Source organism: Thioalkalivibrio sp. ALJ4, assembly GCF_000377225.1.
In the GTDB taxonomy this organism is placed as follows: Bacteria; Pseudomonadota; Gammaproteobacteria; order Ectothiorhodospirales; family Ectothiorhodospiraceae; genus Thioalkalivibrio.
Map to the genome: position 1 here is coordinate 153,007 of NZ_KB897919.1, position 114,123 is coordinate 267,129.

The following is a 114,123-nucleotide window of genomic DNA, read 5'->3' on the forward strand; positions in this document are numbered from 1 at the left end:
GACGCGGATGATGACGACGACACTCCGGTCGATGATGACGATGACGCGGATGATGACGACGACACCCCGGTCGATGATGACGACGACGCGGATGATGATGACGGGAGTTACCCGGGCATCTCGTACATCGCGATCGGCTACGCTGACGGCACGGTGGTGAAGTACGAGGAAGGCAAGGAATTCAACACTGACAGCCGGATTGATGACGAGGACTTCGTGCGGCAGTTCGCTGATGATAGGAGCGACGGTGAGTGGGTGGCCGCTTACGTCAAGGGCGGCCAAGAGGATCTGGAGTACTTCAACGACGTTGAAGGCACCTTCGACTGGCCGAAGAATCCTGGCGGCCAGGTCGTTGATTCGGGACCGAAAGAAGGTCGTTGGACCCCCGACGACACCGGGGATGACGACACCGGGGATGACGACACCGGGGATGACGACATCGGGGATGACGATGATCAGGGTGGTGGTCCGCCCCCGCATGCTGGTGGTCCGGGTGGGCCCAACGCGATGGGATTTCAGACGATGGATGTCGAATCCGACGATGACGACGGCATGATCGACAACCCGCTGATCAGCGACGAGGGCGCCGACGTCTTCAGCTGGGATGCGGGGGATGCCGGGGATCCGGGCGAGCCCTCCGAGTACACCATCCAGGGCTTCACCCTGGGCGAGTTCGGCGGTAACCCGGAGGCCGACAAGCTGGATCTGGCCGATCTGCTCCACGACGAGAATGAGGAGACGATTGACCAGTACATCATGGCGGTCGAGGATGGAGGTGACACCGTGCTGTATGTGTCTTCCACCGGTGACCTGGATGGTGATCAGGGCAATGCCGACCAGATGGTGACGCTGGAGGGTGTTGATATGGGCGGCATGGATTCGTCCGAATTCATCCAGTCGCTGATCGACAACGGTCAGTTGAACATCGACCAGTAAGCCCGGCGTTGCTTGCCGGTGATTCCAGCCGGCAATTCGGGCCCCGTCAGCACAAGGGTTGGCGGGGCCCTTTTCTTGGTTACACTCGAAGAGTCAGCACGCCGAGCGGGAGGCAGGGATGTACGTCAAGCGCGACGAGGCGGGAAACATCGCCATGATATGTCGGGACGCCAGCGTTGAGTGTACGGAGTGGGTCGAATTCGACGCGGCGGAACTGCGGGATTTCCTGGAACAGGATCTGTCGGACCCGGAGCGTTCGCTGGAGGCCTCGGACCTTGACCTGGTGCGGGTCTTCGAGGACCTGGTGGAGCTGCTCACGGAGAAAGGCGTGATCCGGTTTACGGACCTGCCGGAGGCGGCCCAGCGCAAGCTGAGCAGCCGCAAGGACCTGCGCGCATCGGCACGCCAGCTCAACCTGATGTCGGATGACGATGACGGCATCCTGTAGCCGTCCGGATCCGGGGGCCGTCGGGATGACCCGGGCGTGGCTACGCCAGCGGGGCCGGCAGCCACCGGGGCTTTCGGTGCTGGCACCGAGCGTTGGGGCGGTCCGGTGTGGGGCGGGTCGGGTATCGGGATGATGAACGGTCGCCGGATGCACAGGACGGTCGGGTGGCGGATCGGGCTCACGCTTCTGGTACTGTGCGCGGCGGCGCCGGCGTGGGGCGACACGGTCTTTCCCGGGGAATCCTGGGAGCCGGCCGAGCCGGCAGCACTGGGGTGGTCGGTGCAGCGGCTGGATCGGGCACGCGAGAAGGCCGAGGAGATCGGGGCGGCAGCCGTGCTGGTGGTGCAGGATGGCCGTGTCGTGGCCGAATGGGGCGAGCCGGACCGTCGGCTGGACGTGTACTCGATTCGCAAGAGTCTGCTGTCGGGGCTGTATGGGGTCTATGTCGGTGCCGACCGGATCGATATCCATCGCTCGCTGGAGGCGATCGGGTTCGACGATGCCGAGACGCCGCTGACCCCGCAGGAACGCCAGGCCACCGTCCGTGATCTGCTGATGTCGCGCTCCGGTATCTACATCGAGTCGGCCTACGAGACCCAGGGCATGCGCGAGCGGCGCCCGGAGCGCGAGGAATACGCCCCGGGGGAGCACTGGTACTACAACAACTGGGACTTCAATGCCCTTGGCGCGATCCTGGGGCAGGCGGTCGGAAAGGGGCTGTTCGAGGCCCTGGAAAAGCGACTGGCGAAGCCGCTGGGCATGCAGGATTTCCGGGCCGGTGATGGACGCTATGTATATGCGGAGACTTCGGAACATCCGGCCTATCCGCTGCGAATGACGGCCCGCGATCTGGCACGTTTTGGCTGGCTCTACCTGAACCGGGGGGTATGGGACGGCGAACGCCTGATCCCGGAGGCATGGATCGAGGAGAGTACCACGCCCTGGTCACCGGTACGTTCGGGGATCGGCTACGGGTACATGTGGTGGGTGGCGACGGGCGAGCGCCAGTATTTGACCGACATGGGGCCGGGCTCCTGGTCGGCCCGAGGGTCGGGCCGGCAGGCGCTGCTGATGATCCCGGCCTACCGGGTGGTGATCGTGCATCAGTTCGAGCGTACGCCAGAGCAGCGCTCGCCACCCCGCCGCGGCCTGCACGAACTGCTGCAGGAAATCATGGCCGCCGCTCCTGCCCCTGGCGGGGCGGCGGATAGGCCTGCTGCGATGCCCAGTACCGACCGTCCGGCTCGCGCCGGGTCGGTCCCATAGACGAACAGGAGCGACATTCGAATGGCAAAGGTGATCTCGATTGGCCCCAGGGGAATGGCCCAGCGCGAAGTCCTGCCCGCCGACGCGGCGGGGCTCGCCGCGCTGATGGATGCACGTATCGAGGCGTGCCTGGCGCACGACGCGCTGCCTCTGGGGGCCAGTGACAAGGCGTTTCTGCTGCGGGCCTGCCGGCTGGCGCTCGAGAATCACTTCAGTGGCCGCCGGACGCATGCGAGCGATTTCGAGGATGTGCCCGCGAGCCTGAAGGCCGGAGGGGCCCGTGTGTTCGTGTCCCTGTACAACGGTCAGACGCTGCGTGGCTGCTGTGCGAGCCAGTCCGAGTCGGTGCTGCAATCCGCGCTGGATGCCACGCGCCGCACCATACGCGATGAGCGCCACGGCGAGCGTCTGAAGCGCTCCGAACTCGGCGCGGTCTGGGTCGACCTGAATATCCTGCTGGCGCCGGAGCGGGTGCTGCATACGGATGCAAAGGCGCTGGGCGAGGGGATCGAACTCGGGGTCCATGCGATCGGCATGGAGAAGGATCAACCCCAAGGCCGCCCGGCTCGCGCCTTTTTCAAGGCCAATGTGCCGGTCAATCACGGCTACACCTTGAAGGCGACCCTGGGTCGGCTGGCGCGCAAGGCCGGGATCGGGCGCGCCGGGTGGCAGGATCCCGAGGTCCGGATCAGCCGCTATGACACGCTGCACTTCCGCGAGGTGTTCTCGCACCGGTTCGAGCCACCGCGCATGCAGGAGATGTTCCGGGCGGCTCCGGTGGTTCGGCAAAGCGACGTCACCCGCCAGAATCTGGAGCGTTCATTGCGCCTTGCCGGCGACTACCTTGCCAACCATGTGACCCGCAACGGGCGCATGACCTACGAGTACGACCCCCAGGTGCCCGAACGCCGCTTTTCCAACAGCACGGTGGCGGTGCTGCGGCGTCTGGCAGCCACCTGGGTGCTCGCGGACACCGCGCGCTATCTCCGCGAGCCTCGTCAGGAGCGGGCCGCGCGCCGTTCGCTGGAACACCTGGCGGGGCGTTTCTATCAAAGGGACGCGGACGCCGGGATCGGGTATCTGATCACCGAGCGCAAGGCCGGTATCGGAGCGGCCGGGTTCATGCTCGCGACCCTGAGCGCGATCAACGACGAAGGCTTTCTGCCGGGGGTGCGCGAGGAACTGGCGCGCTACATCCTTTCGATGGAAGACCGCGAGGGTGGGTTCTTCTATCCGATGTCGCACCCCGACAAGCACAGCGGATTCGAAGGCAAGCAGCTGTACTATCCCGGAGAGGCGATGACCGGGCTGATGGCGCTGCATGCGCGGACTGGTGACGATTCGCTGCTGGAACCGGTGCAACGGGTCCTGCCCTATTACCGGGATCTGTTCCGGCGCCACGAAAAGCGCATCAATATGGCGGCCTGGATGTCCAAGCCCTATGCGGCGCTGTTCGAGGCGACCGGCGACCGGGCGGCAGGCGAGTTCGTGCTGGAGGTCTGCGACGAGGTCACCGCTCGGCAATTGCAGCCGTCGCAGCCTTGGTTCGACCGGGTGGGCGGGTTCAGCGCCCGCTCGAATTACTGCGCGGCGGCTGTGTTCCTGGAGGCCGTCGCCGAGGGGTGCGGGGTTGCCCGGAAGCTTGCCGATCGCGAGCGCATGCAGCGCTACCAGACGTCGTTGTTGCTGGGGATGCGATTCCTGATGCAGGGCCAGTACGGCTCCAGTGACTTGCTGAAGCTTCCCGACGCACGGTTTCTGGCCGGCGGGGTGCGCACAACACCCCTGGATCCTGTGGTACGGGTCGACAACGTACAGCATGCTGCCTGTGCGATCCGGCGCACGCTCGATTGCCTGGACCTTCGGTATAGTTCCTAGAGGAGCTGTCCCCACATCGCCGTTCGGGTCGTTCATCAACGGCTCGCTAGTCGGTTATCTTTGAACAACCTAGGAGCCGAGGCGTCAGTCACGTATGTCAATCCTGCTGTCCTTGCCAATTGTAGAGCGTTACAGGTGGCTTAGTTCAGGTACCGGGTGATTGAACGGCGCGACCCGTTGCACCGTCGATGCCGAGGTCCATCAGGGGCTCGATGTCGTCCGCGCTGTCGCAGCCTTCGGCGATCACCTGGATGCCGATGGAGTGGGCCAGGGTGCAGAGTCCGCGGATCAGGGCCTGAGTCTCCGTAGAGCGGTGGGCACCCTGGACGAGGGAGGCCTGCAGCTTCACGTAGTGCAGACCGAAGGCGGTGAGGTCGTGCGAGCGGAAGGCCTCGGGGCCTGCGTGTTCCAGGCCGACGACGAAACCCGCGACACGGGCGATGCGACACAGATCGCGCAGTTCGGCGGGATGGGCCAGCGCGCCACGCGCCGGGAATTCGAGCCACAGGCGCCCGGCCAGTTCGGGTTCCGGCTGCACGCGGGATTCCAGACGTTGCCGGAAAGCGGTGTCCCGCAGGCTGTCCACTGACAGGTTAATCGCGAGCCGCTCGCCGCTGGAGCTGCGCATTTGCTCGAGTGCGGTTTCCAGCACGGCGTCGTCCAGCTCCCGAATCAGGTCCAGTCGCACCGCCCAGGGCATGAAATAGCCGGCCGGACGGGACTCGCCATCGAGCATCAGGCGCATCGGGGCCTCGTGATGCATCAGTTCGCGGTCTGCATCGATTACCGGGAAGCGCGCCAGCTGTACGCCATGGTTGGCCAGGGCCTCTGTTATGGCGGTGCGCCATTCGTTTTGATTGGCATGGGGCAAGACGGCATGTGGCTCCTCGGCGATGGAGTCGCCGGGTTCCAGTTCGGCGCGGGCCAGCGCCTGGTCAACGCGGCTCAGGGCTTCGCCTGGCGTGTCCTCGGGGTGGAAGGGAGTTCCCGCCAAGTGCAGGGCCAGGCCCTCCGGTGCCTGATCGCCGAGTTCGGCCCGGACCGCCGTCAGCAGGGATTCCGCAAAACGACGGCTGTCGCCGATGCCGTCGCCGAACACGGCGATATCCGAACCCTTGAGGCGACCGGCCGCGCCGTAATCCGTCAGGCTCACCTGTTGCTCGGCCACTCCCGCAATGCGGGCCAGCAGTTGGTCGAGACGGTCGTGTCCGATCGTCTGGTTGAGTTCCGCAAGGTCGGAGACGCGGAGCACGACAAGTGAGCCGCCGGAACCGCCATGGCGGTTGTCGAGTGTCGCCTGAAAGCGCGCCAGGAAAGAGTCTCGATTCAAAAGTCCCGTGACATCATCGTGTTGCAGACGATTCTTGAGGCGCTCCAGACGTGTGGATTCTTCCTGCAGCATCATGCGTACGTGCTCGGTGAGCCGGTTCATGGCTCGTACCAGCGCCCGGAATTCCCAGGTGCGGGGCTCGGGGGTGGTGATGAACCGCCTCTCGCCGACCGCCTCGGCCTGTTCCACCACTTGATTCAGCGGTCGAATCAGCCGGCCAAGCAGGAACGATCCAATCAGCCCGATGATCAGCAAGCCGCCGGCGAATATGGCGGTGAGCCGGAGCGTGCCGTCCCACAGGGCCTCGTAGGCGTAATTGGTCTGACTCTCGACGATCAGGGTGCCGAATGAAGACCAGCCATCTGACACGTGGGCGACGCCGGGGCGCACGTTGAAGGCGAGACGCTCCACGAACCAGTCGGGCACCCCCTGGGGCGGTTCGGGGTTGCGCCGCTCGATCATGAGCTCGCCGGTGGGGTCCACCAGGCGAATGTGCCGGTAGTGACCCGTGTCGAACTGCGAGGCGATCTGCAACTCGACGGTGGTGTCGTCCTTCGGCATCTGGGAGAGTGAAAGGGCTAGGGATGCGGCGTTGTCGATGTTCTTGGTCAGTAGCTGTTGCGCCAGGTAGTTGCGGGCCGACAGGGTGCTCACCACGATGCTGACCAGCAGCGCCAGCAGCATGATGATGGCGACGGCGATCCAGAGTTGTTTTCTCAGCGTCATGGCTGCGCCCTCATTCCGGGGTCAGTTAATGGGTTGGTCGAGATCAAGACCGTATTCATCCATCTGTTCCAGTACGCGGCGCCAGCGTGACAGGCGGGCGGTGGGGTCGGCGGCAGACTGTGCCTGTCCGTCGGGCCAGAGCCCCTCGCTGTTGAACGAGAAGATCGGCGTCAGGTCGTCGCGCTGGGATGCGGCTTCGATTCGGGTGACCAGATTGTCCAGCACCTTCGGTTCGTCGCTCGGGTCGGTAAAGTAGCCCAGGACCATATGGGCCTGGCTCAGGTTGCTTCCAGGCCCGCCAAGGCGGGCACGCACATAAAAGAGGCGCAGACGTTCGTCGGGGATGCCCAGCTTGCGCAGGCTGACGTATTTGGCGATGGAGTAGTCCTCGCAGTCCCCGGCGCCCTTGTCGAGGGCCTCCAGGGGCGTGGCCCAGAAGTCCTCCTGTCCCCAGGTGACCTGATCATCCTGGTAGCGCAACTGGCGATTGAAAAACTCGTTCACCCTTGTGATCTGAGTCTGCTCGTCTTCATCGGCGAGATCCTCCAGGAGTTCCCGCCAGCGCCGCACACGCTCCGCCGTTTCCGGTCCATAGCGATCGGCCGCAACCTGCTCGAGCTGCACGAAGCTGTCGAGGCCCGCATGGCTGGGGCCCAGCAGCCACGCCCCGATGGCGAGCGCGAGCACAAGGCTTGCGCGCCGAATCAATCGGGACGGACTGCGGGGCCAGATGCCAGACACGTCGGCGCGCCCTCCGGTGGATGAGAAAAACCCTACTCCCCGAATGATGGGCTACGCCTGCATGGAAAGCCAGAAACATAAATTCCAAGCGTAATGCTATGCGCCGTTTCGTGCTTTATCAGGCGTTTGTTCTCCGTTATGTGAGCCGATTCAAAAATGATTGCGCGGGCATGGGCTTAGGCCTATCGTTCCTGGGTGTGAGGCGTAAGTAAGCGCTTCGTCCGGTTAGCGAAATGCGCCGGCTCGGTGACAGAAAGACTGGGCGAGCAAGTTTCATGGGAGGACAAAAATGATGAACGGAATTAAGCCCGTGGTCGGCAAGGGCGGTTTGCTGGCCCTGACGGCGGCCGTGGCGATGGTTGTGGGTGGATCCGCTCAGGCCGAGGCCCCGGAGCCACTGCGCGACGCCGCGATGGAAGCGGTACTTTCCAACCCTGATGTGCAGTCGCGCTGGCATGCGTTTCGGTCCGCTGGTGAAGATCAGCGAGAGGCTAGAGGCGGGTTTTTGCCCGAGATCGACCTGAACGCGCGAGCTGGATATCAACGCCAGCGCTACGACGACAGGAATATTCCTGATCGGACTAGTCATCCGCGCGGGATTGACATTACGCTGACGCAAATGCTGTACGACGGATTCGGCGTTTCCAGCGACGTAAACCGGCTGGGCGAGGTTGAGCGAGTTCGCTATTTCGAATTGCGCGAGGAGACCGAAGACACTGCACTTGAAGCCGTCCGGGCATTCGCCGACGTGCAGCGCCAGCGAGCGTTGGTGAGCTTGGCACAGGAAAATTACGATGCCCACAAAGATGTCTATGACCAGATTCTCGAGCGCGCCGAACGCGGCGTCGGGCGGGGCTCGGACCTTGAGCAGGCTTCCGGGCGGCTTGCTCTTGCCGAATCTAATCTTCTCACTGAGCAGCAAAATCTGCACGACGTTACTGCCCGTTACTATCGCGTGGTTGGCCGTGCTCCAGCAGATGAGACGGTTGATCTGGTCGGGGTGTTTTCAGGGCAACCCCTTCCGGAAACCCCGCAGGAAGCAGTTGCCGAGGCGATCACCTCGAGTCCCGCGATGTTCGCGGCCAATAGAAGTATGGAGGCTGCACAGTTGCAGCGGAGGGTGGCTCGCTCCTCGCTCCACCCTCGTCTCGATTTCCGCCTTCGCCACGCCTACGAGAACGATGTCCTAGAGCGGCAAGACGTATGGGTCCATGACACTGTGGCGCAATTTGTTTTGAGTTGGAATCTATATCGGGGCGGTAGCGACCAAGCTCGTCTGCGGCGCGCAACCGAGGATTTCAATTCTTCAAGGGAGGATCAGGAGGCAGTCTGTCGCAATGTACGTCAAAACATGACAGTCGCTTACAATGACATTCGCTCGCTCGACAGTCAGCTGCGTTTCTTGCGTCAGCACCGGGATTCGTCGGATCGCGTGCGAACTGCTTATCGCCAACAGTTCCAGATTGGGGAGCGCAGTTTGCTGGACCTCTTGGACACGGAAAATGAATACTTCGAAGCGAGCCGAGCCCTCACCAATGCCAAGCATGACCTGGAGCTTGCCAAGGCGCGCGCACTGAACGGGATGGGCGATCTGCTGGATTATCTGGGAATCACCCGCTCTGATGTCCCCGAACCTGACGAGTTGGGTTTGGGCAGAGATGAAGTGGCTATTGATCCCGATACAGTCTGTCCGCCTGATACGCCGGAGATGCTGCAGGCGACGCACGAGAGTATTTTCCGATAAGGCCGAGCACGAGCGTGCTCCCTCATTAGGGCCAGTCTCTCCAACATGGCTGGCCCTCTTATCGCGGGTGTTGAGCAACGTGCATTTCGCTCGCGCTCGGAGGTTGCCATAGTCTTTTAGGGGCTTTGCCAAACACAGCGAGGTACTGGCTTGAAACCGTCGGGTCGTTTACACCTCGAGGGCGCTGGTGGCAGTCCAACCGGGGCGAGGCGTGGCTCTGCGCTTCATTCTGAATGTGAAGTTTTGGGAGCTTACGATCATAGTGAGGACAGGGCAGCTGGGACTCACCAACTGCGTCAGAATGCCTGAGCTGCGCTTGCCGGGTGTGGCCAACTTTGGGTCAACTGTCGCCTAACCTGCCAGCGAAAATAGGCATTCCATATACCCCTCTAGGTAGTAGGTGGAGATACTTACTCACTCCGTATAGTGATCCCCTGTTACGCGAAAGGCGAAACGTCGAGTTGGTAAACTGTCCCACCTTAGTTTGACAAGGAATGAGTACCACCGAGAGCGGTGAAAAAGTGCACGCCCCGGCAGGGGGGCCGGGGCGTGCATGTCGGATGGGCGGGCAGGGGTGCCTAACCAAACGACGATCTCCACTCTAGTCGAGATCGAGTAAGCGGGCAACGCGCCGGATCAGGAAAGTATCCCGAAGCCCTCGGAGCAAGATTGGCGGCTGCCGATGGTGGTCCAGTGGTGAGGTTCGCGCTGTCTGCTTGTCCTTGGATGTGCATGCAGCATGGCGGATCGCCTTGGCGGTGATGGGGGCGGAGCCATTGACTCACAGCGGTGAAAGCATTGCTGTGTGCCATCCTCACTTTTTGGGGCGAACCAATAATCGTTCAGAAAAAATGGAGCCGGCGACAGGAGTCGAACCTGCGACCCTCTGATTACAAATCGGCTCCAACCGTCACACCGAAACCCTTGTGCCAGCCGCGATGCAGCGCGGAATCCGGCATTTAATGTCAGGTCCATCAGTTATTTACGGTCTTCCTTCGAGGTGACGGCAACTGACATTGACTGACACCATATACCAACCCATACTGTCACACAACTGGCACAAGGGGTTCGGTGTGACATCCGAGAACAAGAATCCGAAGCTGTCGGACAAGAAGCCGGATAAGAAACGCCAGGATGCCGGGCACGTCTACGTTGGAGACCTGCCGGCTCCCGCCAAGAATGCCCGCGTAACCTTCGATTACCACAAAGACGCGCCCCGTGGTTTCGGCGTGCGCGTGACCCCTCAAGGCAACCGTGCATTCGTGCTGCGTTACGCGCGAGATGGTCGCAACCGCATGGTGACGATCGGTCAATGGCCCACCTGGTCACTGGCTGCGGCGCGATCGCAGGCGACGAAATACCGGACGCAGATCGACAACGGCCAGGATATTGCCGAGGAACGGCGCCGCCGGCGAGTAGCGCCAACGGTCGCTGACGTGGTGGGCGAGTACTGCAAGGGCAGGGCAGACAGGCGAGTCCGTGGGCATGAGATCCGTTCGACGCTCGAGCGCTACTTTGTCCACGCCCTACGCCATACCAAGATCCAGGAGGTCCGCCGGCGCGACGTGATCGAACTGGTTGAGGGCGTGGCCGAGAAGCACCCTCGCCAAGCTGCGCTCCTGCTGGGATACATCAAGCAGGTTTTCGCCTGGTGCGAGGATCAGGAGTTTGTTGAGGCGAATCCGGTGGCCACGATCAAGCCGCAGTCCATCAACAAGCGCATGACCCCAAAGGCGCGCGCCCGCGTGCTGGACTATGACGAGATTCGCGCGTTTTGGTTGAACGTAGAGGATTCGGGCATACACCGGCTTACTGCGCTGGCGCTGAAATTGGTACTGGTCACGGGCCAGCGGCCCGGCGAAGTCGCGGGTATGCGTTGGAGTGAGATCAACGGGGAGACCTGGACGATTCCGGCGGAACGCCGCCGCAAGACTGACAGCGAGCACCGTGTACCGCTATCCGAGACGGCGCGGGGGATTCTGGACGCGGCTGCAGATGAGGCGAAGCGCCTAAGCCGCCGGCGGAAGGCGAGGCCAGGGGATCTGGTTTTCGAGGCGCGGCCCGGACAGTCCCCGGAGTCGGGGGCTCTCGCGAAGGCGGTCCGGCGGCATGTCGACGCATTTGGTAATCGTGATGCGGAAACCTGGGGCCACTGGACCCCTCACGACCTCCGTCGAACGATGCGCACCGGCCTAAGCGCCTGCGGGGTTTCAGAGTTAGTGGCGGAAATCCTGATCGGGCACACCCGCAAGGGCATTGCGGCAACCTACGATTTGCACAGATTCGAGCCCGAGACGCGAGCCGCTGCAGAAGCCTGGGAGCGGCGCTTGTTGGGGATCGTGGGACACGAAAATCCAGCGGAAATTGTGCATATCCACTCCGGATACCGACATGCCTAGACCATCGGTAGTCTGGTTGGGACCGTGCCGGCTCCCGGCCAGCACAAGGAAACGGCTCTCCGCGATTATGGCGTGTGAGTCCGAGACCGTGGTGGAGCGGTTCGCCGACGCGGCGGAAACCGCAGTCGAAAGTTGGAGGGCCGCCGAAGCCACCCCCGAAGTTCCTGTGCCCAAGCATGCAGGTACTCTCGTTGAGCATGCACGCGCATTCGCTCGAACGTTGGATGATCTCCCATTAGAAGTCGCGAACTTAGTCCAGCAGGAAAGGTTTCTGATGGACGCCAAGATGCTGGATCTCTCTCGGATGGCAAACCTTGCCCACCAGGTCGCGGATGCCGCACAGCGCGTATCAGGAGAGGCGAGGAAACCACGCCGGCCGCGTGCTGCGTTGACGGGTCTGGTGACTGAACTCGGAGCTGCGTTCGAGTGCACGACCGGACGTCCTGCGAGCGCGAGCGAAACCGCCTTGTTTCCCCATGTATTGCGCGTGGTGGTAGAGGACGCCGGCCACGCCAACCTCATACGATCCGATGCCCAGGTACAAAAAGCGATCCGGCGATGCCGGGGCATCATTTCGCACCGGGTTGCACAGCGACAGGGGGACACAAGGCCGTCCTAAAGGGCCGAACTGTGTCCCCTTAATGCAGGTGCGTCCGACCTGCAATCTGGCTCCGTAGCCACTGGGAGCCATAGCAATGACGGACAACCCTAACCTTACGCCTGAACAGGCAGCAGAATACCTGCACCTCTCCCCTCGAACCCTGATCCGATGGCGAAACATGCGGAAGGGTCCCCCTTGGGTCAAAGCCGGACGCCGGGTGATCTACCGGCGCGCTGACGTGGATGCGTGGCTGGCGCGCAATGTTCAGGCACCCGTCGCGGAACTCTCGGAATGAGCGCCGCCAAAAGAAACGCCCCGGCCGGGGGGGCGGCGCGGGGCGAGGGGGATGAGCATGGGGATGTGCTCAGGCATAAGCATAGCACGCGCCCGGCGATCAGAGTCCAAGATGGGCAGATGCACGAGATTCTCGACCAGGTGGACCGGGTTCTCGGGCAGATGCAGAGTCCGATTATCTTCCGGAAGGGGTCGGCGCTGATCGCGGTAACCGATACTGATCGACGTCTTGGCCTTGAAACACGGCAGACCGCACCCGCCACGCTGCTCCTGACCACCGCCGCAACTAAGGACCGACTGACTCGAGCGGCCGCCTGGGAGAAGTGGGACCAGCGCGCCCAGCACTACAAGCCCATCGACTGCCCCACCTCCCATGCCCAAGGATTCCGTGAGCGGGGAGAATATCGCTACGTTCCCGAGGTCACCGCGTTGACCGAGTGCCCGGTGGTGTTGTCGTCCGGGCGCGTCATCCACCAGGGTGGATATGACCGACATACGGGTATCTATGTGGCCCGCGCCCCACGCGGCGGATACCGTATCGGTGGGGATGATCGCGCGGACGCGGAAAGGGCGCTCGAGGTCCTGACCGATCTCCTGGCCGAGTTCCCGTTCGCTTCCGATGCAGACCGAGCCGCAGCGATAGCCGGCATCATGACGCCCGTGGCGGCCCCAGCGATCCCGGCATGCCCCCTACATCTTGCGACTGCCGAGGCGCCCGGGGCGGGCAAGTCGACCGTGTGGGATGTTGCCGCCATTCTCGCAACCGGCCGCCCCATGCCGGTCATATCCTGGCCCGCCGATGCCGCTGAACAAGAAAAGCGACTGCACGGAGTATTGCTGGCGGGGGACCCTCTGGCCAGCGCAGACAACCTAGAACGGCCATTGGCCGGCGAGTCTTTATGCCAGGCCACGACGCAGCCCGTCATGACGGTGCGCGCGCTGGGGGCATCGACCATGTTCCAAGTTCCCGCACGGGTTGCGCTGTACGCGACCGGGAACAACGCCGTGGTGCGGGGCGACATGACCCGCAGGACAGTCCTCACCCGCCTTTCTACGGGAGTAGAGCGGCCCGAACGTCGGGCGTTCCGGCGGGACATCCTTGAGCACGTTCGCCGCCATCGTGATGAACTACTGATGCACCTCACCGCTATCCCGCGTGCGTACCTGGCAGATGGGCAACCTGAAGTCGGGCTTGCCCCCTACAACTCTTTCGGTGAGTGGGACCTTCTGGTCCGTCGCCCGCTGGTCTGGCTAGGCCTTCCCGATCCCCTTGAGCCAAGTGAAGCACTGCGTGCGGATGACCCCGACCGTCAAGACCACCGCGCGCTGCTGAAGGCCTGGCATGCGCATTTCGGCTCTGAGCCGCAGACAGCGGCCGAGGTGATTCGGGCGGCAACCGAGACCTACCCGCGCATGGACGGCACCACCGCTGATGATGCGCCTGACTTGGCCGATGCTGTAACAGCCGTGTGCACGACTGGCCGAGGCCCGAAGCTGGACGGCCGCACGCTGGGCTTTGCGCTGCGGCGTTACGTCGATCGGATCGAGTCGGGCTTGCGGCTCGAGCGTGCCGGTACCGACAGGACCAATACGGGCCGTTGGCAGGTACGCGAGGTCGGGGCATGACTACCGCGCGACATGCAGGAGATGCAGGAGATGCAGGGTTTGTTCCTGGCTCCTATTTATATTACGCACCGCACTGCGTTTTTCGCGCGTTGGTGGTGCACATCTCCTGCATCTCCTGCATCTCCTGCACTACCTCCCGTGCCCTCCTGTTCCTTATGAACCTATGTCCTATTCCCGAAAGGGAGTGCAAAGCATTGAATAAAAGGGCTTCGATACGGAAGGCAATCCGGATTGGGTCCTTGCTGGCCGCACTGCGTGCGGGTGCGGAGAGGCGCAGATTTCGCTTAGGTAGCGTGGTTGAAAGTAAGGCAACGGATGAGGTGACGCGGTGACAAACGAGCACTCTGAGGCCCCGGCTGCCGGCCAAAACACAGGATCGTCACTTTTGCCCGAGCCCGATATGGGGGTGCGGGTGCGCCCGGCCGATTTCGCCCGGATGCTTGGGGTCTCCCGGCAGACCGTGTCCAGGTGGGTCCAGGAGGGCAAGGTCCTGGTAGACCCATCCGGGCGACTCGACCCAGTGAAGGCGACCGAGCGCGTACTGCAACAGAGCAGCCCAGGTCGGCTGCGCGCGGCGCTGCTCAAACCCGTCATGGATGACATGGCCGGCCTGCGTACCCAACTGCAGGAGGCTACGGCCCGCGCCGATGACGCCGAGGTCCGCGCTGCGGAAGCTGCGGCGGACGTTGCCATGCTCGAGGCCGCTGGTGACCGCTTCATCGCAAACGTGGCTGATCGGCTTGAAACCCTGGCAGCTCTCGGTGACCGGGAAGCAGCTCGGACCGCCTTGGATGACCTGTATATGGATGCGCTCGACGCGGTCTGTGGGCTTCAGGCTCCTGGTGAGCTGGCTATCGGTGATTCCCGTCAGGTTGAAGAAAAAGGGGGCGGGGTTGCCGCTCCTGGACGCATGAACAACGACGATGGAGGCGCAAGCCAATGACGGATGACTTGAATATCCCGATCCCGCCGGGAATCACGAAGGAAGTGCTGCGCGACCCCGCTAATACCGGGATCGTCGGTGGAGAGCTGTTGGTGGTCTACAACGCCGAAACGCAGACGGGTGGTGTGCTCCAACTGGGCCATGCCGATCAACGTTGGATGCTGTTCCACCCAGCGAGCAAGGAAGCCTTCGTCGACATCGCCTCTGATATGGCGTGCGAGCTCTTGAAGGGGCGCACCTCGGAACTGATCGACTCGATTAGCCATTGACTTCTTATTTCGGATCGGGGATAGTTTCACTCAATACCACGTTTCGGGGTTGATCCCCTGGCGACCGAGTTCCAATAGCTTCGCGCTTGGCTTGAGCCTAGGAAAGCAACTTCGGACGAGGACCGAGCCCCGGTCTGGAAGGTGATCGCGCAAGCCCAATGGGTTTGCTGCTTTCAACGTTCCGGCCGGGGCTTTTGCGTTCCGGTCGATGGAGAACCGGAACATGCAGACACGAACACGGGAAGCGACTCTGGCACCTGCCGAAGCGTCGGAAGACGAAAAGACGGTGCCCGTGGTGCTGTCCACCGAACACCCTGTGGACCGAGGCCCTTTCCTGGAAGTCCTGGATCACTCCCCCGGTGCGGTTGACCTGAACCGCTCTCCGCTGCCCTTCATTGAATCCCACGACACGGGCCGCCTGAACATCGGGGTTGTTGAACGCTTGCGCCTGGACGGCGACAAGCTCCGGGGCATCCTCCGCCTTGGAACGAGCAACCGAGCCGCCGAGGTATTCCAGGACATTCGCGCCGGGATCCTCCGGTCCGTGTCCATCGGCTACCGCATCCACGAAGCCCGAGACGAAGGGGAGACCATGCGCGTAACGCGTTGGGAGCCTTTCGAGTGTTCCGCTGTGTCCGTCCCTGCGGACCCGAACGCCGGCTTTTTCCGAACCTACCCGAATGAGGATCAAACCATGACGAACCAAGACACGCATATGACCCGTTCTGAGCGGCGCAACCTGAAGGCTGCCCAAGAAGCGGAAAGCCAGCGTAGCTTCGACCTGAAGGCGCTGGGACATGCCTACTCCGATCACGGTGGTATCGCTTTGGCCGAACAAGCTATCCGTGAAGGGCGCGACAAGGAATGGCTGCGGCAGGCATTGCTCGAGAATATGTCGAGCCGTGGCCCTGATCCCGCTCTGCAGCCATTCGATTCGATGGCTCCTGCAGGCGGCGGCCTGGGACTATCCAATTCTGAGATGGAGGAATACTCTCTGGCCCGCGCGATCCGCATGCTGATGGATCCCAAAGAGGCCCAAAAGGGAGGCATTGAGCTCGAGGCCCATCGGGCACTTGTCCAGGAACATCGCCGCGAGACCACCGGCTTGCTGGTGCCGCTCGAGGTTCAACTACAGCAAGTCCGGGGATACGCTGCCCGCAACCTGCTGACGGCGGCCGCAACCGGCTCCGACCTGGTAGGCACTGACCACATGGGCGGATCGTTCATCGACGTGCTGCGGAACAATTCGATGGCGTTCCAGGTCGGCATGCAGCCGATGAGTGGCCTGCAGGGCAACGTTCAGATCCCAATCAAGACCAGTGCCAGCACAGCGGCATGGATTGATGGGGATGGCGCCGATGCGCTGCCGGATTCCGGCCCCGGCCTGGACTCGATCAGCCTGAGCCCGCGCACCGTGGGTGGCCTCGCGTCGTTCTCCCGGCGCATGCTGTTGCAGAGCTCGCCCGAGATCGAGGGCCTTCTGCGCAGTGATCTGGCTGACACCCTGGCGGTCGAAATCGACCGCGCTGCCCTGAACGGCGCGGGTAGCTCCAACGAACCGACCGGCATCCTGAACACCTCCGGTATCAATTCCGATACCTACTCGGGTGACCCGGCCTATGCTGACCTAGTGAATCTGGAAACGCTGGTCTCCGACCACAACGCGGATTCGCCGCGTAGTGTGTACGCGGTTACCCCAGGGCTGCGCGGCACGCTGAAGTCGACAGACATCGGCACAGACACCGGCACGATGATCTGGACCAACCAGTCCGCTGGAATGGGAATGGTCAACGGATACGGTGCGTTCGCCACCAAGAACATGCCGGCGGATACCGTGCTGTTCGGGGACTTCTCGCAAGTGCTCTTCGGGGAGTGGGGGATCATGGAATTGATGGTTGATCCTTACCACGACTTCGATAAGGGCTCAGTGCGGGTGCGGGTCTTGTACTCCTGCGACATCGCGCTGCGACACCCCAAGGCGTTTGCAAAGCTGACGCTTGAGTAAGTCGCTCTCCCCTGGAGCCTGCGGAAGTGGCCCTGCAGGCTCCGGGGTCGGTCGCCTTGGCATGGGCGGGCCGAGCGATACGAAAGGCCGCACCGGACGCGAGTAGCCCGCCCGCTCTCGCTGCTGCCAATGCCGGCCCGACGCCGGGGGGCGTTTGGAGCTACGGCAGCCCCTTTATCTAATGACCGAGGGCAAGACCATGTTCATTGAAACGCGTTACCAGTACGGACAGGATTCGGTCTTTCTTCGAGCGGATCGCGTGGCCGGGATTCGCCAATGGTCGGGAGATTCAACGTCGCCCGAACGCTCCGAGGTCTTCTTTGTCGGTGGTGGAGAGACGGTGATGGTCGCCGAATCGGCATCTTCGCTGACCCAGCGAATCCACGAGGCAATCGCCCGGAAAAACCAGGCCGAATGAGAAAGGGCCGGCCCATGTTCTGGCTCGGCCCCTATCAAGTGAACACCGATTGAGCTGGCTAGCCGACCGGCTTCAAGCCTGACGCCCGGCGGCACGCTTCCCACAAACGTCCCACCAGTTCATCTGCGGCGGTTGTTTCTTTACAGATCCAGAACCAAACGGCTGGCGGTGCTTCGTTGGAGTCCACCAGTAGGCTTGCCGCCTCGCTGATCGTCTTAAGGCGAAGGGTGCGCTTGTCCAGTTCCTTCAGCACCTCCTCCTTAACGGGGCTGCCTTTCCCCCGCTCCGCGTACTCGCGATAGAGGTTTTCCAGGAACTTCCGCCCGGCCCGAATCTCGTTTTCGGCCCACCAGTACAGACACTGGTCATCGTCGACGCCACCCTCCGCGATGTGCCCACAGAATCGTTCGATGGTCTGCAAGCGCTGGATGCGCTTCGAGACTTCCCGGTGCCAGTCAGGATCCGGTGCAGATACCCCGGCCTGTGTCGGGGCGGTATGGGGATGGTTGGGTGATGTGTTTTGCATGGCCTTTCTCCTCTTCCTTCGTGTGAACGGATGCCGAACTGTCACAGATGTGGCACACGCGGAAAAATAGGGAGTGACGACCAAGCTATAAGTACTTGAAAAAATGGAGCCGGCGACAGGAGTCGAACCTGCGACCCTCTGATTACAAATCAGATGCTCTACCAACTGAGCTACACCGGCCAGGTGCGCGGTTTCGAGCCTGGCGGAGGGCCCGAGATAAAGAGGTGGTGCCGGGAGCGAGAATCGAACTCGCACTCTGTTGCCAGAACCGGATTTTGAATCCGGCGCGTCTACCAGTTCCGCCATCCCGGCTTTCGAGGCGCTAGTGTAGCGCACGAGCAGGGTGTGACAAGGGAGATTGCGCCTTCGCTTGATCCGCATTCAGGGCGCCGGTGCGTGGTAGCATCGCGCGCCATGCGTGTTTCCGATTTCGACTACGAGCTCCCGCAGGAGCTGATCGCCCAGTATCCGCTGCCCGAGCGAGCCAGCTCGCGCCTGCTCGTGCTGGAAGACCAACGGGCGGAAGATGCCGCGTTTGGCGCGATTGAGTCACTGCTGCGGCCGGGCGATCTGTTGGTGCTGAATGACACGCGCGTGATCCCGGCGCGGGTCTTCGGGCAGAAGGCGAGCGGTGGGCAGGTCGAGGTCCTCGTGGAACGGATCGAGTCACCGACCCAGGTGCTGGCGATGGTGCGGGCCAGTCGGGCACCGAAGCCCGGCACCTGCCTCCACCTGGCGGATGCCTTTACGGTGGAGGTGACGGATCGTCAGGGGCCGTTTTTCCGGCTGCGTCTGGTGGACGGCGCCGACATGCTCGCACTGCTGAAGCAGCATGGTCATATCCCGCTGCCGCCGTACATCGAGCGGGCGGACGAGGGCAGCGATGCCGATCGCTACCAGACCGTGTTCGCCCGCAAGGAGGGCGCGGTGGCGGCGCCGACGGCTGGGCTCCATTTTGACGATGCACTGCTGGACCGGCTGCGCGCGCAGGGGGTCGAGACGGCCACGGTGACGCTGCATGTCGGGGCGGGGACTTTTCAGCCGGTGAAGGTGGACGATACCTCGCGCCACGAGATGCACGCCGAGTGGCTGGAGGTGGGGCCGGAGGCCTGTGCCGCCGTGGCGGCCTGCAAAGCGCGTGGCGGGCGCGTGGTGGCTGTGGGCACGACCTGTGTACGGTCGCTCGAGACGGCCGCGGCGGAGGGCGGGCTTAAGCCCTTTCAGGGTGAAACACGACTGTTCATCCAGCCCGGATATCGTTTTCGCGTCGTGGACCGGATGGTGACGAACTTCCACCTGCCGCAGAGCACGCTGCTGATGCTGGTAGCCGCCTTTGCAGGATATCGGCGGATCCTGGACGCCTATGCCCATGCGGTCGCGAATCGCTATCGCTTTTTTAGTTACGGGGATGCCATGTGGTTGGCGCCGGGCGATCCTGCGGATCTGCCGCCGAGCGTCCGGGAGGAACACGATGGAGTTTGAACACCTGGGGCAGGATGGCGCGGCACGCCGAGGCCGACTGCGGTTTCCGCGTGGTGAAGTCGAGACGCCGGCCTTTATGCCGGTGGGGACCTACGGGACCGTAAAGGCTATGACCCCGGAGGAGCTGCGCGAGCTGGGGGCACAGATCATCCTGGGCAACACCTTCCACCTGATGCTGCGGCCGGGTACCGAAGTGATCCGGGCACATGGTGACTTGCATGACTTCATGCACTGGGAAGGACCGATCCTGACCGACTCCGGTGGATTCCAGGTTTTCTCGCTGGCCGAGATGCGCAAGATCAGCGAGGCGGGCGTGCGTTTCCAGTCGCCCGTGGACGGTTCGAAAGTGCTGATGACGCCGGAGTCGTCCATCCGGGTCCAGCGCGAGCTGGGGTCGGACATCGTGATGATCTTCGACGAGTGCACGCCCTATCCGGCCACCGAGGACGAGGCGCGCAAGTCGATGGAGCTGTCGCTGCGCTGGGCGGCGCGATCGCGCGAGGCGCATGGTGACAATCCGGCGGCACTGTTCGGTATTGTGCAGGGTGGCATGTACCCGGCGCTGCGTCGGGAATCAGCCGCCGGTCTGCGCGAGATTGGCTTTGACGGCTATGCGATCGGCGGGCTGTCGGTGGGCGAGCCGGAAGATGAGCGGCTCGCCACGCTGGATGTGACCCTGCCGCTACTGCCGGAGGACCGCCCGCGCTACCTGATGGGCGTGGGGCGGCCCGAGGACATAGTGGAAGCCGTGCGCCGCGGCGTGGACATGTTCGACTGCGTGATGCCTACCCGCAACGCACGCAATGGATTTCTGTACACCCGGGAAGGGGTCCTGCGTATCCGTAATGCGCGCTTCCGTGACGACACGGGCCCGATCGATCCGGAGTGTGGTTGTTACACCTGCCGCAATTATTCAAGGGCTTACCTGAAACATCTCGACAAATGTAACGAGATTCTCGGGTCGCGCCTGGCGACGACCCACAACCTGCATTACTACCAGGACCTGATGCGCGGCCTGCGCGAGTCGATTGCGGCGGGCACGCTTCAGGCGTTCGTCGCCGATTTCTATGGTCGGCGCGGCATGGAAGTGCCGCCTGTGCCATAATCCGCGCGGCAATTTTCGCGAGCCCGATCACGGGTCTCGCGGGCGCCGGGCGCCAAGCCCGGCGGCCCTGAACCGATTCGCTAGACGGGAGTGTTCCAATGGATTTTCTGATTTCTGCAGCGCATGCCCAGGACGGTGGTGGCGCCGGTGGTGGCATGATCGAATTCCTGATCATGATCCTGATCTTTTTCGCGATCATGTACTTCCTGATCATTCGCCCGCAGAGCAAGCGCGCGAAGGAACACCGGTCGATGGTGGAGTCGCTGTCCAAGGGTGACGAGATCGTGACCAATGGCGGTGTGGCCGGCACGATCACCGAGGTAGGCGAGAACTTCATCAAGGTCGACATCGCCAATGGCGTGAACATCGCCGTGCAGAAACAGTCGGTTCAACAGGTTATGCCCAAGGGCACCCTCAAGGACCTCTAGGGTCTTCGAATATGCGCAATTCCTATCCGGCGTGGCTGTACGCCCTGATCGTCGTCATCATCCTGGGCGCGGGGCTTTATGCCGCGCCCAACCTGTTCCCGGAGGACCCGTCGGTCCAGATCGGGAACCCGACCACCGGCGAGATCGATCAGAACATCCGTGAACTGATGGGCACCATCCTGGGCGCCCAGGGCGTCACGCCGCACACGGTCGAGGAGCAGGACGACGGCCAGATCCTGTTGCGCTTCGAGACCACAGACGAGCAGTCCACCGCTGCCGAGATATTGCGCAACGCGCTGGATGACAATCACACCGTCGCCCTGAACATGGCCCCGGCCACCCCGCGCTGGTTGCGAGCCATCAATGGCCAGCCCATGGCTCTCGGCCTCGACCTGCGTGGCGGGGTCCACTTCCTGATGGAAGTGGACCTGGACGCGGTGATCGGTACCGCGATGGAGCGTTACTCGAACGAGCTGCGCGGACGCCTGCGGGAAGAGCGTATTTCGTTCGACACCGTGGAACGCGGCTCCCGCGATCTGACCGTGATGTTCGAGAGCGAGGCGGACCGCGAAGCGGCCGAGAGCTGGCTACAGCGCCAGTATCGCGAGGAACTGGTCTGGGAGTCGCGTGGGTCCGGGGACACCAGCCGACTGGTAGCCACGCTGGATGACGACCACCTGACGGAACTGCGTCGTCAGGCCCTGCAGCAAAACATCTCCACGCTGCGTTCGCGGGTCGACGAGCTGGGCGTGGCGGAACCGATCATCGCTCAGCAGGGCGAGAACCGGATTGTGGTGCAGCTCCCGGGCGTGCAGGACACGGCACGGGCAAAGGAGGTCCTGGGCGCGACTGCGACGCTGGAATTCCGCCTCGTGTCGGAGAGCGGTGATGCGCGGGAGGCTGACGAGACCGGGCGTGCGCCGTCGGGCACGCGTCTTTACCACGAACGCGACGGGACACCGGTGCTGCTGCAGCGTCAGGTCATGCTGACCGGTGACTACATCACGGATGCCTCCTCGGGCATTGCCCAGGATACGGGCGGTCCGGCGGTGTTCATTAATCTGGACGGTCAGGGTGCGCGGATTTTCTCCCGCGTGACCTCGGACAACGTCGGTCGGCTGATGGCCACCGTGTTCATCGAGACCTCGACCGAGACCGTTGAGGAAGACGGTGAGCAGGTGATGCGCACCTCGCGTAGCGAAGAGGTAATCAACGTCGCACGCATCAACGAGCCGCTGGGGCGTCGCTTCCAGATCTCCGGACTCGACAGCAGCCGCGAGGCCCGCAACCTGGCGCTGTTGCTGCGCGCCGGGGCGCTCGCCGCGCCGATGTCGATCGTCGAAGAACGTACGGTGGGCCCGAGCCTCGGTCAGGAGAACATCGATCGCGGTATGCAGTCGGTGGTGATCGGCTTCATCGCCGTGATGATCTTCATGGTGCTGTACTACCGGGTGTTCGGGGTGATCGCGAACGTCGCGCTTGCGTTGAACCTGATCTTCATTGTCTCGGTGTTGTCGATGCTGCAGGCGACACTCACCTTGCCGGGCATTGCGGGGATCGTGCTGACGGTGGGTATGGCCGTCGATGCCAACGTGCTGATTTTCGAGCGAATACGCGAAGAGTTGCGAAACGGGTTGTCACCACAGGCCGCGATCGCCTCGGGCTATGATCGCGCGTTCACCACGATTGCGGATGCCAACGTGACCACGCTGATCGCGGCGCTCGTGCTGTTCCTGTTCGGCACCGGCCCGATCAAGGGGTTCGCGATCACGCTGTCGATCGGGATCATCGCCTCGATGTTCACGGCGATCATCGTGACCCGCGCCATCGTCAACCTCACCTACGGGCGGCAGCGTCGGCTGAACCGTCTGGCTATCTGAGGCGGAGAACGACATGCTTCCGCATTTGAATTTCGCCGAATCGAATCTCGATTTTCTCGGCAAGCGCAAGATCACGATCACGGTTTCCCTGATCCTGATCCTGATTTCCGTGGCGCTTCTGGCCACGCGCGGGCTGAATTTCGGGATCGACTTTACCGGTGGCACGCTGGTCGAGGTCGGATATCCCGAGGCGGTCGAGCTCGATCCGATCCGCGAGACGCTGGCCGATGGCGGCTTCGCCGGGGCCCAGGTGCAGACCTTTGGTACTTCACGCGATGTCCTGATTCGTCTGCCCCCGAGCGAGGACGACGATGATCCGGCCACGCTGTCCAACCGCGTACTCAATGTCTTGCAGGATGGAGGTCCGGATGACCCGGATCTGCGGCGTGTGGAGTTCGTGGGGCCTGCCGTGGGCGAGGAGCTGCGCGAGCAGGGGGGGCTGGCGATGATCTACGCCCTGGCCGGGATCCTGATTTACGTCGCGGTCCGCTTCGAGTGGCGATTCTCGATCGGTTCGGTGCTTGCGTTGATCCACGATGTGGTGATCACGCTCGGGATTTTCTCGCTGCTGCAGCTCGAGTTTGACTTGGGGGTCCTCGCGGCGGTGCTTGCGGTGATCGGGTATTCATTGAATGACACGATCGTGGTGTATGACCGAATACGCGAGAATTTCCGAATATTGCGCAAGAAGGGCACCGAAGAGGTGATGAACATCGCGGTGAACAAGACCCTGGCGCGTACCATTGTCACCAGTACGACGACCCTGCTGGTGTTGTTCGCGCTGGCGTTCCTGGGTGGCGCTGCGCTGCAGAACTTCTCGATCGCGCTGATCATCGGGGTGATTGTGGGTACCTATTCGTCGATCTTTATCGCGGCCACCGCGGCATTGCTGCTGGGCGTGGACCGCCAGGTGCTACTCCCGGTGAAGAAGGAAGGCGCCGAGGAAGATCAGACGCCTTAGCGGACATCCGCTGGAATCAGTGGGCACAAAAAAGCCCGGCAGCCTGCGAGGCTAGCCGGGCTTTTCGCGTTCAGGCGGTGGTCAGAACGACAGCGCTTCCTTGATGATGCGCTCCACCAGTTCGTTTACGTCGCGCAGGCTCTTCTTGGAGTCTTCTTCACCGATCTCGGGGACAGGGGTGTAGCCCATGTACACCACGCCGGGCTCATCGGTCAGCTCGTACACCGTGATGATGTAGGGGCAGAACACCATGTTGTGCGGGTCGGCCTCCATCGTGGCGCGCGAATAGCTGGCGCTACAGAAGTCCAGGGACTTGCCATTGAGATAAATGCCCTCGCCACTCTCCTGGCCAGCGGTGCGGTCCAGCATGTTGGCGATGTAGCCGACGTTGTTGATCACCAGGCCCTCGGATGCGATGGCTTCCTCGACCATTTCAAAGTAGTGATCGAACTCGCCTTCGATCTTGAAGATCACGCGTTCGTCGGTTTCCATCACGGTTTCGTACGCACTGGCAGTGGCACCCAGTGCCAGGCCGGCGCCCAGCGTCAGGGCGAGCGCCGAACGGCGCAGCAGTTGGGACAAATTAGGGAATGCCTTCATGGTTCCTTCCTCGTAGTAGCTTCCAGGGGCCCAAGGCCCATTAGTCGAAGAAATGGCCCGCGAATCGGGTGCGCGGGGCCCAGTAGGGATTGTCGAGTTCCTCGATGCGGACCTGCCCGCGCGAGCTTGGCGCGTGGACAAATCGGCCTTCACCGACATAGACCCCGACGTGGTCAATTTGATTCCCGTTGATCGCGAAGAACACGACGTCTCCGGGGTTCGGGTCGCCATCGCGCTTTACGGCTGCCGAGGCCTGTTCGCCCGTGGTCCGAGGGACATCTTGACCCGCCTCGCGGTAGGCGCGCTGTACCAGGGCGGAACAGTCGAGCCCGTTGGCGTCGGTGCCGCCGTAGCGGTAGGGCGTGTCGAGGTGTCCGAGCGCCGCCAGTACGACCTCGGAGCGCTTCAGCTCGGCCTCGGGAACATAACTCATCGGGCCTTCGGCTACCCGGGGTTCCGGATCGACCTTGAGGGGCTCCGGTGCCGGCCCGCGTGGTTCAGGGCTGCTTGCGCACCCGGCCAGTACGAGCGCTGCCCCTAGCAAGGGGAGAACGCTGTGGGAGGATGGTATGCCGGATTGGGACCCGTAGGCCGGGGAGGGCGTTGGCCCCGGAGCACTAGAACATCTCGGTTTCTTCATAGCTTTCCGGTACCTGGAACAAGGCCTCGCTAAGGGCGTCCGTCGACAGCCCTGCCAGTCGGGTCGTGACGCCATCGTGTTCGCGGACCTCGAGAGGGATGCCCTCCACACGGGGAAGGAGCGACGCCCCCATCTGGGAGGCCATGGGGCCTCCGGCCTCAAGGGCGCGCAAGGACAGCTCATAGAGGCGATCCATCAAGGCCCCGAGGGTCTGAAAATCGGACGCCTCCAGGCCCAAGGATTGCGCGTCGGCGACGCAAACGGTGCTCTGGGGGCGGTCATCGATCAGCACTTCGATTTCGCTGCAGACAAAGTCCCCGATCTCGCGTTGCTCATTGGTCTCGCGGGTACTGATTTCGGCCTCGAACCCCTCGGGGCCGATCCCAAGCTGCTGTTTGAGCTGATCGCGAACGTCCGGGGGGAGCTGCTCCATCTGGCGGCGCAGGTCGCTGACCATGTCGGTCATCGCCTGGATCTGTTGATCCATCACCTCGCGCGTCAACGGCAGATAGGTCTGCTCGTCGTCATCCACGACGGTGAGCTGGTCGTTGCGCGCGTCGAACAGCATGTACCCGGAAGTTCCGCTGATCGCCTCGTTCAGCTCCATGCGGATCATGTGATCGCGCACGAGGATCTGGCTCTCGAGCCCTTCGTCGTCGATGTAGTGCAAAAGGGCGTCAGCCTGGGCCGGCAGGGCGGTCGCCAGGACAATCAGACAGGCAGCCGGGAGTAGGGCGAGGGTACGGGACATAGGCATTCGCAGATGTTGTGTCAGGGCGTATTTTGGCACGTACGCGGACAATTAGGCGGAAACCGGTTGCAGAAGCTGGCGTGCCAGGGCATCGGTATCCAGCGGCTGTTCCGGGGCAACCTCCACGACGCCCTCCGCTCCGGTCGGCCATTCCTGCTGCGGGCGTTGCTGCTGCATCACCTGGTAGTCGGCATCGGACGCATCCTTACCGGCCGCAGAGCGTTGCTCGAGGCGTTCCTGCAGGACGCGATCGCTGGCGTGGCAGGCGACGACTGCAAACCCCGCCTGGTGCCGGGTAGCGAGCTGCTGGAAGGGTGCCCGCTGGGCACGGGTCAGGAAGGTCGCGTCGACGATCACGGTGTGCCCCAGCGCCAGCAGGGTGTCCGCGCGGGCGCGCAGGTGGTCGTAGATCTGCCCGCGAGCCTCTTCGCTGTAGGAGACCGCGTCGCCCATGCGCTTGCGCTCGATATCGGAGCGCAGCCGCAGCGCCCCGAGGGCCTCAACGATCTGCGTGCTGATCACGGTCTTGCCGCTGCCGGATACGCCATGCATCAGCACCAGGCGCGGCGCAGACGGCTCGGTCAGGCGTTCGGCGAGTGCGAGATAGCGCCCCATTTCGGCGCGGTGGGCCGCCTGTTCGTCCGAGGGGAGATGCGACTCCTGCGCGTGGATGCCCTGCACCTTGGCGCGGATCAGAGCGCGATAGACCTGATAAAGGGGCAGCAGGCGGAGCCCGGCGATGTCGTCACGACCGTCCAGGTAGGCATTCAGCAAGCGCCAGGCATGCGCCCGGGCCTTGCGTGCCAGCAGGTCCATGGTGGTGAACGCGATCTCGGAGATCACATCGATCCAGCGCAACTCGGGATCGAACTCGATCGCATCAAACGCCGCCAGCGTCTCGCCGTTTTCCGGATCGTCGACATACACGATGTTGCCCAGGTGCAGGTCGCCATGCCCGTGGCGGATGAAGCCCTCGCGGTGGCGTGATTCGAGAAGCGGGCCCAGGCGTTCGATTTCGTTCCGGGTCCAGCGCTCCAGCGCCGTGAGCCGGGCCCTGTCGACCTCGCCATGGATCGCTTCGCCCAGGGCCGGGAAGTTGTCGAGCATGGGCTGGGTTGCCGCTTCCGGGGTGCCATGGGGCGAGTCGGCGCCGGCTCGCTCGGTGCGCTCGTGAAAGGCAGCGATGTAGTGGCCCAGTGGCTCCATGGCCTCGGTGGGCAACCGGCGCTGTTCCAGCAGGTTATCCAGTTGCTTGCGGCGATCGAATCGGCGCATGCATACGGCGTAGTCGAGGATCGGGCCTTCGCCATTGATGCGGGGAGCCGAGGCATCTCCGTTCAGGGTCACCACATCGAGATAGATTTGCGGGGCCAGGCGGCGATTCACCTTCAACTCGGTTTCACAGAAGTGCTGGCGCGCGTCGAGCGTGGTGAAGTCCAGGAATCCCAGTGCGAGTGGCTTCTTGAATTTGTAGGCATAGTCACCGGCGAGAATGACGGTCGAGATGTGGGTCTCGATGCGCTGCACCTGATCTTTCGTTGGTGTGGGCTCCGGGAATCCCAGCGTCGCAATCAGGGTCTGCAGTTGTTGTTGGTGTTGTTCCAGCGCGCTCATCACGCCTCCATGGGATTGGCAGATCGCGATCGGGTGGACGGGTTTTGTGCCGATTCGTTCCCGGAAACGCGGCATTTGCGGCATGTCTGCTGTTCCCGGTCAGGTTAACATTGGGACTGATCCCTTTCCTTGTGCCGTTTCCAGAAGCCCTCATGCCCCGAAAACGTACGACCCGTTCCCGCCGAGGTGCCCGATCCGGAGGCCTGCGCCGTTTCTTTGGTGCCGGGGTGTGGCTGTTCGCCGGTCTGGTGCTGGCCGGCGTCGGGGTTGGGGCGATCTACGTCGTCTCGCTCGATCAGGAGATTCGCGAGCGCTTCGAGGGCCAGCGCTGGGCCTTGCCGGCGCGCGTCTACGCGCGACCGCTTGAGCTGTACGAGGGCCGGGCGCTTACGCCCCAGGCGCTTGAAACTGAACTGGAGACACTGAACTACCGCAGTAGTGCACAGGGAAGCGGCCCGGGCGAGTATCGCGTGGACGGCAACCGGGTGTCGTTTACCACGCGCCCGTTCACCTTTGGCGACGGTCCGGAGCCGGCCCATTCGGTGCGAGTGGATTTTTCGGATGGAAGGGTGCAGTCCGTCCAGAAGCAAGGGAACGGTGAGCGCGTCGATCTGATGCGGGTCGAGCCCTTGCTGATCGGGAGCATCTACCCGACCCATGGCCAGGATCGCATCCTCGTGGCCATAGACGAGGTGCCACGGGAACTGATCGGTGCACTGCTCGCGATCGAGGATCGTCGCTTCATGTCGCACCGCGGGGTGGACCCGGCGGGAATTGCCCGGGCCGCTATGGCGAATCTGCGCGCGGGGCGGACGGTGCAGGGTGGCAGTACGCTGACGCAGCAGCTGGTCAAGAACTTCTACCTGACACGGGACCAGACGTTGGCGCGCAAGGCGAACGAGGCGGTCATGGCTCTGTTGTTGGAGCGACGCTATTCCAAGCGCGAGATCCTTGAGGCCTATATCAACGAGGTCTACCTGGGCCAGTCGGGCGAGCGCGCGATTCACGGATTCGGCCAGGCGTCCCAGTTCTACTATCAACGTCCGCTGAACGAACTCCGCCTGGACCAGTTGGCGCTTCTGGTAGGGCTCGCCCGCGGTGCCAGCTACTACGACCCCCGGCGTCACCCCCAGCGTGCCGAGGCGCGCCGTGATCAGGTGCTGCGGGCGATGCTGGAGACCGGGCTGGCCGATGCCGACCAGGTCGAGGCTGCGATGGATACAGAACTCGATGTAACCCCCGTGGTGCCCCAGGGACGCAGCCGATTTCCGGCGTTTCTCGACATGGTGCGCCGCGAGCTGCGCGACGACTACGCGGACGAAGATCTGCGCAGCGAGGGGCTACGCATCTTCACCACGATGGACCCGGTCGTGCAGCTCACGCTGGAGGAGCGCGTGAAGGCAGGTGTGGATCGGGTGATCGAGCAGCGCGGGTCCAGCCTGGAGCGCCTGCAGGCGGCTGCCGTTGTGACGGATCCCCAGGCGGGGGAAGTGCTCGCGGTGGTAGGGGACCGCGATCCGCAGTATCCCGGCTATAACCGGGCGGTCGAGGCGCAACGTCAGGTCGGGTCGGTACTCAAGCCCTTCGTCTATCTGGCCGCGCTCACGCAACCCGGGCGCTATACGCTAGCAAGTCTGCTGGATGACAGCCCAATGACCATCCAGCTGCCGCATGGCGAACCCTGGACGCCGCGCAACTTCGATCGCGAGCACCGCGGCGACGTGACGGCGTGGGAGGCACTGGTCCAGTCCTACAACGTCGCCACGGTCCAGCTGGCCGAAGAGATCGGTATTTCGCAGCTGATCGACGTGCTGCAGACGCTCGGCTTGCAGCGCACCCCGGCGCCGTTGCCCTCGCTGGCCCTCGGGGCGATCGAGTTGTCGCCACTGGAGGTGGCCGGGCTGTATCAGGCGCTCGCCAATGGTGGCTATGCGACCGGCACCCGCGCGATTCGCGATGTCCTCGATCTCGAGGACGAGGTCCTGTCCCACTACGGGCTGGAACTGCGCGGTGCCGTACCCGATGGGGCGGTCAGCCTGCTGACCCACGCCCTGCATGATGTGACTACCGAGGGGACCGGGCGGCAGATCAGCCAGCGCCTCCCGGGGCGCGTCGTGGCCGGCAAGACCGGCACCACGAACAACTTCCGCGACAGCTGGTTCGCCGGGTTCGATGATCGCCATGTCACGGTGGTCTGGCTGGGGATGGACGACAACGAGGCGACCGGCCTGACCGGAGGGGCGGCCGCCGCCCCCATCTGGGCGGACATAATGGCAGGTCTCGGCGCCCAGTCGCTGCGCCTCGACCGTCATCCGGAGATTGCCTATCAGGCGATTGACCTGAAGTCCGGGCTCCGTGTCGAGCAGGACGACCATGCCTGCGAGGCGGTGAAAACGCTCCCGTTCTGGCAGAATTCCATCCCCGAGAGCCGTGCCGACTGCGACACGGGCCGTACCCCGGATGAGCGGGGCTTTTTCGAGAGATTGTTCCGCTGATGACTTCAACCACCTCCTTACGCTCGAGCCTGCCGTTTCGACCTCGCCCGGTCGCCGCACTGCTGACGGTGCTGTTTCTGGCGGCCTGTGCGGTGCCGGAGACACGGGCCCCGGCCCCCGAGCAGCCGCCGGCGGCCGAGGCACCGGAGCCTGAGGCGATCCCGCACGAGGAGTCGCGCGAGCCTGAACCGGCGGCGGAGCCGGACGCCACGCCGTCGGCCGCGCTGGCCCTGGCCGAGCAGGCTGAACGCTCGCGCAGCGAGGGGAACCTCGAGCGCGCCGCCCAGCAGCTGGAGCGTGCGCTGCGGATTGCGCCGCGCGATGCCTCGCTGTGGCATCAGATGGCCCACATCCGGCTGGAGCAGGGCAATTACCCGCAGGCGGACCGTCTGGCAGGGCGCTCGCTGCAACTGGGCGGCGAACGGGATCGCTCGCTTGCTCTGGAGAACTGGCGTGTGATCAAGGCCGCGCGCGAGGCGATGGGTGACGAAGAAGGCGTCCGGGAGGCCCAGGAGGCCATTCAGAGGCTGGAAACCGGCGTTGTCTGAGTCCGCCGAATCACCCGCGACGGCCCCATCCGGGTCGGCGGCCGTGCGCGCGCTGAGCCCCGGCGGCGATCTGGCCGAGGCACTGCACGGGTTTCGCCCGCGCGAGCCGCAGCAGCGCATGGCGGTGGCCGTGGAGTTGGCCTTGGGGCAGGCCCCGACTGCATTGCTCGTGGAGGCCGCCACAGGGGTGGGCAAGACCTTTGCGTATCTGGTGCCGGTCCTCCAGTCACGCCGCAAGGCCCTGGTGTCGACGGGCACCAAGACGCTGCAGGACCAGCTCTTCGAACGGGATCTTCCGACCGTATGCGAGGCATTGGGCTATCGCCCGCGCACCGCACTGCTAAAGGGCCGCGCTAACTACCTGTGCCATTACCGCCTGGAACTCGCGGCCGCCGAGGCCGGGGGCCAGACGCAACGTAGCGCGCAGCGCGAGCGCATGCCCGTTATCGAGGCGCTGCGGCAGTTCGCGCGCACCCATGCCACGGGCGATCTGGGACAAGCGGGCATCCTGGCCGAAGACTCGCCCCTGTGGCCGCAGGTGACCTCCACCGTCGACAACTGCCTGGGCAGCGAGTGTCCGCAATACAACGACTGCTTCGTGGTGCAGGCGCGCAAGCGCGCGCAGGACGCCGATATCGTGGTCGTGAATCACCACCTCCTGCTCGCCGATATGGCGTTGAAGGAAGAGGGTTTCGGCGAGCTCCTGCCGGAGGTGGATGCCGTGATCGTCGACGAGGCCCATCAGCTGCCGGAGATCGCCGGAGCGTTCTTCGGCGTTGCCGTGGGGAGTCGGGCGTTGCGCGACCTGGCGCGCGATGTGCGCCGGGAGCAGGAGCAGGCCGCCCCGGAGATGGTGGTGATCCGCGAGGCTGCGGTCGAGCTTGAGACTGTGGCGAAGAAGCTGCTCGACGCGACACAGGGCATGGAACCGCGCGCCGCCTGGGACGTGGTGAACGAGAAGGGCCGGGTGGAGCCGTCGATCGAGGAGCTGGACGAGGCCCTTTGCGGGTTGAGTGATGCGCTGGCCCCGGCCACCGAGCGCGGACCCGGCCTCGAGCAGGTGCAGGGGCGGGTACTGCTGATGCGGGAACGTCTGCAGACCTGGCGCGAGGACACGCCGGATACCGTAGCCTGGGTGGAGCGCTTCGCGCAGAGTCTGATCCTGCACAGGACGCCGCTGGATGCCGCGCGACCGCTGGCGCAACGGCGGGCCGCGCGCCCGGCTGCCTGGGTCTTCACCTCGGCTACGCTGGCCGTTGGAGAGGACTTCACCCATGCCTCGCGCCGTCTGGGACTGCCCGCGGACGTCGCCCAGGAACGCCTGGAGAGCCCCTTCGACTTTGCCCGGCAGGCCTGCCTGGTGCATCCGCAGCCTCCGCTGCCCAACCCGAACAGCCCCGAATACACGCGCGCCTGTGTCGCCTGGGCCTGGCCTCTGCTGCGTGACAACCCGGGCGGCGGGTTTTTTCTGTTCACCAGCCATCGTGCTCTGCAGGAGGCGGCGGCACTGCTACGGGCCGAGCTGCCCGATCGCGAACTGCTGGTACAGGGCGAGCAGCCCCGTAACGACCTGCTGGCACGGTTTCGCGAGAGTGGTAACGCCTGGTTGCTGGGTGCCCACAGCTTCTGGGAGGGCGTCGATATCCGCGGGGAGGCGCTGTCGGTGGTGATCATCGACCGCCTGCCGTTTGCGGCGCCAAACGACCCGGTGCTGCAAGCCCGCGCGCAGGCCCTGGAGGCCGAAGGGCGTTCGCCGTTCATGGAGTTCAGCCTGCCGCAGGCGGTGCTGGCCCTGAAGCAGGGGGCTGGACGCCTGATTCGTGATGCGGATGACTCCGGCATCCTTGCGATCTGTGATCCCCGGCTGACCGGAAAGTCCTATGGACGCCGGTTCCTGGCCAGCCTTCCACCGTTTTATCGGACGCGGGACCCGATCGCGGCTCTGCAGTTTCTGGCGACCGCACGGGAGCGTGTCGAATGCGACTGATCGCCATCGAGACCTGCACCGAGATGTGCTCCGCCGCGTTGTGGGTGGATGGGGCCCTGGAAAGCGTCGAGGTGCGTGCCCCACGCAAGCATGGCGAACTGATACTCCGGCAGGTGGAGGAGCTGCTGGCGCGGTCGGATATTGCACGCTCGTCCCTGGATGCCGTTGCCGTCGGCCGTGGACCGGGGGCATTTACCGGCGTTCGCCTTGGGCTGGGTGTCGCACAGGGCATGGCCTTTGCCCTGGATTGCCCGGTGCTCCCGATATCGACCCTGCAGGCGCTTGCGCAGCAACTGGTCAGCGAACGGCCCGACTCACCGTCGGGCGAGATCCTTGCGGCCCTCGACGCCCGCATGGGCGAGGTGTACTGGAGTCTGAATACGGTCGTCGAAGGGCGTGCGCAGGCAGCGGCGGAACAGGTCGCGGCGCCCGGACAGATATCCCCCGCCTGGCGTGGCGCACCCGACCGTGGCATCGGTTCCGGTTTTGCCGCCTATCCTGAACTGGGCGAACGCTGCGGATTGGGCGAGGAGCGGCTCTATCCGGACGCACTGCCGCGGGCGCGCGAGGTGGCCATGCTGGCCGTGGATGCATGGGCACGGGGCGAGGCAATTCCGCCCGAACAGGCGCAGCCGGTTTACCTGCGCGATAACGTTGCCGCGCCGCCCAGTCCGCGAGGGGCGAAGACATGACGCCGGTATATCCATGGTCGCCACCGATTACCGGGCGCATGAAAGAGGCCCCGGAAGATTTCTGCGTGTTCGAGCTTCCTGCGACCGAACCGGAAGGCAGTGGCGAGCACCTGTGGCTGGAGATCGAAAAGCGGCTGCTCAACACCGAAGATGTCGCCGTCGCGCTGGCGCGGGCTTGCGGGGTGCCGCGCGGCCAGGTGAGCTATGCCGGGCGCAAGGACCGGCAGGCCGTGACGCGGCAGTGGTTCAGCGTGCAGTGCACGGCCGCTGCCGAACCGGACTGGCAAGATCCAGCGACCTTGATACAACGCATGGGCAAGGACGCTGTGGGCGAGGCCCGAGTGCTGCGGGCCGAGCGGCATTCGCGCAAGCTGCGTACCGGACACCTCGCGGGGAACCGTTTTGTCGTCTGGCTGCGGGACGTTGCGGGCGATCGGGACATGGCGGGGCAGATCCTTCGGCGTATCCGGGAGGAGGGGGTCCCGAATTACTTCGGTCAGCAGCGGTTTGGCCGCCGAAACCTGGAACAGGCCGAGCAGTGGCTAAGCGGGGGGAGGGCGCCGCGGGGGCGCAACCAGCGCAGCCTGCTGCTCTCTGCGGCGCGCTCCGCGATCTTCAATGCCGTTCTGGCAGAACGGGTAGCCGACGATTCCTGGGCACGGTTTCTGCCCGGTGACGTGGCGACGTTTCAAGGCTCCGGCAGTGTGTTTGCCGTCCCGGAGGTGACTGCTGATATCGAACAACGCCTGGCGGAGGGGGTGATACACCCGACGGGCCCGCTGTGGGGTCGTGGCGAGCCACTGACGGCGGGCGATGTGCGTGCGCGGGAGGCAGAGTGTGCCGGTCGTTTCGAGAGCCTGGCGTCCGGTCTGGAGGCCCAGGGCGTGAAGCCGGCACGCCGTGCCCTGCGCATGCTTCCGGGGTCACTCGGTTTCGAGTGGCAGGGGAATGACCTGCGGCTTGAGCTGGAACTTGGCCCCGGCGAGTACGCGACCAGCGTCATCGACGCATTGATGGACAGCGCACCGAAAGCGGATACCCCCTAGGGAGCGGCCGCGCTCAGGCGGAGCGGGCCTCGGTCTGCTTGAGCTTCTGTTCGGCTTTCTCGGCGCGCTGCTCGGCCTCGACCCGGGCCGTGATGTCTTTCTGGATACCGATGTAGTAGGTCAGATGGTCTTCGTCGTTGAACACCGGCGTAAGCGAAAGCTCGTTCCAGAACTGCGAGCCATCCTTGCGGTAGTTGCGCAGTGTGGCGCGGCAGGGACGGTTCTCCTGGATTGAAGCTCGGATCTCGGCGATTGCCTCCTGATCGGTATCGCCCCCCTGCAGGAAGCGGCAATCACGGTAGAGGATCTCCTCGGAGCGATAGCCGGTCAGTTCTTCGAAGGCGCGATTGACGTAGATCAGGATGTTGTCATCGCCTTCGCGTTCGGCGATTACGACACCGTCGTTGGAGGCGTCTATCGCGAGGGCCAGGAGTTCGGCATCAATCGTTCGCGTCATAGTTCGGTCACGTTCGTGTTCGGGTCTGGCGGGCGGGACCGTCCTTCAGGGGGATGCCCGTGTTTGAGAATCAAGTGTCTCGAAAATATCACGAATGTGCCCCCTCGCGGGGCATTTTTTGCGCCGGATACGAAAAAGGCCGCCCGGAGGCGGCCTTTCAGGGGGCGAGATGCCCGCTGGATTACATCTCTTGCGTGATAGTGAATGCACCGCGGACGTCGCCTTCGCTGTACCCGGTTGCCTGGTCATCCGGATACAGACGCTCGAGCGCGTGCTTGACGTCGCTACCAATGTCCGAACCGTGGCAGGCCAGGCAGGCACCGCCGGTCGGAATCGCCGCCATGAAGCGGAAACGGGCGCCATCGTCGCCCTCGACCACTTCGTGGCGCGGAGCAAGCTCGTTGGCGGGGGTGCCGTCGGCATGCTGGGACTGGAAATGCTCCAGCTGGATGCGTTCCCATTCGTCCGGACTGTTGTCAGGGTTGCGGATCTTCAGGCTCGTGCGACCGACTTCCCAGCCGGTGTCGGCCGCAATCTCGTCCGCAATTTCGGGAGCCCGCTGGTTGCAGACCTCAATGGCCTGGGTCGGCCCGCCTTCTTCCATGGCGGCGACCAGTTCCCCCTGGAGGGTGCTTGCGAACTGTTCGATCGCCGCTCGAGTTTCGGCGATGCGTTCTTGCAGTTCTGCTTCGGTCATTTCTTTTGCGTGATCGTCGCCAAGGGCGTGTCCGCTAGTGCTGACGAACGCGGCCAAGCCAAGGGCGATCGGGGCTAGCTTCCAATTCTTCATGAACAGGACCTCCCAATGCAGTGTCCGTTGCGTCCCGTAGAACTGTACAAGACTTGTACAGAGCATGGTACGGATTACCGAAGATTGCAAGGACTGGCGTAGGAAAAACGTGAACCAGTCCCGCGCTGAATCCCCAGCCTGGAATCAGTCTAAGCCCAAGAATCAGCGAATGGGAATATGTGACTTAAGTATAGCTGGTGGGCGTGGTAATGCGCGTGCTAGCGCTGCGCTTTCGGCCGCTTCAGGAGGACATACACGGCGCCCGTACCACCATCGGCGGGCGGCGCGGAGCAGAACGCCAGCACGTCGTGGCGCTGGCGCAGCCAGTGATCCGTGAGCCCCTTCAGGACGGGTCCTTTTTGCCGCGAGCGCATGCCCTTGCCATGCACCACACGGACGCAGAGGCGCCCATGCGCGCGGGCTTGATCGAGAAACTGCCCGATCGCCTGTCGCGCCTCGTCCGCGAACATGCCGTGCATGTCGAGTTCATCTTCCACGCGGTAGTGGCCACTGCGAAGTTTACGAAAAATGCGGTGGCTGATGCCGTCGCGGGCATAGCGCAGCTCGTCACCCGGCTGGAGCTCGGAGGCGCCGATCGGATCGCTGAGCCAGTCGGAATGGGCGGCCGCCTCGTCGCGGTCACGTTGATGGGCGCGGGCAGGGGGGCGCGGCTTGCCGGTGTCGGCCTGGTCATGGTGCAGGCGTCGCACATCGCCAATCGCACGCAGGAATTCGTCCGCGTCATCGGGCATATCGTTGGGATCATCACCGGAGTTCATGGCAGGATACTCGCGTTTTCCGTGGCGTGGACGGAGAAGAACCTCAGGCAGACGGTGAGGTTCGTGACCGCGCTCGGTGTTCCGAATCCAGTATATTAGGCCACTTCCCAGCGACCCCAATCCGAATGCGCATTCTGGTAAGCAACGACGATGGTATCCATGCGCCCGGCATCCAGTGCCTGGCCAAATGTCTGCGTGAAGTCGCGGAGGTGCGGGTTGTGGCGCCGGATCGTGACCGCAGTGGTGCGTCCAACAGCCTGACGCTGGTGCGTCCGGTGCGAGCACGGGAAGTGGGGCATGACGGGATTCAGGTGGACGGGACGCCGACGGACTGTGTGCATCTCGCATTGACCGGCCTGCTGGGCGAGTGGGAGCCGGATGTCGTGATCTCCGGGATCAACTCCGGTGCCAATATGGGTGACGATGTGCTGTATTCCGGCACCGTCGCCGCAGCGATGGAAGGGCGTTTCCTGGGTTTGCCGGCTATTGCGGTCTCGCTCGTCGGCACGGACCTCACGAACTATGACGCGGCCGGCCGTATCGTGCTGAATCTGCTGGACCGGATTCATCGCGTTCCCCTGCCGGCCGCGACTATCCTGAACGTCAATGTCCCCGATCTGCCGCGTGACGAGATCCGCGGTGTACAGGCGACACGCCTGGGTAACCGGCACCGGGCCGAGCCGATGATCGCGGACGCCGATCCGCGTGGGCGACCGATCTACTGGGTGGGCCCGGCGGGGTCGGAACAGGACGCCGGGCCGGGTACGGATTTTCATGCGGTGCGAGAGGGCTATGTGTCGGTGACTCCTATTCAGGTGGACTTAACGCGTTACGACGCCATCGATACGGTGGGCCGCTGGCTGGAGGATGCAACGCCCGGGAGCCATCATGGTTCCTGATGCGCGCGGGGCCGGTTTGACGTCGGGCCGAGCAAGAGAACGACTGATCCGCTTGCTGGAAGGTCAGGGTATCCATGACCGCCGGGTGCTCGAGGCCGTTCGCGATGTCCCTCGCCACTTGTTTGTCGAGGAGGCGCTGAGCCATCGGGCTTACGAGAACATCGCGCTGCCTATCGGGCATCGTCAGACGATCTCGCAACCGTTTATTGTCGCGCGCATGACCGAGGCCCTGCTGGAGGGCGGTCCTGTGAGCACGGTGCTGGAGATTGGCACCGGGTCCGGCTATCAGGCGGCCGTTCTCGCGAAGCTCGTGGACCGCGTCTACTCCGTCGAACGCATCCAGGCGCTCAGCCGCAACGCGCGGGAGCTGTTAAGCCGCCTGGGGATCAACAACGTGAACCTGCGGCACGGCGATGGGGCGGAAGGCTGGCCCGAGCGCGCGCCGTTCGACGGCATCATCCTGACCGCCGCACCGCACAACGTTCCGGAGACCCTGCTGACACAGCTGGCCCTCAACGGCCGTCTGGTAGCCCCTGTGGAGGGACCGGACGGGCGCCAGCAACTGGTGCGCTATACGCGGACCGAAGAGGCCTATGTGCGCGATATCCTCGATGCGGTCATGTTCGTTCCTATGTTACCCGGGGCCGAGCAGTGAGGTGCGTGGGTGCCGAGGCGTGATGTCTGCAGCCACCGGGGATCGGCATGAAGCTGTTTGAGCCGTTGTACGATCGGGTCATGCAGTGGTCCCGCCACCGTCATGCCCCGCGCTACCTGGCGACACTGTCGTTTGCCGAATCCTCCTTTTTTCCAGTGCCTCCGGATGTCATGCTGGCGCCGATGGCGGCCGCCCGACCACGGGCGGCCTGGCGCCTCGCCGCCCTGACGACGATCTTCTCCGTGCTGGGCGGCTTGTTGGGGTATCTGATCGGGTGGGCCGCGTTCGAATGGATTGGACCATGGCTGGAACGCTGGGGATACGGCGGCGAGATCGCGCAGGCCGAGGCCTGGTTTGCCGTCTGGGGCGTGTGGGTGGTGCTGATCGCCGGGTTCTCGCCCATCCCGTACAAGCTGTTCACGGTGACCGCCGGGGCCCTGTCGATGGCCCTGATCCCATTCGTGATTGCATCGCTGATCGGGAGGGGGCTGCGGTTCTTCCTGGTCGCACTCGTGATGGCCTGGGCGGGGCCTCGAGCCGAGCAGCACCTGCGGCCCTATATGGAACGTATTGGCTGGGCAGGTGTGGTCGTGCTGCTGGGCGCGATGGTGATCGTGCTGTTGATGGAATGACGCCTTGAGTCGGCGATTCTTGCAAACGCTCATGCTGGTGGCCATCGCGGGCCTGGTTGTCGCTTTGGTCAGCGGTTGCGCGACACGTGCCCCCAGCGGCAGCAGCGACACGTCGCGTGCCAGTGGCCCGGTGCCTGCGACCCATACGGTTCAGCGCGAAGAAACCCTTTACCGCATTGCCCACCGCTACGGTCTGGACTGGCGTGAAGTCGCCCAGCGCAACGCGATTAGCGCGCCGTACATCATCTACCCCGGGCAGGAACTGCGTCTGCGCGGGGCTGCGCGCTCGTCGCCGCCGCAGGCCCCACGCCAGCAGCGGCAGGAATCCTCAACCGCGAGCAGCAGTGACGGTGATAGTGGTGCATCGCGGGAAGCCGCGCGCTCGGATCCACCGCCGGATGACCCGGGTGGGTGGCGTTGGCCGGCGGATGGCGACGTCCTTCGTGGTTTCTCCAGCAGCGGAACGCGGCGAGGGCTCGCGATTGGCGGAGAACGCGGCGACGAGGTGCGGGCGACGCGGTCCGGAGAGGTGGTCTATGCAGGTGGCGGCCTCGTGGGGTATGGTCGACTGATCATCTTGAAACACAACGCGCGCTTTCTGAGCGCCTATGGCCACAACGACGAGCTCCTGGTCTCCGAAGGGGATCAGGTCGAGGCCGGCGAGACGATAGCGCGTCTGGGTTCATCGGGTGCGGAGCGCCCAATGCTGCACTTCGAGATACGGGTAGACGGAACACCCGTGGATCCGACCCGATATCTGCCGGATCGCTAGATAGAAAAGGGAGTACAGGGCATCCATGGCTAAATCCCGGAAGCCGGTCGATTCCGCACTGGACGAAGAACACCTGATGGATGACGGAACCGGTCAGTCGGGTGAGGAGAATCCTGCCGAACACCTCGGCGCGAACGGCGATCCTCTGGCGACTGGAGAGAGTCCCGAAGAGGTCGAGGTCCCGCCCCCGGAAGACGAGAAGGAACTCTCCCCGGAACAGGATGTTCCAGTACGCCCCCGAACACTGCGCGATGCCCGGCCGGCCGAGCTCGACGCCATCCAGATTTACCTGCGTGACATTGAATACCGGCCCCTGCTGACCCCCGAAGAAGAGCGCAAGTACGCGCGCCTGGCCCGTGATGGCGACGAATCCGGGCGGCGCCGCATGATCGAGTGCAACCTTCGGCTGGTGGTGAAGATCGCGCGGCGCTACCTGAATCGCGGTCTGCCGCTCCTGGATCTGATCGAGGAGGGCAATCTGGGCCTGATGCACGCAGTGGAGAAGTTCGACCCCGAACGCGGTTTTCGGTTCTCGACCTACGCGACGTGGTGGATCCGGCAGACGATCGAGCGGGCCCTGATGAACCAGGGGCGCACGATTCGCATCCCGGTGCATGTCAGCAAGGAGCTGCGGATGCACGCGCGGATCGCCCGCAACCTGACGCAGGAACTGGGCCGTGACCCCACCGAGGAAGAGCTGGCCCAGCGCCTGGGCAAGCCCGTGGCCGAGATCCAGAAACTCCGGGCGATGTCGGAGCCGTCAACCTCCATGGACCTGCCGCCCGGGCCGGACGGCGAACGTTCGCTTACGGATATCCTGGCGGACGTGAATGCGCAGGAGCCGTCGTCGCTGCTGGAGGATCAGGACATTCAGCACCTGGTGGACGAGTGGCTGGGTGAACTGGATTACAAGCAGCGCGAGGTGCTGGTGCGACGCTTCGGGTTGCATGGATTCGAGCGTTCGACCCTGGAGCAGGTGGGGGCCGAGATCGGCGTGACACGCGAACGGGTGCGCCAGATTCAGATGGATGCCCTGAAGCGCTTGCGGCGTTTGCTTGAGTCACGCGGTATGAAGGGCGACGAGGTACTGCCCAACTCCTGACGGCGAGGTGCCGTAAGGCTAAGCTCGGTCGCCGCCGTCGATGATCAGGGCGGCCGCCACCTCGCGACCCTCGGCCATGATCAGGTTGTAGGTCCGGCAGGCGGCAGCGGTATCCATGATCTCCACGCCGAATCCTTCGCGGCGCAAATGCCGCCATACGGCCCGGTCCGGAAAGCGTTGCACCTCGCCGGTACCGATCAGCAGCACCTCCGGGGGATGATCGATCACGGGTTGCAGCTGTTCGACCGCCAGCGCGTCGACGGAATCGACCGGCCAGTCTTGCTGCAGCGCATTCGGGCGCACGATCAGGCTGCGGGTGTACCCCACCTGGTTGATCCCCACCGCACCCGACTCGTAGCCGGTCACGATGTAGGTCTCTTCGCTGGTGACTTCGGAGAACAGCATGCGCTACACGCTACTCCGCGCGCGAGGCAGGCTCAAGATCAGGCATTTGTAGCCGGGCCAGTTTGGTGCCCGATTCGTTGACAGAGGCGGGCCCGGGTTATACTTTGGCGCGCTTTCCGGTGCGGTATTCAAGGGGATTCCGCGGCGTCTCCCCGACCTGCTGCCGGCTCGCTTGGCCCAACCAGGACCTGACCTGTGACCGACGTCTTTCCCCGTATCGAGCGCCTCCCGCCCTACGTCTTCAACATCGTGAACCAGTTGAAGGCCGAGGCGCGTGCCCGCGGCGAGGACATTATCGACTTCGGTATGGGCAATCCGGACCAGCCGACCCCGCGTCACATCGTCGACAAGCTCTGCGAGGCCGCGCAGCGCGGCGATACGCATCGCTATTCGGTGTCCAAGGGCATTCCGCGGCTGCGCAGGGCGATTACGCGCTGGTACAAGAGCGAATTCGATGTGGAGCTGGACCCGGAGACCGAGGCGATCGTGACCATCGGCTCCAAGGAAGGTCTCGCGCATCTGGCGCTGGCCACCCTGGGGCCCGGGGATGCGGTGCTGGTTCCGAATCCCGCCTATCCGATCCACCCCTATGGCTGCGTGATTGCCGGGGCGGACGTGCGCCATGTGCCGCTGACGCCGGACGTCGACTTCTTCGCCGAGCTGGAGCGGGCGATTCAGGACTCCTGGCCGAAGCCGAAGATGCTGATCCTGAACTTCCCGGCCAACCCGACCACGCAGTGCGTGGACCGGGACTTCTTCGAGCGGGTCGTGGCGATTTGCAAGGAGCATGGCATCTGGATCGTGCACGATCTTGCCTATGCCGAGATCAGCTTCGATGGCTACAAGGCCCCGTCGATTCTGGAAGTGCCGGGTGCGAAGGATATCGCGGTCGAGTTTTACACCCTGTCCAAGACCTACAACATGCCGGGCTGGCGAGTCGGTTTCATGTGCGGCAACCCGACGTTGGTAGCCGCACTGGCGCGCATCAAGTCCTATCTGGATTACGGCACCTTCACGCCGATCCAGGTCGCCGCGATCGCCGCGCTGGAGGGTCCGCAGGACTGCGTCGACGAGATTCGCGAGCTTTATCGTTCTCGCCGCGACGTGCTGTGCGAGGGGCTCGGCAAGCTGGGCTGGCATGTGGAGAAGCCGAAGGCGACCATGTTCGTCTGGGCGCCGATCCCGGAGGCCTATCGCGAGATGGGGTCGCTCGAGTTCGCCAAGAAGCTGTTGCGGGACGCCAAGGTCGCGGTCTCGCCGGGCGTTGGTTTCGGCAACTACGGCGACGACTTCGTGCGCTTCAGCCTGATCGAGAACGAACAGCGCACGCGGCAGGCCCTGCGCGGGATCAAGGCCATGTTCCGCGCTGACTCGATCCTGGCGGATGCCACCGTCGAGCCGACCGAGCCGGCTCGGGGCGAATAGCAATCAAGCACTCATTCGGGCGGTAGCGCCCGCACGCAGACAAGACAAGGCTTTTATGACGCCGGTAAAGATTGGAATCCTGGGGCTGGGCACGGTTGGCTGTGGCACCGTCAATGTGCTGGACCGTAACGGAATCGAGATCGCGCGCCGGGCTGGCCGTGGCATCCAGGTGGTCGCAGCCGCCGCGCGTGATATCAAGCGTGAGCGCGACTGCGATTGCTCGCAGATTCGCCTGACCACGGACCCCGCGGCGGTCGTCAACGACCCGGAGGTTGAGGTCGTCGTCGAACTGATGGGCGGCACCGACCCGGCGCTGAACCTGGTGCTGGCTGCGATCGACGCCGGCAAGCATGTGGTCACCGCGAACAAGGCCCTGATCGCACTGCACGGCAACACCATCTTCCAGCGCGCCCAGGAGAAGGGCGTGATGGTCGCGTTCGAGGCCGCGGTGGCTGGGGGCATCCCGATCATCAAGGCCATCCGCGAGGGCCTGGCCGGCAACCAGATCGAGTGGCTCGCCGGGATTATCAATGGGACCGGCAACTTCATCCTGACGGAGATGCGTGACAAGGGCCGCGAGTTCGACGATGTGCTCGCCGAAGCCCAGGCGCTCGGTTATGCCGAGGCCGACCCGACCTTCGACGTGGAGGGCATCGATGCCGCCCACAAGCTGGCGATCCTGGCGTCCATCGCCTTCGGTATCCCGCTGCAGTTCGACCGGGTTGCGGTCGAGGGCATCAGCAATATCACCCGCGAGGACGTCGGTTTCGCCGCCGAACTGGGCTACCGCATCAAGCATCTGGGGATTGCCCGGCGCACCGACAAGGGCTACGAACTGCGCGTGCACCCGACCCTGATCCCGGAGCGCCGGCTGATCGCCAACGTCGACGGCGTGATGAACGCGGTGCTGGTCAATGCCGACGCGGTGGGCCCGACGCTGTACTACGGCGCGGGTGCCGGTGCCGAGGCCACCGCCTCGGCGGTGGTGGCCGATCTGGTCGACGTCGTGCGCGCCCTGACCACGGACCCCGAGAACCGGGTCCCGCATCTCGCCTTCCAGCCGGATGCCCTGTCGGACAAGCCGGTGCTGGATCTGTCCGAGGTGGAGACGTCGTTCTATCTGCGCCTGCGTACCCAGGACCGTCCGGGCGTGCTGGCCGACATCACCCGTATCCTGGGCGAGCACGGCATCAGTATCGAGGCGATCCTGCAACGCGAGCCGGATCCGGAGCGCGGCGAGGCCACGATCATCATGCTGACGCACAAGGTCCGCGAGGGCGCGATGAACGAGGCGATCGCCGCGCTCGAGGCGCTGGATCACCTGCTAACCCCGATTACTCGTATCCGCATGGAAGCGCTGGGCCGCTAGGCTCCGAGTTTCCTGCGCAACACGCTAAAGAGAACACCATGGCCTTTGGACATCGCTATACCGGACTGATCGAACGTTACCGTGACCGCCTGCCGGTGCACGACGACACGCGCATCATCTCGCTGGGCGAGGGCAATACACCGCTGATCCGCCTGAACAATATCCCGCGGGACCTGGCGCGCGAGGTCGAGATTTACGTGAAGTTCGAGGGCCTGAACCCGACCGGCTCGTTCAAGGACCGCGGCATGACCATGGCGGTCACCAAGGCCGTGGAAGAAGGCTCGCGCGCGATTGTCTGCGCCTCCACCGGTAACACCTCCGCCGCGGCCGCCGCCTATGCGGCGCGCGCCGGGATCACGGCATTCGTCGTCATCCCAGATGGAAAGATCGCGATGGGCAAGCTGGCCCAGGCGATGATGCACGGCGCCACCGTGATCCAGATCGAGGGCAACTTTGACGATGGCATGCGCCTGGTGAAGGAGGTCGCCTCCAACACGCCGGTGACCCTGGTGAACTCGGTCAATCCGTATCGCCTGCAGGGCCAGAAGACCGCGGCCTTCGAGATCGTCGAGGAACTGGGCCGCGCCCCGGATTATCACTGTCTGCCGGTGGGCAATGCGGGCAACATCACCGCGCACTGGATCGGCTACAGCGAAATGGCCGCCAAGAGCAGCGACGACGTGACGGATGCCTGCTCCTATTGCAAGGGCCACTGCAAGTACGCCGGTGGTGGCATGGTGGGTAACCGCCCGCACATGGTCGGCTATCAGGCGGCCGGCTCCGCGCCCTTCATGCGCGGCGCAATGGTCGACGATCCGGACACCGTGGCCACTGCGATCCGCATTGGGCACCCACAGTCCTGGGACATGGCCTGGAAGGTGCGCGAGGAATCCAGCGGCTGGTTCGACGAGTGCCAGGACGACGAGATCCTGGCCGCGCAGAAGCTCCTGGCCGAGAAGGAAGGCGTGTTCTGCGAGCCCGCCTCGGCGGCGTCGCTGGCCGGCGCCCTGCGCGATATCCGCGAGGGCAAGATTCGGGAGGGTTCCACCGTGGTGTGCACCCTCACGGGTAACGGCCTGAAGGACCCCGACACGGCCATCGCGCAGAGTGTGGTGCAGCCGACCAAGGTCCCGGCGGAGCTGGACGCGGTCTCCCGCGCGATCCGCGACAACCTCGCCTGAGGTCCTTTAACAATCGCAGCGAGCGGCCCCGAAGGGCTCAGGGCTTGCTGCGCAGGTCCAGGTCGTAGAGGGTGTCGCCACCCAGTCGAAAGATCCGGCAGGGCGGGCGCAGGGCCTGATCGAGGGTGTCGACCTCGGGCAGGGTGATGCCGTGGCGCCCGGAGCCGATCAGCATCGGTGCGATCGTCAGATGAAGGCGATCGAGAGTGTCGCTGGCGAGAAAGCGCGACACCGTCCGGCCTCCGCCCTCGACCAGCAGTCGATGCAGCCCATGCTCGGCCGCCAGGCGGTCGCGGAGCTCGGGCGGCGCAAAGCGGCCATCGGCATCGACGGGCATCTCCATGCATTCGACGTGGCCGGGCATGTCGCAGGGGCCGTGGCCCTCGGCGTGAAGGACCAGCGTTTTCACCTCGCCGTCCTGGAAGACGCGGGCACTGGACCGGATTCGTCCATCCGGGTCGAGGATGACCCGCACCGGATGGACGCCCTCGGCCTTACGGACGGTGAGACGCGGGTCGTCGGCGACTACGGTGCCGGCACCCACTACGACGCCGTCCACCAACGCACGCAAGCGGTGCAGGTGCTCGATGTCCTCGGGGCCGGTTACATACTGGGAGTGCCCGCTCTGAGTGGCGATGCGGCCGTCCAGGCTCTGGCCCAGTTGCGCGACGGTGATGCTCTCCGCCTCGATGATCGGGCCGTAGAGCTCCAGCAGGTCGTGCGCAGCCGGGGCAAGGGGGCCGGGCAGGGGGCAGCAGCCCGGATCGGCACGCTGGGCCAGCAGCCAGCGCCAGGCCTCTTCCTCGGTCACCGGATAGGCGGTCATGCCTGGAAAACCCGGGTTTCGCGACCCTTTAGGGGCACATGCGATAGGCTTGGGGGAGACGACAGGGGTGACGGGTCACGGCTGGACAGAGTGGAATTCGCGTCCTGCGGGCTGGTCATAAGAAAAACTCCATTGGGAAGGACCTGATGCACAACGCCGATCGTGGGATTTTCGACCTTCGCCGGGGCCATCCGGTTTTGCTGAGCGGCGAGCAGTCCAGCGTACTGGTTGCTGCCGTTGAAGGTCTGACCCCGGTGTTGCTGGATCGCCTGACGCATATGACCGGCGGCCGCCCCCGTCTGATTCTAACGCCCCACCGCGCGTCCGCAATGGGCTGGCCGCAACCACTGGCCGAGGGATGGGAAGGCGTGGCGCTGGAGTTTGCGCCCGGAACGGACCCAGAGGCACTGTTTACCCTGGCCAGTGCGCCTGAGGCCTCTAACGAGGGCGAGCACCCGACCCACGCGCTGGACCAGGCGGACGTTCGGCCCGCCGAGCCCGCGGAAGTCGCGGCGCTGGAGCTGGCCCGCGCCGGTCGTCTGCTGCCGGCCGTCGTATCGGCGCGCGTGCCCGAACCCGTACCCGAGGCCATCCACTCGGCGCTGGCCGACGGGATGTTCCTGGACGTGGACGAGCGCGAGGCACGAGCGGTCGCACATCACCCACGCCTGGAACTGGCCTACGTGAGCGAGGCCCCGGTACCCCTGGCCGATGCCCCGGTGACGCGCTTCATGCTGTTCCGGGAGGGGAACGGGATCCTGGAACACGTGGCGGTGGTCATCGGCGAGCCGAACGAATGGCCGGAGGCCGTCCCGGTACGGCTGCATTCGGCCTGCCTGACGGGCGATCTGTTTGGCAGCCTGCGCTGTGACTGCGGCGATCAGTTGCGTCTCGGTGTGAAGACGATCAACGAGAGTGGTGGCGGGGTGCTGCTGTATCTGGCCCAGGAAGGGCGGGGCATCGGCCTGGCCAACAAGCTGCGCGCCTACACCATGCAAACGGCGGGTCTGGACACGATTGACTCCGACTGCCAGCTGGGGTTCGAGGCCGATGGACGCCGTTACGATGCGGCCGTGGAGATGCTGGAATTTCTCGGCATCGACACGGTGCGTGTGCTGACCAACAACCCCGCGAAGATCGAGGCGCTGCGCGCCGGGGGCATCCAGGTGGTGGCCCGCGAGCCCGTCCACGGCACGCTCAACCCCCACAACTTGCGCTATCTCAGTACCAAGGCGGACCGCGGTGGTCACTGGCTGCAGGAACTGCTGGCGTCGGAGGCCGAGCGGGGCTGAGCCGGCCGCCGGTCTACGCAGGCGCCCGGATGTGCGTCAGATCAGACTCAGGTCACTGCGGGCCCGCACGATCTTGCGCAGGGCAATCAGGTAGGCCGCAGTACGGTAATCCAGCACCGCTCCATTGCTCTCCACCTCGCGGGTCTCGTACATCTCGCTGAAGGCCTCGCGCATGGTGTCATCGAGGCCGGAGCGGACCAGGTCGATCTCCTCTGCGCCGCGCACGATGGATTCGCGTATCCAGTCCGGCAGCTTGTGGTCCGTGGACATCTCGATCGCGGTGACCAGATGCTGGCCCTGGGACTGGTCATAGCGCCGCTCGAGCCGTCCGAAGCGCATGTGGGCGAGATTGCGCACCCACTCGAAGTACGAGACCACGACCCCGCCGGCGTTGACGAAGACATCCGGCAGGATGGTAATGCCGCGGTCCTGCAGGATCTGGTCGGCCTCGAAGGTCACCGGGCCGTTCGCGGCCTCCGCGATCAGTCGGGCCTGGATGTTGGGCGCATTCTCGCGATGGATCGCGCCCTCGAGTGCCGCCGGAATCAGGATGTCACATTCGCGTTCCATGATCCGGTTGCCATTGCGCTCGAATTCCACGCCGGCGAAGCCTTCCATGGTCCCGGAGCGACGTACGTAGTCGTTCAGGGCGTCGACATCGATCCCGTCCTCGCAATAGACCCCGCCATCACTCTTGATCACCCCGACGATTTTGGCGTGGTCGTCGTTCTGCAGGAAATGGGCGGCGTGATAGCCTACATTGCCGAAGCCCTGAACGATGATGCGCTGGTCGCCCAGGCCGCCTTCCAGCCCGGCTTCGCGCGCGGCATTGCCCTCGCGGAAGAAGGCCTGCAGGGCGTACTGAACGCCGCGCCCGGTGGCCTCCAGGCGACCGCGCATGCCGCCCAGGTCGACGGGCTTGCCGGTCACGGCGGCGCTGTGGTTGACGTCTTCAGGGTGGCGTTCGCGATAGGTCTCCATGATCCACGCCATCTCGCGCTGCGAGGTCCCGACGTCCGGGGCCGGCACGTTCTGCGCGGGACTGATGTAGTCGCGCTGGATCAGTTCGTGGGCGAAACGACGGGTGATCCGCTCCATCTCCCACTCGTCATACTTGCGCGGATCGATGCGCAGCCCGCCCTTGGAACCCCCAAACGGGATATCCACGATCGCGCATTTGTAGGTCATCAGGGCGGCCAGGGCCTCCGCATGTCCCTGGTCCATGGTGGGGGAGAATCGCAGTCCCCCCTTCACCGGCAAACGGTGGGAGGAGTGCACGGCACGCCAGCCGGTAAAGACCTCGATGCGGTCGCGAAAGCGGATCGGAAAGCTCACCTGGATGACCGAGTCGCAGGCCTTGATGGCATCCATCGCACCTTCGGGCAACTCGAGGAAATGCATGGCGCGATCGACCATGTGTGAGACACTGTCCAGAAAGGTTTCCGGCGTTTCGTTTTCCGACATGCGTATTTATCCCTTGGCATTCCGGGCACCACCCGCAGGGCGGGCGGCGCCTTGACTGAATCGTTGCGGTTTCCCGATCCGCGTTTTTCGGTGGCGCCGATGATGGACTGGACCGACTCCTGGTGCCGGCGTTTCCATCGGCTGCTGACCCGGCGCGCTCTGTTGTACACCGAGATGGTACACGCCAACGCGGTGATTCACGGTGATCGCGACCGGCTGCTGGGCCATGTCGCGGCGGAACACCCGCTGGCGTTGCAGCTAGGTGGATCGGATCCCGACACGCTCGCTCAGGCCGCCCGCATCGCGGCAGAGCGAGGCTTTGACGAGATCAACCTGAACGTCGGCTGCCCCTCCGACCGCGTGCAGTCGGGCACGTTCGGCGCCTGCCTGATGGCGCAACCGGAGCGGGTGGCCGAAATGGTGCGCGCGATGCAGGATGCGGTCGACGTTCCGGTGACCGTCAAGCATCGTATCGGGATTGACGAACAGGATTCCGAGGCGGATCTGCGCACGTTTGTCGAAACTGTGGCGCGGGGCGGCTGCCAGCAATTCATCGTGCATGCCCGCAAGGCGTGGCTGCAAGGCCTGAGCCCCAAGGACAACCGCGATGTTCCGCCACTGGACTACGAGCGCGTGTTCCGTCTGAAGGCGGAGTTCCCGGAACTGACCATCGTGCTGAATGGCGGCCTGGACAATGTCCGTGCGGCGCACGGCTATCTCGAGCGGGTGGACGGGGTGATGTTCGGGCGACTGGCCTACCACCAGCCGTGGGTGCTGTCCGAGGTCGACCGGCTTTATTTCGACGAGCCCGGGACGGTGACACGCGAGGCCGTGCTGCAGGGTCTGATCGACATGGCCCGCGAGATGCGCGCCGAGGGCGTCCCGCTGGCACGGCTGACACGGCATGTGCTGGGTCTGTTTCACGGCGAGCCGGGGGCGCGCCAGTGGCGGCGCATCCTGACCGAGGGTGCACATCGGCCGGATGCCGGACCGGAGCTGATCGAGCGTGCGGCGGAGCCCTGCCTGCGGGCCTGTGCCTGAATGTCCGGGCCTCAGGTCTGCGTGGAGTCCTCAGCGGGCTCCAGCCAGCCTTCCTCCAGGCCGTCGCGAAGCATTTCGTGAATCTCCGGCCATTGGTGTTCCCAGTGCCGCGGATCGAGGGTCTCCGTAGCGCACAGCTGCTCCAGTTGGTCCGGCGACAGGGTGTCGGCCGGGTAGCTGTGCCCGGCGGCGCAGAGGACCGGCCCCGTCGGCGTCTTCAGCCAGTGGCGCCGAATACCCGGGTGAATACGGCACGCCCTCGCTGCGGCGAGAGGATCTCCGGGATGCAGTTCGACGTTCCCCGCAGGCCGGCTCAGTACGCGCCCGAGGAAGGCATCCAGTTCCGTGTCGTCGGCGGCGAGCATCTCGCGCAGGATGCCGCGCAGCCGGGTGCGGTCGTGTGACGGCAGTTCGCTCGCGTAGGCGGACACCGGGCGCTGGGGATCGCTGTATCGGGGCGCTTCGCCGACCCGGTTGGCCCGTTCTTCCAGGAACCCGGTCAGCAGATCGAGGTAGGTCGGGGCACGAAAGCCGACCGACCAGGTCATGCACTGATCATCCAGGGAGAGGCCGTAGTGGGGCAGGTTGGGGGGCAGGTAGAGCAGGTCACCGGGTTCAACATCCCAGCTCTCGCTTGGCTCGAACTCGCGCAGGATCGCCAGCGGCAGGTCGTCGTGGCAGTCCAGCGGTCCCGGTGGCGACTGGATCTGCCAGCGCCGACGCCCGGCCGCCTGAAAGAGAAAGACATCGTAGGCATCGACATGGGGCCCGACCGATCCCTCGGGTGCTGCGTAGGAGATCATCAGATCGTCGCGGCGCCAGCGCGGGACAAAGTCGAACCGGGCCAGGAAGTCCCGCCCCTCGGGCCAGAAGCGCTCGACGTCACTGACCAGCAGGGTCCAGGCGCGATCGGGCAGGGAGGCGAAGTGATCTTCTTCGAACGGGCCGTATTCGACTTCCCAGTCGCGGTGGTCAGTGTGGCCGAGTACGAGCCGGGCGCCGGCATCCGGATCACAGGCGAGTCCGGCCAGGTCGTCGGGCTCGATGGGGTTGGAAAAGCCCGATATTGCGCCGCGCACCAGCAGAGGCTTTTGTTGCCAGTAGTCCCGGAGAAACTCCGCCGGTGAGAGCCCGCCCAGCAGCTCCAGGGCCTGATTCGGGTCGTAGGCGGGCAACGCGTTACTCGTCGCGCGCCAGCTGGCTGGCGATCCCCGTGTAGCGGCCCGGGGTCAGCTCGCGCAGGCGCTGTTTCGCCTCGTCCGGGATCTCCAGGCCGTCGATGAATTCGGCCAGCGCCTGCGGCGTAATGCGCTGGCCACGGGTCAGCGCCTTCAGCTTCTCGTAGGGAGAATCGATCCCGTAACGGCGCATCACCGTCTGCACAGCCTCGCCCAGCACCTCCCAGTTCTGGTCGAGATCCTCGTCCAGGCGGCCGGGTTCGATCTCCAGCTTGCCCAGACCGCGTTGGAAGGCCTTGTAGGCGATCAGCGACCAGGCGAAGCCCATGCCGATGTTGCGCAGCACGGTCGAGTCGGTCAGGTCACGCTGAAAGCGCGAGACCGGGAGCTTGCTCGCCAGGTGATCGAACACGGCATTGGCCAGCCCGAGGTTGCCTTCCGCGTTCTCGAAGTCGATCGGGTTGACCTTGTGCGGCATGGTCGAGGACCCGACCTCGCCGGCCACGACCTTCTGCTTGAAGTAACCCAGCGAGATGTAGCCCCAGATGTCGCGCGAGGCATCCAGCAGGATCGTGTTCAGACGCATGAAGGCGTGAAACAGCTCGGCCAGGAAGTCGTGCGGTTCGATCTGGGTGGTGTGGGTGTTGGGGGCTAGCCCGAGGCTCTCCACCATGCGCCGCGAAAGCGATGGCCAATCCACTTCCGGGTAGGCCGCGTAGTGGGCATTGAAGTTACCCACCGCACCGTTGATCTTGCCCAGGCATTCGTTGGCGGCGATTGCGGCGCGCTGCCGCTCCAGACGGTGGACCACGTTGACCAGTTCCTTGCCCATGGTCGTAGGCGAGGCCGGCTGACCGTGGGTCCGGGCCAGCAGGGGCTGATCGGCGAAGCGCCGAGCGAGCTCGCGCAGCGGCTCCAGCACGGCATCGAGCGCCGGCAGCATCACGTGATTGCGCGCCTCGCGGACCATCACCCCGTAGGCGAGGTTATTGATGTCCTCGGAGGTGCAGGCGAAGTGCACGAACTCGATCTGGCTTTGCAGATCGGTCCGGTCGCGCATCTGCTCCTTGATGTAGTACTCGATAGCCTTGACGTCGTGATTGGTCGTGGCCTCAATCTCCTTCACCCGGGTGCCGGCGACCTCGTCAAATTCCAGGGCAATCTCGTCCAGGAACGCCTCCGCCTCTGCGGTTAGCGGCGGGACCTCGGGGATAGCGGGCTCCGCCGCCAGGGCCTTGAGCCACGCAATCTCCACCCGTACCCGGGCCTGCATCAGACCCTGTTCGGAAAAATAGGGGGCCAGGTCGCGGGTGTGCCGGGCGTAGCGGCCATCGACGGGACTGATCGCGGACAGGGGGCTCAGGGACATGATGCACTCGAATCGGAATGGGTGGGTCCGCAGGGCGCGTGGGGCATGCGCCCTGCGGACGGTCGATTGACGCGGCGCAGTATAATACAAAGCTACGCCCGATCATTTGGAGGAGTGCATGTCGAAGTCCCCGACCCGCCAGGAGCAGGACAGCCTCGGACCGGTGGAAGTCCCCAGGGATGCCCTGTGGGGCGCCCAGACCCAACGCGCCATCGACAACTTTCAGATTGCCGGCCGGCCCATGCCGCAGGCGTTCATTCGGGCCCTTGCGCTGACCAAGGCGGCCTGTGCGGAGGCCAACCAGGAACTGCGGCAGCTCCCGGACGGTGTGGCCAGCGCGATTGTGGCGGCGGCCGAGGCGGTCGCGGCGGGCGAGCATGCGGACGCCTTCCCGGTTGACGTCTATCAGACGGGGTCGGGCACCAGCACCAACATGAACATGAACGAGGTGCTCGCGCGGATCGCATCGGGTAGTGAGGAACCGGTCCATCCGAACGATCATGTCAATCGCTCGCAGAGCTCCAACGACGTGATCCCGACCGCGTTGCATGTATCTGCGGCGCTGGCGCTGGAGGAGGAACTGGTCCCTGCGCTGCGCCACTTGATTGCCACGATCGCCCGCCGCGAGCGCGATGTGGGGGCGCTAGTCAAGACCGGGCGTACGCACTTGATGGATGCGATGCCCGTGACGATGGGGCAGGAACTCTCCGGCTGGCGTACCCAACTGGAACTGGACCTGGATCGCCTGGAGCACACCCGTGTGCGCATCCAGCGTCTGGCCATTGGCGCGACTGCAGTGGGCACCGGCATCAATGCACCGCCGGCCTTCGGCGCGCGTGTAACAGGGCGCCTGGCCGAGCGAACCGGCCTGCCGTTTGTGCACGAGGGTAACGGTTTTGCGGCACTGGCCAGTCAGGACAGTGCGGTGGAGCTTTCCGGGCAGTTGCGCACGGTGGCCGTCGGGCTCACCAAGGTCGCGAACGATCTGCGCTGGATGAACTCGGGCCCCCTGGCGGGGCTGGGCGAGATTGCCTTGCCGGCTCTGCAACCAGGCAGCTCGATCATGCCGGGCAAAGTGAACCCGGTAATCCCGGAGGCCGTGATTATGGCCTCGCAACAGGTGATCGGCCTGGATGCGGCGATCACCGCCGCCGGCGCCGCGGGCAATTTCCAGCTGAACGTCGGCCTCCCGCTGATTGCCGACAATCTGTTGAGTCAGATCGGTCTGCTGGCACGGGCCTCTACCCATCTGTCGGATCGGGCGATCGCGGGCTTCACCGTGAACGAGGACAACCTGCGGGCCGCGCTGGATCGCAACCCGATCCTGGTTACGGCCCTGAACGCCGAGATCGGCTACGAGGCGGGGGCGCGCATCGCCAAGGAGGCCTATGCCACCGGGCGGCCCATCCTGGACGTCGCGGCGGAGCACACGGATATCCCGCGCGAGCGGCTGCAGGTACTGCTGGATCCGGCGAAGTTGACGGGCCCGGAGGGTGCCGGCGGGTAAGGCTTATCCGGCCCACGGGAGGCGGGTCCGGTCCTGCAGCAGGGTGTGGAAGTCATTGAAGGGCATGGGGTGCGCAAAGAAATAGCCCTGTGCCTCGTTGCAGCCGAATTCGCGCAGGATTTCGGCCTGGCGTTCGGTTTCGACGCCTTCGGCGATGATGTTCAGCCCCAGGGTATGCGCCATCTGGATGATGGCCTGAACAATCCGCGCGTCGCCGTCGCTGCGTTCGAGGTCCTGGACGAAGGAACGGTCGATCTTGAGGGTGTCCGCTGGCAGCTTCTTCAGCTGAATCAGCGAGGCATGGCCGGTACCGAAATCGTCCACGGCCAGCCGCATACCGATCTTGCGCAGGCGCTCGAACATGCGGGCGGCACCCTTCGGGTCATCCATGATGGTGGTTTCGGTCAGTTCCAGCTCGATGCACTCGGGCGCGACGTTCGCGGCCTGCAGGATGGCGTAAAAGTCTCCGGCGAGGTCGGGCTGGCGTAGCTGCCGTGCGGAGACGTTGATGGCGACACGGAAGGCGTGATCCCGGCCCTGCGAGGGCAGTCGCTTGAGGTCCTGGCAGACCTGGCGCAGCACCCACTCCCCAATGGCCTCGATCAGGGTCATGTCCTCCGCCAGCTCGATGAAGTGGCTGGGGGGCAACAGCCCAAGCTTCGGGTGCTGCCAGCGGATCAGCGCCTCTGCGCCCAGGATATCGCCGGTATGCAGGTCGACCTTTGGCTGGTAGTGCAGGACCAGTTGATCTTGCTCAATGGCAGTCCCCAGTTCCTTTTCCAGCTCGAAATGGCGAAAGGTGCGGGAATTCAGGTCCTGGGTGTAGAAGCGGAAGCCGTTGCGGCCACGTTGCTTGGCCTCGTACATGGCCGCATCGGCGTTGCTGAGCAGGACATCAGAGTCTTCCCCGTCGTAGGGAAACACGGCGATCCCGCAGGAGGCGCTGGTCACCACGGGCCGATCAAAGATCGTACGTTCGACCGCGGTCGTGCGCACGACGTCGGTGACCAGTCGCACACAGCCCTCGAGACCCTGTAGATCCTCGACCAGGATGCCGAACTCGTCGCCCCCCAGGCGCGACAGGGTCGCGCGCAAGGGACGCCCCGATCGGTCGTGGCTGCGATCGAGCAGCTTTCCGAGATCCTGTGCCACCTTGCGGATCAGCTCGTCGCCGGCGCGATGGCCGAGCGAGTCGTTCAGGCGCTTGAAGTTGTCCAGATCCAGCAGGATCAACGCGATGTGATGATCGGTTCCCTGATGGCGGGTAATGGCTTGGGACAGACGGTCACTGAACAGCATCCGGTTGGGGAGGTTGGTCAGCGAGTCGTGGGACTGGTGATGAAGCAGTTCGCGTGACTGGTGCTCGGTAATCCGCTGCAAGGCCTTCTGGCGCCGGTCCATCATCTGGAACAGGTCGGCGCTCTCGAGGGCATAGGCGGTATTGAACAGGACCATCGTCAGGGTCGAGAGGGTCATCTCGTGGCGCTGGAGGTCGTTCTGGCGAAAGCGGGCGGCAAACATGCCGCGAATGCGGGTCCGGGTCGAGATGACATGGAGCAGCACGTTCTCGCCGTCGAAGCGTGAAGGCAGGCAGACCGGATGATTCTGATGCAGCGCCCAGGAGAAAGTGCCTTCCTGAATCAGGTCCTCGACGGCATCCGCGAGGCCGTATTCATCCTCCTGAGGATGCTGTTGATAGGCGAGATCAAACGAAGACTCGCCGTCGAGGATGTAGACGGCCATGTCGCGGGCCGGCAGCAGACGCCGGATGGATTCCAGACTGCTCTGGATGATCAGGTCTGGGCTGCGATTGCGGTCGGTGTCGCCAAAGATCGCGGTAGTCGAGGCGAGCACGTCCATCGCGTAGGCGTTCGCCTCCAGCGCTTCCTCGAGGAAACGGATGCGCTCATGCAGCGCATTGACCTCTTCAGGCGTTTTGTACGAAGGGCTCATGCCGGGTCGTCCTTTACCTGCATCCGTGCGCTCATCCGTCCCTCGTCAGTCCAGCAGGATCGCCTGCATCTGTCCGAGCTGTGTTTCCGGGCATCGCCGATCACGGCCTCGTAGGTCTCCATCTCCAGACCAATGCGGTCGAAGATCTCTGCTTCCACGGGCGGAACGAAACGTTCGCCAGACGAGCCCAGCCGCAAGGCGTTGGCGATGCTGTCCGCCACATGGACGATCGCGGTCTCGACCGGGAACGCCTGTGCGTCACCCGGCGCATGGTGGAAACGGGTGGCCTCCACCTGTGCCGGTGACATGCCCCAGCGCTCCATCAATTCCGCCCCAATGGCGGCATGGTCGAAGCCGAGAAATTCGGTTTCCGCTTCGAACAGCAGCATGCGTTCGCGCTCGCGGATATTGATCAGCTCCTCGGTGCGACTGGACAGATGCAGGAACATCAGCAGACGTCCCAGGTCATGCATGATCCCGTAGAGATAAAGCCGTTCGATGTTGGCCTCGCGCCGGAATCGCGCGATCGAGCGGCTCAGCACGCCGACGGCCAGGCTGTGCCGCCAGAAGGACTCCATGTCCACGCCGATCACCGGCACGCCGCGAAAGTGTTCGATCACGACCGTCGATATCACGATCTGGCGCATCTGCTGCAGGCCGATGATGGAGACGGCCCTGTGCAGGGTGTCGATCGGTTCCGGGAAGCCATAGAGCGAGGAGTTCGCCACCTTGAGCGTCTTGGCCGCGATCGTGGGGTCCAGTTCCACAGCCTCGGTGATGGCCGCGACGTTGGCCGTCGGGTCGCTCAGGCGCGTGAAGATGGTGTTGTAGCTTCCGGAGAAGCTGCACAGGGCATCGTCGGTGGCGAGGAACTCGTCAACGGTCATGCCTGTTCACTCTGCCTTCTCGGTGCGTAGCGGCACAGGTCATCCAGCAGGGCTTTCCGCGCCAGAAGGTAGATGCCAGACATGGGGTGATCCTCGATCGAGCAATGCTGAAAACGCTCGGCCAGGATCTCGTCGGCGCGGGCCTCTATCTCTGGGGTGGGCTCGGTGGCGGGGGGCTCATCAGGCTCGTGCGGGGACGACATGGAGACGTCGTCGGCACCCTCGTCGAGCACTTCAACCGCTGTGATTCCCCAGGACAGCAGTACTCGAATCTGCTTGTCCTGGAGGACCATGCCAGCGGGGATCAGCAGCCTGCCCGAGCGGTCATAAACCGCAGTCGCCAGTGTATTGCCGGACCTCACGTCCTCTATGGATACCCGACGCGTCATGCTGTGACCTTAGTCTCATTGCGCCAGTTGGCGCAACACGTAGGGCAGGATGCCCCCGTGGCGGTAGTAGTCGATCTCCTGCGGGGTATCCAGCCGCACACGGACGTTGAAGGTTGTGCGCTCGCCGTCATCGGCCACGGCGGTGACGGTGGCCTCGCGTGCCTCGCCGTTGTTCACGCCGGTGATCGAGAACGTCTCCCGACCGGTCAGCCCCAGACTGGCCGCGTTGTCGCCCGCCAGGAACTGCAGCGGCAGCACACCCATGCCCACCAGGTTGGAGCGGTGGATGCGCTCGAAGCTCTCCACGATCACGGCCTTCACGCCCAGCAGCAGTGTGCCCTTGGCCGCCCAGTCGCGCGAGGAGCCGGTGCCGTACTCTTGCCCGGCGATCACGATCAGGGGCGTGTCCTGCTCCTTGTACTGCATGGCCGCGTCATAGATGGACATCTGGTCGCCATCCGGCAGGTGGACCGTGACGCCCCCCTGCGTGCCGGGAGCCAGCAGGTTGCGCAGGCGCACGTTGGCAAAGGTGCCGCGCATCATGACCTCGTGGTTGCCGCGCCGCGAGCCATAGGAGTTGAAGTCTGCGGGCTTCACGCCCTGTTCTTCCAGGTAACGTCCGGCCGGGCTGTCCTTGGCAATGGAGCCGGCGGGGGAGATGTGGTCGGTGGTCACCGAATCACCCAGCAGGGCCAGCACACGGGCACCCTGGATGTCGGTCAACGGCTCGGGCGTCATGCCCATGCCGTCGAAATAGGGCGGGTTGCGCACGTAGGTGGAGTCGTCCTGCCACTCGAAGCGGTCCCCAGTGGGGGCCTCCAAGTTGCGCCAGCGATCCTCGCCGCTGTAGAGATCACCGTAGGCCTTGGTGAAGCTCTGGGCATCGACATGCGCCTGCACAGCTTCGTTGACCTCTTCGGTGGTTGGCCAGACATCCTTCAGGAACACGGGGTTGCCCTGTGCGTCCTCTCCGATGGGGTCGTTGTACAGATCCAGGGTGCTGCGCCCGGCCAGCGCATAGGCGACCACCAAGGGCGGCGAGGCGAGGAAATTCATCTGCACCTCGGAATGGATCCGCCCCTCGAAGTTGCGGTTGCCGGAGAGCACGGAGCTGACGATCAGGTCATCCTTGATGATGGCCTCGCTGATCGGCTCGGGCAGCGGTCCGGAGTTGCCGATACAGGTCGTGCAGCCATAACCGACCACGTGGAAACCCAGCGCCTCGAGATCTTCGAGCACCCCGGCCTTTTGCAGATAGTCGGTCACCACCCGGGAGCCGGGCGCCAGGGAGGTCTTCACCCAGGGCTTGACCTGCAGGCCGCGTTCGCGGGCCTTGCGGGCGACCAGGCCGGCGCCCAGCATGACCGACGGGTTCGACGTGTTGGTGCAGGAGGTAATGGCCGCGATCACGATGTCGCCGTGGTCGAGGGTGAAGGTCTCGCCGTTCATCTCGATGGCCGTATGGCGCGGCTCTTCGGCCTGATGCTCAACGCCGACTGCGGTATGACCACCCTCGGCCGCGAAGCGCTCGGCCTCCTCCGGCTCGTCCGCGCCGCTGTCGCGCTCCTTGAGCATGGTGTCCAGGTGGCGGCTGATCTCGGCTCCGGCCTGGCTCAGGGCGATGCGGTCCTGCGGGCGCTTGGGCCCGGCCAGGCTGGGCTCGACCGTCGCAAGGTCGAGTTCCAGCATGTCGGTGTAGCGCGCCACCGGGGCGTTGTCATTGCGCCACAGTCCCTGGGCCCTGGCATAGGCCTCGATGAACTCGATATGGCCCGCCTCGCGGCCGGTCAGGCGCAGGTACTCGAGGGTCTCGTCGTCGATCGGGAAGATGCCGCAGGTCGCGCCGTATTCCGGTGCCATGTTGGCGATGGTGGCGCGGTCCGCCAGCGGCAGATCGGCCAGCCCGTCCCCGAAGAACTCGACGAACTTCCCGACCACGCCCTTCTTGCGCAGCATCTCGACGATCACCAGCACGAGGTCGGTGGCGGTGGCCCCTTCGGCCAGCCGGCCGGTCAGGCGGAAACCCACTACCTGCGGGATCAGCATGGAGATCGGCTGACCGAGCATCGCGGCCTCGGCCTCGATGCCGCCGACGCCCCAGCCCAGGACGCCCAGGCCGTTGATCATCGTGGTGTGCGAGTCGGTGCCGACCAGGGTGTCCGGGTAGGCCATACAGGAACCGTCTTCACGGTCCTCGACAAACACGGTGCGCGCAAGGTGTTCAAGGTTGACCTGGTGCACGATCCCGGTGTCCGGTGGGACGACCTTGAAGGTATCGAACGCCTGCTGGCCCCACTTCAGGAAGCTGTAGCGCTCGCGGTTGCGGGAGTATTCCAGCTCTGCGTTCAGGTTCATCGCGTTCGCATTGCCATACTCGTCGACCTGCACCGAGTGGTCGATTACCAGTTCGGCCGGCTGCAGCGGCGTGATCTTCTTGGGATCGCCGCCGAGGGCCTCCATCGCGTCGCGCATGGCCGCCAGGTCCACGACCGCGGGCACACCGGTGAAGTCCTGCAGCAGTACGCGGGCCGGGCGGAAGGCGATCTCCTGCGTGGGCTCGGCCTTCGGGTCCCAGTCAAGCAGGGCCTCGATATCGGCGCGCCTGACCGTGCGCTCGTCCTCGAAGCGCATCAGGTTCTCGAGCAGGATCTTCAGCGCGTAGGGCAGGTCCCGGGCGCGCGGGTCATCGGTAATCGGCACGTAACGGCACTCGCGGCCGCCGGCAGAGAGGTTTTCGGTCTTTTTCGGTTCTGCGTGGCTCATGATGCGCTATCCGCTGTCAGGTGTTCAGTCGTTGAAGGATGTGGTCCGCTTGGCGAATCAGTCGCTTGCGGCCCAGAAGGAGTTTCCACCGAGATCCACCCGCCTGGCGCCAGAGCACGGCGGCACGGATGCCCGCCAGCAGCAGGGCGCGCACGCGCGCGGCGATCTCGGGATTGGAAAGATGATTCTGTTCGCCCTGGACGACGATCCGGGGGCCCAGCTCCGAAATGGTCTCCTTGTAGATCTCGGCCAGGCGCGCGATCACGCTCTCGTGCGTGATGGTGAAATAGTCCACCTGCCGCTGGGCACCCTGCAGGCCGTCGCCTAGTTTTTGCAGCATGTCCGGGCGTTTTTGCAGCTTGCGCTCCAGAAAGATCAGGCCCACCGCGTAGCGGGTGATCTCCATATCCGGTGGCTTGCCGCCGTTTTGCAGCTGGCTCTGCACCCGCTCCAGGCCCGGGCGCAAGCTGCTGGCGCCGCGGTAGACATCCTCGGGCGTCTCCGCGTCGAACGCGAACAGGCTGCCGATCAGGATCTCGAATTCGTACTCGTCGCAGCTGCCGCGCCAGGCCAGGTCCTTGACCAGACTCGCGCATTGGAAGAGGGCGGCCAGCGCCAGGGTGCGGTTGTGGTCGTTACGGTCCAAGCCGGAGGGCTCCCGGAGCAGGCGTGAGTGGGTGGATACGGAAAACGCGCCTACTATACCGGAACCGGGGCTTCTGACTCACTGGCGAGTGTGCGGCGGGTGGCAATCACGCCCCCCCCCAGACACACGTCGCCGTCATAAAGAACCGCCGACTGACCGGGCGTGGCCGCACGCTGAGGGGCTTCGAAGCGAACGCGTAGACGGTCCCCATCGACGGATTCCAGCTGGCAGGGCTGCAAGGGCTGGCGATGACGCAGACGCGCCATGACTGGCTGTCCCGGTTCGGGCGGGCGGTGAATCCAGTGGGCGGCCTCCGTCTCGATCTCGGGACTCATCAGCAGCGGATGCTGCGGGTCCTGCGCGACAATCAGCCGATTGCCTCCCAGGTCCTTGTCCACGACATACCAGGGGGCCTCGGGAAACCCGTCGATCCCGCCGATGCCCAGTCCCTGGCGCTGGCCCAGGGTGTAGAACATCAGGCCCTGGTGGTGCCCCACGACCTGACCTTCCGGCGTGCGCATCTCGCCCTCCGGCGCCCGCAGGTACTGCGCCAGAAAATCGCGGAAGCGACGTTCTCCGATGAAGCAGATGCCGGTGGAATCCTTGCGGGCGTGGTTGGGCAGACCCAGCTCGCGGGCACGCGCCCGGACCTGATCCTTGGGGATGTCCCCCAGCGGGAACAGCGCGGGGCGCAGCTGCTCCTGCGTCAGGGTGTGCAGGAAATAGGTCTGATCCTTGTTGGCATCCGCCGCCATGCACAGTTCGCTGTGGTCAGGGAGGTGGCGCACGCGGGCATAATGGCCGGTGGCGATCCATTGCGCACCGAGTTGCCGGGCGTGCTCCAGGAACGAGCGGAACTTGATCTCGCGGTTGCACAGGATGTCCGGATTCGGCGTCCGGCCAGCCTCGTACTCGTGCAGGAAGTGGCGGAACACCCGCTGGCGATAGTCCTCGGCGAAGTTCGCCTTGTGCAGGGGGATCTCGAGACAGTCCGCGACCTCGCGGGCCATCTCGTAGTCGGCCTCGGCCGCGCAGTATTCCGCGTCGTCGTCATCCTCCCAGTTCTTCATGAACAGGCCTTCCACGCGATAACCGGCCTCCAGCAGGCGGCTGGCCGCCACGGCCGAATCCACCCCGCCCGACAGGCCCACGATGACCCGATCGGGACCGCTCACGGCCCCTCCGCATGAACCAGTGAGCCGGCCGCCGCGAGCGGCAGGCGCATCCCGTCCTGATAGCGGCGGATGCTGCGCAGGACCAGCGGGCTGCGCAGCGGCCATCCGCGACGCGCCTCATCCGGTGTCAGCCAGTGGAGGGCATGGATGGCGGGATCGCGGGCCGGCGGATGGCTGGGGTCGCTTGTCGTGCCGCAGAACGCGACGCGCAGCGTCACCGCGCCATTCGCCAGCGCGAGCAGGTCGCAGCCAAGCAGGGCCTCCGGCTGGAAGTCCAGACAGGTTTCTTCGCGGACCTCGCGGATCACCGCTTCGACCAGGTCTTCTTCGGCATCGAGATGGCCGGCCGGCTGGTTCAGTACATGGCGGCCGTCGTCGGTCTCCTCGACGAACAGGAAGCGCCCGTCCCGCTCGATGACGGCGGCGACGGTGATATGGCAGGGCAGGCGTTCGGTCATGCCGTGAATGATAACGCAGCGGCCCGTCTTGCTGGCGTTCTCGAGACCACGTTCCCCTCGGCGGGGGCGGATGGGTATGTATAATCCGGGAGAACGATTTCAATTCTTGCGCACAAGGAGTTTGCATGGCCTACCAGCACATTCAGGTCCCGGAAAAGGGCGAACGCATCACCGTCGACGAGCAGGGCAAGCTGGTGGTGCCAGAACGCCCGATCATCCCCTTTATCGAGGGGGACGGGATCGGTGTGGACATCACGCCGGTGATGCGCCGGGTGACCGATGCGGCCGTGGAAAAGGCCTACGGTGGCCAGAAGGCGATCGAATGGATGGAGGTCTACGCGGGCGAGAAAGCCACGCAGGTCTACGACGACGACTCCGGGCTGCCGGATGAAACCCTGGAGGCGGTCAAGGACTATCGCGTGTCCATCAAGGGCCCGCTGACCACCCCGGTGGGCGGCGGTTTTCGTTCGCTTAACGTCGCGCTGCGCCAGAAGCTGGACCTGTTCGTCTGCCTGCGCCCGGTGCGCTACTACGAGGGCACCCCGAGCCCGCTGAAGGAGCCGGAAAAGACCGACATGGTGATCTTCCGCGAGAACTCGGAGGACATCTACGCCGGCATCGAGTTCGAATCCGGCACGCCGGAGGTGAAGAAGGTCATCGACTTCCTGCGAAACGAAATGGGCGTAACCCAGATCCGCTTCCCGGATACCGCCGGCATCGGCGTGAAGCCGGTCTCCAGCGAGGGCACCAAGCGCCTGGTGCGCAAGGCGATCGAGTACGCGATCGACAACGATCGCCCCTCGGTGACGCTGGTGCACAAGGGCAACATCATGAAATTCACCGAGGGCTCGTTCAAGGCTTGGGGCTACGAACTGGCGCGCGAGGAGTTTGGTGCGAAGGATTTGGACGGTGGTCCGTGGCAGACCTTCAAGAACCCGAAGACCGGCCGCGACATCGTGATCAAGGACGTGATCGCGGACGCCTTCCTGCAGCAGATCCTGTTGCGCCCGGAGGACTACTCGGTGATCGCCACGCTCAACCTGAACGGCGACTACATCTCCGATGCGCTGGCCGCGCAGGTTGGCGGTATCGGGATCGCACCCGGCGCCAACCTGTCCGACACCACGGCGATGTTCGAGGCGACCCACGGGACCGCCCCGAAATACGCCGGCCAGGACAAGGTCAATCCGGGCTCGCTGATCCTGTCGGCCGAGATGATGCTGCGCCACCTGGGCTGGCCCGAGGCCGCCGATCTGGTGGTGAAGGGTATGGGCGGCGCGATCAGCGCGGGCGAGGTGACCTATGACTTCGCGCGCCTGATGGACAACGTCGAGCCGGTGAGCTGCTCGGCCTTTGGCGAGGCCCTGATCAAGCACATGTAACGACAGCGGGTGCGGGCACTTGGTCCGAGCCCGGAACCGAACGACCATGAACGTGGCCTAAGGAGCCAGGGAGACATTGGATTCGTGTTTCCCTGGATGGCCGAACTGGCATGACTAAACCGCTGAAAGCGTGAGTTCGACCGATGAGTGAGAAAAAGCCCCAGATCCCCGATCACGACAGCAATACCGCGGTCGAAGAATCGAGGCCGGAGCTCAAGCCACCCCGGCAGTACAAGGTGGTACTGCTCAACGACGACTTCACGCCAATGGAGTTCGTGGTCGAGGTGCTGGAGACCTTCTTCAGTATGGATCGCGAAAAGGCCACCCAGGTGATGCTGCACGTGCATACACGCGGCAAGGGAGTATGCGGCATCTATACCCGGGACGTGGCCGAGACGAAGGTGGCACAGGTGAACGATTACGCCCGTAGCCACCAGCATCCACTGCTTTGCTCGATGGAGGAGGTCTGACTCCCATGCTCGACAAGGAACTCGAATTCAGCCTGAACATGGTCTTCAAGGAAGCGCGAGAGAAGCGCCACGAGTTCGTGACCGTGGAGCACCTCCTGATGGCGCTCGCGCAAAACCCCAGTGCCGCGACGGTGTTGCGCGCCTGTGGGGGCGACCTCGACCGCATCCGCGACGAGCTCGAGGTGTACATTGACGAGAACACCCCGCGCATCCCGCCGAATGACTCACGCGAGACGCAGCCGACCCTGGGGTTCCAGCGGGTCCTGCAAAGGGCGGTCTTTCATGTGCAGTCCAGTGGCCGCAAGGAGGTCTCCGGGGCAAACGTGCTGGTCGCGCTGTTCGGCGAACAGGACAGCCAGGCCCTCTACGTGCTCGGACAGCAAAACATCAGCCGCCTGGACGTGGTGAATTTCATCTCGCACGGCATCTCCAAGGTGGGCGAAGACGAGCTAGGGGCCCAGCAGAACCCGAACGACCCACAGCCGGAGCAGGTCGAGGGCGAGCGCGAGGAAAAGACCAATGCGCTACAGCTGTACGCGACCAATCTCAACGCGAAGGCGCGCAAGGACGAGATCGACCCGCTGATCGGGCGGGACCACGAGATCGAGCGCACGATCCAGATCCTCTGCCGCCGACGCAAGAACAACCCGCTGCTGGTGGGCGAGGCCGGTGTCGGCAAGACCGCGATCGCCGAGGGCCTGGCGCGCCGTATCGTTGACGAACAGGTGCCCGAGGCGATTGAATCCGCGACCGTCTATGCGCTCGATCTGGGCGCGCTGGTGGCGGGCACCAAGTACCGCGGTGACTTCGAGAAGCGCCTGAAGGGCGTGCTGGCGCAGCTGAAGAAGGAACCCGGCGCGGTGCTGTTCATCGACGAGATCCACACCATCATCGGTGCGGGTGCCGCCTCCGGCGGGGTGATGGACGCCTCCAACCTGATCAAGCCGATGCTCGCCTCGGGCGAGCTGAAGTGCATCGGCTCGACCACCTACCAGGAATATCGCGGCATTTTCGAGAAGGACCGCGCCCTGGCCCGTCGCTTCCAGAAAATCGAAGTGCCGGAGCCGACTGTGGACGAGACCGAGCAGATCCTGCGGGGGCTGAAGTCACGCTTCGAGGCACACCACAATGTCCGCTTCACGCGTCCGGCGCTGCGGGCCGCGGCGGAACTGGCGGATCGCTACATCACCGACCGGTTCCTGCCGGACAAGGCGATCGACCTGATCGATGAAGCCGGTGCCAGCCGGCAGCTACTGCCAATGAGTCAGCGCAAGAAGACCATCGGCGTGCAGGATATCGAGACGATCGTGGCCAAGATCGCGCGCATCCCGCCGAAATCGGTCTCCAGCTCCGACAAGGAGACGCTGCGCAACCTCGAACGCAACCTGAAGATGACCGTCTTCGGCCAGGACGAGGCGATCGGGACGCTCGCAACCTCGATCAAGATGGCGCGTTCGGGGCTTGGCGACATGGACAAGCCGATCGGTTCGTTCCTGTTCGCCGGGCCGACCGGGGTCGGGAAGACCGAAGTGACGCGTCAGCTGGCGCAGCAGCTGGGGATTCATCTGGCGCGCTTCGACATGTCCGAGTACATGGAGCGCCATACGGTCTCGCGCCTGATCGGGGCGCCGCCCGGATATGTCGGCTACGACGAGGGAGGGCTGCTGACCGATGCCATCCTCAAGCATCCGCACTCGGTGCTGTTGCTGGACGAGATCGAGAAGGCCCATCCGGATGTCTTCAATGTGCTGCTGCAGGTTATGGACCACGGCACGCTGACGGACGCCAATGGCCGCGAGGTGGACTTCCGCAACGTGATCCTGGTGATGACCACGAATGCCGGTGCGGAGCAGGCCAGCCGCCCGTCGGTGGGCTTTACCCAGCAGGATCACTCCAGCGATTCCACGGAGGCGATCAAGCGGACCTTCACGCCGGAGTTCCGCAACCGCCTGGATGCCACCATCCAGTTCGGTCCGCTGGACGAGGCGACCATCCTGAATGTCGTCGACAAGTTCTTGACGCAGTTGCAGGCCCAGCTGGACGAGAAGAAGGTGCACCTGACGGTGGAGCCGGATGCCCGTGCCTGGCTGGCCGAGCATGGCTACGACGTGAAGATGGGTGCGCGTCCGATGGCGCGTACGCTGCAGGAGCACATCAAGAAGCCGCTGGCCGACGAGTTGCTGTTCGGGCGCCTGGCGCAGGGGGGCGAGGTTGTGGTCCGGGTGGGCGAATCCGGGCTGGAGCTCGATATCCGCGAGCCGGCTGTCTCCTGACCAAACCCCGGCCTGCAGAAACCACGAAGCCCCGGTCCAGCCGGGGCTTCGTCATTCGGGGATCGACCCTTATGTCTTACGAGCGGCCCCGCAACCCCCGGGGTGGAACTACTTGTTGCGGTAGACGATACGGCCCTTGGTCAGGTCGTAGGGGGTCATCTGCACGATCACCTTGTCGCCACGCAGGATGCGGATGTAGTGCTTGCGCATCTTGCCGGAGATGTGGGCGGTGATGGTGTGCCCGTTTTCGAGCTCTACCCGGAACGTCGTATTCGGCAGGGTCTCTACCACCGTTCCTTCCAGCTCGATTTCGTCTTCCTTCGCCATGCAGTTCCTCGCGTATTGAATTCGGTGGCGACATTATCCGGATGCCACGCGCGAACACAAGTCAACACGGGGTTTTCGGCGTGGCAGGGCTCCGTGCCGGTCGCCGAGTGGCCGCCATTCGCGGAGGATGGCGAGCGTGTACATTGATCAGTGTTTCCCGTGGCCCTACACTACGCCCGCTTTTTACGCGCGAGATGAATAGCGAATGACCACTACCTGGGCCGCAGTCTTTCCGGGGCAGGGCTCCCAGTCCACCGGCATGCTCACCGATCTGGGCGACGACCACGCGGTCGTACGCGATACCTTCCAGGAGGCGTCGGACTGCCTCGATGCCGACCTCTGGAGCCTGTGCCAGCACGGTCCGGTCGAACAACTGAACCAGACAGAATGGACTCAGCCGGTCATGCTCGCTGCCGGCGTGGCCACCTGGCGGCTGCTGACGCAGCAGGCGGACGCGCGCCCCGCGGCTGTGGCCGGCCACAGCCTGGGCGAGTACAGCGCGCTGGTCGCGGCCGGCGTGCTGCGCTTCCCCGATGCCGTGCGGCTGGTGGCCGAACGTGCCCGCGCCATGCAGGCCGCCGTGCCCGAGGGCGAGGGCGCAATGGCTGCGATTCTCGGTCTCGACGATGCTGCGGTCGAGCAGCTCTGTGCGGACAACGCGAGCGGCGGGGTCCTGGAGGCCGTCAACCTGAATGCCCCCGGGCAGGTGGTGATCGCGGGGGCGGCCGCGGCGGTCGACCGAGCGGTCGGTGCGGCCAAGGACGCCGGGGCGAAACGGGCGCTCAAGCTGCCCGTATCCGTGCCGTCCCATTGCGCGCTGATGCGCCCGGCCGCCGAGCGTTTGCAGTCGGTTCTCGACTTTACGAGCTTTGCGGCCCCGCAAATCCCCGTTTGGCAGAATGTGACCGCGGCGCCCGCCGAGACGGCCGATGCGATCAAGGCCAATCTGGCCGCGCAGCTCTACCGGTCGGTGCGCTGGGTGGAGACCATACAGGGGCTTCGCGGCCAGGGTGTTGCGGTACAGGTAGAATGCGGACCGGGGCGCGTGCTGACCGGCCTGGCCAAGCGGATCGATCGCGGGCTGGAACTGTTCGATGTGGCCGATCGCGATACCCTGGATGCCACCGTGAACCGGCTGAGCGCCGGCTGACCCTCTACACTCGATTCCCAGTACGTCCAATTACAGAAGGCGAATGATGTCCGATAACAAACGAGTGGCCCTGGTGACCGGGGCCAGCCGCGGCATTGGCGCGGCCATTGCCCGTCGTCTGGCGGAGCAGGGCCTGCAGGTCGTGGGAACCGCGACCAGCGAATCCGGCGCCCAGCGCATCAGCGAGGCGTTGTCCGAATGGAACGGGCGCGGTATCGCTATGGATGTCACGGACGCCGATTCGGTCGCGACCGGTCTGGCGGGTATCCAGGAGCAGGAAGGACCGGTGGAGGTGCTGGTGAACAATGCCGGCATAACCCGCGACAACCTGTTCATGCGGATGAAGGACGAGGAGTGGGATGCGATCATCAACACGAACCTGTCCTCCGCCGCCCGGCTGACGCAGCGCCTGCTGAAAGGCATGATGAAGCTGCGCCGCGGGCGGATCATTCTGATCGGCTCGGTGGTCGGTTCCGCCGGCAATGCCGGCCAGACGAACTACGCCGCGGCCAAGGCGGGGCTTGCGGGATTCGCCCGCTCGCTGGCGCGCGAGGTGGGCAGCCGGAACATCACCGTCAATACGGTCGCGCCGGGCTTCATCGATACTGATATGACCCGCGAACTCGGGGACGAGACCAAGGAACACCTGCTGGGCCAGATCCCGCTGGGGCGCCTGGGCGCGCCGGATGAGATCGCGGCTGCCGTGGGCTTTCTCGCCTCCGAGGAGGCGGGCTACATCACCGGCGAAACACTGCATGTGAACGGCGGGATGTTCATGCACTGATCAACCCGCGGGGCCCTCGGTCCCGCGCAGGCCCGAGAGGTTCGCGTCTCCCTGGAACGCAGCCGGGCTTTTCTCTAGAATGGCGAACCTTCAAACGAAGCCGCCTCAATTGGAAGGGGATTTCTGAACCATGAGTAGCATTGAAGAACGCGTCAAGAAGATCGTTGTCGAGCAGCTGGGCGTCAAGGAAGAGGACGTCACCAACAGTGCCGCCTTTGTCGACGACCTGGGTGCCGACTCGCTGGACACCGTGGAACTGGTGATGGCGCTCGAAGAAGAGTTCGAGACGGAAATCCCGGACGAGCAGGCGGAGAAGATCACCACCGTGCAGCAGGCGATCGACTACATCAACGAGCACATGAAGGACTGATTGGGCGCCCCCCTGGGCGCTCGAACAGGACGCGGACGGGCCTCTCTGCGAGCAGAGTGGCCCTTCGTCGTTTCGTTGAGCGCGTATTTCAGTCTTTCCGAGGAGAACATCATTGGCTAAGCGACGTGTCGTGATTACCGGACTGGGCATTGTGTCCCCGGTCGGCTCTACCATCGACAAGGCCTGGTCCAACATCAAGGCCGGCAAGAGCGGCATCTCTCCCATCGACGTGTTCGATGCATCGGAGATGCCGGTCAAGATTTCCGGAGCCGTCCGGGACTTCGACGCTAATGACTATGTTCCGACGAAAGACCAGAAGAAGATGGACACGTTCGTCCTCTACGGTCTGGCCGCCGGGATTCAGGCGCTGGACGACTCGGGTCTGGAAGTAACCGAGGAAAACGCGGACCGCATCGGGGTCGCGATTGGGTCCGGCATTGGGGGCCTGCCGTATATCGAACGGTCTTATGCCGCCTATCTCAAGGGCGGTGCTCGCAAGATCTCGCCGTTCTTCGTGCCCAGCGCCATCATCAACATGGTGGCGGGTAATCTCTCCATCATGCGCAACCTGCAGGGCCCGAACATCTCGATCGTGTCGGCCTGCGCGACCGCGACGCACAACATTGGCGATGCGGCTCGGATGATTGCCTATGGCGATGCGGATGCGATGGTGGCCGGCGGAGCCGAGATGGCCACGACGCCACTGGGGATCGGCGGCTTTGCGGCGGCGCGCGCGCTGTCGACCCGGAATGACGACCCCGAGCGGGCCTCGCGCCCCTGGGATCAGGATCGCGACGGCTTTGTGCTCAGCGACGGTGCCGGCGTGATGATGCTCGAGGAATACGAGCACGCCAAGGCGCGCGGGGCTCATATCTACTGCGAGGTCGCCGGTTTTGCCTGGAACGCTGACGCCTACCACATGACGCAGCCGTCTCAAGATGGCGCGGGGGCCGCCAAGTGCATGCTTCGCGCTCTGAAAGATGCCGGCGTGAACCCGGAAGAGGTGGGCTACATCAACGCCCACGGTACTTCCACCCCCGCGGGCGACCTGGCCGAGACGCAGGGCCTGAAGAAGGCGTTTGGCGACCACGCCTACAAGTTGCTGGTGAATTCCACCAAGTCGATGACCGGACACCTGCTGGGAGCGGCTGGTGGCATCGAGGGTGTGTTCACGGCACTGGCGCTTCGCGATCAGGTCTCTCCGCCGACAATCAACCTCGAAAACCCGAGTGAAGGCTGCGATCTGGATTATGTGGCCAACGAGGCGCGTGAGATGAACACGAAGGTGGGCCTGTCGAACTCCTTCGGTTTTGGGGGCACGAACGGCACCCTGGTGTTCCGCACCCTCTAGTCCGCCCATATGGCAGTCGAACGCCTGGGGCGCGGGATCGATCTGGCGCCCCTGGCCCGGCGCTTTCCGGAGCGCTATCCCCACCTGCTCGAGTCGGCCCTGATTGGTCAGGCGCCGGCTCGTTACTCCATCCTGTTCGCCTTTCCGGGTCTAACGGTCGATGCCCGAACGGATGACGATCTGTTGGCCGTGCTCGATCAGGACCTGAGCGATTCAAGGGCCTCCTCTGAAATCGAGCCGGGTTATGACCATCTGCCTTTTCTCGGCGGCTGGTTTCTCTATTTAGGGTATGAATGGGCATGGCAGCTGGAACCGGCCCTGGGCCGCTGCCGCGCGGATCCCTGGCTGCCCACCGCCCGGGCCATCCGCTTTCCCGCCGCCATCATTGTGGATCACCACGACGATCAGACCTTTCTGGTGAGCGAGGAGGGACCCGACCCGCTCGCGGAGATGCGGGCCGATGTCGAGTTGTGCCGGGAGGATGTGCTGGTGCCAGGGGCCTTGCCGGAGCTCGTGATCGACGAGGAGAAGCCCGAGCGCTATCGCGAGGCGGTGAAGCAGGGACTTGAGTACATTCGAGCGGGCGATACCTTTCAGGTGAATCTGTCGCGCGAGTGGAAGGCCACCAGCCCAGAGGCACTCGATGGGGCTTCGTTGTACGCCCGCCTGCGGCGCGCAAATGCAGCACCGTTCGCCGCCTGGTTGCAGTTTCCCGAGGGTCAGGTGATCAGCTCATCGCCCGAGCGTCTGGTGTCTGTGGACGACGGCGAGGTCGAGACGCGGCCGATCGCCGGCACGCGCCGCCGGGATGACAATGTGGATAAAGACTCCATTCTTTTTAGTGAGCTAAAGGGCAATATTAAAGAGCGATCTGAGCACGTGATGCTGGTCGACCTTGAACGCAACGATATCGGCCGGGTGGCCTCTGCCGGGAGCGTGCGGGTAGCCGAATTGATGACCGTCGAGAGTTACCGACGGGTCCATCACATCGTCTCGAGTATCGTGGGGCGGTTGAAGCCCGGGACACGCGCGGGCGATGTGCTGCGAGCCGTGTTTCCGGGCGGGACGATTACCGGGTGTCCCAAGATACGGAGCATGCAGATCATTCAGGAGCTCGAGGATGGCGCGCCCCGGGGGGCGTACACCGGGTCCTGTGGCTATTTGAGCCGGCATGGGCGCATGGATACCAACATCCTGATCCGTACCCTGGTGCTGCGCGGCAACGAACTGCGCTTTCGTGCCGGCGCGGGCATCGTGGCGGACTCGGATCCCGACCGTGAACTCGCCGAGACCCGCCACAAGGCCCATGGTCTGCTGGATGCACTGGAGAAGGAGGCGTGATCCTCGTGAACGGCGTCGAGAGCTGTGTGCCGGGCGACGATCGGGGTCTGTTGCTGGGCGACGGTCTGTTCGAGACGATCATGATGGAGGGCGGCCAGCCACGCTTGTGGCCTTATCATGTCGCACGGCTTGAACGGGGACTGAAACGACTCGGCTTTCCGCGCGTTGACGCAGCGCTCCTTCGCGAGGAACTGCAGCAGGTGGCGCCAGAGGGGCAGCGTATGGCGCGCATTACTGTGACCAGGGGGCAGGGGCCCCGGGGTTACGCGCCACCCGAAAATGTGGAGATGACGAGGATTGTGTCCGCGGGTCCCGTGCTGCGTCAGTCTCGCGGTGCCGAACCGAAGCCATTGCGTATGGGCTGGTCGCGGGTCGCCATGGCGATTCAGCCCGCGCTGGCAGGGCTCAAGCACACGAGCCGCCTGGAGCAGGTGGTGATCCGGCAAAGCTGGGAGGCCGGTTGGGACGAGGCGGTCGTTTGCGATACGCAGGGGCGGCTGGTGAGCGCCACGCAAGGCAATCTCTGGTGGCGTCAGGGGATGGACCTGTTCACCCCCCCGGTGGACGAGGCGGGGATCGCGGGTACGCGCAGGGCCTGGATATTTGACCATGCGGCTTCCTGTGGCTTCGCCGTGCACGAGCAGAGCGTGGAACCGCAGGCGCTGGATCAGGTGGACGGGCTTTATGTCAGCAATGCGCGCCTGGGATTACACCCAGCCCGCCTGATCGAAACGGACATGCCGGACACGGCGTGGCAGGATGACCCGGTTAGGGTTCTGAGTATGGCGCTCCATGAAGCGGATTAGTGGTCTGATCATCGGAATTGTGCTGGTCGGCGTGATGGCTGGAGGCTGGTGGTTTGCCGATCGCTATTACCAGGATCTCAACCAGCCACTGGCGCTCGACCAGACAGAGCGGTTCCAGCTTGAACGCGGGCAAGGACTGCGTCAGGTGAGCAAGGAGTTCGAGCGGCGCGGTTGGGTCGAGCAAGCCTGGATGATCGAGCTGTACGGGCGGCGCCAGGGACTGGCACCGCGGCTACAGGCGGGCGAGTACGCGGTGGACGCGGGTGCGACCCCGCGCAGCCTGCTGCACGCCATGGCGCGTGGAGAGGTCGTCCAGCATCGATTGACCGTCCCGGAAGGCTGGACGATTGCTCAGGCCCTGCGCGCCTTGCGCCAGCATCCCGAGATCGAAGGACCAGCCGAATCCGTCGGGGTCGATAACCTGCTGGACGCGCTGGGCCTCGAAGAGCTGGAGCATCCCGAAGGCTGGTTCTTGCCGGACACCTACTTCTTTGGCTCGGGGACCGATGCCCTGGATGTGTTGCGGCGCGCGCACCGCGCGATGGATGCCACCTTGCACTCTGCCTGGGATTCCCGCATCGAGGACCACCCGGTCGAGTCACCGTACGAGCTCCTGATCCTGGCCTCGATCATCGAACGCGAGACGGGCCGCGGCGAGGAGCGTGATCGAGTCGCAGGCGTGTTCGTGAACCGGCTCCGCCGCGGGATGCTGCTGCAGACCGATCCGACGCTGCTCTATGTCCAGGAGCCCGGCGTGCAACGGCTCACCCGCGCCGAGCTCCAGCGCGATCACCCCTACAACACCTACACTCGCACCGGGCTGCCACCGACCCCCATCGCCTTGCCGGGACGAGCGGCGATCGAGGCGGCCGCGCAGCCGGCCGAGACGAACGACCTGTTCTTCGTCTCCAGGGGCGACGGCACGCACCACTTCTCCGAAACGTATCGCGAGCATCGCCAGGCCGTAATTCGCTATCAACTCGGCGGCGATGGCAGCCGCTACGGTATCCGGAACCGCCAATGACCACCGACGCATCCAGCAATGCACGCTTCGTGATACTGGAAGGCATCGAAGGCTCGGGCAAATCCACGCAGCTCGCCACGGTGGTGGAGGCCCTGCGCGCCATGGGCATCGAGCCTGAATGCACGCGTGAGCCGGGGGGTACGGCGCTGGGCGAGCGGTTGCGGGGGTTGCTGCTCGATCCCGACCTTCCCGGTATGTGTCCGGAGGCGGAGCTGCTGTTGATGTTTGCCGCCCGTGCGCAACATCTCGCCTCGGTGATACGGCCTGCACTCGCGGCGGGCCGCTGGATAGTCAGTGATCGCTTTACCGACGCCAGTTTTGCCTATCAGGGTGCAGGGCGAGGACTGGGGATGGAGCGCGTGGCCCGGCTGGAAGAATGGGTGCAGGGCGATCTGCGGCCCGACCTGGTCCTGTTGCTGGATATCGATCCGGCCACCGGGCTGGAACGCGCCGTGCAGCGGGGTCGACGGGACCGCATCGAGCGCGAGGCGCTGGATTTCTTCGCACGGGTGCGTGAGGCCTACCTGGAGCGGGCCCGCGCCTACCCGGATCGCTACCGGATTATTGATGGGCATGCCGATCCTGAACAGGTGGCGGAACGGGTTCGTCAGGCGCTGCAAGAGTGGCGCACCAAGATCATGCCCCGGGGCGCCTGATGTCGACCCAGCCACCCTGGCTCGAACCCATCCGCCAGCGGCTCGTGCTGCGCGGGCGGGATGGATGGCTCCCCAGCGGGGTTCTGATCAGCGGGAGCCCCGGGGTGGGCAAGGCCCTGCTGACGACCAGCGTGGTCCAGAGCCTGCTGTGTCAGCGTGTGTCCAGTGATGAACCCGCCTGCGGCGAGTGCAACGCCTGTCGCAGCCTGGAGGGCGGCGTGCACCCGGAGGTACGGTTACTGGAGCCCGCCGAGCCCGGCAAGGATATCCTGGTCGATGCCGTACGCGACGCCACGGAATTCCTCACCCTGAGTGGCTCGGGCGGGGCGCTGCGCGCGCTGATTATCCGTCCGGCCGACGCACTGAACGTCAACGCAGCCAATGCCCTGCTCAAGACGCTGGAAGAACCTCCCGCCGGGGCCACGCTGTTTCTCGAGGCAGCGCGTCCGGCCAGTCTCCCCGCAACCATTCGGAGTCGTTGCCAGCAAGTCGATGTCGCCTGTCCCTCGATAGAACAGGTCCACGAGTGGCTTGCGGCTGAAACCGATCAGTATGAACGAGTCGCGGAGGCTTATGCTGCGAGCCTCAATCGTCCGCTCCTGGCGCGGGAGATCCTGACCGATTCCGCGGCGCTGGAGGCCTGGGAGACCGATCGACAGATCCTGACGGGGCTCCTGAGTGCGGCGGATCTGCATTCCACCGCTGCTGCCCTGCAGCGCAGCGTGCCGGAACGCCTGATCCCTCGCCTGCAGGCCTTGCTGTTGTCGGCGCAGCGCCTGCTACTTGTGGGGCAGCTGGATGCCTTTGGCGAGCAGTTCCCGCGTGAGCGGCTGCTGGACTTCGCACGCGCGCGGGGCGCGCGTCGTCTCGCATGGCTCGCGCAGCAGGCGTTGGAGTGGCAACGCCAGAGTGGCGCAAACCTGAATCCGGCGCTTCGCAGCGAGACCATCGCGCTCGCGCTGGGGCGACGCTGACAGCGAGGCCCCAAAGGGGGGGTGGCGCGCGCCACGCGGGATAGGGGATACTCGCGAGTCCAGACACCGTCACGGGAGGGAACATGGCCGGGCAGGGCATGCTGACCTTGGCAATCAAGGAAAAACCGGCGCTGTACGCCGCGTACATGCCCTTCGTGACCAACGGCGGGCTGTTTATCCCCACGGACAAATCCTACAAGCTCGGGGACCAGGTCTTCCTGCTGTTGTCTCTGCTGGAGGATTCCGACCGCCTGCCGACCCCGTGCACGGTCGTGTGGATCACGCCGCCCAGGGCGCAGGGCAACCGCCTGCGCGGCATTGGCGTGCAGTTCAACAAGTCCGACAAGGGTGTGACGCACCGACGGATCGAGGAACACCTGGGCGGCATGCTCAATTCCGACCGCAAGACCCACACGTTCTGAGCATCCGATCCCTGCGGCCCGTCAGGCCGCGATCCCAAGCGCCTCTTTCACCTGATCCAGGGCACGCCCGATCTGCTGATCCGTCAGGTAGTAGTGGGGCGAGAAGCGGATGCCCCCGCCCCGTACCGCGCACAGGACTCCGCCGGCCTGAAGCCGCGCATAGACGGCGTCGAGATCCGCCGCAGGGGGCCGGAAAGTCAGGATCCCCGCGCGGCGGCCACGCGGCGTAAGCACCTCGCACCCCATCGCCTCCAGCTCCTCGGCCAGGTGGTGCCAGTGGAAGCAGATGTCGTGGTCGATGTTCTCGATCCCGACCTCCAGGAGCAGCGAGAGGCTGGCATGCAGCGCATGGATGCCCAGCATGTTGTGGCTGCCCGGTTCGAAACGGCGTGCCGACGGGGCCGGGGTCAGGCTCGGATTCGCGAAGTCGCCGGCGTGCGCCAGCATGTTCCACCCGTACTCCTGTAACCGGAGCTGGTCGCGAACCTCCGGATTGACGTAGAAGATCCCGATCCCCTCCGGTGCCAGCATCCACTTGTGGCCATCCGCCATCACAAAGTCCGCGTGGCAACCCGGGGCGTCGAAGGGCAGCGCCCCCAAGTGCTGGATCGCGTCGACACAGAACAGGATCCCGCGGGCGCGCAGCTCTGCCCCGAGTGCCTGGATATCCACGCGGATGCCCGAGTCATAGCGCACCGCGCTGGTCGCGACCAGCCGTGTCCGGCGATCGCAGGCAGCCAGCAGGTCGCGTTCGGGTTCATCACCCACCTTGACCTCGCGTACCTCAATGCCAAACCGCTCACCCGCCGCGTGCCAGACGACCCGGTTGGACGGGAACTCCCCAGCGGGAAAGACAATGTTCTCCCCCTCCGACCACGGCAGGCCGAAGGCCACCATCGACAGCGCTTCCGAGGTGTTCTTGACGAAGGCGATATCCGCCGCGTCGCGGGCCCCGATCAGGGCGCGTGCCAGCTCGCGCGTCGCATCCACCTGCTTGAGCCATCGGCCATAGTCCTTCGAGCCCTGGCGTACGTTCTCGCGCGCGAACTCGCAAACGGCCTCTTCCGTACGCCTCGGCCAGGCGCCGACCGCCGCGTGGTTCAGATGGATGATGTCCTGCTGCGGAAATTCGGGATGCATGGGATCCTCCTGGCCGGCAGAAAAGGGTACCTCAGAAGAGGGGGCCGGCTGAATCCCGGGGCGCATGCGCGATGCCTTGTCCGGTCAGGGACCCCCTGCTACTTTCCGCCCATCGAAAACTGGCCCCTCCGGTGCGTTTCCGGCGGCTAGGGGCCCACAGCGCCAAAGAGTTCACCGCATGGATAACGAACAGCTCAAACGCCGGGACCTGCGTGCCCTATGGCACCCCTGTACCCAGATGAAGGATTACGGAGAGGAGGGGACCTTGCCCCTGCTCCCGATTCAGCGCGGGGAGGGCGTCTGGTTGTACGACTTCGACGGCAATCGGTACCTCGATGCCATCAGCTCCTGGTGGGTCAACCTGTTCGGCCATGCAAACCCGCGAATCAATGCCGCGGTGCGCGACCAGCTGGACCAGCTCGAGCACGTGATCCTTGCGGGCTGTACGCATGAACCCGTCGTGGAGCTGTGTGAGCGGCTGATCGACCTCACCCCCGATGGACTCGACCGGGTCTTCCTGGCAGACAACGGCAGTGCCGGCGTGGAGGTCGCGCTCAAGATGAGCTTCCACTACTGGCTGAACAGCGGCCGGAGCGAAAAGACCCGGTTCATACGGCTGTCGAACAGCTACCACGGTGAGACCCTGGGCGCACTTTCCGTCAGCGATGTCCCGCTCTACAGCGCCACCTACAAGCCCCTGATGCTGGATGTCATCACCGTACCGGCTCCGGACTGCTACGAGCGCGAGCCCGGGGAGACCTGTGCCGATGTGGCCCGGCGCCAGTTCATCCATATGGAGGCCGCACTCGCGGAACACGCGGATGAAGTCTGTGCGGTCATCGTGGAGCCCTTGGTGCAGTGCGCAGGGCACATGCGTATGTACGACCCTGAATATCTGCGCCTGCTTCGTGCTGCATGTGACCGTTATGGCGTTCACCTGATCGCAGACGAGATCGCGGTGGGCTTTGGGCGCACGGGCACCATGTTCGCCTGCGAGCAGGGGCCGGTCATCCCGGATTTTATGTGCCTTTCCAAGGGGCTGACAGGCGGTTACCTGCCCATGGCAGCTGTGCTGACGTCGGAGCAAATCTACCGCGCCTTTTATGATGACTATGAGAAACTCAATATGTTTCTCCACTCGCACTCTTACACGGGTAATCCTTTAGCGTGTCGTGCTGCCCTGGCCACGCTCGACATTTTTACTACAGAACCCGTTCTTGAGCGGAACCAGGGGCTGGCCTCCCACATCTCCAAACGTCTTGCTCCGCTTATGGATCACCCCCATGTTTCCGACGTGCGACAACACGGCATGATTGCGGCGGTTGAACTCGTACAAGACAAGGCCTCCCGTACGCCTTACCCCTGGCAGGAACGTCGAGGTCTGGAAATCTACCGGTATGCCCTTGGTCGAGGTGCGCTTTTGCGTCCATTGGGCAATGTCTCGTACCTCATGCCGCCCTACGTAATCACGGAGGATGAGATCGACTTCCTTGTCGAGGTGATGACCGAGGGTATCGACCGCGCCACACATCGGCCTTAACGCCGTCTAATCACTTTGTATGCCCGTTGGATGAGTTTCATCGCGCTGTGCTTGACGGACCATCGGACCTGTGTCTATATACTTTCTAAAAGTGCGCATACGCAGTTGGTACTAGGCCCATCGGAAGGGCACCCGAGGTAAGTCTGAAAAATCTAATCGGTTGACTCGGACCCGCCTCGTCTTTCCAACATCAATGGTTCAAATGTGGAGAGCAGGTGACGTCATGAACGATTCAAACGATGATTCACAAGTACTGATTGTAACGTCGGCATCCCCCCAGTCGGCCCTTTTTATCGAGTACGTTTCCGAGAAAACCAAATGTTCGGTAACGGGACTAGAACCTGGGTCCCCAAAAGTCGCCCAGACGCTCAGGGATTACAGCCTTGCCCTGTTTGACGCCAGTTCCCTTGACGAGCGTGACATTGGGCATGTTCAGCAGGCCGTCGCGGACGGGGCAAAAACGGTCTTTGCCGGATTCAATATTCCCAGCGAGGACGAGGCACTCCGGCTCCTCGATGTGCTGTACCTGCAGGGCATTTTTTACAAGACCGATCAGCTGGACCTGTTGTGCAAGGGGATCCTGTGCCTGCTGAACGGTGACTTCTGGATGTCCCGGCACCTGATGACACGGCTGGTGCGGCTGTATCGTCAGCAGCGCACCAACACCTATCGGCCCGCCTGTGGCTTGACTCAGCGCGAGCTGGAGATTCTGGCCATGCTGGGTTCAGGCGAGACGAACATGAATATCGCGAAACAGCTGTTCATCAGTGAACACACGGTCAAGTCCCACCTGTACAACATCTTCCGCAAGATCGAGGTCAAAAACCGCACGCAGGCGATCAACTGGGCCAAGGATCATCTGGGCGCTCCGCCACCCCAGGTGATGTGGCGTCGCCGTCGTGCCGAGGCGCGCGCCGTCTAACGCGCGCTGGCTCCTGGCCCCTGGGCGGGGCGATAGGGGTGAGGGCGGCTGCAATTGCCGAACCGTCCTCACCAAACGGGTGCAATGCCCGAAGCTGATGTGCCTGCGCCATCAGTCACACCGGGAGCTTAGGACGAACGACTGGCGTAGCTCGCGATCCTCGGTCGAGTCGCACCCACATGGCTCATACTTCTCGCTTGATAACGACCGACAAAGCTCTCCCGGAAAACCACCCGTTATTCTGATGCCTGCTGCCAATCCGACCGCCATACTGCAGTTGGATTAACGGTCGGAGGCCGCCTCATTCCTGCAATTGCCGCAAGGGGCACTCAAGCCTGCCTGGCGGCGATGCCGGAACTTGCACCGACCCGACGCCCGCGATCGGCCAGACATCCTGATCCGTCGTGTTCCTGGCGATCCCTGCCGGATTGCCCCTGGCTGGAGGTGTTCACGCGATGTCGACATCGCCCAACGAATCGCGTATCGGCCTGCAAGCCTCCGGGCCCGAGGGTACTGCGTATTCCATTACATGCACGGTCACCCGAATCCACGACGTCGAGGAAGTGGAATTCGAAGGCGTCGTGCCACTGGAAGTGGAATTTGAAGGGATCGGAGTGGATTGCAGGGTCGTACAACTCAGTGGGCCGGGATATCTGGACCTGGTCCTGACGAAGAATGGGCATGTCACGCGTTCGCGTTGCCATGGTCTGAACAGCACAATGAATCTGCGAATCCGGTGACAGGGGCTCTTGGTTAACGCCACCCATTACGACGCATAATACATATTATGTTAAGTCTGGGATCGGTGAGGGTCAGCTGTCTGTTCTAGCCCGCCTGCTCCCCTGGCCGAAAACGACGATCGTTCCCGGTCCTGCGCCTCAGGACAGCGTCTCGATAACGTGCGTAAGCACATCCTTCACCCGCGTCATCCCTTGATCCAGGTTGCGGCCGATCTCGTCCATGGTGATCTCGCCCTCGGCACGACCGGCCGCCCAGTTGGCGATCACGGCACAACAGGCGTAGTTCAGCTCCAGTTCGCGCGCCAGCGCCGTCTCCGGCATGCCGGTCATTCCCACCAGGTCGCAGCCATCTCGCGCCATGCGGTCGATCTCGGCCGCCGTCTCCAGCCGCGGGCCCTGGGTGGCCCCGTACGTCCCTCGGTCCGTAGCCTCGATGCACAGGTCATCAATCGCATTCAGCAGCGTCTCCCGCACGCCCTGGTTGTAGGGCCAGGTCATGTCGATATGGGTGACCTCTTCGAGGTCGCCGCCTTCGAAAAAGGTGTTGGCGCGTGACCAGGTGTAATCGATGATCTGATCGGGAATCGCGATCATGCCCGGCTTCATCGATTCGGTAATGCCGCCCACGGCGGCCACCGCAATCACGTTGTCGACCCCGGCATGCTTCAGGGCCCAGATGTTGGCCCGGTAGTTCACCTGGTGCGGCGGGATAGTGTGACGTGCGCCATGGCGCGGCAGAAACACGATTTCCGTGTCATTCAGCCGCCCGAAGACCAGCGGCCCCGACGGTTCGCCATACGGGGTATGCATGACCTGCCTGCGGGTAATCTCCAGCGACTTCAGCTGGGTCAGTCCGGTGCCGCCGATCACGGCAAGACGGGGTGTCGACATATGGCGGGTATCCCTAGTGGTTCGAGACGGCAAAGATGCCGGGTGCGTTGCGGAGGTAATCCTGGTAATCCATCCCGTAGCCAAACACGTACCGATTCGGCACCTCCAGGGCCGCAAAATCGACGGTAATGGCCGGATCGCGTTCCGGGTTGGCCTTGTCCACCAGCACCACGGAATAAACTTTCGCGGCGCCCTGCTCTTCGCAGAAAGCCTGGATGCCTTCCAGGGTAATGCCACCGTCGAGGATGTCATCCACGATCACTACGGTGCGCCCCTGGATCGGAGTCTGGGGGCGCGCCAGCCAGTGCAGCTGCTCCCCTCCCCGCGTGCCGCCGCGATAGCGCGTGGCGTGCAGATAGTCGACCTGCATTGGAAACGACCAGCGAGTCAGCAGCCCGCCCATCAGGACGACCCCGCCATTCATCACGCCCAGAACCAGGGGGTTACGGTCCTTGAGCACCTGCGCCGAGCGTTCGGCCAGGCGGTCGATCGCGGTCTCGACTGCATCGCGGCTATAGAGGCAGTCGGCATCTCGGAGCGTTGCACGGGCCTGTTCCGGGCTCATCAAGGGTCCTGCGGTGGGGGGGTGGAGGAAGGATGTTGGCCGAGCGTCTGGCAGACGGCAAGGTCTGGGTCCGGTATGCGCGGGCCCTACAGGGCCCTTAAACGCAACCGGCCGGCACAAGGGCCGGCCGGATGGCAAAGCTACGGACGTGTAGAACCTTAGTAGGTAAAGGTCACGGTGTCGTCGTCCATGGCTTCGGAAATCACGTAGGCGCCGCCCACGGTTTCTTCGATTTCCGGGATCAGGTCGTTGCCCCACAGATCCAGAGTCGGGGTGCAGACCTTCATCACCACGCCGGCTTCGTGGGCGTCCTTCATGAAATCGTAGACGCTCTTGCTGGAGCCTTCCTGGACAAACAGGTTTTCGGCAACGCCCTTCTTGGCCAGCTCGCCGGCACGGCCGGTCATGACGACTTCAACGTCATATTCCATCGCGGCGGCCACGGTGGCCTGGAAGAACGGGGCACCCAGTTCAGACGGGTTGCTCGGATCGGTATTAACCATGACGATCAGGAGCTTGTCGGCCATTTTTGATCTCCAACTTCAGTGGTGAGTGTGAATATTAACAGCTGCTCAAGCGCAAACCGGTGGCGCATTATAGGCGCGCGAGCGCCTGTGCGCCAATGCGCGAGCGCCTGTGCGCCAATGAGTGACTCCCCCGCCGCGGAACGGGGTTTCAGGCCGTCGCTGCCTGACGGGCCGCGAGCCAGTGATGCAGCTGAGCGCGAAGGGCGTGAATTCGCCTGGGTTCATGCGCAGTGGACTGTGCACGCAATGCCTCGACTCTTCGCAATGCCTGGGCATCGAGCGGCTGTCCCTCCTGCGCCTCGAGGATGGCGTCGGCCTGCTCGGGCTGGTTGCAGATCAGCACCATGTCGCAGCCTGCCGCACGCGCTGCCGCGGCCCGTTCGGCCGGGCTGCCGATGGCCTCGGCGCCGGCCATGGCCAGATCATCGCTGAGGATTGCCCCGCGGAACCGAAGTTCGCGGCGCAGGATGTCCTGTAGCCAGATCCGCGAAAATCCGGCGGGCTGGTCATCCACCTGTGGGTACAGGACGTGCGCGGGCATCACGGCATCGAGATCGCCCAGCACCGGGCGAAAGGCCGCGATGTCATCGGCCTCGATCTCGGCCAGCGGGCGGTCATCTACCGGGAGCGCGAGATGGGAATCCGCCTGGACGGCCCCGTGTCCGGGGAAATGCTTGCCCACACTGGCCATGCCGCCGGCCGCGAGCCCGCGAATCAGCTCGCCTGCCAGGCGTGCGATGACATCGGGATCATGGTGGAACGCACGATCCCCAATCACCTCGCTGACGTCGATGTCCCGGTCCAGTACAGGCGTGAAACTGAAATCGATTCCCACCTCGCGCAGTTCCAGCGCCAGCAATTCCCCGGTCGCATGGGCCAGCTCACAGGCCTTGTTGCGATCGTAATCATCGACATGCCCCAGCTCGCGCATGGGCGGGAGCGCGGTGAAACCGTCTCGCAGACGCTGTACGCGCCCACCCTCCTGATCCACCGCGATCAGGATGCCGGGTCGCTCCGCGCGTATCGCATCGGTGAGTGCCCTCACCTGCTCGGGCGTACCGGCGTTGCGGGCAAAGAGGATGACGCCGCCTGTCGCCGGGTGGCGCAGGCGTTCACGGTCTTCCGGGGTCAGTTCCAGGCCTGTCACATCGAGCATGACCGGCCCCAGGGGCAGGGATACGGGAGAAGCCATTGAACCTGTACTCAACTGGCGCTCGTGACCCGAGCAATCTTTTTAGGATAGCGAGGCTTCCGGGCGGAACGCGAGTGCTTTGAGCTTCTCGATGCGGTCACGGATCCGCGCGGCCTCCTCGAACTCCAGGTCGCGGGCCTTCTGGAACATCTCCTGTTCCAGCTTCTCGATCTCCTTGGCGGCCTGCTCCGGGGCGTCGATGTAGTCGGGCGCATCCTCGGCCACCTTCTTCTGGCCACGACGCCGCCCGGAGCCTGGCGTAGCGTTGCGGGCCTCGAGTATGTCGGCGACATTCTTGCGGATGCCCTGCGGGGTGATGCCGTGCGCCTTGTTATGGGCGATCTGCTTCTCCCGCCGGCGCTCGGTCTCGTCGATCGCCCTCTGCATCGATCCGGTCACCTTGTCGGCGTACAGGATCGCCTTGCCGTTCACGTTGCGCGCGGCACGCCCGATGGTCTGAATCAGCGAGCGATCGGAGCGCAGGAAGCCCTCCTTGTCGGCGTCCAGGATCGCCACCAGCGAGACCTCGGGCATGTCGAGGCCCTCGCGTAGCAGGTTGATCCCCACCAGCACATCGAACTCGCCCAGGCGCAGGTCGCGGATGATCTCCATACGCTCGACGGTGTCGATATCCGAATGCAGATAGCGCACCCGCACGCCGTGTTCCGAAAGATAGTCAGTCAGGTCCTCGGCCATGCGCTTGGTCAGCGTCGTGATCAATACACGCTCGTCGCGCTCCACCCGGTCGCGCACCTCGGACAGACAGTCGTCGACCTGGCTGCCCGCCGGGCGCACCTCGAGAATCGGGTCCAGTAGCCCCGTGGGCCGGACGACCTGATCGACGATGGCCCCGGCATGCTCGCGCTCGTACGGCCCCGGTGTGGCGGACACGTAGATGGTCTGCGGCTGCAGGGCCTCGAATTCCTCGAAGCGCAGCGGGCGGTTATCCAGTGCCGAAGGCAGTCGGAAACCGTATTCCACCAGCGTCTCCTTGCGCGAGCGGTCGCCCTTGTACATCCCGCCCACCTGGGGCACCGACACATGCGACTCGTCGACCACCAGCAGCGCGTCCTTCGGCAGGTAGTCGAAGAAGGTGGGCGGCGGCTCGCCCGGTGCCCGGCCGGAGAGATAACGCGAGTAGTTCTCGATGCCGTTGCAGTAGCCGATCTCGAGGATCATCTCCAGGTCGAACAGCGTGCGCTGCTCCAGGCGTTGCGCCTCGACCAGGCGATCCTCCTTGCGCAGGAAATCCAGACGCTCCTTGAGTTCGTCGCGGATATGGTCCACCGCCTCCAGCAGTGTCTCGCGCGGGGTCACGTAGTGCGTCTTCGGGTAGATGGTCAGGCGCGGGACGGTGCGCAGCTGCTCGCCGGTCAGCGGATCGAAGTACGACAGCCGCTCGATCTCGTCGTCGAACAACTCGATGCGCACGGCCTCGATTTCGGATTCGGCGGGATGGATGTCGATGACCTCCCCACGTACCCGGTAGGTGGCGCGCCGCAGCTCGGTGTCGTTGCGGGTGTACTGCAGCTCTGCCAGACGCCGCAGCAGGTCGCGCTGGTCAATGCGATCGCCGCGCTGGAGGTGGAGCACCATCGACAGGTACTTGCGCGGATCGCCGAGGCCGTAGATGGCGGAGACCGAGGCCACGATGATCGCATCCCGGCGCTCCAGCAGGGCGCGCGTCGCGGACAGTCGCATCTGCTCGATGTGGTCGTTGATCGAGGCATCCTTCTCGATGTAGGTGTCCGAGGACGGGACGTAGGCCTCCGGCTGGTAGTAGTCGTAGTACGAGACGAAGTACTCCACCGCGTTGTTCGGGAAGAACTCCTTGAACTCGCCATACAGCTGCGCGGCCAGGGTCTTGTTCGGCGCCAGGATGATAGTCGGGCGTTGCAGGTTCTCGACGACGTTGGCGATCGTGAAGGTCTTGCCCGACCCCGTCACACCCAGCAGGACCTGATGCGCCAGCCCCGCCTCGATGCCATCGATCAGCGCGCGGATCGCCGCGGGCTGGTCGCCGGCAGGCTGATACTGCGATACCACCTTGAATTGTTCGCCTTCATCTGGCTGCACGCCTTATCCTCCGCGCCTGATTTCAGTATTATTTCGCCACTTGCGGCCGGTTATGCATTCGCGCCCGGCCGCCCACCCCGCCCAACCCGCATGAGGCCCGCCTTGGATATCGAGCTCTCCGATCGCGTTCAGCGCATCCAGCCCTCCCCCACCCTGGCCGTCAGCGCGCTGGCCGCGCAGCTGCGGGCCGAGGGCCGCGATATCGTCGGTCTGGGGGCCGGCGAGCCGGATTTCGATACCCCGGAGCATATCAAGCAGGCGGCCATCGACGCCCTTGCCCGCGGGGAAACCAAGTACACTCCAGTGGATGGTACGCAGGGCCTGAAAGACGCCATCATCCGCAAGTTTGATCGCGACAACGGGCTTACGTTCGAGCGTGACCAGATCCTGGTCTCCTCTGGTGGCAAGCAGAGCATCTTCAACCTCTGCCAGGCCCTGCTGAACCCGGGCGACGAGGTGGTGATCCCGGCGCCCTACTGGGTCTCCTACCCCGACATCGCACTTCTGGCCGGTGCGCGGCCCGTAGTGGTCAGCGCCACCCAGGAGGCGGGATTCCGGATTACGGGCGAGCAACTCGCGGCGGCGATCACGCCGAATACCCGCCTGGTGTTCATCAACAGCCCGTCCAACCCCACTGGAGCGGCCTACTCGGCCGACGAGTTGAAGGCCCTGGCCGACGTGCTGCGCGAACACCCCCGGGTGGTGATCGCCACCGACGACATGTACGAACACATCCGCTTCGGCTCCACGCCGTTTGTGAACATCGTGAATGTGGCTCCGGATCTGCTCGAGCGCACCGTCGTGCTCAATGGCGTGTCCAAGGCCTACGCGATGACCGGCTGGCGTATCGGTTATGCCGGTGGACCGAAGAATCTGATCGCGGCGATGAAAAAGATCCAGTCGCAGAGCACCTCCAACCCCACCTCGATTGCGCAGGCCGGAGCGCAGGCCGCGCTGGATGGCGATCAGGGCTGCGTGATCGCCATGTGTTCGGCCTTCGCCGAACGGGCGCGGCACGTGGTCGACGGCCTGAATGCGATCGACGGCATCGACTGCCTGATGCCCGACGGCACCTTCTACTGCTTTCCACGAGTCACCGGCCTGATGCAGGCGGCCGACATCGACACCGATGTCGCCCTCACCAAGCAATTGCTGGACGAAGTCGGAGTCGCCCTGGTGCCCGGCAGTGCATTCGGCGCCCCGGGTCATGTGCGCGTCTCGTTCGCCACCAGCGTCGACATGCTCGACAAGGCACTGGACCGGCTCAGGCAATTCGCCTCGACCCACCGCTGAAGCAATAATTGAAGCTTGACGGGGTGGCCGCCCCCCATTAGGATCTGCGGCCAATTCCCCGGTAGCTCAGTCGGTAGAGCGGGTGACTGTTAATCACTAGGTCGGCGGTTCGAGCCCGTCCCGGGGAGCCAAACAAAGCAACGACTTAGGCCAGCCTTCGGGTTGGCCTTTTTCGTTTGTGTACCCGGATTTGTACCACTTGGCGCAGCCGTGTACCCGAGGCGCTTACCCACGCCCCCTCTGCTACGCTTTGTCGGCGTCCAAACGCACACAGAGGTTCCAGCCATGCTTGTACTTACCCGCGAAACGGGCGAATCCGTCTGGATTGGGCAAAATGTTCGCGTGACGGTTGTGCGCGTGAAAGGCGGCCAGGTAAAGCTCGGTATCGAAGCCCCGCACGACGTGCCGGTGCTGCGCGACGAACTGGCAGAAGATCTGCCGGAGCCGCCACACGAATAACGCAACCTGGCCCGACTGAAAGGCCGTTGCAGATTGGGCCGTTTCAACACAGGATGTTTGTCGAACTACGTATTTCGGTGAAGGTGATCGCAGGGCAGCAACGGAACAATTCCTGAGGAGTCGCTGGGGGTCTCACGCTAGTCGAGTACCGACAGCGGCAGCCCCCGGAAACCTCTAGTTATGCGTGGATCTAATCCGGGGAAGTGGACACACCCAAGTTCCGTCCGGTGCAACCGAACCAGCGCATCGTCGATGAAATGCCAGCCTGATTTGCGGCATAGCCCTCTTCGCGGGGGCTATTTTGTATCTCCCGATAGTCTCCTCGCTCCGAACCCGCCTCTCAGACTTCTTCGGCGGGGTGTGTTACTGGTCAAGCACCTCGGACACTTCTGTGGCACTTTCCACTATCCGTGGGCAGACCGGCGTGGACTAAGCTCTCAACAGATCCCTGTTGAGCGGAAACTCCGGACATCCAACAGGACGGTGCTCTCCAGAAACTTTGGACGCTGATGTAGAGACGAGAGTTTTTTCTCAACCTCCCTCCGGTGGCTCACTATGTGAGCCACTGTCCCTGCTTAAGTAGGGTTGTCTCCCGCTGAAACCATTATTGCTATGTGGAAATGGTCCGACAGCGGTGGCACACTAACCAATGCTGGAGGAAGAGCGAGGCTCATGGAACAGAGGCCAGACAAGGCGGGCAGCCCTGAAGCCTATGTTCAGGGTTTCTTTCGCTACTGGGGCAAAGCCGACGGAAAGCGCTCAACCGACGATCCCTGCCACCTGCTCCCGTTCCATTCCCTTGATGTTGCAGCCGTTGGTCAGGCGCTGCTGGAAGGCGCGCCCATACGAACCAGGCAACTGGCGAACAGCCTCCGGATGGATACGGAGACGCTGGTTTCTTTCTTCGTCTACTCCCTCGCCCTTCACGATCTGGGAAAATTCGCCCGCTCCTTTCAGGGGCTCGCCCGTCCGCAGGTCCCGTTCCTCGTCCAGCCCGCCGCGCTGCCTTACAACGAAAGGCACGACAGCCTCGGGGCGCAGGCCTGGTATGAAAAGCTACTGATCCCAAGGTTGAATGACCGCCAGCAAGCCGGGGCATCGAGGCTGGACCTGATGGACGAGGAAGACGCTTTGCGCCTGTGGATGGGCTGCTTCTTCGGACACCACGGCAAGCCGGTCCAGGGGGGCAGTGCGCCGCTGAGTGCGGCCTTCCTGGAGGAGGATCTGCGCGCCCTGGAAGCCTTCTCCCGTGCTGCGGAAGGCCTGCTGCAGCCCGCATGGCCCAGCGAACTGCTCGGCGACGAAGCGTGGCGCAAAGAGGCCCTGGCACCCGCAAGCTGGCAGATCGCCGGCCTGGCCGTGCTGGCCGACTGGCTGGGTTCGAATGCGGATATCTTTGCCTATCAGGCCGAACCGGTTCCGCTGCAGCAGTACTGGAATGAAACGGCCCTGCCACGAGCCCACCAGGCCCTGGCCGAAACGGGCCTCCTTCATCGCCCAGGCCCTGTTTCCTACCCCGGCTTTACGTCGGCCTTCGGATTCCAGCCTACTCCCCTCCAGGCCTGGGCCGAGACGGCACCGCTGGCCGAAGGTCCCCAGCTATTTCTGCTGGAGGACATTACCGGCGCCGGCAAAACCGAAGCCGCCCTGACCCTGGCTCACCGACTGCTCGCAGAACGTCAGCACGAAGGCCTGTACTTCGGCCTGCCCACCATGGCGACTTCCAACGCCATGTACCGGCGCCTGGGCGGCTACTATCGCCGCCTCTATCCGCCTGACACCGAGCCCTCGCTGATCCTGGCCCACGGCGCCCGGGACCTGAACGAAGCCTTCCGGCAATCCGTTGTTCTCTCCACCAGCGACGACGCCCCTTACACGCGCAACGAAGACAGCGCAGGCAGCGCCTGCCGCGCGTGGCTCGCCGACAACCGCAAGAAGGCCCTGCTGGCCGAGGTGGGTGTGGGCACCATCGACCAGGCCCTGCTCGCCGTCCTCCCGCGCAAGCATCAGCCCCTCCGCCTGCTCGGGCTCGCCGGGAAGGTGCTGATCGTCGACGAAGTCCATGCCTACGACACCTATACCAGCGGTCTGCTCAAGGCCTTGCTGGACGCCCACGCGCGGCAGGGCGGGTCGGCCATCCTGCTCTCCGCCACGATGCCGAGGGTCTTGCGGGAAGACCTCGTTGGTGCCTGGCAGCAAAGCCGCGGTGAAAACACCGCTGGAACCCTGAACAACGACAGCTTCCCGCTGGCCACCCACGTGCGGGGCGCCGAAGTCGACGAAACACCGCTGGCGGCCAGCCCCTTCAGCGGTCGCAACCTGCCGGTGGAATTCGTCCACACCACCGAAGAGGCCCTGGACATCGTAGTCGGTGCCGCCCGCGAAGGCCGCTGCGCGTGCTGGATCCGCAATACCGTGGACGATGCCATCGCGGCCTATCAGCAGGTGAGCGAACAGCTCACCTCGCCGGAACAGGCCATGCTGTTCCATGCCCGCTTCACCATGGCGGATCGCCAGCGCATCGAAAACGCTGCCCTGCAGCGCTTCGGCTGCGACTCCGCGGCCGCAGACAGGCAAGGCCAGGTTCTGGTCGCCACGCAAGTGGTCGAACAAAGCCTGGACCTGGATTTCGATGTCCTGGTCACCGACCTGGCCCCGATCGACCTCGTTATCCAGCGTGCCGGCCGGCTCCACCGACACCGGCGCGACACGCGGGGCAACCGCGTGGATCATACCCACGCTGGAGAGGACCGCCCGGCCCCGGCCCTCCACGTGCTGGCCCCGGAATGGACCGACACCCCCAACCCGAACTGGCTGCCGCCGCTGTTACGCGGCACCGGCTACGTCTACCCCGACACCGCACAACTCTGGAACACCTGCCGCATCCTGCGCGAAGAAGGGGCCATCCGCCTTCCCGAGCGGGCGCGGGTCCTCCTTGAGGCCGTCCACGGCGGCACACGCGTGCTCCCGGAAGGCCTCGAAGACACTCACTACGGTCACTACGCCGACCAGAACGTCGCCCGGTCGGTGGCCCGCTTCAACGCACTGAGGCCGGAACAGGGATACCAGATCCCGCTCGACGGAGCCGGTTGGGACGACGACCAGGAACTGGGTACACGACTCAGTAACGAGAAGACCATTTCTGTCGCCCTGGTGAAGGAGACTGATGGGCACCTGCTACCCATGCACGAGCACGAACGACACCCATGGGCCATGAGCACGGTACAGCTACGAGAAAGCCAGGCACGCCGACTCCCGCCCCTGCCACAGGCACTGGAATCGGAAGCGGACCTCCTGCGCGAAATGCACCGTTTTCTTCGCGGCACCGTTTTCTGGCTGCCCGACGAAGAGGACGCATCCCGATACGACACTACCCTGGGCGCAATCATCGCGCGAGGCTCGGGAAGAGGAGAGAGCGTATGAACCTGATTAACGACCCCTGGCTGCCGTTTCGGCGGCGCGATGGCGGGGTGGAATACGGCCCACCCGCAGCCGTGGCCAATCCGGAGTTCGTGGACCTTGCCCTGCCCCGCGCGGATTTCCAGGGCTCGGCCTGGCAGTTCCTGATCGGGCTGCTGCAGACCGCCAGCGCCCCGGCCAGCCGCAAGCAGTGGCTGCAGATGTGGATGGAGCCACCTTCGACGGACGACCTGCAGGCGCGGTTCGCCCCGTATGCCGGAACATTCGAACTGTTCGGCGACGGTCCCCGCTTCATGCAGGACCTGGATCCTATGGAACAGGCCAAAACAGCCCCGGCCGCGGGCCTTCTCATCGAAGCCCCTGGCGAACAGGGTCTGAAGCAGAATACCGATCACTTCGTGAAACGCGGCGTGGGCGAGGAGATGTGCCCCCGTTGCGCTGGCCTGGCCCTGCTCACCATGCAGCTTACCGGTCCGGCGGGCGGCACCGGCTATCGCGTCGGGCTGCGAGGCGGCGGGCCACTGACCACCCTGGTCCTGCCTCATGACAAGGAAGCCTCGCTGTGGCACAAGCTGCTGCTCAACCTGCTCGGCCGCGACCGGTTCACGTATCCGGACCCGCAGCCGGACGACGGCCGCATCTTTCCCTGGCTTGTGCCGACCCGAACCAGCGAGAAAGGCTCTCCCACGCTCACGACGACTCCGGATGACATGCATCCGTTGCATGTGTACTGGGCCATGCCCAACCGATTCCGCCTCGAAGTGGAGGATGAAGCCTGTGAGTGCCGTGTCTGCGGGCGTCATGACGAAGGCCGCGTCCGAACCATGCGGGTGACCAACTACGGGTACAACTACGATGGCAGCTGGGTTCATCCGCTGACCCCGTATCGGTTCGACCCGAAAAAGGCGGACCCGCCACTCTCGCAGAAAGGCCAGCCCGGAGGCATTGGCTACCGCCACTGGGAATCCCTGGTGCTGAAGGACGAGAAGGACCAGGGCAACCTGCCGGCGCAGGTGGTGCAGGACTACCTGACCACCAAGGCCGACACCCTCAGGTTCGCATCGGACACGGCAACCGTTTCCCGCCAGGCCCGGCTGTGGGTGTTCGGCTACGACCTCAAGCAGAACAAACCTCGCGGCTGGTACAGCACCGAAATGCCTCTGGTCGCCGTCGCGGACGAGCACCGGGACAAAATGCTGCACTGGGTCCGCCAGCTGAGTGACACCGCGGAAAAAGCGGCCTGGCAGACGCGGTCGGCGATCAAGGCCGCATGGTTCAGCCGTCCAGGCGATGCCAAAGGCGACTTCACATTCGTCGATCAGCGCGTATGGGAGGCAACCTCCGGGGCGTTCTATGCCTGCCTCAAGGACATGCCCTCCGAACTGCCTCGCCACGCTGCCCTGCCTCCGCAGATTGCGCAGCGGTGGCAGCAGGCCCTGCGCGACCAGGCCATGCACACCTTTGACGACCTGGCCCTGTCCGGCGAGACCGAAGCCGCGGACCTCAAGCGGGTCATCGCGGCACGCGGCAAACTCCGCGGCTGGCTTTTCAAGGGCAAGGAAATGAAGAACCTCCGCCAGGCGGCGGAACAGGAGGAAGCCGCATGAACGAAACCGCATTCGACCCGCATGTCCTGGTCCTGCGGGACCGCGAGGATGAAGAAGGAGTCGCAGACACCGTCCTTCATTGGTGGGAACGGCTGTCAGAGAAAGACAGGGCGGCCCGTGCGGAACTGCGCCATGCCAGCGGCCCCGACGATGTGCTGTTGACCGAAGGGTTCCGGAATCTCTGGTTCACCCTGCCCCCGGGCCGCCGTCGTACATGGGATATGCGCGCCTGGGGCTGTGTGGCCGCCGCCCTGGCCGAGGTCAACACTCACGACGCTGCAAGGAGTCTGGCAACCGCGATGGGCTCGGAATCCGAAGCCGGCAGCGGCAAGCCACGCGTGAGTGAACTGCGGTTCCAGCAACTGCTGCGCAGCGATGACCTGGATGATTTCCTGCGCCGCATCCGGCGCGCAGTTCGGCTGCTGAAAAGGGACGTCAACGTCGTCTCGCTGGCCGACAACATCCTCCACTGGAACCGCGAGAAAGGAGGAGACCTGGCCCCCAGGCCCGATCGCCGGCTCGCCGTCCGGTGGGCAAACGACTACTTCACCGCACTCGCGACCTACGAAAAATCCCGGAGCGCCAGCTAGGCCCCAACACCTTACGGAGAACCAACCATGAGCCGTTTCATTCAGCTGCACATGCTTACGTCCTACCCGCCGGCCAACCTCAACCGCGACGACATCGGCCGGCCCAAGACCGCCCGCATGGGTGGCGTCGAACGCCTGCGGGTTTCCTCGCAGAGCCTCAAGCGCAACTGGCGCACCTCGGATGTGTTCCAGAGCGGCCTCGCCGACAACCTTGGCACCCGTACCAAGCGCCTCGGGATCGAAGTCGAGCAGCGCCTGGTCGCAGGTGGCATCAAGGAAAAATCCGGCCATGAGTGGGCGGCAAAGATTGCCGGCGTCTTTGGCAAGCTCCAGAAAAACAGCGTCGAAATCGAACAGCTGGCGCACATCAGCCCGGAAGAGCGCCAGGCCGTGGACGCGCTTTGTGACACGCTGGTCGAGGAAAACCGCGAACCGACGGAAGACGAACTCAAGCTGCTGCGCACCAACCCCGCCGCTGCCGACATCGCCCTGTTCGGACGGATGCTGGCGGCCCACCCCGTCTACAACGTCGAGGCCGCCTGTCAGGTCGCGCACGCCATCACCGTCCATCCGGTAGTGGTCGAGGATGACTACTTTACCGCCGTGGACGACCTGAACACGGGCGAAGAAGACATGGGTGCCGGGCATATTGGCGAGACCGGCTTCGCCGCCGGGGTGTTCTACAGCTACCTCTGCATCGACCGGGAGCAGTTGATCGAGAACCTGGGCGGCGACCAGGCACTCGCCGACCGCTCCATCCAGGCCCTGATCGAGGCGGCCGTGAAGGTCGCGCCACGGGGCAAGCAGAACAGCTTCGGCTCCCGTGCCTATGCCTCCTATGTGCTGGCCGAGAAAGGCGCACAGCAGCCGCGCTCGCTTTCCGTGGCCTTCCTCAAGCCGGTGAAGGGCCAGGGCGAAGACGCCATCCAGGCACTGGAACGGCAGATGGAAAACTTCGACCGGGTGTACGGGGCCTGCGCGGACGACCGCTGCTCCATGAATGCCCTCCAGGGCTCCGGCAGCCTGGATGAACTCAAGCAGTTCGTCGCCGCCGGCTGAGGAGGAAGAAATGCGCTACCTCGTATTCCAGTTATACGCGCCGATGGCGAGCTGGGGAGAGGCCGCAACCGGCGAGATTCGTCGCAGCGCGCGCCACCCTTCCCGCTCGGCCATCCTCGGTCTGCTGGGTGCCGCCCTCGGCATCCGTCGCGATGAGGACGACGCCCTGGCGGAACTGCGTGATGGCGTCGCCGTCGCCATCAAGCAGCTCAGCCCCGGGGTGGCGGTGCAGGACTATCACACCGCCCAGGTCCCCGGCCAGGATCGCAAGGCCCGGCGCCTGACCCGCCGGGATGAGCTGGCCGTCAAGGACAAGCTCCACACGATCCTGTCCACACGCGAATACCGGTGCGACGGGTTCTGGCGGGTCGCCATCCGCGCCACCGGAACCAGCCGCTGGTCCCTGGACGACCTGGCGGAAGCCTTGCACAACCCGCGCTTCGCGCTCTATCTCGGGCGCAAATCCTGTCCGCCGGCCGCACCACTGGCGCCGCGGATCGTGGAAGCCGAAGGCATCCGCGGCGCGCTGTCCTCGGAGTTCCCTGCGCTCACCCCGGATCCCGAGGGAGAGCACCGGCGGCTTGGCCTCGGGGAAGAAGTGGCCTACGCCTGGGAAGGCGAAAGCGGAGACCTGCCCGTTCAGGAAACGCGCTACCCCTATGACCAGCCGTTGCACCGCGGCCGGTGGCAGTTCGCCTCGCGGCCGGAACACTGGCATCAGACGCGGGAGGAATCCTGATGTACCTGTCCAGAGTCCGGGTCGCCACCGACGGCCTGAATCCGAAATCCCTGCAGCAACTCATGCAGGGAAACGCCTACGGCAACCATCAGCTGTTGTGGAAACTGTTCCCGAATGAAGACGGCCGACCGTTTCTTTTCCGCCAGGAACAGGAACACGATGTCCCATCGCTCGGCGAGCAGCCACGCGGCATGCCCCTGTTCTACGTGCTGTCGCAGATCGAACCCCAGGACGTACCCGGCCTGCTTTCCTGCGAAAGCAAACCCTTCGCGCCCCGATTGCAGGCCGGCCAGCAGCTCGGGTTCCGGCTGCGAGCGAACCCGGTGATTGCGCGACGCGAAGAAGGCCGCAAGAACTCGCGCCACCACGACGTACTCATGGATGCGAAGAAACAGGCCCGGTCCGAAGGAATCGACGACCGCACGGCGGTCCAGGAGCGGATGGACGACGCTGCACGCGCATGGCTGCAGGACGAAGACCGTGCCAACCGCAACGGCTACCGGCTTGTCGCGCCGCCGCAGGTCTCCAGCTATCGCCAGCACACCAGCCGCCGCAAGGGCAAACAGATCCGCTTCAGCGCCATCGACTTTGAAGGCATCCTCGAAGTCACCGATCCCGAGCGCTTCCATCAGAGCCTCTCTCACGGGATCGGGCGTTCGCGCGCTTTCGGCTGCGGGATGTGGATGATCCGGCGGGCCTGAGCATGGCCGGAGAATACGTCCCGCTCAAGCCCATCCCGATCAAGGAGCGGATGTCTACCATCTTTGTGGGCCGGGCGCAGATCGACGTCCGGGACGGTGCATTCGTCGTCATCGACGACGTCAACGGCGAACGGATGCATATCCCGGTCGGTTCAGTCACCTGCATCCTGTTGGAACCGGGAACCCGTATCTCGCACGCCGCGGTCCATCTGGCCGCCACCGTTGGGACACTGCTCACCTGGGTGGGGGAAGGCGGTGTTCGCCTCTACTCGGCCGGCCAGCCCGGAGGGGCACGCTCCGACAAACTCCTGTATCAGGCCCGGCTCGCACTGGAAGAACCCCTGCGGCTCAAGGTCGTGCGTCGGATGTACGCATTGCGCTTTGGCGAAGAACCGCCATCGCGTCGCTCCGTGGAACAGCTTCGTGGCATCGAAGGTGCCCGCGTACGCAAGACCTATCAGGTCCTTGCCAAACAGTACAAGGTCCCCTGGAAAGGCCGCAGCTACGACCCCAGGGACTGGGACGAAGCCGACCCGGTCAACCGCTGTCTTTCGGCCGCAACAGCCAGCCTGTACGGGGTGGCCGAGGCCGCCATCCTGGCGGCGGGTTATGCCCCGGCCATCGGCTTCCTACACACCGGCAAACCGCAAAGTTTTGTCTACGACATTGCCGACATCATCAAATTCGAGACCGTGGTGCCGGTCGCCTTCCGTATTGCTGCCCGGAACCCCGATCACCCGGAACGGGAAGTGCGGATCGCCTGCCGCGACGCATTCCGGGAACAGAAACTTCTCCCGCGGCTGATACCGCTGATCGAGGACGTCCTGGCCGCCGGGGGCATCGAACCGCCTCCGCCAGCACCGGAAGCGCAACCACCCGCGATCCCGGAGGCCGAACACCTGGGCGACGCCGGCCACAGGAGCAGATGACCATGACGATGCTGGTCGTCGTAACCGAGAACGTACCACCCAGACTGCGCGGCCGCCTCGCTATCTGGCTCCTGGAAATCCGCGCCGGAGTCTACGTCGGCGACGTAAACCGCCGCGTACGCGAAATGATCTGGGAACAGATCAACGCCTTGGTCGACGAAGGGAATGTGGTCATGGCATGGGCCAGCCGCCACGAATCCGGCTTCGAATTCCAGACATGCGGAAAAAACCGCCGTATACCAGTCGATTACGAAGGACTACGGTTGGTGCGCTTTGCACCCGAACCTGACCATGAAACATAACCCGCGGAAAATGCGGCACTCTTTAACAACTAGCAACCACTTGATTCCGCCGGCTGAGCTGGTGGATCATTCAGCCGCCAAAACCTTCCCGTAGATCAACAAAATACAGGAAGAGCGTTCCCCGCACCCGCGGGGATGAACCGTACTCTGGCACCGTGACAACCCGAGCAATCCGGCGTTCCCCGCACCCGCGGGGATGAACCGACGCGGACGACGAAAACCGCGTGCACTACCTGGCGTTCCCCGCACCCGCGGGGATGAACCTGGTGGAATACGGCACCGATGTGCTGGCCGGAGCGCGTTCCCCGCACCCGCGGGGATGAACCGGACGAGCCGAATATCCGGCGCGTCGGCGGGTTGCGTTCCCCGCACCCGCGGGGATGAACCGGCACGGGACTACTCAGAGGTTGCGGACCAGATGCGTTCCCCGCACCCGCGGGGATGAACCGTAGTCGTCTCGTCGAAGCGCGGATGCTCTGGCGCGTTCCCCGCACCCGCGGGGATGAACCGTACCTAGAGGTACAGAGAGAGTTGAGGTATTGGCGTTCCCCGCACCCGCGGGGATGAACCGTCCGTGATGCGATCCAGCGGAAGCCCGTCGACGCGTTCCCCGCACCCGCGGGGATGAACCGGCGTCGTTTCCGGCCCCTCGATCACCGAGAGCGCGTTCCCCGCACCCGCGGGGATGAACCGAACGACCGCACCGCGCGCGTCGCTGTGCTCGAGCGTTCCCCGCACCCGCGGGGATGAACCGGCGTTCGAGCTGGCAGTCTCGCTGGTGCAGGTGCGTTCCCCGCACCCGCGGGGATGAACCGCCACAATATGCGCTCTAGGTTGGCTTTATGGTGCGTTCCCCGCACCCGCGGGGATGAACCTGTTTGGAAGAGAATTGCCCCGGCTCCACTTCTTGCGTTCCCCGCACCCGCGGGGATGAACCGCTACAGCAGGTAGCGCGTTTACATCGTCAATCGCGTTCCCCGCACCCGCGGGGATGAACCGGGAACGGTCGATCTAACGATCCCGGCGCATGTGCGTTCCCCGCACCCGCGGGGATGAACCGGTCTGGCACATCGTCCCAAGATTCCAGAATAGGCGTTCCCCGCACCCGCGGGGATGAACCGGGTGGATGAAAACTTAGGAGGCTGGGCACCATGCGTTCCCCGCACCCGCGGGGATGAACCGGATTCGTGCGGGCGGTCCATGACCAGAGCAACGCGTTCCCCGCACCCGCGGGGATGAACCGCGGTGCAGGGCGCCCGCGATGCCGAGGAAGCGGCGTTCCCCGCACCCGCGGGGATGAACCGGGCGGACGGGGGTTCCGAATGAGCAGCATCCAGCGTTCCCCGCACCCGCGGGGATGAACCGGTTATAAGGATGATGCTGAGGCTGCAAGAGACGCGTTCCCCGCACCCGCGGGGATGAACCGGTGTGAGCAACAGCTACACGGTCTACGTCCTGGCGTTCCCCGCACCCGCGGGGATGAACCGGTAAAGGATGAACGTTTTGAGGTTGAGGCATCGCGTTCCCCGCACCCGCGGGGATGAACCGAACGTTCCCGCGTCTGAGCCTGTCAGGCTGTCGCGTTCCCCGCACCCGCGGGGATGAACCGGGAAGGCAGCGAGACAAGCCTAGAGATTGAAAGCGTTCCCCGCACCCGCGGGGATGAACCGGTTTAGGTCATTGTCCTGTAGTTCGTGTTCCTGCGTTCCCCGCACCCGCGGGGATGAACCGCACTTAGGCGACACGTTCGCCGGGTGCTGTCCGCGTTCCCCGCACCCGCGGGGATGAACCGACCTGTCCGGTGGCGAAGACAAGGCCGAAGCGGCGTTCCCCGCACCCGCGGGGATGAACCGTGGGAGAGGAAGCTGGACGGGTTCCCGCCCGGGCGTTCCCCGCACCCGCGGGGATGAACCGCTCGAGGGCGTTGGAACGGGCACGGTCGATTAGCGTTCCCCGCACCCGCGGGGATGAACCGTGCGGCGATCGGCAGAAGCCCGATGGGAAGGCGCGTTCCCCGCACCCGCGGGGATGAACCGTCGGCGTGGTTTCGATCGATGACTGGTCCCAGGCGTTCCCCGCACCCGCGGGGATGAACCGAAGCCGCCCGGCCCGTCCTCGCCTTCATAGAAGCGTTCCCCGCACCCGCGGGGATGAACCGTTCGCGCGGATGGTTTCGTTACGCGCCTTGGTGCGTTCCCCGCACCCGCGGGGATGAACCGGTTGAGAAGCACGCCGACTTTCGGGTGATCGCGCGTTCCCCGCACCCGCGGGGATGAACCGACGGCCTCGAAATGCTGACGGGAGTGTAATCGGCGTTCCCCGCACCCGCGGGGATGAACCGTACCAGACCACGGTCCCGTCCGTCAGCGAGTAGCGTTCCCAGCACCCGCGGGGATGAACCGCCCACTTCTGTGGCGGCTTCGTGGATGATGCCGCGTTCCCCGCACCCGCGGGGATGAACCGGCTTGGGCCTTCGCCGGCATCCCCGACGCGGCGCGTTCCCCGCACCCGCAGGGATGAACCGGAGACTACGATGCTTTTCTATCTGCTGCTGTTACGTTCCCCGCACCCGCGGGGATGAACCGCGCTCGTAGATGTGGGGCGACATGAAGGGACATCACTTCGTCAGCAACACTTATTTCAGTGAAAGCCATTTTCGTTTAGTACTTTAGAGTTAATACGAAACGACATCCGTCCCTCGTGTACCCAGTTCTGTACCACCGCGGCGCGGTGTGCACCCGCTTCATTCTGGGTATCGGCTCCAACTCCCGGGTCGATTGATGCATGATCGGTGCGACGACACGTCGCCGGCGAAGGAGCATTACGCATTGCCCTCGTCGGGGAAGTCCTGGTCGCGCTACTCCCGAGCTCCAGAAAGCGGAAGCCCGGCGCGGGACTGGGCTTGCGCGGTTTCATCGGTTCCTGGTCTCGGCGGTCCTGCGTCGCCATCTCGCGCCGCAAGGGTTCTAGCTCGGAGGGCATCAGCCGACGGGACGCGGACCCGGGCGAGGAATCGGGCTCCCGACTCCTTGAGCCGGTTGATCGGGTGCCTCCCCACCACTCTGAGGGTTCTTGGCCATCGCGATACTCAGCCACACCCGACCACGAAACAGGGCGGCGTTCTCGTGCGTTATAGAATCATCCGTTACCCAACATCTAGCGACTACTCGCCTTCCAGTCGCTCCGCTAGGCGCTTATAAAAGCCGATCGTGCTCGTCGCATCCTCCATGATCATGGGTGCCGCAATACCTATGACAACAAGGAAAACGCCGAACCAACCACCGACGATCATCCCGGCTCCGAGGTTCGTGACCAGAGTGACAAAGCCAAATGCCGCGTAAACGTTTCTTCTATCGTTCTCACCATTGGCGTGGTTTTTCATCAGACTTGGTTTCGCTCATTCGGTGCAGAGGGAAAGAGAGAATTTTCCAAGGAGAAGGTATGCCATAGCGAATCTAGCGCAGACGCTGCAAGCGAAGATACGCGGTGGTCGATGTCCTTGTGGCGAAGCATATGTACATAGATGCGATCTTGCCAGGCTCGTGTTTCCGCATCATGCCCGCGAGCGCGTAACCATCGCGCAAATTCCGCACCATGTGGGCGCCCCTCACTTGAAAACTCCGGAATGTGCGCCTGGAGTAGCTGTTGCAGTGAAGCCCATCGGAGGGACTCTTCCGTTGGCTCGTGGATCCAGCTTCGTTCCCAAAAGTCGGCGCGGTATCCCTCGCCGATCAGGATCGATCCGCAAAAGGGGCAGGCGCGGATTGCCACACCCAGTAGCGTTTGAGGGGCTTTGAGATTGCCGGGGAGTTCCCACGTATGCCCTACCCTCTCACAAACGGTGGGCATGTACTGCAGGATGCGCGCCTCAAAGGCTAGATCGAAGGCGACGAACTGCGGGTAGCCGGCTGACTCTATGAAAATGGCCCGCCGATAGGCTTGGCATCCGGCGCCATTGCGGGGTGCGCGTTGCATCCAGTCGACATTCTCCACGTGTTCGTATGCTACCTGCGCGGGGCTGCACGCCCATTTAAAGTGCATGTCAAAATTAGGTACGAATGTGTCTTCTACGAACACACCGTCCACGATCAGCGCCGGCCACTCGCTGTCATACGCTTCAGGGTTCCAGAGCCTTCCTACCGGTCCACGAGCATGGTCACTAACTCTTATAGGATTAGATCCGCTCAGTGATCGAAGCTCACCGAGTGTTGTCCTCTCCGTTTCATATGGCCACAGGCGGTAGTGCAACTGCGCTACCGCTTCGAGTTCGGCATAGGGGTCTCTAAAAATCATTCGGTTACAACGTCGACCGGTTCATTCGTTGCTGTTGTCGCATGGACAGATCGCAGTGGGCTCCTGGGAAACGGTTAAATCGCTCCAGGTGCTTGCATCCGTCCGGTGTCCCGATCCCGTTAACGGATTCGAATTTGCTTCGCCATTTCGAAGAACTCCGCTTGCAGTTCCGGGTGTCTTTCCTGCATGCGGCCCATAAGTGACCATTGATACACGTCGCCATTGAGCTTAAAGGCCAATGTGTAGGTTCCGCCCTGTGAAGGAGCCTGGTTGGGGAAGAACACGTACCGCGCCTCAGTATCCGCGAGATCAATGACTCCCTCTGATCTTGCTGGCTGGCCTTGCCGGGCGCCTCTCAGAAGGGTTTCCGCGGGATCGTGGACACTGGGCAAGCCTTCATATCGAACTCCGATGTAAAGACGGCCGGAATTCGGTTCAACGTACTGCGCGGCGGTCGCCTGACCTACCGCTAAAGGAAGGGTCTCAATCTCTGGCTTGCCAGGAAATGGAAATCGAACACTGCCGAGTGATTCGTACTGCTCTTCGTCGCTGGGTAGCCGCAATGAAGAGAACGGTGGTGGAAAAAATACCCCTGATCGGCCTTGGAACGCTGGTGCAGCGGATAAACGTAGCCGATCACGGTTGGCGGCAAAGATCTCCTGTCCTACACGTCCCGATATACTGGGAAATTCTTGAAGTGCCCAAGTGTGTATTCGTCCTTGATCGAAGACCGCGACGGTGTGGCTCGAGGCCACGTGGCCGACGACTCCCATCGTAGCGGTGACGTAGCGAGCGGGCCGTCCCTGAATTGAGAGGGCCCCTTGATCAAGCGGTCGTCCATCCATCGCTTCGAGGCTTCCAGCCAGGTAGTCTGAGAGCCATTCGTCTGGATCACCGTCCATCAACTCGGGGTTGGGGGATAGCATGACTGTGGCCGTGTAGCCGATCGAAAAGCGTTCGTCTGTGTATTGGTAGACTGCCAACCGAGATCCATGTTCGAACACATCGGCCAGCCGATTCGGCTCGGCCGGAAACGGCAATGACACTTCGCCCGCCAGTTCGTAGAGCGGGAGGGTCGGAGTGGGATCGGCTGTGGCAGATACCCCTGGAACCATCAATAGGAAAGGCCAGAGAAGCAGCCCCCATAGCCATACGGCGCGGGGGCCGCGGACTTTCTGCGGTCCGTGATCTGCGGTTTCACCGGGAAAGGCGCGATCAGGTTTCATGTCCGCTTCCTTCTTCACGAGGATCCCACTCCGACCGTCCCTCCATTACGAGCCGCCAGGCTTCTGGGTCCCCTTCGACAAAGCCGGGAAGCACCCCAATTTTGGCCGCATACCCGTATTGGCGTGCGCCCGGGCTCTTTAGCAGCCCTTCTTCATATAACTGCGCGGTCGTTTTCCCCTCGCCATCCTCCGCCTTAAGGGCAAGGAAATCGGGGTCTACAGCCGCTTCTGGGCCAGTAGTCGTCGCGTTGGAAGGGGCCCAGCCCGTCTCCGCTTGATCAGACAGGCCCGGGTCGCCCGGATCCATCGGTAAGCCAGCGATCGTTCGGTCGATCGGATCGTCCGGCTTAAGCCACCCCGGCGGCATCCGCGCAGAGATCGCTTCGTTGATCTCGTCGTAAGGACGCCCCTCCTGCACCATCTGCCGTATCTCGTCCCAGATCGCCCCAAGGGTTCGCTGATTCATCTTGCTTCTCCACAGCGGATCCGTAGAGATAGCCTACATGCTGGGTATTGCCCATGGGGTTGGTCGTCCCTTTGGGTCTCTTTTAATGGCCCAACCAGCACGCGCAAATCTGGAGCCAGTGACGTGGTAGCGGGTATGCGACGGTGGTGCCGTTTCTATCCCCTTTTCGTCCCTCGAGACGGGCGACTGCAGGGTGTAGGTTTTCGGCATGGTGATTTGCCGGATATGCCAGGCGATGGCTGAGGCACGAGATTGTTCCTCAGGGGAGATAGCGCATGACCAACGGAAAACGTATCGCATTGTCGGCCGCCGCGGGCCTGACCGTAGTGTTGGTGGTTACCGTGGTCCGCGGGGCACTCGCCACCGAACCTGGCGTCTCCTATGGGATCGGTGGTCCAGGATTCCTTGGAGCTATGGCTGCCTTTGTGACTTGGTGGATCACCGACGATAAGCCCGACAGCGATCGTTAGCAGGCCTCAATCGTGGCTCGCCCGCGATCGGATCACGTGCAATTCGCCGTAGACAAACTGCGTCAGTCGATCCCGCACGTATTCGCTTGTCGTCTTACCGTGGATGGCCGCGAGGCCGGCGATTGCGGTCTTGAGGTCTTCGGGCAACTTGACCTTGATCTCTTCGGTGGCCTTGCCGTCAGGGTGCGTGTTCCCGCTTCGCGAAAACCTCGGCTCGTCGTCTGCATCATTCATCATTTGGCTCCGTAGCGGTCATAAGCGCCCGTCAATGGGGTTGTCACCCGCGATCACTCGGGTGAACCGAATCGTCAATCCTTCACGGCCTTCCGTATCTCGCTGAGCGCGTGCCGGATCTGCTCCGGCGTCTCCAGCGGGTAGCCCGCCTCGCGCGCCGCGCTGATCAACATCAGGCGGGCCTGTGCGGCCTTGATCGCGGCTTGCCGCTTCTCCGGAGGCATCGCATCGAGCCGCGCCTGCAAGCGAGCCCGGATGGCTTCGCGCTTGGATTGACTCATCGCCGGTCCTCCGTATGGGCGCTCGCATAGAGGCAGATTAGTCTCGGTTAAGCAGCTTCGCGTGCTCCCTCAATACACGGGCAAGCTCGCGCTGATGCTCCCGCGCCCCTCCACGATATGCATTCTGAGCGGACCGTGCACGCCCCTCAGGCGTCCTTGGGCCGCTGGAATGCTCCCACGGTCTCCATCGCTGGATCGCCTGTGCCTGTCGAGCTCGTCGTTCTGGTGTCCAGCCGTTGCTCACTCGAGTGCTCCTCCAATAGTTCGTTTTGCGTCATCTGCGTTTTGTCTGAATCTGGGGTGGCTGGTGATTCCATGTGGTTGATCTGCTGGTTCTGCGCGACGTTGGCCTGCCGGGCAAAGACATGCGATCGCGGTGTGCGCAACTCTGCCAGGGCCTGCAGTGTGGTGCGCGACTGGTTTTGAGCACGCAGGGCCAGCTGCAAAAGCTTGGAATGGTGGTCCGCGAGCGTCTGTTGCTCCGCGCGTTCGATCAGGCGCACAAACATCTGCTGCAGCGTGACAGCCTGGTCCAAAAGCATCGCTTCTTGCTGGTCGGAGCCCCTGTCTCGCATTGCAGCGACCTGGCGTTCCAGCGCCTCTTTTAGATCGACGATGTCGATACTCGCTGGTAACCGACGGCCTTCCAAGGCTCGTATAGCACGAGCGCTGGCTACCCCGGGTGTCAGGAGCATCTTGGCCATATCGCCGCCCTCGTTGCTCTTGGACGAGCTGTCACGATCAGCATGTGAGGTTTTCGTCGTCATTGAATCGCTCCTTTGTCGTTTTGGCTCGAGACTTCGGCCGGGGTGAGTGTGTGCGAGGAAACAATCGCTTCTCGTCGGGCAGCAGGGCACCCGCCTTCCAACGGCTCACAACACTTCTCGCGTAGGCCAAGAGCTCCTCGAATGTCAGAAGCCCAGCTGCCAGATCCATGTGATCTTCTGGCGACAGAAGCGACCACAAGATGGCCGGATCTATGCCTACAGCACCAGCGGCTAGCTTCACGGATTCGGGATGTAAATTTTCTGGGGCAGCCCTCAGTTCAGGACTGACAAAACGGCCAAAAGGGTCTTTTGTCGGTTCTGTCAGCACAGGTTCCGGGCGTTTCTGTATTTTTCGCAGATCCTCCAGCCGGTCGGTGTAGGTCATGCGTCACCCCCCCATCACAGCAGGATGGACATGCCATAGGGTTTTATTGCGCCCCCCAGTGGCATGGTGCTCGGCTCTCACACGCCCCAGATCCTCGAGATACTCTAGGCACCTTGATACGCTTTCGCGATCGAGAGCCCGCCATCCTTTGCGGTGCACTTCGCGGGCAATGAAGGGTGTTGTCAGATCACCCTTGTGTAGCCGGCGTTCCAGCTCATAGGCCGCTCGAAGCTCAGGTGTACGTGCAGTGCCATACACTCGGCGGGCATGCGCCTCGAGGAATTCGCCCCACGCGATCGCGGCGGTTATCCCTTCCTCGTCCACGGGCCCAGTGCGATCGCTGGCCAGGTGGTACAGCAGGGCGAGACTCGGCACCAGGCTGCGAAACTTCGCCAAGTGCGAGATAAAGGCATCCGGCTCGGTCGAATCCGGATCTCGCAGCCGTTGCTCTAGCTCTGCGCGCCACTTGTCGAACACCGCCTGTGCATCTGCATCAAACCGTAGGGCCGGGATATCCGACGCGGTATCGGCACCGAGTTCGGAGGCGTCGATATCGTTCAGGCGCGCGAACAGGTTGTAGGCGGCCTGCTTTGCTTCGCGGTCGGGGTAGCGGTCTACGTTCTTCCATTCGCGCCCCATATCGGGCCACACGCACAGTTGAATGCGCTGCATCAGCCCATCATCACCCACTCCACCACGCAGGGCGGCCCGCAGATAATCTTCCAGCGGTCCCGGCTGGATGCCGCCGATCAGCGAGACCGTCGCGGCCTCGATCTCGATGGTGCCCCGGCCTATGCGGTCGTAGGTATAGCGGCCCGTCCCGGACCAGGCTTCCAGATAGAAGGCCCGCGCGGACTCGTGCCCCTCTTTGTCGAGACCACGCAGCCAGCCGACAAGCTCGTCGCGAGCCACCAGCACGCCGCGTGGGTTATCCCGAAGTAGTTCGCCCAGCTTTTCGACGGTCGGGTCTTGCGTCGTATACCGGCGTCTCACTGGTGCCTCGGGCTCTTCCATAGCCGCCAGGGCGTGCATGCGAGCGGCATGCATGTCCCGTTTCTTGGTAGCTTCCTCGATCTGTTTCTTAGCGGCCTTGCTCGCGGCCTCAGCCAGAAGTTTGTCCGCCTGGTATTCGTGCGCTGCGCGCTCGTAGGCTTCCCGCGCCTCACTCTCGAGCTGATGCAAGGGCCGCAGGGCCTCGGTCATCGCGGGTGACTTCATCACGCCAGGCCGCCCGACGATCGCACCCCATACATTCGGTACGACCAACCAATCGTCGTGTCGCTTGGGATGGATACCGATCTGCCGACCGACCACGGACCCGAGCGCGGTCATGGCGACCACGGCGGGATAGTCCATCGGGCATTGCACCCGCTCGGCAATGTCCTGAATCCAGGGCCGAAGCGCCCCCGGCAGCAGCTCGGGTGCAAACTCCGGTGCCGGCGGCATCGGCGGCGGTAGAGGCTCGGGGTCTGGCCACGTGTGTGCGGATTGCGGCGCTTCAGCTTGCTCGATGGCTGCTGCGATAGGGTTGCCGCTCATGCGCCACCCCCCTCAGCCAACAGGGCCGCCAGGTCGTTGTAGTCGCTACCATCGGCACCAGGCGGGAACTCGGGAATCGCCAGGCGGGCTCCGGCCGCGATGGCAGCGGCACGCGCTTTGGTCGTGCCCACCTCATCTGCGTCCCCGCAGATAATAATGTCCGCATGCGGCCATCGCTTGCGCACGGCCACCGCGACCGGCTCCATGTTCCCGGCGTCAATCGCAGCCAGTACCTTCGCGGTCCGGTCGGCTTCGGCCAGGGTACAGGCGGTGGCGAAGCCTTCGGCGATCAAGGTCGGGCCGCCGTTGCCGAGTTCAACGGGGATGCAGCATCCTCGCTTGCGACCACCGGGCAACAATAGCTTGCGACCGTCTGGGCTGATCGTTTGCAGGCTGGTGATCCCGCTGGTGGCCGGGTCGATAACCGGCAGCACCAAGCGCTCGCCTTGCTGGCGGGCCGAGTGTGGCTGCACCCCCTTGGTGACCAGGTACGCATGATCGTGATCCGCGTGCCGGGCCTCGCCCCACACCTGGCGGGCGCGGCCTGCGGCGCGGGCTTGGCGCTTGCGGGTCTCTGCGTCGCGTTGCCGACGTGCATCGTCCATGCGCTGCCGCAGGGCCTCGCGATCGGCGGGGCTCATGTTGTCACGCGACCGGGCGCACCAGGTGAACGTCTCGCCTTGCCGCCACGAGCCGTAGCGGGCAGCCGGAATTCCGTCCAAGTGGATCACGGCCCAGCCGTTGCGGGTGCTGGCCTTGTCTCCGTCTACTCGGTAGCGGACCAGCGAACCATCGGTGCGCAGATCCTCCGGGTTGTACGGCGCCACGCCATCGCGGGCCATCGCGGCGAGGATCTCTCGGGTCGGATCGCTGCTATACTCGGTTTCGAGCGCACCCCTGTGCTCACCCCCTACGCCCTGCGCCGCCCCCCTGCGGCTCGGGGCGTTTCTGTTTTGGGCATCCATATCAGGACACCCCCAGCACCGGCTCGACCCGCTGGCGATCTATCCACAAATCAAGATCGCTTCGGCGGTAGAGAATTTTTCGGCCCGCCTTTACCCAAGGCGGGCCTTGTCGTTCACCACGCCATCTGATCAACGTGCGAGGGGAGACATGAAGAAACTCGGCTGCCTGGCGGGTAGATAGAAGTTCTCTGCTCGACATTTGGTGACACCCTGTAAGCGTGTATTGGCTTCAGGGGTCACTGTAGGTCCCGGATTGTGCAGATAAAATTGGGCAGCCGTAAGGAAAATATTATTACCGTACGATTCTAGGATTTTTTTTTGGGCGACCGGGGCGCTTGGCGTGATCCGGCGCAATCGGCCGGATCCATGTCGCAAGTCCTTCGCTCTGGCCCGGTAGATGCTCATCAAAGCCAATACGTAACATAATCTTGTAAACCTGCTCGCACATGTCCCTGATTCGGATAGTTTTGGCGTCATCCTCTTTCCAAAGTTGTTGCGCGAGAGCTTGCGCAATTGTCTTGGCTTTCTGCTTTCTGCGATTCGGCGCGTTGCGTTTGTGTTTAGCGACTAGAAGGTCTTCGTACTCCGAAAGCCAGTCAGCATATTCAGTCGGTGCCGGGTGCGCGAAAGCCTCAACGGCCTTTCCCACATCGTAGAAAGTCTGCGCAATGGCCGAGGGGTCCGCGGCTTGAACGGCCTGTTGCGCCCGTGTCGTGGAAGAACGTAGCAACAGCCACCTAAGGTCTTCGTCGCCTTCATTTTCCGCTTCCTCGCATTGCGCCAGTTGATGGTTCAAAAACGCTCGTAATTCACCCTTTCGGAAATCCGGAAGAAAGGCTTGCAAGCCTCTCTTAGGGCGCGATCCGCGGTAGGGCTCATACTTCATGCTCGTCCCTCCGCAATAGACACCACGTTATCCTTTGCATCGCTGGCGATGTGCTGCAGGCGCCGCTCCCAAGCCTCTAAGGCGGCACGCTTCTCCGTGTCGTACTTGTGCCGGTCATACACCGCCACGATTCCTTGGCGCGTGTGCCCTATCACGGCTTCGGCCACGGCTTCGGGGATGCCCTCCGCTGCCAGACGGGTTCGACAGGTCCGGCGGAGGTCGTGTGGTGTCCAGTGCCCCCACGTCTCGGCATTCTTGTTACCGAGTTTTGCGCGAAAACGGGCCACCGCGCGCCCCAAGGCGGGCGTCGTGATTGGCGCTCCGGGGCGTGCCTCGAATACGTGGCCCGTCGGCTTTTTCTTCCTTCGCCCCGCGAGACGTTCTAGCTCTACTCTGGCTTGCTCCAGGATCTCTAGCGCAGTATCCGACAGCGGAACAGTGTGCGACGTCTCGGTCTTGCCGCGACGGGAGGCCGGGATAGTCCATAACGCGCCGTCAATTTCATCCCAGCGCATTCCGGCCACTTCCCCCGGCCTTTGCCCCGTCACGAGGATCAGGCGCAGCGCGAGATTGGTGAGGCGGTGCATGTCGGTCGCGCTGCTCCAAAATGCCTCTATCTCAGAATCGTCCAGTACCCTCGCCCGCTGGCGAGGGACCATGGCCTTCGAGACCTTCCGCGGACGGATCGTGGCGACAGGGTTCGCTTCGATCACCTCGCGATCTTCAGCCCAGGCGAACAGACCTTTCAGGTGGGTCAGCAATAGCGCAGCGGTACGCGGGTGCTCCTCCGCTACGCCTTCAACCAACTCAATGACATCGCGCCGTCGGACTGCCTTGATTTTCGTGCTACCCAGCACGGGCAGAGCGTATGTCTCTAATGTACGGCGCACAGCTGGGCCGGACTTCAGCTTGCTGATATGCGCGCGGTCGTACCGTCCCAGGATCTCACGCAAGGTGGGCTCCTGCCGCTCAGTGCGCCGCTTTTCCAGAATATCGGCACCGGTGTCAATCTCTTGTCGGAACTCTCGCGCCTGTTTGCGCGCGGCAGCCAGCGACCAGGTTCCCCACGGGCCGATGGTAAGACGTCGCGCTTTCCCATCCTTGGACGTGTACCGAAGGATGAAAGACTTGCTTCCCTTCGGCGTGATCCGCAGCCCGAAGCCTCGGGGTGCGTCTCGGTGATCGTCGTACATGAAGCGCTGACCCTTCTCGGGCGGTTGCGCTGCGTTAATGCTTTTCTCGGTTAGCGTCGCCACTCTTTTTGCCTGCCGTGTACCACATATGTACCAGTCTAGATGGGTATATAGTGGCATTCAATGTCACTTCCCGGCACGCCAATAGCGTTCATAAGTATCTGTTATATCTCTCTAGTGCTCGAAAATAGTCAGGTGGTACATGAACTTGCGTGTACCAGTTGGATGCGCCTGTTAATCACTAGGTCGGCGGTTCGAGCCCGTCCCGGGGAGCCAGATAAAGAGAAAGGGCCAGGTCTGCGCTGCAGCCTGGCCCTTTTTTATGCAGCCTTCGTCCCGTTCAGTCCGGCTCGTGTTCGATGGGGTCCAGCGACTGCAGATAGGCCGCGATTGCCCGGCGGTCGTCACTGGTCAGGTAGGACGTTCCGTGCTCGATCACGTCGGCCATGCTGCTCCCGGCAAAATCGCCGTCACGGGTGATACCCATCTCCAGGTAGCGGGCGATATGACGCGCGCCCCATCGGCCGATGCCGGTTTCCCGGTCCGGCGTGATATTCGGTGCGACGTCGCCATCCGGCATGCGCGCCCCTGCCCCCAGACGCTCGAGGTCCAGCCCGCCCGTCCGGGTGCGCGGGGTATGGCATTCCATGCAGTGCCCCAGGGCCTGAGTCAGATAGGCGCCACGGTTCCACTCCTCGGACTCGTCAGGATTTGCCTCGAACTCGCCGGGCTCGAAGTGCAACCACTTCCATACACTGAGTGATGGCCGAAAGCGCACGAACCAGTCCAGATCGTGCGGGGTATTCTCGCGGGCGACGGACTCGACCTCGGACTGCAGATAGGCCCATAACGCCTCCACGTCCTGGTCCGTCATCTTCGTATATGCGGTGTACGGAAATGCCGGGTAGTAATGGGTCCCGTTCGGGCTGCGCCCTTCCCTCAGGGCCTTCTTGAAGTCGCCCTCCGACCAGCCGCCGATGCCGTGCTCTTCGTCCGGGGTGATGTTCGGGCCGTAGAACACGCCGAACGGGCTTTCGATCGGCCGACCACCGGCCAGGAAGTCACCCTCCTCCGCGGTGTGACAGGTCACACACCCGCCGGCGCGCAAGACGTATTCACCGTAGGCAATACGTTCGTCCTCTCCGGCCTGGGGGTCCTCTTCACCGATTTCCACCTCCGCCTGTGCGACGGAACCCCATGTAAAGGCCGCAATGGCCAGGGCCGGCAGCCAGGCGGCCGGCCCTGTGCGCCTTGTGGTCACCACCACCGATCAGTCGCGGCGGAAGTCGTCGTGGCAGGCCTGGCAGGATTGCCCCAGATTACGGAAGCGAATCGGGAGTTCGTCGTCTTCACCGGCTTCAACCGCGGCATGCAATGCCTCGGCCGCATCCTTGGTGTCCTGAGAAAGCTCCTGGAACCGGTCCCAGTCGTCCCAGATCTCCTCTTTGGCATCGGTATCGGGGAAGTCACTGCCTTCCGGGAACAGTGCCGGGATGTCCGCGGTGAGATCCACCAGATGCCTGGTGTGCATCTCGAGGTTGTCGCCGAACTCGGCGCCGTCGACAACGACTGCGGCGATAGACCCGACGTTGCCGCCGATGGACCGCATCACGCCCTGACGGTAATCAATGGTTGCCTCGTGCTCGTCAAAGGCATGCACGGAATGCACAGCGCCCAAGCCCAGCGCGAGGGTTCCGGCAACGGAAGCCGCAGTCAGAAAACGAAGGGGTTTTTTCATGGGTTGTCCTCCCTGCTCATGGAACATCGAAAGTGCCGCGCGACCGCTGCGGCCTGCCAAGTACAGCCTTCAATATAGATGTCCAGGTGGCGTGCGCGCCATCCGCGTCTTCACGTCCCGCTCACGCCGGCCTCTCGACATTGACCCCATAAACTAACGGGTGTTCCCCGAGACATCCTTCGCGCCTGTCGCGATACAATCCGGCTTCCATCTATCCCCCTGGATTCCGATGCCTGCCACCGATGAACTGGCCCTGCGCCAGGCGATTATCGACACCGCGCTCGAGACCAATCGCCGTGGCCTGAACCAGGGCACCTCGGGCAACGTCAGCGCGCGTCTGGGCGACGGCATGCTGATTACCCCGTCCGGCGTGCCGTATGAAGCCCTGCGTCCGGAGGACCTGGTCTCCGTCGATGCACAGGGACGCTGGCCGGATCACCAGAAGCCTTCCAGCGAGTGGCATTTTCATCGGGCGATCCTCCAGACGCGCCCGGAGTTGAACGCCGTGGTGCATGTCCACTCGATCTATGCCAGCGTGGTCGCGATTCAGGGTCGTGATATCCCCGCCCTGCACTATATGGTGGCGGCGGCCGGGGGCAATTCGATCCGTTGTGCCCCCTATGCCACGTTCGGCACGGAGCAGCTGTCAGGCAACGCGGTGGAGGCCCTGCAGGATCGACTCGCGTGCCTGCTGGCCAACCACGGCATGATTGCGACAGGGCCGGATCTCGCGCGGGCCTTGTGGCTGACCCAAGAGGTCGAACTGCTCGCGCAGCAGTATGTGCTGAGCCTGCAAATTGGCGGCCCGCAGCTGCTCGGCGATGATGAAATGGCGCGCGTGCTGGAAAAATTCCGAGACTACGGGCCGTCCCGGCGCGCGCAGGACAGCTGAACTACAACCCGCCCAGCGGGCTCGCGGACTCCGGGGCGCCCATCGGCGCGAATTCGTTCAGGTGGCGCGTCTGCTGATAGTGCGCCAGGGCCCAGGCGACCGACGGAAATGCGAGCTCCCCGGGGAGATCATTGAAGTCGAACAGCGCGACCTCTTCCGATTCCGGTCCGGGAGCGACATCGTCGCCCAGCAGCTCGGCACGGTAGATCATCTGCACCTGACCGATATGCGGCAGACTGTAGACCGCGAGCAGGCGATCGATACGCAGCCGGGCGCGTGCCTCCTCCCAGGCCTCTCGCTCGGCGCCCTGCTCGGTCGACTCGCCAAGCTCCATGTATCCTGCGGGCAGTGTCCAGTGACCCTTGCGCGGCTCGATCGCCCGGCGGCACAACAGGACCCGCTCTCCCCATGTGGCCACGACGCCCACCACAATCCGCGGGTTCTCGTAGTCCACGAAGCCACAGTGACTGCAGATCTTGCGTTCGCGGTCATCATTTTCGGGCACGGCCCGGTGAAATTCGGGGCGGGGGATGCTGACGTCACGGGACATGGTATACGTTCGCTTTGCGGGTTCAGGACCACGCGCCGGAACGCGAGACCCGGGCGATGGTCTTTTCTGAGAGACACTGTCAATGCAGCACAATTAATGCACCAAACGCCGCCAGGGGGCAGCGATGACACAGGGAACACGCTTCACCGTGGGTGAACTGGTCCACCATACCAAGTTCGGCTACCGCGGTGTGATCGTCGAGGTCGACCCGGTCTACTCCGGCTCGGACGAATGGTACGAAACCGTGGCCAGGAGCCGCCCCCCCAAGGACCGGCCGTGGTACCACGTGCTGGTGGACGGGTACTCGCACAGCACGTATGTGGCCGAACGCCACCTGGAACCCGACACCTCCGGCCAGCAGATCGACCATCCGGCACTGGGCCAGTTCTTCGATCACTTCCTCAATGGGCGCTACTGCCGGGGAAGCAATTCTCGCACCCACTAGTCCGCCCTCTCCCGGGCCGGACAACGGACAGGACGACTCGATGACCCAGGACAATCGACGCAGCCGCGTCGTCACCGAAGGGCCACGCCGCACCCCCAACCGCGCCATGCTCAGGGCCGTGGGCTTCGGTGACGACGACTTCCAGCGCCCCATCGTTGGCATTGCCAACGCCCACAGCACCATCACTCCCTGCAACATGGGGATCGGGGCACTGGCCGAACGTGCGGAATCGGCCGTACGAGCCTCGGGCGGCATGCCGCAGACCTTCGGCACCATCACCATCTCTGACGGCATTTCGATGGGCACCCCGGGCATGAAGTACTCCCTGGTGTCGCGCGAGGTGATCGCCGATGCGATCGAGACGGTCGTCAACGGCCAGAGTCTGGACGGGCTGCTGGCCACCGGCGGCTGCGACAAGAACATGCCCGGCGCCATGATGGCGATCGCCCGGCTTAACGTGCCCGCGATCTTCGTCTACGGAGGCACGATCAAGCCGGGACGCTACAAGGACCAGGACCTGACGATCGTCAGTGCGTTCGAGGCCGTCGGACAGCATGGGGCGGGAAAGCTGTCGGATGAAGACCTGGCCGGCGTGGAGCGCAATGCCTGCCCGGGAGCCGGCTCCTGTGGCGGCATGTTCACAGCCAATACCATGTCCAGCGCCTTCGAGGCGATGGGCATGAGTCTGCCGGGCTCGTCGACCCAGGCGGCCGAGGACCCGGAAAAGGCCGACTCCGCCGCCCGTTCCGCCGAGGTCCTCCTGGAGGCGATCCATGCCGACCGCAAGCCGCGCGACATCCTCACGCGCGAGGCCTTCGAGAACGCCCTGGCCGTGGTTATGGCCGTCGGGGGATCGACCAATGCCGTGCTCCACCTGCTCGCCATTGCCCACTGTGCCAACGTGCCGTTAGCTCTGGATGACGTAGAACGGATCCGCCGGAAAACCCCGGTACTGTGCGATCTGAAGCCCTCCGGTCGACACGTGACCACGGAATTCCATGCGGTGGGGGGCACACCGCAGGTCATGAAGATCCTGCTGAACGCCGGTCTCCTGCACGGGCACTGCCTGACCATTACCGGTCAGACTCTCAGCGAGGTCCTCGCAGACATCCCTGATGCACCACCATCGAACCAGACCATCATCCGCCCGCTGGATGCCCCCCTGTACCCGCAGGGGCACCTGGCGATCCTTAAGGGCAATCTGGCGCCGGAAGGCAGCGTGGCCAAGATCACCGGGCTCAAGTCCACTTCGATTCGCGGGCCCGCGCGCGTATTCGAATCCGAGGAAGAATGCCTGGACGCCATCCTGGCGGGTGGTATTCAGGCTGGAGACGTCATCGTGGTCCGTCACGAGGGTCCTCGTGGGGGGCCCGGTATGCGCGAGATGCTCGCCCCCACGGCAGCGATCATCGGCGCGGGTCTCGGCGACTCCGTTGCGTTGATTACCGACGGACGCTTCTCCGGAGGCACCTACGGTCTCGTCGTCGGACATGTCGCTCCCGAGGCGGCGCAAGGTGGGCCCATTGCCCTGGTGCGCGAGGGCGACATCATCGAGGTCGATGCCGACCGTAATCGTCTCGCGCTCGAGGTACCAGAGGACGAACTGGCGCGTCGCCGCAGTGCCTGGCAGGCACCCCCGCCGCGCTTTGATCGAGGTGTGCTCGGGAAGTACAGCCGTCAGGTCGGATCCGCCAGTCGCGGCGCGGTCACCGACGACTTTCGCTGATCCCGGCCCCGATGACGCACCCGGACCCGCGCCACCCCGATTTCAGCATGATGCCACCGGTGATCGGCTTTTTGCTGATCACCAACGTGGCGCTCTTTCTTGCCCTGCCCTGGCTGGGCGACTGGCTGATGACCCATTTCGCCCTGTGGCCCATCGGAACGCCTTCGATGATCCTCCAGGACGGGCAATGGCTACGTGTGCCGGACTTCCAGCTCTGGCAGCTGTTGACCTACGGGTTCCTGCACGGAGGCC

Annotated in this window: 107 protein-coding genes, 3 tRNA genes, 1 pseudogene and 1 CRISPR repeat array (1 of these 112 only partly in view); of the genes and pseudogenes, 65 read left to right on the top strand and 46 right to left on the bottom strand. The window is 64.0% G+C overall.

Annotation, left to right across the window (positions count from 1 at the left end):
* The 4 genes from C936_RS14420 to C936_RS0110235 form a co-directional block, all read left to right on the top strand.
* Positions 1-936 (top strand): type I secretion C-terminal target domain-containing protein (locus C936_RS14420; RefSeq protein WP_026278831.1); only part of this gene is annotated, 936 nt, incomplete at its 5' end.
* Positions 937-1,054: 118 nt separating this feature from the next.
* Positions 1,055-1,384: a hypothetical protein gene (locus tag C936_RS0110225; protein ID WP_018174388.1), complete on the top strand. Its 330-nt coding sequence runs from the start codon at positions 1,055-1,057 to the stop codon at positions 1,382-1,384.
* A gap of 147 nt (positions 1,385-1,531) precedes the next feature.
* Entirely contained in the window at positions 1,532-2,650 is a 1,119-nt protein-coding gene (locus C936_RS0110230) for a serine hydrolase (protein ID WP_018649483.1), read from the top strand.
* A gap of 21 nt (positions 2,651-2,671) precedes the next feature.
* The gene (locus C936_RS0110235; RefSeq protein ID WP_018649484.1) at positions 2,672-4,528 is read left to right on the top strand and encodes an AMMECR1 domain-containing protein; all 1,857 of its coding nucleotides are present in this window, start codon (positions 2,672-2,674) and stop codon (positions 4,526-4,528) included.
* 145 nt (positions 4,529-4,673) lie between these two features.
* Here the strand turns inward: C936_RS0110235 and C936_RS0110240 are convergent, their stop codons facing one another.
* Both C936_RS0110240 and C936_RS0110245 read right to left on the bottom strand, forming a co-directional pair.
* Complete coding sequence (locus C936_RS0110240) at positions 4,674-6,584, bottom strand: LapD/MoxY N-terminal periplasmic domain-containing protein (RefSeq protein WP_018174385.1); 1,911 nt, start codon at positions 6,582-6,584, stop codon at positions 4,674-4,676.
* 21 nt (positions 6,585-6,605) lie between these two features.
* Positions 6,606-7,271 carry a transglutaminase-like cysteine peptidase gene (locus C936_RS0110245; RefSeq protein WP_018174384.1) on the bottom strand — a complete coding sequence of 222 codons (666 nt, stop codon included), beginning with the start codon at positions 7,269-7,271 and terminating at the stop codon, positions 6,606-6,608.
* Positions 7,272-7,680: 409 nt separating this feature from the next.
* Here C936_RS0110245 and C936_RS0110250 point away from each other — a divergent pair, with 409 nt between their 5' ends.
* The 8 genes from C936_RS0110250 (at position 7,681) to C936_RS0110285 (ending at position 17,624) form a co-directional block, all read left to right on the top strand.
* On the top strand, positions 7,681-9,069 hold the full coding sequence (locus tag C936_RS0110250; protein ID WP_026278832.1) for a TolC family outer membrane protein: 1,389 nt from the start codon (positions 7,681-7,683) through the stop codon (positions 9,067-9,069).
* Positions 9,070-10,142: 1,073 nt separating this feature from the next.
* Positions 10,143-11,468: a site-specific integrase gene (locus C936_RS0110255; protein ID WP_018649485.1), complete on the top strand. Its 1,326-nt coding sequence runs from the start codon at positions 10,143-10,145 to the stop codon at positions 11,466-11,468.
* A 695-nt stretch (positions 11,469-12,163) separates the two neighbouring features.
* Positions 12,164-12,364, top strand: coding sequence for a helix-turn-helix domain-containing protein (locus C936_RS14685; RefSeq protein ID WP_018649487.1), 201 nt, complete (start codon positions 12,164-12,166; stop codon positions 12,362-12,364).
* A 119-nt stretch (positions 12,365-12,483) separates the two neighbouring features.
* Positions 12,484-13,989 carry a hypothetical protein gene (locus C936_RS0110265; RefSeq protein WP_231363216.1) on the top strand — a complete coding sequence of 502 codons (1,506 nt, stop codon included), beginning with the start codon at positions 12,484-12,486 and terminating at the stop codon, positions 13,987-13,989.
* Between the two features lie 385 nt (positions 13,990-14,374).
* Positions 14,375-14,932: a hypothetical protein gene (locus C936_RS0110270; RefSeq protein ID WP_231363217.1), complete on the top strand. Its 558-nt coding sequence runs from the start codon at positions 14,375-14,377 to the stop codon at positions 14,930-14,932.
* Positions 14,929-15,201, top strand: coding sequence for a hypothetical protein (locus tag C936_RS0110275; RefSeq protein WP_018649490.1), 273 nt, complete (start codon positions 14,929-14,931; stop codon positions 15,199-15,201). The genes C936_RS0110270 and C936_RS0110275 overlap by 4 nt, the downstream gene beginning before the upstream one ends.
* Before the next feature lie 223 nt (positions 15,202-15,424).
* Positions 15,425-17,206, top strand: coding sequence for a phage major capsid protein (locus C936_RS0110280; RefSeq protein WP_018649491.1), 1,782 nt, complete (start codon positions 15,425-15,427; stop codon positions 17,204-17,206).
* 199 nt (positions 17,207-17,405) lie between these two features.
* Positions 17,406-17,624 (top strand): hypothetical protein, encoded by a 219-nt coding sequence (locus C936_RS0110285; RefSeq protein ID WP_231363218.1) that lies wholly within the window; start codon positions 17,406-17,408, stop codon positions 17,622-17,624.
* A 58-nt stretch (positions 17,625-17,682) separates the two neighbouring features.
* Here C936_RS0110285 and C936_RS0110290 read toward each other — a convergent pair whose 3' ends face one another.
* From C936_RS0110290 to C936_RS0110300, 3 genes are all read right to left on the bottom strand, one after another.
* Entirely contained in the window at positions 17,683-18,150 is a 468-nt protein-coding gene (locus C936_RS0110290) for a hypothetical protein (protein ID WP_018649493.1), read from the bottom strand.
* 104 nt (positions 18,151-18,254) lie between these two features.
* Positions 18,255-18,330, bottom strand: a tRNA-Thr gene (locus tag C936_RS0110295).
* 45 nt (positions 18,331-18,375) lie between these two features.
* Positions 18,376-18,462, bottom strand: a tRNA-Leu gene (locus C936_RS0110300).
* 102 nt (positions 18,463-18,564) lie between these two features.
* Here C936_RS0110300 and queA point away from each other — a divergent pair.
* The 5 genes from queA to secF all read left to right on the top strand — a co-directional run bounded on the left by queA (position 18,565) and on the right by secF (position 24,006).
* On the top strand, positions 18,565-19,632 hold the full coding sequence (queA, locus tag C936_RS0110305; RefSeq protein WP_018174382.1) for a tRNA preQ1(34) S-adenosylmethionine ribosyltransferase-isomerase QueA: 1,068 nt from the start codon (positions 18,565-18,567) through the stop codon (positions 19,630-19,632).
* Entirely contained in the window at positions 19,622-20,737 is a 1,116-nt protein-coding gene (tgt, locus tag C936_RS0110310; protein WP_018174381.1) for a tRNA guanosine(34) transglycosylase Tgt, read from the top strand. Before queA ends, tgt begins: the two co-directional genes overlap by 11 nt.
* Positions 20,738-20,835: 98 nt before the next feature.
* Entirely contained in the window at positions 20,836-21,165 is a 330-nt protein-coding gene (gene yajC, locus C936_RS0110315) for a preprotein translocase subunit YajC (protein ID WP_018139379.1), read from the top strand.
* 11 nt (positions 21,166-21,176) lie between these two features.
* A complete protein-coding gene (gene secD, locus C936_RS0110320) occupies positions 21,177-23,045 on the top strand; it encodes a protein translocase subunit SecD (protein WP_018139380.1) in 1,869 nt (622 codons plus the stop codon).
* A 13-nt stretch (positions 23,046-23,058) separates the two neighbouring features.
* Positions 23,059-24,006, top strand: coding sequence for a protein translocase subunit SecF (gene secF, locus C936_RS0110325; protein ID WP_018139381.1), 948 nt, complete (start codon positions 23,059-23,061; stop codon positions 24,004-24,006).
* A gap of 81 nt (positions 24,007-24,087) precedes the next feature.
* On the opposite strand, the gene C936_RS0110330 is transcribed toward secF, so the two are convergent.
* Genes C936_RS0110330 through C936_RS0110345 form a run of 4 tightly spaced genes read right to left on the bottom strand, consistent with a single transcriptional unit; the run spans position 24,088 to position 27,611 of the window.
* Positions 24,088-24,606, bottom strand: a complete 519-nt coding sequence (locus C936_RS0110330; protein WP_026278833.1) for a DUF302 domain-containing protein — start codon at positions 24,604-24,606, stop codon at positions 24,088-24,090.
* A 40-nt stretch (positions 24,607-24,646) separates the two neighbouring features.
* Complete coding sequence (locus C936_RS0110335) at positions 24,647-25,177, bottom strand: C40 family peptidase (protein WP_231362974.1); 531 nt, start codon at positions 25,175-25,177, stop codon at positions 24,647-24,649.
* 46 nt (positions 25,178-25,223) lie between these two features.
* The gene (locus C936_RS0110340) at positions 25,224-25,997 is read right to left on the bottom strand and encodes a hypothetical protein (protein WP_018174378.1); all 774 of its coding nucleotides are present in this window, start codon (positions 25,995-25,997) and stop codon (positions 25,224-25,226) included.
* 51 nt (positions 25,998-26,048) lie between these two features.
* Positions 26,049-27,611, bottom strand: coding sequence for a bifunctional aminoglycoside phosphotransferase/ATP-binding protein (locus C936_RS0110345; RefSeq protein ID WP_018649494.1), 1,563 nt, complete (start codon positions 27,609-27,611; stop codon positions 26,049-26,051).
* Positions 27,612-27,763: 152 nt separating this feature from the next.
* Here C936_RS0110345 and mrcB point away from each other — a divergent pair, with 152 nt between their 5' ends.
* From mrcB to truD, 5 genes are read left to right on the top strand one after another with little or no spacing between them, the layout of a single operon-like run.
* Positions 27,764-30,106 (top strand): penicillin-binding protein 1B, encoded by a 2,343-nt coding sequence (gene mrcB, locus C936_RS0110350; protein ID WP_155988208.1) that lies wholly within the window; start codon positions 27,764-27,766, stop codon positions 30,104-30,106.
* Complete coding sequence (locus tag C936_RS0110355) at positions 30,106-30,654, top strand: tetratricopeptide repeat protein (RefSeq protein ID WP_018174375.1); 549 nt, start codon at positions 30,106-30,108, stop codon at positions 30,652-30,654. The genes mrcB and C936_RS0110355 overlap by 1 nt, the downstream gene beginning before the upstream one ends.
* Before the next feature lie 43 nt (positions 30,655-30,697).
* Positions 30,698-32,641 (top strand): ATP-dependent DNA helicase, encoded by a 1,944-nt coding sequence (locus C936_RS0110360; protein ID WP_018174374.1) that lies wholly within the window; start codon positions 30,698-30,700, stop codon positions 32,639-32,641.
* Positions 32,632-33,333, top strand: a complete 702-nt coding sequence (gene tsaB, locus C936_RS0110365) for a tRNA (adenosine(37)-N6)-threonylcarbamoyltransferase complex dimerization subunit type 1 TsaB (RefSeq protein ID WP_018139389.1) — start codon at positions 32,632-32,634, stop codon at positions 33,331-33,333. Before C936_RS0110360 ends, tsaB begins: the two co-directional genes overlap by 10 nt.
* Positions 33,330-34,379 carry a tRNA pseudouridine(13) synthase TruD gene (gene truD / locus C936_RS0110370; protein WP_081601220.1) on the top strand — a complete coding sequence of 350 codons (1,050 nt, stop codon included), beginning with the start codon at positions 33,330-33,332 and terminating at the stop codon, positions 34,377-34,379. The genes tsaB and truD overlap by 4 nt, the downstream gene beginning before the upstream one ends.
* A 13-nt stretch (positions 34,380-34,392) precedes the next feature.
* On the opposite strand, the gene C936_RS0110375 is transcribed toward truD, so the two are convergent.
* The 3 genes from C936_RS0110375 to C936_RS0110385 all read right to left on the bottom strand — a co-directional run bounded on the left by C936_RS0110375 (position 34,393) and on the right by C936_RS0110385 (position 36,405).
* Positions 34,393-34,836 (bottom strand): PAS sensor domain-containing protein, encoded by a 444-nt coding sequence (locus C936_RS0110375; protein ID WP_018174373.1) that lies wholly within the window; start codon positions 34,834-34,836, stop codon positions 34,393-34,395.
* Positions 34,837-35,017: 181 nt separating this feature from the next.
* Positions 35,018-35,626 (bottom strand): DUF3365 domain-containing protein, encoded by a 609-nt coding sequence (locus C936_RS0110380; RefSeq protein WP_038038771.1) that lies wholly within the window; start codon positions 35,624-35,626, stop codon positions 35,018-35,020.
* A gap of 218 nt (positions 35,627-35,844) precedes the next feature.
* On the bottom strand, positions 35,845-36,405 hold the full coding sequence (locus C936_RS0110385) for a Smr/MutS family protein (RefSeq protein WP_018139393.1): 561 nt from the start codon (positions 36,403-36,405) through the stop codon (positions 35,845-35,847).
* A 125-nt stretch (positions 36,406-36,530) separates the two neighbouring features.
* On the opposite strand from C936_RS0110385, the gene surE reads away from it, so the two are divergent.
* The 5 genes from surE to rpoS are packed head-to-tail and all read left to right on the top strand — an operon-like array spanning position 36,531 to position 40,465.
* Positions 36,531-37,304, top strand: a complete 774-nt coding sequence (surE, locus tag C936_RS0110390) for a 5'/3'-nucleotidase SurE (RefSeq protein ID WP_018174372.1) — start codon at positions 36,531-36,533, stop codon at positions 37,302-37,304.
* Positions 37,294-37,959 (top strand): protein-L-isoaspartate(D-aspartate) O-methyltransferase, encoded by a 666-nt coding sequence (locus C936_RS0110395; RefSeq protein WP_026182228.1) that lies wholly within the window; start codon positions 37,294-37,296, stop codon positions 37,957-37,959. The genes surE and C936_RS0110395 overlap by 11 nt, the downstream gene beginning before the upstream one ends.
* Before the next feature lie 47 nt (positions 37,960-38,006).
* Positions 38,007-38,591, top strand: coding sequence for a YqaA family protein (locus C936_RS0110400; RefSeq protein WP_018139396.1), 585 nt, complete (start codon positions 38,007-38,009; stop codon positions 38,589-38,591).
* Positions 38,592-38,622: 31 nt separating this feature from the next.
* The gene (locus C936_RS0110405; RefSeq protein WP_018649495.1) at positions 38,623-39,363 is read left to right on the top strand and encodes a peptidoglycan DD-metalloendopeptidase family protein; all 741 of its coding nucleotides are present in this window, start codon (positions 38,623-38,625) and stop codon (positions 39,361-39,363) included.
* A gap of 25 nt (positions 39,364-39,388) precedes the next feature.
* Positions 39,389-40,465, top strand: coding sequence for an RNA polymerase sigma factor RpoS (gene rpoS, locus C936_RS0110410; RefSeq protein WP_018139398.1), 1,077 nt, complete (start codon positions 39,389-39,391; stop codon positions 40,463-40,465).
* A gap of 18 nt (positions 40,466-40,483) precedes the next feature.
* On the opposite strand, the gene C936_RS0110415 is transcribed toward rpoS, so the two are convergent.
* The gene (locus C936_RS0110415) at positions 40,484-40,870 is read right to left on the bottom strand and encodes an Mth938-like domain-containing protein (RefSeq protein WP_018649496.1); all 387 of its coding nucleotides are present in this window, start codon (positions 40,868-40,870) and stop codon (positions 40,484-40,486) included.
* A 195-nt stretch (positions 40,871-41,065) separates the two neighbouring features.
* Between C936_RS0110415 and alaC the strand changes: the two genes are divergently transcribed.
* From alaC to thrC, 3 genes are read left to right on the top strand one after another with little or no spacing between them, the layout of a single operon-like run.
* A complete protein-coding gene (alaC, locus tag C936_RS0110420; protein ID WP_018174369.1) occupies positions 41,066-42,295 on the top strand; it encodes an alanine transaminase in 1,230 nt (409 codons plus the stop codon).
* Positions 42,296-42,350: 55 nt separating this feature from the next.
* Positions 42,351-43,664, top strand: a complete 1,314-nt coding sequence (locus C936_RS0110425) for a homoserine dehydrogenase (RefSeq protein WP_018174368.1) — start codon at positions 42,351-42,353, stop codon at positions 43,662-43,664.
* Positions 43,665-43,702: 38 nt separating this feature from the next.
* Positions 43,703-44,845, top strand: a complete 1,143-nt coding sequence (gene thrC, locus C936_RS0110430) for a threonine synthase (RefSeq protein WP_012982677.1) — start codon at positions 43,703-43,705, stop codon at positions 44,843-44,845.
* A gap of 37 nt (positions 44,846-44,882) precedes the next feature.
* Here thrC and C936_RS0110435 read toward each other — a convergent pair whose 3' ends face one another.
* Positions 44,883-45,671, bottom strand: a complete 789-nt coding sequence (locus C936_RS0110435) for a RibD family protein (RefSeq protein WP_018174367.1) — start codon at positions 45,669-45,671, stop codon at positions 44,883-44,885.
* A 146-nt stretch (positions 45,672-45,817) separates the two neighbouring features.
* Here C936_RS0110435 and ribA point away from each other — a divergent pair, with 146 nt between their 5' ends.
* Positions 45,818-46,963, top strand: a complete 1,146-nt coding sequence (gene ribA, locus C936_RS0110440; RefSeq protein ID WP_018139403.1) for a GTP cyclohydrolase II RibA — start codon at positions 45,818-45,820, stop codon at positions 46,961-46,963.
* 36 nt (positions 46,964-46,999) lie between these two features.
* Here the strand turns inward: ribA and C936_RS0110445 are convergent, their stop codons facing one another.
* A complete protein-coding gene (locus C936_RS0110445; RefSeq protein WP_018862898.1) occupies positions 47,000-48,427 on the bottom strand; it encodes a Glu/Leu/Phe/Val dehydrogenase in 1,428 nt (475 codons plus the stop codon).
* 63 nt (positions 48,428-48,490) lie between these two features.
* On the opposite strand from C936_RS0110445, the gene dusA reads away from it, so the two are divergent.
* Positions 48,491-49,468, top strand: coding sequence for a tRNA dihydrouridine(20/20a) synthase DusA (gene dusA, locus C936_RS0110450; RefSeq protein WP_018862956.1), 978 nt, complete (start codon positions 48,491-48,493; stop codon positions 49,466-49,468).
* Between the two features lie 11 nt (positions 49,469-49,479).
* Here dusA and C936_RS0110455 read toward each other — a convergent pair whose 3' ends face one another.
* Positions 49,480-50,643: a cupin domain-containing protein gene (locus tag C936_RS0110455; RefSeq protein WP_018174364.1), complete on the bottom strand. Its 1,164-nt coding sequence runs from the start codon at positions 50,641-50,643 to the stop codon at positions 49,480-49,482.
* Between the two features lie 4 nt (positions 50,644-50,647).
* Complete coding sequence (gene purB, locus C936_RS0110460) at positions 50,648-52,015, bottom strand: adenylosuccinate lyase (RefSeq protein WP_018174363.1); 1,368 nt, start codon at positions 52,013-52,015, stop codon at positions 50,648-50,650.
* A 118-nt stretch (positions 52,016-52,133) separates the two neighbouring features.
* On the opposite strand from purB, the gene C936_RS0110465 reads away from it, so the two are divergent.
* Entirely contained in the window at positions 52,134-53,522 is a 1,389-nt protein-coding gene (locus C936_RS0110465; protein WP_018649498.1) for a lyase family protein, read from the top strand.
* Between the two features lie 3 nt (positions 53,523-53,525).
* On the opposite strand, the gene C936_RS0110470 is transcribed toward C936_RS0110465, so the two are convergent.
* From C936_RS0110470 to C936_RS0110500, 7 genes and pseudogenes are all read right to left on the bottom strand, one after another.
* Positions 53,526-55,475 (bottom strand): bifunctional diguanylate cyclase/phosphodiesterase, encoded by a 1,950-nt coding sequence (locus C936_RS0110470; RefSeq protein ID WP_018174361.1) that lies wholly within the window; start codon positions 55,473-55,475, stop codon positions 53,526-53,528.
* A 45-nt stretch (positions 55,476-55,520) separates the two neighbouring features.
* Positions 55,521-56,362 (bottom strand): annotated as a pseudogene (locus C936_RS0110475) (HDOD domain-containing protein).
* Positions 56,359-56,751 carry a hypothetical protein gene (locus C936_RS0110480; RefSeq protein ID WP_018139411.1) on the bottom strand — a complete coding sequence of 131 codons (393 nt, stop codon included), beginning with the start codon at positions 56,749-56,751 and terminating at the stop codon, positions 56,359-56,361. Before C936_RS0110480 ends, C936_RS0110475 begins: the two are co-directional and overlap by 4 nt.
* 15 nt (positions 56,752-56,766) lie before the next feature.
* Complete coding sequence (acnA, locus tag C936_RS0110485; RefSeq protein WP_018174359.1) at positions 56,767-59,514, bottom strand: aconitate hydratase AcnA; 2,748 nt, start codon at positions 59,512-59,514, stop codon at positions 56,767-56,769.
* 16 nt (positions 59,515-59,530) lie between these two features.
* Entirely contained in the window at positions 59,531-60,160 is a 630-nt protein-coding gene (hflD, locus tag C936_RS0110490) for a high frequency lysogenization protein HflD (RefSeq protein ID WP_018139413.1), read from the bottom strand.
* A gap of 53 nt (positions 60,161-60,213) precedes the next feature.
* Entirely contained in the window at positions 60,214-61,335 is a 1,122-nt protein-coding gene (gene mnmA / locus C936_RS0110495) for a tRNA 2-thiouridine(34) synthase MnmA (protein WP_018174358.1), read from the bottom strand.
* The gene (locus C936_RS0110500; protein ID WP_018174357.1) at positions 61,332-61,793 is read right to left on the bottom strand and encodes an NUDIX hydrolase; all 462 of its coding nucleotides are present in this window, start codon (positions 61,791-61,793) and stop codon (positions 61,332-61,334) included. The genes mnmA and C936_RS0110500 overlap by 4 nt, the downstream gene beginning before the upstream one ends.
* Positions 61,794-61,918: 125 nt before the next feature.
* Here C936_RS0110500 and icd point away from each other — a divergent pair, with 125 nt between their 5' ends.
* From icd to clpA, 3 genes are all read left to right on the top strand, one after another.
* On the top strand, positions 61,919-63,175 hold the full coding sequence (icd, locus tag C936_RS0110505; protein ID WP_018139416.1) for an NADP-dependent isocitrate dehydrogenase: 1,257 nt from the start codon (positions 61,919-61,921) through the stop codon (positions 63,173-63,175).
* Positions 63,176-63,318: 143 nt separating this feature from the next.
* On the top strand, positions 63,319-63,645 hold the full coding sequence (clpS, locus tag C936_RS0110510) for an ATP-dependent Clp protease adapter ClpS (RefSeq protein WP_018139417.1): 327 nt from the start codon (positions 63,319-63,321) through the stop codon (positions 63,643-63,645).
* A gap of 5 nt (positions 63,646-63,650) precedes the next feature.
* Positions 63,651-65,918 (top strand): ATP-dependent Clp protease ATP-binding subunit ClpA, encoded by a 2,268-nt coding sequence (gene clpA, locus C936_RS0110515; RefSeq protein ID WP_018139418.1) that lies wholly within the window; start codon positions 63,651-63,653, stop codon positions 65,916-65,918.
* 108 nt (positions 65,919-66,026) lie between these two features.
* Here clpA and infA read toward each other — a convergent pair whose 3' ends face one another.
* The gene (infA, locus tag C936_RS0110520; protein ID WP_012982660.1) at positions 66,027-66,245 is read right to left on the bottom strand and encodes a translation initiation factor IF-1; all 219 of its coding nucleotides are present in this window, start codon (positions 66,243-66,245) and stop codon (positions 66,027-66,029) included.
* Between the two features lie 205 nt (positions 66,246-66,450).
* Here infA and fabD point away from each other — a divergent pair, with 205 nt between their 5' ends.
* From fabD to C936_RS0110570, 10 genes are all read left to right on the top strand, one after another.
* A complete protein-coding gene (fabD, locus tag C936_RS0110525) occupies positions 66,451-67,395 on the top strand; it encodes an ACP S-malonyltransferase (protein ID WP_018174356.1) in 945 nt (314 codons plus the stop codon).
* A 46-nt stretch (positions 67,396-67,441) separates the two neighbouring features.
* Positions 67,442-68,179, top strand: a complete 738-nt coding sequence (gene fabG / locus C936_RS0110530) for a 3-oxoacyl-ACP reductase FabG (RefSeq protein ID WP_026182229.1) — start codon at positions 67,442-67,444, stop codon at positions 68,177-68,179.
* Between the two features lie 130 nt (positions 68,180-68,309).
* Entirely contained in the window at positions 68,310-68,549 is a 240-nt protein-coding gene (gene acpP / locus C936_RS0110535; RefSeq protein ID WP_012982657.1) for an acyl carrier protein, read from the top strand.
* A 130-nt stretch (positions 68,550-68,679) separates the two neighbouring features.
* Positions 68,680-69,900: a beta-ketoacyl-ACP synthase II gene (gene fabF, locus C936_RS0110540; RefSeq protein WP_018139421.1), complete on the top strand. Its 1,221-nt coding sequence runs from the start codon at positions 68,680-68,682 to the stop codon at positions 69,898-69,900.
* 9 nt (positions 69,901-69,909) lie between these two features.
* Entirely contained in the window at positions 69,910-71,241 is a 1,332-nt protein-coding gene (locus tag C936_RS0110545; RefSeq protein WP_018174355.1) for an aminodeoxychorismate synthase component I, read from the top strand.
* Positions 71,238-72,047 (top strand): aminodeoxychorismate lyase, encoded by an 810-nt coding sequence (gene pabC, locus C936_RS0110550; RefSeq protein WP_018174354.1) that lies wholly within the window; start codon positions 71,238-71,240, stop codon positions 72,045-72,047. The genes C936_RS0110545 and pabC overlap by 4 nt, the downstream gene beginning before the upstream one ends.
* A complete protein-coding gene (mltG, locus tag C936_RS0110555) occupies positions 72,034-73,071 on the top strand; it encodes an endolytic transglycosylase MltG (protein ID WP_018174353.1) in 1,038 nt (345 codons plus the stop codon). Before pabC ends, mltG begins: the two co-directional genes overlap by 14 nt.
* Positions 73,068-73,727 carry a dTMP kinase gene (tmk, locus tag C936_RS0110560; RefSeq protein ID WP_018174352.1) on the top strand — a complete coding sequence of 220 codons (660 nt, stop codon included), beginning with the start codon at positions 73,068-73,070 and terminating at the stop codon, positions 73,725-73,727. The genes mltG and tmk overlap by 4 nt, the downstream gene beginning before the upstream one ends.
* Complete coding sequence (locus tag C936_RS0110565; protein ID WP_018139426.1) at positions 73,694-74,701, top strand: hypothetical protein; 1,008 nt, start codon at positions 73,694-73,696, stop codon at positions 74,699-74,701. The genes tmk and C936_RS0110565 overlap by 34 nt, the downstream gene beginning before the upstream one ends.
* 83 nt (positions 74,702-74,784) lie before the next feature.
* Positions 74,785-75,123 (top strand): PilZ domain-containing protein, encoded by a 339-nt coding sequence (locus C936_RS0110570; RefSeq protein ID WP_018139427.1) that lies wholly within the window; start codon positions 74,785-74,787, stop codon positions 75,121-75,123.
* A 21-nt stretch (positions 75,124-75,144) separates the two neighbouring features.
* Here the strand turns inward: C936_RS0110570 and C936_RS0110575 are convergent, their stop codons facing one another.
* A complete protein-coding gene (locus C936_RS0110575) occupies positions 75,145-76,263 on the bottom strand; it encodes an aminotransferase class V-fold PLP-dependent enzyme (RefSeq protein WP_018139428.1) in 1,119 nt (372 codons plus the stop codon).
* Positions 76,264-76,441: 178 nt separating this feature from the next.
* On the opposite strand from C936_RS0110575, the gene C936_RS0110580 reads away from it, so the two are divergent.
* The 3 genes from C936_RS0110580 to C936_RS15135 all read left to right on the top strand — a co-directional run bounded on the left by C936_RS0110580 (position 76,442) and on the right by C936_RS15135 (position 79,465).
* Positions 76,442-77,803 (top strand): adenosylmethionine--8-amino-7-oxononanoate transaminase, encoded by a 1,362-nt coding sequence (locus tag C936_RS0110580; protein ID WP_018174351.1) that lies wholly within the window; start codon positions 76,442-76,444, stop codon positions 77,801-77,803.
* 223 nt (positions 77,804-78,026) lie between these two features.
* Positions 78,027-78,725 (top strand): LuxR C-terminal-related transcriptional regulator, encoded by a 699-nt coding sequence (locus C936_RS15130; protein WP_038038767.1) that lies wholly within the window; start codon positions 78,027-78,029, stop codon positions 78,723-78,725.
* Between the two features lie 455 nt (positions 78,726-79,180).
* Positions 79,181-79,465 (top strand): hypothetical protein, encoded by a 285-nt coding sequence (locus tag C936_RS15135; protein WP_018139431.1) that lies wholly within the window; start codon positions 79,181-79,183, stop codon positions 79,463-79,465.
* A 138-nt stretch (positions 79,466-79,603) separates the two neighbouring features.
* Here the strand turns inward: C936_RS15135 and C936_RS0110595 are convergent, their stop codons facing one another.
* The 5 genes from C936_RS0110595 to uvrB form a co-directional block, all read right to left on the bottom strand.
* Positions 79,604-80,356, bottom strand: a complete 753-nt coding sequence (locus C936_RS0110595) for an S-methyl-5'-thioinosine phosphorylase (protein WP_018174350.1) — start codon at positions 80,354-80,356, stop codon at positions 79,604-79,606.
* 13 nt (positions 80,357-80,369) lie between these two features.
* Complete coding sequence (locus C936_RS0110600; RefSeq protein ID WP_018174349.1) at positions 80,370-80,921, bottom strand: hypoxanthine-guanine phosphoribosyltransferase; 552 nt, start codon at positions 80,919-80,921, stop codon at positions 80,370-80,372.
* Positions 80,922-81,079: 158 nt separating this feature from the next.
* Positions 81,080-81,448 carry a DsrE family protein gene (locus C936_RS0110605; RefSeq protein WP_012982643.1) on the bottom strand — a complete coding sequence of 123 codons (369 nt, stop codon included), beginning with the start codon at positions 81,446-81,448 and terminating at the stop codon, positions 81,080-81,082.
* A 148-nt stretch (positions 81,449-81,596) separates the two neighbouring features.
* Positions 81,597-82,604: a beta-N-acetylhexosaminidase gene (gene nagZ, locus C936_RS0110610; RefSeq protein ID WP_018649503.1), complete on the bottom strand. Its 1,008-nt coding sequence runs from the start codon at positions 82,602-82,604 to the stop codon at positions 81,597-81,599.
* Positions 82,605-82,682: 78 nt separating this feature from the next.
* Positions 82,683-84,716: an excinuclease ABC subunit UvrB gene (gene uvrB, locus C936_RS0110615; RefSeq protein ID WP_018174347.1), complete on the bottom strand. Its 2,034-nt coding sequence runs from the start codon at positions 84,714-84,716 to the stop codon at positions 82,683-82,685.
* Positions 84,717-84,818: 102 nt separating this feature from the next.
* On the opposite strand from uvrB, the gene C936_RS0110620 reads away from it, so the two are divergent.
* From C936_RS0110620 to cas2e, 11 genes are all read left to right on the top strand, one after another.
* Positions 84,819-86,009 carry a pyridoxal phosphate-dependent aminotransferase gene (locus C936_RS0110620; protein ID WP_018139276.1) on the top strand — a complete coding sequence of 397 codons (1,191 nt, stop codon included), beginning with the start codon at positions 84,819-84,821 and terminating at the stop codon, positions 86,007-86,009.
* A gap of 55 nt (positions 86,010-86,064) precedes the next feature.
* Positions 86,065-86,140, top strand: a tRNA-Asn gene (locus C936_RS0110625).
* A gap of 154 nt (positions 86,141-86,294) precedes the next feature.
* Entirely contained in the window at positions 86,295-86,468 is a 174-nt protein-coding gene (locus tag C936_RS0110630) for a carbon storage regulator (protein ID WP_018649504.1), read from the top strand.
* Positions 86,469-87,140: 672 nt separating this feature from the next.
* Positions 87,141-89,891 carry a CRISPR-associated helicase/endonuclease Cas3 gene (locus tag C936_RS0110640; RefSeq protein WP_081616853.1) on the top strand — a complete coding sequence of 917 codons (2,751 nt, stop codon included), beginning with the start codon at positions 87,141-87,143 and terminating at the stop codon, positions 89,889-89,891.
* Positions 89,888-91,495 carry a type I-E CRISPR-associated protein Cse1/CasA gene (gene casA / locus C936_RS0110645; RefSeq protein WP_018649507.1) on the top strand — a complete coding sequence of 536 codons (1,608 nt, stop codon included), beginning with the start codon at positions 89,888-89,890 and terminating at the stop codon, positions 91,493-91,495. Before C936_RS0110640 ends, casA begins: the two co-directional genes overlap by 4 nt.
* Entirely contained in the window at positions 91,492-92,085 is a 594-nt protein-coding gene (casB, locus tag C936_RS0110650) for a type I-E CRISPR-associated protein Cse2/CasB (protein ID WP_018649508.1), read from the top strand. Before casA ends, casB begins: the two co-directional genes overlap by 4 nt.
* Before the next feature lie 27 nt (positions 92,086-92,112).
* Positions 92,113-93,144: a type I-E CRISPR-associated protein Cas7/Cse4/CasC gene (gene cas7e, locus C936_RS0110655; RefSeq protein ID WP_018649509.1), complete on the top strand. Its 1,032-nt coding sequence runs from the start codon at positions 92,113-92,115 to the stop codon at positions 93,142-93,144.
* A 10-nt stretch (positions 93,145-93,154) separates the two neighbouring features.
* Positions 93,155-93,883, top strand: coding sequence for a type I-E CRISPR-associated protein Cas5/CasD (gene cas5e, locus C936_RS0110660; RefSeq protein ID WP_018649510.1), 729 nt, complete (start codon positions 93,155-93,157; stop codon positions 93,881-93,883).
* The gene (gene cas6e, locus C936_RS0110665; protein WP_018649511.1) at positions 93,883-94,584 is read left to right on the top strand and encodes a type I-E CRISPR-associated protein Cas6/Cse3/CasE; all 702 of its coding nucleotides are present in this window, start codon (positions 93,883-93,885) and stop codon (positions 94,582-94,584) included. Before cas5e ends, cas6e begins: the two co-directional genes overlap by 1 nt.
* 2 nt (positions 94,585-94,586) lie before the next feature.
* The gene (gene cas1e / locus C936_RS0110670; protein WP_018649512.1) at positions 94,587-95,513 is read left to right on the top strand and encodes a type I-E CRISPR-associated endonuclease Cas1e; all 927 of its coding nucleotides are present in this window, start codon (positions 94,587-94,589) and stop codon (positions 95,511-95,513) included.
* Entirely contained in the window at positions 95,510-95,815 is a 306-nt protein-coding gene (gene cas2e, locus C936_RS0110675; protein WP_018649513.1) for a type I-E CRISPR-associated endoribonuclease Cas2e, read from the top strand. Before cas1e ends, cas2e begins: the two co-directional genes overlap by 4 nt.
* Positions 95,816-95,929: 114 nt before the next feature.
* A CRISPR array of direct repeats spans positions 95,930-98,400; the repeat unit is 28 nt; unit sequence GCGTTCCCCGCACCCGCGGGGATGAACC.
* A gap of 578 nt (positions 98,401-98,978) precedes the next feature.
* Here the strand turns inward: cas2e and C936_RS0110680 are convergent.
* The 3 genes from C936_RS0110680 to C936_RS0110695 form a co-directional block, all read right to left on the bottom strand.
* Positions 98,979-99,197: a hypothetical protein gene (locus C936_RS0110680; protein WP_018649514.1), complete on the bottom strand. Its 219-nt coding sequence runs from the start codon at positions 99,195-99,197 to the stop codon at positions 98,979-98,981.
* A gap of 1,030 nt (positions 99,198-100,227) precedes the next feature.
* Positions 100,228-101,334 carry a hypothetical protein gene (locus C936_RS14965; protein ID WP_155988207.1) on the bottom strand — a complete coding sequence of 369 codons (1,107 nt, stop codon included), beginning with the start codon at positions 101,332-101,334 and terminating at the stop codon, positions 100,228-100,230.
* Positions 101,324-101,800, bottom strand: coding sequence for a hypothetical protein (locus C936_RS0110695; RefSeq protein WP_018649517.1), 477 nt, complete (start codon positions 101,798-101,800; stop codon positions 101,324-101,326). The genes C936_RS14965 and C936_RS0110695 overlap by 11 nt, the downstream gene beginning before the upstream one ends.
* A 275-nt stretch (positions 101,801-102,075) precedes the next feature.
* Here C936_RS0110695 and C936_RS14970 point away from each other — a divergent pair, with 275 nt between their 5' ends.
* Positions 102,076-102,270: a hypothetical protein gene (locus tag C936_RS14970; protein WP_155998942.1), complete on the top strand. Its 195-nt coding sequence runs from the start codon at positions 102,076-102,078 to the stop codon at positions 102,268-102,270.
* Between the two features lie 6 nt (positions 102,271-102,276).
* Here the strand turns inward: C936_RS14970 and C936_RS0110700 are convergent, their stop codons facing one another.
* The 11 genes from C936_RS0110700 to C936_RS0110740 form a co-directional block, all read right to left on the bottom strand.
* Positions 102,277-102,504, bottom strand: a complete 228-nt coding sequence (locus C936_RS0110700; protein ID WP_018993144.1) for a hypothetical protein — start codon at positions 102,502-102,504, stop codon at positions 102,277-102,279.
* Between the two features lie 74 nt (positions 102,505-102,578).
* Positions 102,579-102,785, bottom strand: coding sequence for a hypothetical protein (locus C936_RS0110705; RefSeq protein ID WP_018649518.1), 207 nt, complete (start codon positions 102,783-102,785; stop codon positions 102,579-102,581).
* A gap of 146 nt (positions 102,786-102,931) precedes the next feature.
* Positions 102,932-103,552, bottom strand: coding sequence for a hypothetical protein (locus C936_RS0110710; protein ID WP_018649519.1), 621 nt, complete (start codon positions 103,550-103,552; stop codon positions 102,932-102,934).
* Positions 103,527-103,937 (bottom strand): hypothetical protein, encoded by a 411-nt coding sequence (locus tag C936_RS14975; protein WP_155988205.1) that lies wholly within the window; start codon positions 103,935-103,937, stop codon positions 103,527-103,529. Before C936_RS14975 ends, C936_RS0110710 begins: the two co-directional genes overlap by 26 nt.
* Positions 103,938-103,940: 3 nt before the next feature.
* On the bottom strand, positions 103,941-105,476 hold the full coding sequence (locus C936_RS0110715; RefSeq protein ID WP_231363219.1) for a YfjI family protein: 1,536 nt from the start codon (positions 105,474-105,476) through the stop codon (positions 103,941-103,943).
* On the bottom strand, positions 105,473-106,441 hold the full coding sequence (locus tag C936_RS0110720; RefSeq protein WP_231363263.1) for a toprim domain-containing protein: 969 nt from the start codon (positions 106,439-106,441) through the stop codon (positions 105,473-105,475). Before C936_RS0110720 ends, C936_RS0110715 begins: the two co-directional genes overlap by 4 nt.
* A 1-nt stretch (position 106,442) precedes the next feature.
* Positions 106,443-106,640, bottom strand: coding sequence for a helix-turn-helix domain-containing protein (locus C936_RS14695; RefSeq protein ID WP_081616855.1), 198 nt, complete (start codon positions 106,638-106,640; stop codon positions 106,443-106,445).
* A 93-nt stretch (positions 106,641-106,733) separates the two neighbouring features.
* A complete protein-coding gene (locus tag C936_RS0110725) occupies positions 106,734-107,327 on the bottom strand; it encodes a hypothetical protein (protein ID WP_018649522.1) in 594 nt (197 codons plus the stop codon).
* Positions 107,324-108,583, bottom strand: coding sequence for a site-specific integrase (locus C936_RS0110730; protein WP_018649523.1), 1,260 nt, complete (start codon positions 108,581-108,583; stop codon positions 107,324-107,326). Before C936_RS0110730 ends, C936_RS0110725 begins: the two co-directional genes overlap by 4 nt.
* A 277-nt stretch (positions 108,584-108,860) precedes the next feature.
* On the bottom strand, positions 108,861-109,787 hold the full coding sequence (locus C936_RS0110735) for a c-type cytochrome (RefSeq protein ID WP_018174346.1): 927 nt from the start codon (positions 109,785-109,787) through the stop codon (positions 108,861-108,863).
* Between the two features lie 3 nt (positions 109,788-109,790).
* Positions 109,791-110,258: a cytochrome c gene (locus C936_RS0110740; RefSeq protein ID WP_026278835.1), complete on the bottom strand. Its 468-nt coding sequence runs from the start codon at positions 110,256-110,258 to the stop codon at positions 109,791-109,793.
* 229 nt (positions 110,259-110,487) lie between these two features.
* Between C936_RS0110740 and C936_RS0110745 the strand changes: the two genes are divergently transcribed.
* Positions 110,488-111,150 (top strand): L-fuculose-phosphate aldolase, encoded by a 663-nt coding sequence (locus C936_RS0110745; RefSeq protein ID WP_018174344.1) that lies wholly within the window; start codon positions 110,488-110,490, stop codon positions 111,148-111,150.
* A 1-nt stretch (position 111,151) separates the two neighbouring features.
* On the opposite strand, the gene C936_RS0110750 is transcribed toward C936_RS0110745, so the two are convergent.
* Positions 111,152-111,700, bottom strand: coding sequence for an NUDIX domain-containing protein (locus tag C936_RS0110750; protein ID WP_018174343.1), 549 nt, complete (start codon positions 111,698-111,700; stop codon positions 111,152-111,154).
* Between the two features lie 124 nt (positions 111,701-111,824).
* On the opposite strand from C936_RS0110750, the gene hspQ reads away from it, so the two are divergent.
* The 3 genes in view from hspQ to C936_RS0110765 are tightly spaced (at most 40 nt apart) and all read left to right on the top strand, a layout consistent with a single transcriptional unit that may run on beyond the window.
* Entirely contained in the window at positions 111,825-112,145 is a 321-nt protein-coding gene (gene hspQ / locus C936_RS0110755; RefSeq protein WP_012982621.1) for a heat shock protein HspQ, read from the top strand.
* A 40-nt stretch (positions 112,146-112,185) separates the two neighbouring features.
* On the top strand, positions 112,186-113,871 hold the full coding sequence (gene ilvD / locus C936_RS0110760; RefSeq protein WP_018174342.1) for a dihydroxy-acid dehydratase: 1,686 nt from the start codon (positions 112,186-112,188) through the stop codon (positions 113,869-113,871).
* Positions 113,872-113,882: 11 nt separating this feature from the next.
* Positions 113,883-114,123, top strand: partial view of a rhomboid family intramembrane serine protease gene (locus tag C936_RS0110765; protein ID WP_018174341.1) — the start only. Its footprint extends 446 nt past the window's final position; 241 of the gene's 687 nt are visible here — the first part of the coding sequence; its start codon is at positions 113,883-113,885; its stop codon lies beyond the right edge, outside the window.

Excerpts from the sequence above, each read along its gene's own strand:
- C936_RS0110225 (WP_018174388.1), top strand. The coding sequence starts at position 1,055 with ATGTACGTCAAGCGCGACGAGGCGGGAAACATCGCCATGATATGTCGG.
- C936_RS0110230 (WP_018649483.1), top strand. The coding sequence starts at position 1,532 with ATGCACAGGACGGTCGGGTGGCGGATCGGGCTCACGCTTCTGGTACTG.
- C936_RS0110235 (WP_018649484.1), top strand. The coding sequence starts at position 2,672 with ATGGCAAAGGTGATCTCGATTGGCCCCAGGGGAATGGCCCAGCGCGAA.
- C936_RS0110240 (WP_018174385.1), bottom strand. The coding sequence starts at position 6,584 with ATGACGCTGAGAAAACAACTCTGGATCGCCGTCGCCATCATCATGCTG.
- C936_RS0110250 (WP_026278832.1), top strand. The coding sequence starts at position 7,681 with ATGGTTGTGGGTGGATCCGCTCAGGCCGAGGCCCCGGAGCCACTGCGC.
- C936_RS14685 (WP_018649487.1), top strand. The coding sequence starts at position 12,164 with ATGACGGACAACCCTAACCTTACGCCTGAACAGGCAGCAGAATACCTG.
- C936_RS0110265 (WP_231363216.1), top strand. The coding sequence starts at position 12,484 with ATGCACGAGATTCTCGACCAGGTGGACCGGGTTCTCGGGCAGATGCAG.
- C936_RS0110275 (WP_018649490.1), top strand. The coding sequence starts at position 14,929 with ATGACGGATGACTTGAATATCCCGATCCCGCCGGGAATCACGAAGGAA.
- C936_RS0110280 (WP_018649491.1), top strand. The coding sequence starts at position 15,425 with ATGCAGACACGAACACGGGAAGCGACTCTGGCACCTGCCGAAGCGTCG.
- C936_RS0110285 (WP_231363218.1), top strand. The coding sequence starts at position 17,406 with ATGTTCATTGAAACGCGTTACCAGTACGGACAGGATTCGGTCTTTCTT.
- C936_RS0110290 (WP_018649493.1), bottom strand. The coding sequence starts at position 18,150 with ATGCAAAACACATCACCCAACCATCCCCATACCGCCCCGACACAGGCC.
- queA (WP_018174382.1), top strand. The coding sequence starts at position 18,565 with ATGCGTGTTTCCGATTTCGACTACGAGCTCCCGCAGGAGCTGATCGCC.
- tgt (WP_018174381.1), top strand. The coding sequence starts at position 19,622 with ATGGAGTTTGAACACCTGGGGCAGGATGGCGCGGCACGCCGAGGCCGA.
- yajC (WP_018139379.1), top strand. The coding sequence starts at position 20,836 with ATGGATTTTCTGATTTCTGCAGCGCATGCCCAGGACGGTGGTGGCGCC.
- secD (WP_018139380.1), top strand. The coding sequence starts at position 21,177 with ATGCGCAATTCCTATCCGGCGTGGCTGTACGCCCTGATCGTCGTCATC.
- secF (WP_018139381.1), top strand. The coding sequence starts at position 23,059 with ATGCTTCCGCATTTGAATTTCGCCGAATCGAATCTCGATTTTCTCGGC.
- C936_RS0110330 (WP_026278833.1), bottom strand. The coding sequence starts at position 24,606 with ATGAAGGCATTCCCTAATTTGTCCCAACTGCTGCGCCGTTCGGCGCTC.
- C936_RS0110340 (WP_018174378.1), bottom strand. The coding sequence starts at position 25,997 with ATGTCCCGTACCCTCGCCCTACTCCCGGCTGCCTGTCTGATTGTCCTG.
- C936_RS0110345 (WP_018649494.1), bottom strand. The coding sequence starts at position 27,611 with ATGAGCGCGCTGGAACAACACCAACAACAACTGCAGACCCTGATTGCG.
- mrcB (WP_155988208.1), top strand. The coding sequence starts at position 27,764 with ATGCCCCGAAAACGTACGACCCGTTCCCGCCGAGGTGCCCGATCCGGA.
- C936_RS0110355 (WP_018174375.1), top strand. The coding sequence starts at position 30,106 with ATGACTTCAACCACCTCCTTACGCTCGAGCCTGCCGTTTCGACCTCGC.
- tsaB (WP_018139389.1), top strand. The coding sequence starts at position 32,632 with ATGCGACTGATCGCCATCGAGACCTGCACCGAGATGTGCTCCGCCGCG.
- truD (WP_081601220.1), top strand. The coding sequence starts at position 33,330 with ATGACGCCGGTATATCCATGGTCGCCACCGATTACCGGGCGCATGAAA.
- C936_RS0110375 (WP_018174373.1), bottom strand. The coding sequence starts at position 34,836 with ATGACGCGAACGATTGATGCCGAACTCCTGGCCCTCGCGATAGACGCC.
- C936_RS0110380 (WP_038038771.1), bottom strand. The coding sequence starts at position 35,626 with ATGAAGAATTGGAAGCTAGCCCCGATCGCCCTTGGCTTGGCCGCGTTC.
- C936_RS0110385 (WP_018139393.1), bottom strand. The coding sequence starts at position 36,405 with ATGAACTCCGGTGATGATCCCAACGATATGCCCGATGACGCGGACGAA.
- surE (WP_018174372.1), top strand. The coding sequence starts at position 36,531 with ATGCGCATTCTGGTAAGCAACGACGATGGTATCCATGCGCCCGGCATC.
- C936_RS0110395 (WP_026182228.1), top strand. The coding sequence starts at position 37,294 with ATGGTTCCTGATGCGCGCGGGGCCGGTTTGACGTCGGGCCGAGCAAGA.
- C936_RS0110400 (WP_018139396.1), top strand. The coding sequence starts at position 38,007 with ATGAAGCTGTTTGAGCCGTTGTACGATCGGGTCATGCAGTGGTCCCGC.
- C936_RS0110405 (WP_018649495.1), top strand. The coding sequence starts at position 38,623 with ATGCTGGTGGCCATCGCGGGCCTGGTTGTCGCTTTGGTCAGCGGTTGC.
- rpoS (WP_018139398.1), top strand. The coding sequence starts at position 39,389 with ATGGCTAAATCCCGGAAGCCGGTCGATTCCGCACTGGACGAAGAACAC.
- C936_RS0110415 (WP_018649496.1), bottom strand. The coding sequence starts at position 40,870 with ATGCTGTTCTCCGAAGTCACCAGCGAAGAGACCTACATCGTGACCGGC.
- C936_RS0110425 (WP_018174368.1), top strand. The coding sequence starts at position 42,351 with ATGACGCCGGTAAAGATTGGAATCCTGGGGCTGGGCACGGTTGGCTGT.
- thrC (WP_012982677.1), top strand. The coding sequence starts at position 43,703 with ATGGCCTTTGGACATCGCTATACCGGACTGATCGAACGTTACCGTGAC.
- C936_RS0110435 (WP_018174367.1), bottom strand. The coding sequence starts at position 45,671 with ATGACCGCCTATCCGGTGACCGAGGAAGAGGCCTGGCGCTGGCTGCTG.
- ribA (WP_018139403.1), top strand. The coding sequence starts at position 45,818 with ATGCACAACGCCGATCGTGGGATTTTCGACCTTCGCCGGGGCCATCCG.
- C936_RS0110445 (WP_018862898.1), bottom strand. The coding sequence starts at position 48,427 with ATGTCGGAAAACGAAACGCCGGAAACCTTTCTGGACAGTGTCTCACAC.
- purB (WP_018174363.1), bottom strand. The coding sequence starts at position 52,015 with ATGTCCCTGAGCCCCCTGTCCGCGATCAGTCCCGTCGATGGCCGCTAC.
- C936_RS0110465 (WP_018649498.1), top strand. The coding sequence starts at position 52,134 with ATGTCGAAGTCCCCGACCCGCCAGGAGCAGGACAGCCTCGGACCGGTG.
- C936_RS0110470 (WP_018174361.1), bottom strand. The coding sequence starts at position 55,475 with ATGAGCCCTTCGTACAAAACGCCTGAAGAGGTCAATGCGCTGCATGAG.
- C936_RS0110480 (WP_018139411.1), bottom strand. The coding sequence starts at position 56,751 with ATGACGCGTCGGGTATCCATAGAGGACGTGAGGTCCGGCAATACACTG.
- acnA (WP_018174359.1), bottom strand. The coding sequence starts at position 59,514 with ATGAGCCACGCAGAACCGAAAAAGACCGAAAACCTCTCTGCCGGCGGC.
- C936_RS0110500 (WP_018174357.1), bottom strand. The coding sequence starts at position 61,793 with ATGACCGAACGCCTGCCCTGCCATATCACCGTCGCCGCCGTCATCGAG.
- icd (WP_018139416.1), top strand. The coding sequence starts at position 61,919 with ATGGCCTACCAGCACATTCAGGTCCCGGAAAAGGGCGAACGCATCACC.
- clpS (WP_018139417.1), top strand. The coding sequence starts at position 63,319 with ATGAGTGAGAAAAAGCCCCAGATCCCCGATCACGACAGCAATACCGCG.
- clpA (WP_018139418.1), top strand. The coding sequence starts at position 63,651 with ATGCTCGACAAGGAACTCGAATTCAGCCTGAACATGGTCTTCAAGGAA.
- infA (WP_012982660.1), bottom strand. The coding sequence starts at position 66,245 with ATGGCGAAGGAAGACGAAATCGAGCTGGAAGGAACGGTGGTAGAGACC.
- fabD (WP_018174356.1), top strand. The coding sequence starts at position 66,451 with ATGACCACTACCTGGGCCGCAGTCTTTCCGGGGCAGGGCTCCCAGTCC.
- fabG (WP_026182229.1), top strand. The coding sequence starts at position 67,442 with ATGTCCGATAACAAACGAGTGGCCCTGGTGACCGGGGCCAGCCGCGGC.
- acpP (WP_012982657.1), top strand. The coding sequence starts at position 68,310 with ATGAGTAGCATTGAAGAACGCGTCAAGAAGATCGTTGTCGAGCAGCTG.
- C936_RS0110545 (WP_018174355.1), top strand. The coding sequence starts at position 69,910 with ATGGCAGTCGAACGCCTGGGGCGCGGGATCGATCTGGCGCCCCTGGCC.
- mltG (WP_018174353.1), top strand. The coding sequence starts at position 72,034 with ATGAAGCGGATTAGTGGTCTGATCATCGGAATTGTGCTGGTCGGCGTG.
- tmk (WP_018174352.1), top strand. The coding sequence starts at position 73,068 with ATGACCACCGACGCATCCAGCAATGCACGCTTCGTGATACTGGAAGGC.
- C936_RS0110570 (WP_018139427.1), top strand. The coding sequence starts at position 74,785 with ATGGCCGGGCAGGGCATGCTGACCTTGGCAATCAAGGAAAAACCGGCG.
- C936_RS0110575 (WP_018139428.1), bottom strand. The coding sequence starts at position 76,263 with ATGCATCCCGAATTTCCGCAGCAGGACATCATCCATCTGAACCACGCG.
- C936_RS0110580 (WP_018174351.1), top strand. The coding sequence starts at position 76,442 with ATGGATAACGAACAGCTCAAACGCCGGGACCTGCGTGCCCTATGGCAC.
- C936_RS15130 (WP_038038767.1), top strand. The coding sequence starts at position 78,027 with ATGAACGATTCAAACGATGATTCACAAGTACTGATTGTAACGTCGGCA.
- C936_RS15135 (WP_018139431.1), top strand. The coding sequence starts at position 79,181 with ATGTCGACATCGCCCAACGAATCGCGTATCGGCCTGCAAGCCTCCGGG.
- C936_RS0110595 (WP_018174350.1), bottom strand. The coding sequence starts at position 80,356 with ATGTCGACACCCCGTCTTGCCGTGATCGGCGGCACCGGACTGACCCAG.
- C936_RS0110600 (WP_018174349.1), bottom strand. The coding sequence starts at position 80,921 with ATGAGCCCGGAACAGGCCCGTGCAACGCTCCGAGATGCCGACTGCCTC.
- C936_RS0110605 (WP_012982643.1), bottom strand. The coding sequence starts at position 81,448 with ATGGCCGACAAGCTCCTGATCGTCATGGTTAATACCGATCCGAGCAAC.
- nagZ (WP_018649503.1), bottom strand. The coding sequence starts at position 82,604 with ATGCTCGATGTGACAGGCCTGGAACTGACCCCGGAAGACCGTGAACGC.
- C936_RS0110630 (WP_018649504.1), top strand. The coding sequence starts at position 86,295 with ATGCTTGTACTTACCCGCGAAACGGGCGAATCCGTCTGGATTGGGCAA.
- C936_RS0110640 (WP_081616853.1), top strand. The coding sequence starts at position 87,141 with ATGGAACAGAGGCCAGACAAGGCGGGCAGCCCTGAAGCCTATGTTCAG.
- casA (WP_018649507.1), top strand. The coding sequence starts at position 89,888 with ATGAACCTGATTAACGACCCCTGGCTGCCGTTTCGGCGGCGCGATGGC.
- casB (WP_018649508.1), top strand. The coding sequence starts at position 91,492 with ATGAACGAAACCGCATTCGACCCGCATGTCCTGGTCCTGCGGGACCGC.
- cas7e (WP_018649509.1), top strand. The coding sequence starts at position 92,113 with ATGAGCCGTTTCATTCAGCTGCACATGCTTACGTCCTACCCGCCGGCC.
- cas5e (WP_018649510.1), top strand. The coding sequence starts at position 93,155 with ATGCGCTACCTCGTATTCCAGTTATACGCGCCGATGGCGAGCTGGGGA.
- cas6e (WP_018649511.1), top strand. The coding sequence starts at position 93,883 with ATGTACCTGTCCAGAGTCCGGGTCGCCACCGACGGCCTGAATCCGAAA.
- cas1e (WP_018649512.1), top strand. The coding sequence starts at position 94,587 with ATGGCCGGAGAATACGTCCCGCTCAAGCCCATCCCGATCAAGGAGCGG.
- cas2e (WP_018649513.1), top strand. The coding sequence starts at position 95,510 with ATGACCATGACGATGCTGGTCGTCGTAACCGAGAACGTACCACCCAGA.
- C936_RS0110680 (WP_018649514.1), bottom strand. The coding sequence starts at position 99,197 with ATGAAAAACCACGCCAATGGTGAGAACGATAGAAGAAACGTTTACGCG.
- C936_RS14965 (WP_155988207.1), bottom strand. The coding sequence starts at position 101,334 with ATGAAACCTGATCGCGCCTTTCCCGGTGAAACCGCAGATCACGGACCG.
- C936_RS0110695 (WP_018649517.1), bottom strand. The coding sequence starts at position 101,800 with ATGAATCAGCGAACCCTTGGGGCGATCTGGGACGAGATACGGCAGATG.
- C936_RS14970 (WP_155998942.1), top strand. The coding sequence starts at position 102,076 with ATGACCAACGGAAAACGTATCGCATTGTCGGCCGCCGCGGGCCTGACC.
- C936_RS0110700 (WP_018993144.1), bottom strand. The coding sequence starts at position 102,504 with ATGAATGATGCAGACGACGAGCCGAGGTTTTCGCGAAGCGGGAACACG.
- C936_RS0110705 (WP_018649518.1), bottom strand. The coding sequence starts at position 102,785 with ATGAGTCAATCCAAGCGCGAAGCCATCCGGGCTCGCTTGCAGGCGCGG.
- C936_RS0110710 (WP_018649519.1), bottom strand. The coding sequence starts at position 103,552 with ATGACGACGAAAACCTCACATGCTGATCGTGACAGCTCGTCCAAGAGC.
- C936_RS14975 (WP_155988205.1), bottom strand. The coding sequence starts at position 103,937 with ATGACCTACACCGACCGGCTGGAGGATCTGCGAAAAATACAGAAACGC.
- C936_RS0110715 (WP_231363219.1), bottom strand. The coding sequence starts at position 105,476 with ATGAGCGGCAACCCTATCGCAGCAGCCATCGAGCAAGCTGAAGCGCCG.
- C936_RS0110720 (WP_231363263.1), bottom strand. The coding sequence starts at position 106,441 with ATGGATGCCCAAAACAGAAACGCCCCGAGCCGCAGGGGGGCGGCGCAG.
- C936_RS14695 (WP_081616855.1), bottom strand. The coding sequence starts at position 106,640 with ATGTCGAGCAGAGAACTTCTATCTACCCGCCAGGCAGCCGAGTTTCTT.
- C936_RS0110725 (WP_018649522.1), bottom strand. The coding sequence starts at position 107,327 with ATGAAGTATGAGCCCTACCGCGGATCGCGCCCTAAGAGAGGCTTGCAA.
- C936_RS0110740 (WP_026278835.1), bottom strand. The coding sequence starts at position 110,258 with ATGAAAAAACCCCTTCGTTTTCTGACTGCGGCTTCCGTTGCCGGAACC.
- C936_RS0110745 (WP_018174344.1), top strand. The coding sequence starts at position 110,488 with ATGCCTGCCACCGATGAACTGGCCCTGCGCCAGGCGATTATCGACACC.
- C936_RS0110750 (WP_018174343.1), bottom strand. The coding sequence starts at position 111,700 with ATGTCCCGTGACGTCAGCATCCCCCGCCCCGAATTTCACCGGGCCGTG.
- hspQ (WP_012982621.1), top strand. The coding sequence starts at position 111,825 with ATGACACAGGGAACACGCTTCACCGTGGGTGAACTGGTCCACCATACC.
- ilvD (WP_018174342.1), top strand. The coding sequence starts at position 112,186 with ATGACCCAGGACAATCGACGCAGCCGCGTCGTCACCGAAGGGCCACGC.